113 protein-coding genes, 1 tRNA gene and 1 pseudogene (1 of these 115 only partly in view) are annotated in these 112,596 nt (G+C 65.1%); 65 read left to right on the forward strand and 50 right to left on the reverse strand.

The genetic code is table 11. The features are described 5' to 3' along the window. Positions 1-38 precede the first annotated feature (38 nt). Positions 39-464 carry an NAD(+)--rifampin ADP-ribosyltransferase gene (gene arr / locus MYCSP_RS02560; protein ID WP_083017661.1) on the forward strand — a complete coding sequence of 142 codons (426 nt, stop codon included), beginning with the start codon at positions 39-41 and terminating at the stop codon, positions 462-464. A gap of 6 nt (positions 465-470) precedes the next feature. On the opposite strand, the gene MYCSP_RS02565 is transcribed toward arr, so the two are convergent. From MYCSP_RS02565 to MYCSP_RS02585, 5 genes are read right to left on the reverse strand one after another with little or no spacing between them, the layout of a single operon-like run. Beyond that, the gene (locus MYCSP_RS02565; RefSeq protein ID WP_070913493.1) at positions 471-848 is read right to left on the reverse strand and encodes a DoxX family protein; all 378 of its coding nucleotides are present in this window, start codon (positions 846-848) and stop codon (positions 471-473) included. A 22-nt stretch (positions 849-870) separates the two neighbouring features. Further along, positions 871-1,824 carry an acyl-CoA dehydrogenase IpdE2 gene (gene ipdE2, locus MYCSP_RS02570; protein WP_088415395.1) on the reverse strand — a complete coding sequence of 318 codons (954 nt, stop codon included), beginning with the start codon at positions 1,822-1,824 and terminating at the stop codon, positions 871-873. Next, positions 1,821-2,783, reverse strand: a complete 963-nt coding sequence (locus tag MYCSP_RS02575; protein WP_083017663.1) for an acyl-CoA dehydrogenase family protein — start codon at positions 2,781-2,783, stop codon at positions 1,821-1,823. The genes ipdE2 and MYCSP_RS02575 overlap by 4 nt, the downstream gene beginning before the upstream one ends. Continuing rightward, complete coding sequence (locus MYCSP_RS02580) at positions 2,780-3,931, reverse strand: acyl-CoA dehydrogenase family protein (protein ID WP_083017665.1); 1,152 nt, start codon at positions 3,929-3,931, stop codon at positions 2,780-2,782. Before MYCSP_RS02580 ends, MYCSP_RS02575 begins: the two co-directional genes overlap by 4 nt. Then, positions 3,931-5,526, reverse strand: a complete 1,596-nt coding sequence (locus tag MYCSP_RS02585) for a FadD3 family acyl-CoA ligase (protein ID WP_083017751.1) — start codon at positions 5,524-5,526, stop codon at positions 3,931-3,933. Before MYCSP_RS02585 ends, MYCSP_RS02580 begins: the two co-directional genes overlap by 1 nt. A 79-nt stretch (positions 5,527-5,605) precedes the next feature. Here MYCSP_RS02585 and ipdE1 point away from each other — a divergent pair, with 79 nt between their 5' ends. The 5 genes from ipdE1 (at position 5,606) to MYCSP_RS02610 (ending at position 9,809) form a co-directional block, all read left to right on the forward strand. Next, positions 5,606-6,790 carry an acyl-CoA dehydrogenase IpdE1 gene (ipdE1, locus tag MYCSP_RS02590; RefSeq protein ID WP_083017667.1) on the forward strand — a complete coding sequence of 395 codons (1,185 nt, stop codon included), beginning with the start codon at positions 5,606-5,608 and terminating at the stop codon, positions 6,788-6,790. Continuing rightward, positions 6,790-7,578: a (5R,7aS)-5-hydroxy-7a-methyl-1-oxo-2,3,5,6,7,7a-hexahydro-1H-indene-carboxyl-CoA reductase gene (gene ipdF, locus MYCSP_RS02595; protein ID WP_070913489.1), complete on the forward strand. Its 789-nt coding sequence runs from the start codon at positions 6,790-6,792 to the stop codon at positions 7,576-7,578. Before ipdE1 ends, ipdF begins: the two co-directional genes overlap by 1 nt. Before the next feature lie 50 nt (positions 7,579-7,628). Continuing rightward, positions 7,629-8,249, forward strand: coding sequence for a TetR/AcrR family transcriptional regulator (locus MYCSP_RS02600; protein ID WP_083336312.1), 621 nt, complete (start codon positions 7,629-7,631; stop codon positions 8,247-8,249). Positions 8,250-8,264: 15 nt separating this feature from the next. Next, positions 8,265-9,413, forward strand: coding sequence for a steroid 3-ketoacyl-CoA thiolase FadA6 (fadA6, locus tag MYCSP_RS02605; RefSeq protein WP_088413126.1), 1,149 nt, complete (start codon positions 8,265-8,267; stop codon positions 9,411-9,413). Between the two features lie 63 nt (positions 9,414-9,476). After that, positions 9,477-9,809: a hypothetical protein gene (locus MYCSP_RS02610; RefSeq protein WP_088413127.1), complete on the forward strand. Its 333-nt coding sequence runs from the start codon at positions 9,477-9,479 to the stop codon at positions 9,807-9,809. Here the strand turns inward: MYCSP_RS02610 and MYCSP_RS02615 are convergent. The 5 genes from MYCSP_RS02615 to echA20 all read right to left on the reverse strand — a co-directional run bounded on the left by MYCSP_RS02615 (position 9,806) and on the right by echA20 (position 13,690). Further along, entirely contained in the window at positions 9,806-10,144 is a 339-nt protein-coding gene (locus MYCSP_RS02615) for a hypothetical protein (RefSeq protein WP_070913486.1), read from the reverse strand. The genes MYCSP_RS02610 and MYCSP_RS02615 overlap by 4 nt on opposite strands. A 98-nt stretch (positions 10,145-10,242) precedes the next feature. Then, complete coding sequence (ipdC, locus tag MYCSP_RS02620) at positions 10,243-11,316, reverse strand: (3aS,4S,5R,7aS)-5-hydroxy-7a-methyl-1-oxo-octahydro-1H-indene-4-carboxyl-CoA dehydrogenase (RefSeq protein ID WP_083017674.1); 1,074 nt, start codon at positions 11,314-11,316, stop codon at positions 10,243-10,245. Further along, positions 11,313-12,062 (reverse strand): CoA-transferase subunit beta, encoded by a 750-nt coding sequence (locus MYCSP_RS02625; protein ID WP_070913484.1) that lies wholly within the window; start codon positions 12,060-12,062, stop codon positions 11,313-11,315. The genes ipdC and MYCSP_RS02625 overlap by 4 nt, the downstream gene beginning before the upstream one ends. Then, positions 12,059-12,928 (reverse strand): cholesterol ring-cleaving hydrolase subunit IpdA, encoded by an 870-nt coding sequence (gene ipdA, locus MYCSP_RS02630; RefSeq protein ID WP_070913483.1) that lies wholly within the window; start codon positions 12,926-12,928, stop codon positions 12,059-12,061. Before ipdA ends, MYCSP_RS02625 begins: the two co-directional genes overlap by 4 nt. 3 nt (positions 12,929-12,931) lie before the next feature. Beyond that, entirely contained in the window at positions 12,932-13,690 is a 759-nt protein-coding gene (gene echA20 / locus MYCSP_RS02635; protein WP_083017677.1) for a (7aS)-7a-methyl-1,5-dioxo-2,3,5,6,7,7a-hexahydro-1H-indene-carboxyl-CoA hydrolase, read from the reverse strand. A gap of 94 nt (positions 13,691-13,784) precedes the next feature. On the opposite strand from echA20, the gene MYCSP_RS02640 reads away from it, so the two are divergent. Continuing rightward, positions 13,785-14,567, forward strand: coding sequence for an SDR family oxidoreductase (locus tag MYCSP_RS02640; RefSeq protein ID WP_070913481.1), 783 nt, complete (start codon positions 13,785-13,787; stop codon positions 14,565-14,567). A gap of 3 nt (positions 14,568-14,570) precedes the next feature. Next, positions 14,571-15,482 (forward strand): SDR family oxidoreductase, encoded by a 912-nt coding sequence (locus tag MYCSP_RS02645; RefSeq protein WP_083017681.1) that lies wholly within the window; start codon positions 14,571-14,573, stop codon positions 15,480-15,482. A gap of 77 nt (positions 15,483-15,559) precedes the next feature. On the opposite strand, the gene MYCSP_RS02650 is transcribed toward MYCSP_RS02645, so the two are convergent. Then, positions 15,560-16,048: a nitroreductase family deazaflavin-dependent oxidoreductase gene (locus MYCSP_RS02650; RefSeq protein ID WP_088413128.1), complete on the reverse strand. Its 489-nt coding sequence runs from the start codon at positions 16,046-16,048 to the stop codon at positions 15,560-15,562. 17 nt (positions 16,049-16,065) lie between these two features. On the opposite strand from MYCSP_RS02650, the gene MYCSP_RS02655 reads away from it, so the two are divergent. Together MYCSP_RS02655 and MYCSP_RS02660 are read left to right on the forward strand one after the other, a co-directional pair. Beyond that, positions 16,066-16,452: a hypothetical protein gene (locus MYCSP_RS02655; RefSeq protein ID WP_083017685.1), complete on the forward strand. Its 387-nt coding sequence runs from the start codon at positions 16,066-16,068 to the stop codon at positions 16,450-16,452. 115 nt (positions 16,453-16,567) lie between these two features. Then, entirely contained in the window at positions 16,568-17,821 is a 1,254-nt protein-coding gene (locus tag MYCSP_RS02660; RefSeq protein ID WP_088413129.1) for a cytochrome P450, read from the forward strand. Positions 17,822-17,868: 47 nt separating this feature from the next. On the opposite strand, the gene MYCSP_RS02665 is transcribed toward MYCSP_RS02660, so the two are convergent. Continuing rightward, positions 17,869-19,029 carry a steroid 3-ketoacyl-CoA thiolase gene (locus MYCSP_RS02665; RefSeq protein WP_083017689.1) on the reverse strand — a complete coding sequence of 387 codons (1,161 nt, stop codon included), beginning with the start codon at positions 19,027-19,029 and terminating at the stop codon, positions 17,869-17,871. A gap of 217 nt (positions 19,030-19,246) precedes the next feature. Between MYCSP_RS02665 and MYCSP_RS02670 the strand changes: the two genes are divergently transcribed. The 7 genes from MYCSP_RS02670 to MYCSP_RS02700 all read left to right on the forward strand — a co-directional run bounded on the left by MYCSP_RS02670 (position 19,247) and on the right by MYCSP_RS02700 (position 26,226). Further along, positions 19,247-20,506, forward strand: a complete 1,260-nt coding sequence (locus tag MYCSP_RS02670) for a cytochrome P450 (RefSeq protein ID WP_070913475.1) — start codon at positions 19,247-19,249, stop codon at positions 20,504-20,506. A gap of 21 nt (positions 20,507-20,527) precedes the next feature. Continuing rightward, positions 20,528-21,589 carry an acyl-CoA dehydrogenase family protein gene (locus MYCSP_RS02675; RefSeq protein ID WP_088413130.1) on the forward strand — a complete coding sequence of 354 codons (1,062 nt, stop codon included), beginning with the start codon at positions 20,528-20,530 and terminating at the stop codon, positions 21,587-21,589. Positions 21,590-21,598: 9 nt separating this feature from the next. Continuing rightward, positions 21,599-22,762 carry an acyl-CoA dehydrogenase FadE29 gene (fadE29, locus tag MYCSP_RS02680; RefSeq protein ID WP_070913473.1) on the forward strand — a complete coding sequence of 388 codons (1,164 nt, stop codon included), beginning with the start codon at positions 21,599-21,601 and terminating at the stop codon, positions 22,760-22,762. Positions 22,763-22,764: 2 nt separating this feature from the next. After that, a complete protein-coding gene (locus tag MYCSP_RS02685; RefSeq protein ID WP_322788578.1) occupies positions 22,765-23,712 on the forward strand; it encodes a bifunctional MaoC family dehydratase N-terminal/OB-fold nucleic acid binding domain-containing protein in 948 nt (315 codons plus the stop codon). Further along, the gene (locus MYCSP_RS02690; RefSeq protein WP_070913471.1) at positions 23,697-24,098 is read left to right on the forward strand and encodes a MaoC family dehydratase; all 402 of its coding nucleotides are present in this window, start codon (positions 23,697-23,699) and stop codon (positions 24,096-24,098) included. Before MYCSP_RS02685 ends, MYCSP_RS02690 begins: the two co-directional genes overlap by 16 nt. Further along, positions 24,095-25,258 (forward strand): lipid-transfer protein, encoded by a 1,164-nt coding sequence (locus tag MYCSP_RS02695; RefSeq protein ID WP_088413131.1) that lies wholly within the window; start codon positions 24,095-24,097, stop codon positions 25,256-25,258. The genes MYCSP_RS02690 and MYCSP_RS02695 overlap by 4 nt, the downstream gene beginning before the upstream one ends. A gap of 110 nt (positions 25,259-25,368) precedes the next feature. Beyond that, positions 25,369-26,226, forward strand: coding sequence for a hypothetical protein (locus MYCSP_RS02700; protein WP_083017699.1), 858 nt, complete (start codon positions 25,369-25,371; stop codon positions 26,224-26,226). Here MYCSP_RS02700 and MYCSP_RS02705 read toward each other — a convergent pair. The 3 genes from MYCSP_RS02705 to kstD all read right to left on the reverse strand — a co-directional run bounded on the left by MYCSP_RS02705 (position 26,210) and on the right by kstD (position 29,377). Further along, on the reverse strand, positions 26,210-26,734 hold the full coding sequence (locus MYCSP_RS02705) for a hypothetical protein (RefSeq protein WP_083017701.1): 525 nt from the start codon (positions 26,732-26,734) through the stop codon (positions 26,210-26,212). The two genes, MYCSP_RS02700 and MYCSP_RS02705, sit on opposite strands and share 17 nt — an antisense overlap. 87 nt (positions 26,735-26,821) lie before the next feature. Then, positions 26,822-27,679: a MaoC/PaaZ C-terminal domain-containing protein gene (locus tag MYCSP_RS02710; protein ID WP_083017703.1), complete on the reverse strand. Its 858-nt coding sequence runs from the start codon at positions 27,677-27,679 to the stop codon at positions 26,822-26,824. A 9-nt stretch (positions 27,680-27,688) separates the two neighbouring features. Then, entirely contained in the window at positions 27,689-29,377 is a 1,689-nt protein-coding gene (kstD, locus tag MYCSP_RS02715; protein WP_162266303.1) for a 3-oxosteroid 1-dehydrogenase, read from the reverse strand. 127 nt (positions 29,378-29,504) lie between these two features. Here kstD and MYCSP_RS02720 point away from each other — a divergent pair, with 127 nt between their 5' ends. The 6 genes from MYCSP_RS02720 (at position 29,505) to MYCSP_RS02745 (ending at position 39,425) form a co-directional block, all read left to right on the forward strand. Continuing rightward, positions 29,505-31,106, forward strand: coding sequence for an FAD-binding protein (locus MYCSP_RS02720; protein WP_083017705.1), 1,602 nt, complete (start codon positions 29,505-29,507; stop codon positions 31,104-31,106). Beyond that, the gene (locus MYCSP_RS02725) at positions 31,099-31,884 is read left to right on the forward strand and encodes a 2-keto-4-pentenoate hydratase (protein WP_070913465.1); all 786 of its coding nucleotides are present in this window, start codon (positions 31,099-31,101) and stop codon (positions 31,882-31,884) included. Before MYCSP_RS02720 ends, MYCSP_RS02725 begins: the two co-directional genes overlap by 8 nt. Positions 31,885-31,890: 6 nt before the next feature. Continuing rightward, positions 31,891-32,799: an acetaldehyde dehydrogenase (acetylating) gene (locus MYCSP_RS02730; protein WP_070913464.1), complete on the forward strand. Its 909-nt coding sequence runs from the start codon at positions 31,891-31,893 to the stop codon at positions 32,797-32,799. A gap of 2 nt (positions 32,800-32,801) precedes the next feature. Then, complete coding sequence (gene dmpG / locus MYCSP_RS02735; protein WP_088413132.1) at positions 32,802-33,866, forward strand: 4-hydroxy-2-oxovalerate aldolase; 1,065 nt, start codon at positions 32,802-32,804, stop codon at positions 33,864-33,866. Positions 33,867-34,359: 493 nt separating this feature from the next. Continuing rightward, positions 34,360-37,392 carry an AAA family ATPase gene (locus MYCSP_RS23205; protein ID WP_162266189.1) on the forward strand — a complete coding sequence of 1,011 codons (3,033 nt, stop codon included), beginning with the start codon at positions 34,360-34,362 and terminating at the stop codon, positions 37,390-37,392. Positions 37,393-37,493: 101 nt separating this feature from the next. Then, complete coding sequence (locus MYCSP_RS02745) at positions 37,494-39,425, forward strand: nucleotide-binding protein (protein WP_088413133.1); 1,932 nt, start codon at positions 37,494-37,496, stop codon at positions 39,423-39,425. On the opposite strand, the gene mnhG is transcribed toward MYCSP_RS02745, so the two are convergent. The 10 genes from mnhG to moeA form a co-directional block, all read right to left on the reverse strand. Beyond that, positions 39,422-39,748: a monovalent cation/H(+) antiporter subunit G gene (gene mnhG / locus MYCSP_RS02750; protein ID WP_083017713.1), complete on the reverse strand. Its 327-nt coding sequence runs from the start codon at positions 39,746-39,748 to the stop codon at positions 39,422-39,424. The genes MYCSP_RS02745 and mnhG overlap by 4 nt on opposite strands. Then, the gene (locus MYCSP_RS02755; RefSeq protein WP_088413134.1) at positions 39,745-40,035 is read right to left on the reverse strand and encodes a monovalent cation/H+ antiporter complex subunit F; all 291 of its coding nucleotides are present in this window, start codon (positions 40,033-40,035) and stop codon (positions 39,745-39,747) included. The genes mnhG and MYCSP_RS02755 overlap by 4 nt, the downstream gene beginning before the upstream one ends. Then, the gene (locus MYCSP_RS02760) at positions 40,032-40,610 is read right to left on the reverse strand and encodes a Na+/H+ antiporter subunit E (protein ID WP_088415399.1); all 579 of its coding nucleotides are present in this window, start codon (positions 40,608-40,610) and stop codon (positions 40,032-40,034) included. The genes MYCSP_RS02755 and MYCSP_RS02760 overlap by 4 nt, the downstream gene beginning before the upstream one ends. Before the next feature lie 20 nt (positions 40,611-40,630). Continuing rightward, positions 40,631-42,223: a Na+/H+ antiporter subunit D gene (locus tag MYCSP_RS02765; RefSeq protein WP_083017760.1), complete on the reverse strand. Its 1,593-nt coding sequence runs from the start codon at positions 42,221-42,223 to the stop codon at positions 40,631-40,633. Positions 42,224-42,228: 5 nt separating this feature from the next. Further along, positions 42,229-42,687, reverse strand: coding sequence for a Na(+)/H(+) antiporter subunit C (locus MYCSP_RS02770; RefSeq protein ID WP_088413136.1), 459 nt, complete (start codon positions 42,685-42,687; stop codon positions 42,229-42,231). Then, positions 42,684-45,533: a Na+/H+ antiporter subunit A gene (locus MYCSP_RS02775; protein WP_088415401.1), complete on the reverse strand. Its 2,850-nt coding sequence runs from the start codon at positions 45,531-45,533 to the stop codon at positions 42,684-42,686. The genes MYCSP_RS02770 and MYCSP_RS02775 overlap by 4 nt, the downstream gene beginning before the upstream one ends. An 86-nt stretch (positions 45,534-45,619) precedes the next feature. Then, entirely contained in the window at positions 45,620-47,809 is a 2,190-nt protein-coding gene (locus MYCSP_RS02780; RefSeq protein WP_070913431.1) for an AAA family ATPase, read from the reverse strand. 6 nt (positions 47,810-47,815) lie between these two features. After that, positions 47,816-48,703 (reverse strand): CDP-diacylglycerol--serine O-phosphatidyltransferase, encoded by an 888-nt coding sequence (gene pssA, locus MYCSP_RS02785; protein WP_070913430.1) that lies wholly within the window; start codon positions 48,701-48,703, stop codon positions 47,816-47,818. Positions 48,704-48,713: 10 nt separating this feature from the next. After that, the gene (locus MYCSP_RS02790; RefSeq protein WP_083017719.1) at positions 48,714-49,445 is read right to left on the reverse strand and encodes a phosphatidylserine decarboxylase; all 732 of its coding nucleotides are present in this window, start codon (positions 49,443-49,445) and stop codon (positions 48,714-48,716) included. Between the two features lie 83 nt (positions 49,446-49,528). Continuing rightward, positions 49,529-50,722, reverse strand: a complete 1,194-nt coding sequence (moeA, locus tag MYCSP_RS02795) for a molybdopterin molybdotransferase MoeA (protein ID WP_088415403.1) — start codon at positions 50,720-50,722, stop codon at positions 49,529-49,531. 116 nt (positions 50,723-50,838) lie between these two features. Here moeA and MYCSP_RS02800 point away from each other — a divergent pair, with 116 nt between their 5' ends. Together MYCSP_RS02800 and MYCSP_RS02805 are read left to right on the forward strand one after the other, a co-directional pair. Beyond that, on the forward strand, positions 50,839-51,636 hold the full coding sequence (locus MYCSP_RS02800) for an HAD-IIA family hydrolase (RefSeq protein WP_083017721.1): 798 nt from the start codon (positions 50,839-50,841) through the stop codon (positions 51,634-51,636). 15 nt (positions 51,637-51,651) lie between these two features. Beyond that, positions 51,652-52,032 (forward strand): VOC family protein, encoded by a 381-nt coding sequence (locus MYCSP_RS02805; RefSeq protein WP_083017723.1) that lies wholly within the window; start codon positions 51,652-51,654, stop codon positions 52,030-52,032. Here MYCSP_RS02805 and MYCSP_RS02810 read toward each other — a convergent pair. Together MYCSP_RS02810 and MYCSP_RS02815 are read right to left on the reverse strand one after the other, a co-directional pair. Further along, complete coding sequence (locus MYCSP_RS02810; RefSeq protein WP_070913426.1) at positions 52,029-52,400, reverse strand: hypothetical protein; 372 nt, start codon at positions 52,398-52,400, stop codon at positions 52,029-52,031. The two genes, MYCSP_RS02805 and MYCSP_RS02810, sit on opposite strands and share 4 nt — an antisense overlap. Further along, positions 52,397-52,987: an MspA family porin gene (locus MYCSP_RS02815; RefSeq protein WP_083017725.1), complete on the reverse strand. Its 591-nt coding sequence runs from the start codon at positions 52,985-52,987 to the stop codon at positions 52,397-52,399. Before MYCSP_RS02815 ends, MYCSP_RS02810 begins: the two co-directional genes overlap by 4 nt. A gap of 193 nt (positions 52,988-53,180) precedes the next feature. Between MYCSP_RS02815 and MYCSP_RS02820 the strand changes: the two genes are divergently transcribed. Further along, positions 53,181-54,095: an SDR family NAD(P)-dependent oxidoreductase gene (locus MYCSP_RS02820; protein WP_070913522.1), complete on the forward strand. Its 915-nt coding sequence runs from the start codon at positions 53,181-53,183 to the stop codon at positions 54,093-54,095. Here the strand turns inward: MYCSP_RS02820 and MYCSP_RS02825 are convergent. The 3 genes from MYCSP_RS02825 to MYCSP_RS02835 all read right to left on the reverse strand — a co-directional run bounded on the left by MYCSP_RS02825 (position 54,092) and on the right by MYCSP_RS02835 (position 57,358). Then, on the reverse strand, positions 54,092-54,595 hold the full coding sequence (locus tag MYCSP_RS02825; protein WP_088415405.1) for a cupin domain-containing protein: 504 nt from the start codon (positions 54,593-54,595) through the stop codon (positions 54,092-54,094). The genes MYCSP_RS02820 and MYCSP_RS02825 overlap by 4 nt on opposite strands. A gap of 19 nt (positions 54,596-54,614) precedes the next feature. Next, on the reverse strand, positions 54,615-56,309 hold the full coding sequence (locus MYCSP_RS02830; protein ID WP_088413137.1) for a DEAD/DEAH box helicase: 1,695 nt from the start codon (positions 56,307-56,309) through the stop codon (positions 54,615-54,617). Positions 56,310-56,446: 137 nt separating this feature from the next. Next, positions 56,447-57,358: an SDR family NAD(P)-dependent oxidoreductase gene (locus MYCSP_RS02835; RefSeq protein WP_070913422.1), complete on the reverse strand. Its 912-nt coding sequence runs from the start codon at positions 57,356-57,358 to the stop codon at positions 56,447-56,449. A gap of 101 nt (positions 57,359-57,459) precedes the next feature. Between MYCSP_RS02835 and MYCSP_RS02840 the strand changes: the two genes are divergently transcribed. Continuing rightward, positions 57,460-58,023 carry a TetR/AcrR family transcriptional regulator gene (locus MYCSP_RS02840; RefSeq protein WP_088413138.1) on the forward strand — a complete coding sequence of 188 codons (564 nt, stop codon included), beginning with the start codon at positions 57,460-57,462 and terminating at the stop codon, positions 58,021-58,023. Here MYCSP_RS02840 and MYCSP_RS23395 read toward each other — a convergent pair. The 3 genes from MYCSP_RS23395 to MYCSP_RS02855 are packed head-to-tail and all read right to left on the reverse strand — an operon-like array spanning position 58,020 to position 59,334. Continuing rightward, positions 58,020-58,247 (reverse strand): anti-sigma factor family protein, encoded by a 228-nt coding sequence (locus MYCSP_RS23395; protein ID WP_070913420.1) that lies wholly within the window; start codon positions 58,245-58,247, stop codon positions 58,020-58,022. The two genes, MYCSP_RS02840 and MYCSP_RS23395, sit on opposite strands and share 4 nt — an antisense overlap. Further along, positions 58,248-58,877 (reverse strand): RNA polymerase sigma factor, encoded by a 630-nt coding sequence (locus tag MYCSP_RS02850; RefSeq protein ID WP_083017732.1) that lies wholly within the window; start codon positions 58,875-58,877, stop codon positions 58,248-58,250. Continuing rightward, the gene (locus MYCSP_RS02855; RefSeq protein ID WP_088413139.1) at positions 58,858-59,334 is read right to left on the reverse strand and encodes a YkgB family protein; all 477 of its coding nucleotides are present in this window, start codon (positions 59,332-59,334) and stop codon (positions 58,858-58,860) included. The genes MYCSP_RS02850 and MYCSP_RS02855 overlap by 20 nt, the downstream gene beginning before the upstream one ends. Positions 59,335-59,680: 346 nt before the next feature. On the opposite strand from MYCSP_RS02855, the gene groL reads away from it, so the two are divergent. Continuing rightward, positions 59,681-61,306, forward strand: coding sequence for a chaperonin GroEL (gene groL, locus MYCSP_RS02860; protein WP_070913417.1), 1,626 nt, complete (start codon positions 59,681-59,683; stop codon positions 61,304-61,306). A gap of 70 nt (positions 61,307-61,376) precedes the next feature. Here the strand turns inward: groL and MYCSP_RS02865 are convergent, their stop codons facing one another. Then, positions 61,377-62,336: a hypothetical protein gene (locus MYCSP_RS02865; protein ID WP_162266190.1), complete on the reverse strand. Its 960-nt coding sequence runs from the start codon at positions 62,334-62,336 to the stop codon at positions 61,377-61,379. A 266-nt stretch (positions 62,337-62,602) separates the two neighbouring features. On the opposite strand from MYCSP_RS02865, the gene scoE reads away from it, so the two are divergent. From scoE to MYCSP_RS02910, 9 genes are read left to right on the forward strand one after another with little or no spacing between them, the layout of a single operon-like run. Next, entirely contained in the window at positions 62,603-63,472 is an 870-nt protein-coding gene (gene scoE / locus MYCSP_RS02870; protein WP_083020165.1) for a (3R)-3-[(carboxymethyl)amino]fatty acid oxygenase/decarboxylase, read from the forward strand. Then, complete coding sequence (locus MYCSP_RS02875) at positions 63,469-64,023, forward strand: FcoT family thioesterase (protein WP_070913414.1); 555 nt, start codon at positions 63,469-63,471, stop codon at positions 64,021-64,023. Before scoE ends, MYCSP_RS02875 begins: the two co-directional genes overlap by 4 nt. Before the next feature lie 30 nt (positions 64,024-64,053). Continuing rightward, complete coding sequence (locus MYCSP_RS02880) at positions 64,054-65,562, forward strand: AMP-binding protein (RefSeq protein WP_083020167.1); 1,509 nt, start codon at positions 64,054-64,056, stop codon at positions 65,560-65,562. After that, complete coding sequence (locus MYCSP_RS02885) at positions 65,555-65,806, forward strand: acyl carrier protein (RefSeq protein ID WP_083020170.1); 252 nt, start codon at positions 65,555-65,557, stop codon at positions 65,804-65,806. Before MYCSP_RS02880 ends, MYCSP_RS02885 begins: the two co-directional genes overlap by 8 nt. Next, a complete protein-coding gene (locus tag MYCSP_RS02890; RefSeq protein WP_088413140.1) occupies positions 65,803-69,960 on the forward strand; it encodes an AMP-binding protein in 4,158 nt (1,385 codons plus the stop codon). Before MYCSP_RS02885 ends, MYCSP_RS02890 begins: the two co-directional genes overlap by 4 nt. Positions 69,961-69,991: 31 nt before the next feature. Continuing rightward, the gene (locus MYCSP_RS02895) at positions 69,992-70,300 is read left to right on the forward strand and encodes a PE family protein (RefSeq protein WP_070913410.1); all 309 of its coding nucleotides are present in this window, start codon (positions 69,992-69,994) and stop codon (positions 70,298-70,300) included. Positions 70,301-70,331: 31 nt separating this feature from the next. Further along, the gene (locus MYCSP_RS02900; protein WP_005064886.1) at positions 70,332-70,625 is read left to right on the forward strand and encodes a type VII secretion system protein EsxS; all 294 of its coding nucleotides are present in this window, start codon (positions 70,332-70,334) and stop codon (positions 70,623-70,625) included. Positions 70,626-70,643: 18 nt separating this feature from the next. Continuing rightward, positions 70,644-70,934 carry a WXG100 family type VII secretion target gene (locus MYCSP_RS02905; RefSeq protein ID WP_070913619.1) on the forward strand — a complete coding sequence of 97 codons (291 nt, stop codon included), beginning with the start codon at positions 70,644-70,646 and terminating at the stop codon, positions 70,932-70,934. A 60-nt stretch (positions 70,935-70,994) separates the two neighbouring features. After that, positions 70,995-71,219, forward strand: coding sequence for a heavy-metal-associated domain-containing protein (locus MYCSP_RS02910; RefSeq protein WP_030094173.1), 225 nt, complete (start codon positions 70,995-70,997; stop codon positions 71,217-71,219). 22 nt (positions 71,220-71,241) lie between these two features. Here the strand turns inward: MYCSP_RS02910 and MYCSP_RS02915 are convergent, their stop codons facing one another. Beyond that, complete coding sequence (locus MYCSP_RS02915) at positions 71,242-72,048, reverse strand: class I SAM-dependent methyltransferase (protein ID WP_083017904.1); 807 nt, start codon at positions 72,046-72,048, stop codon at positions 71,242-71,244. Between the two features lie 167 nt (positions 72,049-72,215). On the opposite strand from MYCSP_RS02915, the gene MYCSP_RS02920 reads away from it, so the two are divergent. The 3 genes from MYCSP_RS02920 (at position 72,216) to MYCSP_RS02930 (ending at position 75,165) form a co-directional block, all read left to right on the forward strand. Continuing rightward, positions 72,216-73,634, forward strand: a complete 1,419-nt coding sequence (locus tag MYCSP_RS02920; RefSeq protein ID WP_088413141.1) for a PPE family protein — start codon at positions 72,216-72,218, stop codon at positions 73,632-73,634. A gap of 149 nt (positions 73,635-73,783) precedes the next feature. Continuing rightward, complete coding sequence (locus MYCSP_RS02925) at positions 73,784-74,821, forward strand: FAD/NAD(P)-binding protein (protein ID WP_083017909.1); 1,038 nt, start codon at positions 73,784-73,786, stop codon at positions 74,819-74,821. Continuing rightward, the gene (locus MYCSP_RS02930) at positions 74,818-75,165 is read left to right on the forward strand and encodes a YidH family protein (RefSeq protein ID WP_070913195.1); all 348 of its coding nucleotides are present in this window, start codon (positions 74,818-74,820) and stop codon (positions 75,163-75,165) included. The genes MYCSP_RS02925 and MYCSP_RS02930 overlap by 4 nt, the downstream gene beginning before the upstream one ends. Positions 75,166-75,267: 102 nt before the next feature. Here MYCSP_RS02930 and MYCSP_RS02935 read toward each other — a convergent pair whose 3' ends face one another. Continuing rightward, positions 75,268-75,576: a DUF3349 domain-containing protein gene (locus MYCSP_RS02935; RefSeq protein ID WP_083017911.1), complete on the reverse strand. Its 309-nt coding sequence runs from the start codon at positions 75,574-75,576 to the stop codon at positions 75,268-75,270. A gap of 187 nt (positions 75,577-75,763) precedes the next feature. Between MYCSP_RS02935 and phoU the strand changes: the two genes are divergently transcribed. The 3 genes from phoU to MYCSP_RS02950 all read left to right on the forward strand — a co-directional run bounded on the left by phoU (position 75,764) and on the right by MYCSP_RS02950 (position 77,066). After that, entirely contained in the window at positions 75,764-76,420 is a 657-nt protein-coding gene (gene phoU, locus MYCSP_RS02940) for a phosphate signaling complex protein PhoU (RefSeq protein ID WP_083018011.1), read from the forward strand. Positions 76,421-76,544: 124 nt separating this feature from the next. Then, positions 76,545-76,616 (forward strand) — tRNA-Thr (locus tag MYCSP_RS02945). 51 nt (positions 76,617-76,667) lie between these two features. Then, positions 76,668-77,066 carry an HNH endonuclease gene (locus MYCSP_RS02950; RefSeq protein WP_209435435.1) on the forward strand — a complete coding sequence of 133 codons (399 nt, stop codon included), beginning with the start codon at positions 76,668-76,670 and terminating at the stop codon, positions 77,064-77,066. An 8-nt stretch (positions 77,067-77,074) separates the two neighbouring features. Here the strand turns inward: MYCSP_RS02950 and MYCSP_RS02955 are convergent, their stop codons facing one another. After that, complete coding sequence (locus MYCSP_RS02955; protein WP_083017915.1) at positions 77,075-77,824, reverse strand: hypothetical protein; 750 nt, start codon at positions 77,822-77,824, stop codon at positions 77,075-77,077. Between the two features lie 113 nt (positions 77,825-77,937). Between MYCSP_RS02955 and MYCSP_RS02960 the strand changes: the two genes are divergently transcribed. Continuing rightward, positions 77,938-78,681, forward strand: a complete 744-nt coding sequence (locus MYCSP_RS02960) for a response regulator transcription factor (protein WP_088413143.1) — start codon at positions 77,938-77,940, stop codon at positions 78,679-78,681. Then, entirely contained in the window at positions 78,647-80,257 is a 1,611-nt protein-coding gene (locus tag MYCSP_RS02965) for a sensor histidine kinase (protein ID WP_088413144.1), read from the forward strand. Before MYCSP_RS02960 ends, MYCSP_RS02965 begins: the two co-directional genes overlap by 35 nt. Here the strand turns inward: MYCSP_RS02965 and MYCSP_RS02970 are convergent. After that, positions 80,229-80,633 (reverse strand): HIT family protein, encoded by a 405-nt coding sequence (locus MYCSP_RS02970; protein ID WP_070913188.1) that lies wholly within the window; start codon positions 80,631-80,633, stop codon positions 80,229-80,231. The two genes, MYCSP_RS02965 and MYCSP_RS02970, sit on opposite strands and share 29 nt — an antisense overlap. 9 nt (positions 80,634-80,642) lie before the next feature. After that, positions 80,643-81,620, reverse strand: a complete 978-nt coding sequence (locus MYCSP_RS02975; protein ID WP_088413145.1) for an EamA family transporter — start codon at positions 81,618-81,620, stop codon at positions 80,643-80,645. A gap of 72 nt (positions 81,621-81,692) precedes the next feature. Between MYCSP_RS02975 and MYCSP_RS02980 the strand changes: the two genes are divergently transcribed. Next, the gene (locus MYCSP_RS02980) at positions 81,693-82,586 is read left to right on the forward strand and encodes a LysR family transcriptional regulator (RefSeq protein ID WP_070913183.1); all 894 of its coding nucleotides are present in this window, start codon (positions 81,693-81,695) and stop codon (positions 82,584-82,586) included. On the opposite strand, the gene MYCSP_RS02985 is transcribed toward MYCSP_RS02980, so the two are convergent. Then, positions 82,583-83,428, reverse strand: coding sequence for an alpha/beta fold hydrolase (locus MYCSP_RS02985; RefSeq protein WP_088415409.1), 846 nt, complete (start codon positions 83,426-83,428; stop codon positions 82,583-82,585). The genes MYCSP_RS02980 and MYCSP_RS02985 overlap by 4 nt on opposite strands. 5 nt (positions 83,429-83,433) lie before the next feature. Continuing rightward, positions 83,434-85,263, reverse strand: coding sequence for an N-acyl-D-amino-acid deacylase family protein (locus MYCSP_RS02990; protein ID WP_088413146.1), 1,830 nt, complete (start codon positions 85,261-85,263; stop codon positions 83,434-83,436). Between the two features lie 65 nt (positions 85,264-85,328). On the opposite strand from MYCSP_RS02990, the gene MYCSP_RS02995 reads away from it, so the two are divergent. Continuing rightward, the gene (locus MYCSP_RS02995; protein ID WP_083017919.1) at positions 85,329-85,958 is read left to right on the forward strand and encodes a TetR/AcrR family transcriptional regulator; all 630 of its coding nucleotides are present in this window, start codon (positions 85,329-85,331) and stop codon (positions 85,956-85,958) included. Positions 85,959-86,011: 53 nt separating this feature from the next. Then, positions 86,012-87,271 carry a phosphoribosylamine--glycine ligase gene (gene purD / locus MYCSP_RS03000; RefSeq protein ID WP_083018015.1) on the forward strand — a complete coding sequence of 420 codons (1,260 nt, stop codon included), beginning with the start codon at positions 86,012-86,014 and terminating at the stop codon, positions 87,269-87,271. A gap of 18 nt (positions 87,272-87,289) precedes the next feature. Here purD and MYCSP_RS03005 read toward each other — a convergent pair whose 3' ends face one another. Together MYCSP_RS03005 and MYCSP_RS03010 are read right to left on the reverse strand one after the other, a co-directional pair. Further along, complete coding sequence (locus tag MYCSP_RS03005) at positions 87,290-88,099, reverse strand: alpha/beta hydrolase (RefSeq protein WP_070913177.1); 810 nt, start codon at positions 88,097-88,099, stop codon at positions 87,290-87,292. A gap of 95 nt (positions 88,100-88,194) precedes the next feature. Next, entirely contained in the window at positions 88,195-89,001 is an 807-nt protein-coding gene (locus MYCSP_RS03010) for an alpha/beta hydrolase (protein WP_083336275.1), read from the reverse strand. Between MYCSP_RS03010 and MYCSP_RS03015 the strand changes: the two genes are divergently transcribed. The 4 genes and pseudogenes from MYCSP_RS03015 to MYCSP_RS03030 all read left to right on the forward strand — a co-directional run. Continuing rightward, complete coding sequence (locus MYCSP_RS03015; RefSeq protein ID WP_070913175.1) at positions 89,000-90,199, forward strand: pyridoxal phosphate-dependent aminotransferase; 1,200 nt, start codon at positions 89,000-89,002, stop codon at positions 90,197-90,199. The genes MYCSP_RS03010 and MYCSP_RS03015 overlap by 2 nt on opposite strands. 84 nt (positions 90,200-90,283) lie before the next feature. Next, positions 90,284-90,955 carry a TetR/AcrR family transcriptional regulator gene (locus MYCSP_RS03020; RefSeq protein WP_083336264.1) on the forward strand — a complete coding sequence of 224 codons (672 nt, stop codon included), beginning with the start codon at positions 90,284-90,286 and terminating at the stop codon, positions 90,953-90,955. A gap of 53 nt (positions 90,956-91,008) precedes the next feature. After that, positions 91,009-92,427 (forward strand): adenylosuccinate lyase, encoded by a 1,419-nt coding sequence (purB, locus tag MYCSP_RS03025; RefSeq protein WP_070913173.1) that lies wholly within the window; start codon positions 91,009-91,011, stop codon positions 92,425-92,427. A gap of 3 nt (positions 92,428-92,430) precedes the next feature. Continuing rightward, a pseudogene (locus MYCSP_RS03030) lies at positions 92,431-92,634 on the forward strand (cytochrome P450); the annotation flags it as partial. A 37-nt stretch (positions 92,635-92,671) separates the two neighbouring features. Here the strand turns inward: MYCSP_RS03030 and MYCSP_RS03035 are convergent. Further along, positions 92,672-93,322: a hypothetical protein gene (locus MYCSP_RS03035; protein ID WP_088413148.1), complete on the reverse strand. Its 651-nt coding sequence runs from the start codon at positions 93,320-93,322 to the stop codon at positions 92,672-92,674. Between the two features lie 18 nt (positions 93,323-93,340). On the opposite strand from MYCSP_RS03035, the gene MYCSP_RS03040 reads away from it, so the two are divergent. From MYCSP_RS03040 to MYCSP_RS03050, 3 genes are read left to right on the forward strand one after another with little or no spacing between them, the layout of a single operon-like run. Then, a complete protein-coding gene (locus MYCSP_RS03040) occupies positions 93,341-94,234 on the forward strand; it encodes a phosphoribosylaminoimidazolesuccinocarboxamide synthase (protein WP_070913170.1) in 894 nt (297 codons plus the stop codon). Beyond that, positions 94,231-96,363 (forward strand): S9 family peptidase, encoded by a 2,133-nt coding sequence (locus tag MYCSP_RS03045; RefSeq protein ID WP_083017930.1) that lies wholly within the window; start codon positions 94,231-94,233, stop codon positions 96,361-96,363. The genes MYCSP_RS03040 and MYCSP_RS03045 overlap by 4 nt, the downstream gene beginning before the upstream one ends. Beyond that, on the forward strand, positions 96,356-97,177 hold the full coding sequence (locus tag MYCSP_RS03050) for an SDR family oxidoreductase (protein ID WP_088413149.1): 822 nt from the start codon (positions 96,356-96,358) through the stop codon (positions 97,175-97,177). The genes MYCSP_RS03045 and MYCSP_RS03050 overlap by 8 nt, the downstream gene beginning before the upstream one ends. Here the strand turns inward: MYCSP_RS03050 and MYCSP_RS03055 are convergent. Next, positions 97,170-98,573: a sugar porter family MFS transporter gene (locus MYCSP_RS03055; protein ID WP_083017934.1), complete on the reverse strand. Its 1,404-nt coding sequence runs from the start codon at positions 98,571-98,573 to the stop codon at positions 97,170-97,172. The genes MYCSP_RS03050 and MYCSP_RS03055 overlap by 8 nt on opposite strands. A gap of 69 nt (positions 98,574-98,642) precedes the next feature. Here MYCSP_RS03055 and MYCSP_RS03060 point away from each other — a divergent pair, with 69 nt between their 5' ends. The 3 genes from MYCSP_RS03060 (at position 98,643) to MYCSP_RS03070 (ending at position 101,760) form a co-directional block, all read left to right on the forward strand. Further along, positions 98,643-99,131: a glutathione peroxidase gene (locus MYCSP_RS03060; RefSeq protein ID WP_083017936.1), complete on the forward strand. Its 489-nt coding sequence runs from the start codon at positions 98,643-98,645 to the stop codon at positions 99,129-99,131. Between the two features lie 84 nt (positions 99,132-99,215). Beyond that, entirely contained in the window at positions 99,216-99,920 is a 705-nt protein-coding gene (locus MYCSP_RS03065) for a DUF2334 domain-containing protein (protein WP_088413150.1), read from the forward strand. A 181-nt stretch (positions 99,921-100,101) separates the two neighbouring features. After that, the gene (locus MYCSP_RS03070) at positions 100,102-101,760 is read left to right on the forward strand and encodes an FAD-binding dehydrogenase (protein WP_088413151.1); all 1,659 of its coding nucleotides are present in this window, start codon (positions 100,102-100,104) and stop codon (positions 101,758-101,760) included. An 84-nt stretch (positions 101,761-101,844) separates the two neighbouring features. Here MYCSP_RS03070 and MYCSP_RS03075 read toward each other — a convergent pair whose 3' ends face one another. Then, the gene (locus MYCSP_RS03075) at positions 101,845-102,483 is read right to left on the reverse strand and encodes an MBL fold metallo-hydrolase (protein ID WP_088413152.1); all 639 of its coding nucleotides are present in this window, start codon (positions 102,481-102,483) and stop codon (positions 101,845-101,847) included. A gap of 50 nt (positions 102,484-102,533) precedes the next feature. On the opposite strand from MYCSP_RS03075, the gene purS reads away from it, so the two are divergent. The 3 genes from purS to MYCSP_RS03090 all read left to right on the forward strand — a co-directional run bounded on the left by purS (position 102,534) and on the right by MYCSP_RS03090 (position 104,297). After that, positions 102,534-102,770, forward strand: a complete 237-nt coding sequence (purS, locus tag MYCSP_RS03080; protein ID WP_070913160.1) for a phosphoribosylformylglycinamidine synthase subunit PurS — start codon at positions 102,534-102,536, stop codon at positions 102,768-102,770. Next, positions 102,767-103,441: a phosphoribosylformylglycinamidine synthase subunit PurQ gene (gene purQ, locus MYCSP_RS03085; RefSeq protein WP_083017940.1), complete on the forward strand. Its 675-nt coding sequence runs from the start codon at positions 102,767-102,769 to the stop codon at positions 103,439-103,441. The genes purS and purQ overlap by 4 nt, the downstream gene beginning before the upstream one ends. 220 nt (positions 103,442-103,661) lie before the next feature. Next, the gene (locus MYCSP_RS03090; protein ID WP_157886143.1) at positions 103,662-104,297 is read left to right on the forward strand and encodes a hypothetical protein; all 636 of its coding nucleotides are present in this window, start codon (positions 103,662-103,664) and stop codon (positions 104,295-104,297) included. Between the two features lie 95 nt (positions 104,298-104,392). On the opposite strand, the gene MYCSP_RS03095 is transcribed toward MYCSP_RS03090, so the two are convergent. After that, the gene (locus MYCSP_RS03095) at positions 104,393-105,190 is read right to left on the reverse strand and encodes a family 1 encapsulin nanocompartment shell protein (RefSeq protein ID WP_070913156.1); all 798 of its coding nucleotides are present in this window, start codon (positions 105,188-105,190) and stop codon (positions 104,393-104,395) included. Then, positions 105,187-106,194, reverse strand: a complete 1,008-nt coding sequence (locus MYCSP_RS03100) for a Dyp-type peroxidase (protein WP_088413154.1) — start codon at positions 106,192-106,194, stop codon at positions 105,187-105,189. Before MYCSP_RS03100 ends, MYCSP_RS03095 begins: the two co-directional genes overlap by 4 nt. A 42-nt stretch (positions 106,195-106,236) precedes the next feature. Between MYCSP_RS03100 and MYCSP_RS03105 the strand changes: the two genes are divergently transcribed. Next, entirely contained in the window at positions 106,237-107,493 is a 1,257-nt protein-coding gene (locus MYCSP_RS03105) for a M18 family aminopeptidase (RefSeq protein ID WP_088415413.1), read from the forward strand. Here MYCSP_RS03105 and MYCSP_RS03110 read toward each other — a convergent pair. Continuing rightward, on the reverse strand, positions 107,483-108,301 hold the full coding sequence (locus tag MYCSP_RS03110) for a maleylpyruvate isomerase family mycothiol-dependent enzyme (RefSeq protein WP_070913154.1): 819 nt from the start codon (positions 108,299-108,301) through the stop codon (positions 107,483-107,485). The genes MYCSP_RS03105 and MYCSP_RS03110 overlap by 11 nt on opposite strands. Before the next feature lie 117 nt (positions 108,302-108,418). Here MYCSP_RS03110 and MYCSP_RS03115 point away from each other — a divergent pair, with 117 nt between their 5' ends. Then, entirely contained in the window at positions 108,419-108,811 is a 393-nt protein-coding gene (locus MYCSP_RS03115) for a DoxX family protein (RefSeq protein ID WP_070913153.1), read from the forward strand. Here the strand turns inward: MYCSP_RS03115 and MYCSP_RS03120 are convergent. Then, a complete protein-coding gene (locus MYCSP_RS03120; protein WP_157886144.1) occupies positions 108,808-109,785 on the reverse strand; it encodes a hypothetical protein in 978 nt (325 codons plus the stop codon). The genes MYCSP_RS03115 and MYCSP_RS03120 overlap by 4 nt on opposite strands. Before the next feature lie 102 nt (positions 109,786-109,887). On the opposite strand from MYCSP_RS03120, the gene purL reads away from it, so the two are divergent. Both purL and MYCSP_RS03130 read left to right on the forward strand, forming a co-directional pair. Then, positions 109,888-112,173: a phosphoribosylformylglycinamidine synthase subunit PurL gene (purL, locus tag MYCSP_RS03125; protein ID WP_070913151.1), complete on the forward strand. Its 2,286-nt coding sequence runs from the start codon at positions 109,888-109,890 to the stop codon at positions 112,171-112,173. Further along, positions 112,170-112,596, forward strand: partial view of an alpha/beta hydrolase gene (locus MYCSP_RS03130; protein WP_083017949.1) — the 5' portion only. 1,376 nt of this gene lie beyond the right edge of the window; 427 of the gene's 1,803 nt are visible here — the first part of the coding sequence; its start codon is at positions 112,170-112,172; its stop codon lies off the right edge, out of view. The genes purL and MYCSP_RS03130 overlap by 4 nt, the downstream gene beginning before the upstream one ends.

A 112,596-nucleotide genomic window follows, 5' to 3' on the forward strand; every position in this document is an offset into this window, starting at 1 on the left:
AATCCTGCGACCACGAATTTCCACTGATGGGAGCTGGTATGACCATGCCGAACTTCTTCGAGGCGCATGAGTCCGGTGCGTACTTCCACGGCACCAAGGCGGACCTCAAGATCGGTGATCTGCTGACGGCCGGGCATCTGTCGAACTACGAGGAGGGGCGCATCATGAATCACGTCTACGTGACGAGGACGTTGATTGGCGCGGGGTTGGCGGCCATGATGGCCAAAGGCGAAGGCAGGGGCCATGTCTACATCGTGGAACCGGAGGGCACCCTGGAAGACGACCCGAATGTGACGGACAAGAAGTTCCCCGGGAATCCCACCCACTCGTACCGCACCCGGGAACCGGTGCGCATCGTCGGCGAGGTCACGGACTGGGTGGGGCCCCCGCCCGAATTCATGGAGACGTTCCGGGCGGGGTTGGCTGATCTTCAGCGCAAGGGAAACGCCGTCATCTACGACTAGGCACGGCTAGGGCGACGTACGACGGACCTTGAGCGCCTCGGTGATCAGCGGAATCTGAAACGGCAAACGGGCCAACGCCCCGAGTCGCAAGGGCCATGGCTTGTCCCACCACTGTCGCGCCATGTTGATATTCGCAGGGAAGACAGCAAGGAACAGCAGTGCAGCCAGGGTGCCGCCGAGCCTGCGGGTTTTTGGTGCGAGCAGGAGCGCACCGGTGCCGAGTTCGGCAACACCCGAGGCGTAGGTATAGAACCGCGCATCGCCCGGCAGCTCGGCCGGAACAATCGCGTCGAACGGTTTCGGCGCGACGAAATGCACGACACCGACACCGAGCAGGACGGCGGCCAGTCGATAGGCGGGCCAGGGACTGGTTTTGGTCTCCATGCCCGGAGTCTAAACCGGGAACCTACAGTCCCGCGGCGCTCTCAAGGCTTGGCAATAGCTGGCGCGGAGTGCCCAGCAGTAGTGCGCTGCCGTGTGCGCGCTTGAAGTACAGGTGTGCGTCGTGCTCCCAGGTGATGGCGATACCCCCGTACAGCTGGATCGAATCACCGGCCACCACCGAAAGCGCCTCGCTGGCTTTGATTCTCGCGACGGTAGCGGCTTCGGGAGTCAGATCTCCGATGGCCTGGTACACAGCCGCGCGCGCGGACTCCACCAGCACATAGAGGTCTGCCATCCGGTGCTTGAGGGCTTGGAAGCTGCCGATCGGACGTCCGAACTGAACCCGGGTCTTGGTGTACTCGACGGTGAGCTCCAGCGCGCGCGCCGCCGCGCCCACCTGTTCGGCGGCCAGCAACAGCCCCGCCTTGTCCAACAGTCCCGGTGCGTTCCCGACCGGCTCGCTCGCGCTCACGACGACCGCGGCCAGCCGACGGGTGGGGTCCATCGTGGACAGCGCGGCGGCGGACACATTCTCGGCTCGCCGTACCTCGTCACCCTCGAATGTGAGGACTACGTCTGCGTACTCGCCGTTGACGACGTATCCGGGGTCGAAGGCGACCGCACCGATCGATTCACCGGCTGCCAACGTTTCCAGCAGCTCGCCCTCATATCCGGCGTCGAGGAGGGCGAGCTCCGCCCACAGTGTGCCCATCAGCGGGCTGGGTACCAGTCCTCGGCCGAGTTCCTCCACCACGACGGCGGCGTCCGCGAGCTCGCCCCCGGCACCGCCCAATTCCTCCGGAACCAACAATGCCGCGGCACCGACCTGTTCACATAGGACGGTCCACAGGCTGGCGTCGTAGCCCAGCTCAGATTCCATCGCCACGCGTACCGCGGCCGAGTCGGCCCGCTTGGTGACCAGGGAGCGGACACTGTCACGCAGCATCTGACGTTCGACGTTCGAGGACGTGCTCACAGTGCCTCCAATACGCGCGCGCGGTGCCATTCCGGCGTGCCCCAGGCTGACGTCAATGCCCGCACCTTGAGGATCCACAGGGACAGGTCGTACTCGGCGGTGAAGCCGATGGCGCCGTGGGTCTGCAGGGAGGAGCGTGCGGCCAGGTGGGCGGCCTTGCCGGCTGCGACCTTGGCGGCACTCACGTCGCGGGCGACGGTGGGAGATTCGTCCGCCAGGGACAGTGCGGCGCCGTACACCAACGGGCGGGCCAGCTCCAGCGCGATGTGCACGTCGGCCAGTTTGTGTTTGACCGCCTGGTAGGAGCCGATCGGCCGCCCGAACTGGGAACGCTGTGCGGCGTACTCCACGGCCCGGTCTAACAAGGCCTGTCCGGCGCCGACGAGCTGTGCCGAAATGGCAAGCACACCAAAGTCGATGGCACGACTGGTATCGAGGGAGACGCCAGCGCCGGTGGGCGACACATCGAACAGCCTTCGGGTCGCGTCGATCGACTCATGTTGTGCGCCGGCCCGTGCCTCGCGGAACCCGATGTCGTCGGCGATGAGCACGAGCCCTGCGACATCGGCGTCTAGAGCGCGTGGCGTGATGGGGGGTGCGGCCACCGTGGCGATGAGTTCTCCGGAGGCCAGTCGTGAGGACCACTCGGCTCCGTCTTCGCCGGACAACAGCGCCGGCGCCACCGCAAGAGATTCGACGACGGGTCCGGGTACCGCCCACTTGCCCAAGCCTTCAAGGGCGACAACCAGATCGACGGGATGAGCGCCGATACCGTCGTACTTCTCGGAGACCGCGAGGGCGGTGACACCCAGGTCGGCCAGTGTCGACCAGACAGCCAGACCGGGTTCGTGATTGCCCGCGGCCCACGCGCGTGCCGCAGCGGGAATGTCGGCAGCCGACAGCGCGGCATCGATGCTGGCGGCGAAGTCCCGCTGCTGGGTATCCAGGTCGAATCTCACTTGGCACCTCCCGTGCGGGCGCTCTCCTTGGGGAGTCCTAAGATGCGCTCGGCGATGATGTTGCGCTGAATCTCATTGGTGCCCGCGTAGATCGGGCCACCGAGGGAGAACAGGTACCCGTCTGTCCAGGTGTTCGTCAGCTCGCCGTCGGCGCCGCGCAAGTCGATGGCCGTCTCGTGTAGGGCGACGTCCAGCTCGGACCAGAACACCTTGGTGATCGAAGACTCGGCGCCGAGCTCGCCACCGCCCGCCAGCCGGGTCACGGTGCCGAAGGTATGCAATCGATAGGCCTGCGCCGCTATCCAGGCATCGGCGACACGTTCGGATGCGAACCCGTTGTCCGGAACCGATTTCCACAAATCCACCAATCGATCTGCGGTGGCCAGGAAGCGGCCGGGGCTGCGCAGGGACATGCCGCGCTCATTGCTTGAGGTGCTCATGGCCACACGCCAACCGTCGTGCACCGCACCGATCACGTCTTCGTCGGGCACAAACACGTCGTCGAGGAAGATCTCGGCGAATCCGGGGTCGCCGTCGAGTTGTGGGATGGGGCGCACCGTCACGCCCTCGGCCTTCAGATCGAACATGAAGTAGGTCAATCCGTGGTGGCGTTGTGCCTCCGGATCGGAGCGGAACAATCCGAATGCCCTGTCCGCGAAGGGTGCCCGCGAACTCCAGATCTTCTGCCCGGACAGGCGCCAGCCCCCGTCCACCTTGCGTGCGGGAGAGCGCAGCGAGGCCAGGTCGCTGCCGGACTCCGGCTCTGACCATGCCTGGGCCCAGATTTCTTCTCCGTTGGCCATCTTGGGCAGGATGCGATCCAGCTGTTCCTTGCTGCCGTGCGCGAACAGCGTCGGCCCCAGCAGGAACATGCCGTTCTGGCTGATGCGTGCCGGTGCGCCGGCCTTGAAGTACTCCTCTTCGAAGATCACCCACTGCAGCAGGGTGACATCGCGGCCGCCGTATTCCTTGGGCCAGGACACCGCCGAGAACCCGGCGTCGTAGAGGGTTCGCTCCCACTGCCGATGTGCCACTGCACCTTCCGGTGAGTCGTAGGAGGGCAGTGGTGGATTCGGGACGTTGGCCGCGAGGAATTCGCGTACTTCCGCCCGGAATGCCTCGGTCTCGTCATCAAGAAGTAGGTCCACTAGCTGCTCTCCTTCTGTGCCCTCTGCTCTTCGCGCACGTGCTCCTCGCGATGCATGGCCCGCAGGGTGGGCTTGACCACCTTGCCGCCCAGGTTGCGGGGAAGTTCGTCGAGGAACTCGACGAACCGCGGTTTCTTGAAGTTGGCCACATGCTTTGCGCTGTAATCGATGACGGATTTCGAGTCGAGATCAGCTCCGTTGCGCAGCACTATGTACGCCTTGCCCACCTCGCCGAGCCTCTCGTCGGGCACGCCGATCACGGCGGCGTCGGCCACACCGTCGAGTCGCATCAGCACCTGCTCGATCTCGGCCGGGTACACGTTGAACCCGCCGCAGATGTACATGTCCTTGAGGCGGTCCGTGATGGTGAGGTTTCCGCGTTCGTCCAGCTTGCCGATGTCGCCAGTGTGTAGCCAGCCGTCGGCGTCGATGGTCTCGGCGGTGGCCTTCGGATCGTCGAGGTAGCCGAGCATCACGTTGGCACTGCGCAGCAGTACCTCGCCCTCGTCGCCCGGCTTCCGGGCACCGTCGATGCGCAGCTCGTAGCCGATCATCGGACGCCCGCAGGTGGTTGCGACGGTGACCGCGTCGTCGTCGGACCGGCAGATCGTGGCGAAACCCTGTGTCTCGGTGAGTCCGTAGGCGGTGAGCACCAGATCGAAATCGAGCTCGGACTGCATGCGCTCGATGAGGACCACCGGGACCACGGCCGCGCCCGTCACCGAATACCGCAGCGAGGTCAGGTCGTAGTTCTTGCGCGCGGGATGGTCGAGCAGCATCTGGAAGATGGTGGGCGCGCCGGGCAGCACGGTGATCCGGTGTTCCTGGACCGCCGCCATCGCCTTCTCCGGGTCGAAGGTCAACTGGGGCATGAGGGCCGCGCCGGTCTGCAGGCAGGCCAGGATGCCCGCCTTGTATCCGAAATTGTGGAAGAACGGATTGACGCAGAGATAGCGGTCGTTCTCGGTGAACTCGCCATAGGTGGCCCAGGCCAGGGAGGCCGCCAGCGGCTGACGGTGCATGCACAGCACGCCCTTGCTGCGTCCGGTGGTGCCGGAGGTGAAGAGGATGTCGCTGATGTCCTCGGAGCTGACCGCGGCCTTGCGGTCGTCGATCTCTTCATCGCCCACATGCGCTCCGTGCGCGACGAATTCGTCCCAGTTGGAGTTGTCACCGGCCTCCACCGCGACTCTGACGGTGTGCCGCAGATCCGGTAGTGACGACGTGTCGAGCTGCGAGATTCGATCCGAGCCGAGGAAGACCCCGACCGACACCAGCACGCGAGCCTCGCTGCGCTGCAGGATGTCGGTCGCCTCCTCGACCGTGTAGCGGGTGTTCATCGGGACCACGGCGGCCCCGGCGTACTGCGCGCCCAGGCACGCGACGGGCCAATGCCACGAGTTGGGGGACCAGATGGCCACACGGTCGCCATGCCGGACATCGAGCGCGATCAGTGCGGCCGCGAAGCGTCGTGCTCGGGCGCGCAGGTCCGCGAAAGAAAGCCAAGAGCCGTCCGCATAGAGGGCGTCGCGGTCGCCAAAACGGACTGCTGCCTGGTCCAACGCGGCCGGGATGGTGAGTTCGGGGGTCTGCATCGACTGTCCGTCCACTCTCCTCTAACAAAGCAAGTGCTTGGTAGGTTAGCCTACTGGAGTGGTTGAGCACCAAGCACCGATGTCGGAGATCTCTGATGACCGGGATGAGCCGCTTGCGCGAAGAGCAGACGAAGAGGTGCGCACCGAAATCCGGGAATGGCTGGCCGAGAACCTCGTCGGCGAGTTCGCCGAGCTGAAGGGGCTGGGCGGGCCCGGTAGCGAGCACGAGGCCTTCGACGAACGCCTTGCCTGGAACCGTCATCTGGCCGCCGCGGGGTGGACGTGCCTGGGATGGCCCGTCGAGCACGGTGGGCGTGGGGCCACGGTCAGCCAGCGCGTCATCTTCTACGAGGAATACGCGCGCGCCGAGGCGCCGCACAAAGTGAACCACCTGGGTGAGGAGCTGCTGGGTCCCACCCTCATCGCCTATGGCACACCCGAACAGCAGCAGCGTTTCCTGCCCACCATTCGCGACGTCACCGAGCTGTGGTGTCAGGGATATTCCGAACCCGGCGCAGGTTCGGATCTGGCGAATGTGTCCACTTCCGCCGTGCTGGACGGTGACGAGTGGGTGATCAACGGGCAGAAGGTATGGACCTCCCTTGCCCTGCAGTCCCAGTGGTGCTTCGTCGTCGCGCGGACCGAGCCCGGTTCCTCGCGGCACAAGGGCCTGTCGTATCTGCTTGTGCCGCTTGATCAGCCTGGCGTGGAGATCCGCCCCATCATCCAGTTGACCGGCACCTCGGAATTCAACGAGGTGTTCTTCGACAATGCGCGCACTTCGGCCGATCTGGTGGTCGGTGAGCCGGGCGACGGCTGGCGGGTCGCCATGGGCACGCTGACCTTCGAGCGGGGTGTATCGACTCTGGGTAACCAGATCACTTACGCTCGTGAGCTTTCCAGGCTCTCCGAGATGGCCAAGTCGAACGGATCCGCCGACGATCCGGCCATCCGGGAGCGCCTCGCGCAGGCCTATGTGGGCCTGCGCACCATGCGCGCGTATGCGTTGGCCACCATGGACGAGGAGCGGCCCGGCCAGGACAACGTGTCGAAGCTGTTGTGGGCCAACTGGCATCGCGACCTGGGCGAGCTGGCAATGGAGATAGTAGGAAGACCGTCTCTGCTTATACCTACTGGCGAGATGGACGAGTGGCAGCGGTTGTTCCTGTTCTCGCGCGCCGACACCATTTACGGCGGCTCCAACGAGATTCAACGCAACATCATCTCCGAGCGGGTGCTCGGTCTACCCAGAGAGGCGCGCTAGTGAGCTTGTCGCAGGCACCGAAAGAGATTGACGGACACGGGCTTCTGAAAGGCAAGGCCGTCGTCGTGACCGCTGCCGCCGGAACCGGGATCGGCTCGTCAACCGCCCGCCGCGCGCTGGCCGAGGGTGCTGACGTGGTCGTCTCGGACTATCACGAGCGTCGCCTCACCGAGACCCGGGATGAGCTCGCTGCGCTCGGCCTGGGCAAGGTTGCCGCGGTGGTGTGTGACGTCACCTCCACCGAGGCTGTGGACGCGCTGATCGCCGAATCCGCTGCGGCCCTGGGCCGTATCGACGTGCTGGTGAACAATGCCGGGCTCGGTGGCGAGACACCGGTCGCCGATATGACCGACGATCAGTGGGACCGGGTGCTCGACGTGACCCTGACCTCCACCTTCCGTGCGACCCGTGCGGCCCTGCGGTACTTCCGTGAGGCAGGCCATGGCGGAGTCATCGTCAACAACGCGAGCGTGTTGGGCTGGCGCGCGCAGTACGGGCAGTCGCACTACGCCGCCGCCAAGGCCGGCGTCATGGCGCTGACCCGGTGCAGCGCCATCGAGGCCGTCGAACATGGCGTGCGCATCAACGCGGTCGCCCCGAGCATCGCCCGGCACAAGTTCCTCGACAAGGTGACCTCTTCGGACCTGCTGGACAAGCTGTCCTCCGATGAGGCGTTCGGCCGGGCCGCCGAGCCGTGGGAGGTGGCGGCCACCATCGCGTTCCTGGCCAGCGACTACTCGAGTTACCTGACCGGCGAGGTCATCTCGGTATCCAGCCAGCGGGCGTGACATTCGGCACGCATTCGACCAAACAAGCGCTTGGTTGATACAGTGGGAAGGTGGACAAAGTGGCTGAGGTGACCGCGCCCTCTCGGCGTGACGAGCTGCTGAGCCTCGCCGCCGAAATGTTCGCCGAGCGCGGTCTGCGTGCCACCACGGTGCGCGATATCGCCGATGCCGCCGGAATCCTCTCGGGCAGCCTCTATCACCACTTCGATTCCAAAGAGGCGATCGTCGACGAGCTGCTGCGGGATTTCCTGGAGGGGCTGTTCGCACGATATCGCGAGATCGCGGCGGCCAACCTCAATCCCGTCGACACGCTCAAGGGCCTCTTCCTGGCCTCCTTCGACGCGATCGAAACCAAGCACGCGCAGGTCGCCATCTATCAGGCGGAGGCTCCCCGGCTGCTGTCGCAGGAGCGGTTCGCCTATCTGAACGAGCTCAACACCGAGCAGCGCGAGCTCTGGCTCGAGGTGCTGCGCGACGGCATTGCCCAGGGCTACTTCCGTCCCGATCTCGACGTGGCCGTGGTGTACAGGTTCATCCGCGACGCGACCTGGGTCTCGGTGCGCTGGTTCCGCCCGGGTGGGTCGCGTACGGCGCAGGAAGTCGCCGAGCAATACCTCTCGATAGTTCTCGGCGGGATCACCACGAACAACGCTGTTCAGTCGTCCGAATAACAAAGGAGATTCACCATGCCTGAGGCGTACATCATTGACGCTGTGCGTACCGCCGTCGGTAAGCGCAACGGCTCACTGTCCAAGGTGCACCCGCTTGACCTGGGCGCCGCCACCTTCAAGGGCCTCTTCGATCGTGTCGACGTCGACCCCGACGCCATCGACGACGTGTACATGGGCGTGCTGGACGCCATCGGCGGACAGGCCGGCAACGCCGGACGTCTGGCGTGGCTAGCAGGTGGATACCCGGAAGAGGTTCCGGGCGCTACCGTCGACCGTCAGTGTGGATCGAGCCAACAGGCTATTTCCTTTGCCGCGCAGGCTGTTATGTCCGGCACCGCCGACCTGATCGTGGCCGGCGGTTTCCAGAACATGAGCCAGATTCCGATCTCGGCGGCGATGCTCGTCGGCAAAGAATACGGATTCACCTCGCCCACAGCCGAATCGGAGGGCTGGCTGCACCGCTACGGCGATCAGGAGGTGTCGCAGTTCCGCGGCGCCGAAATGATCGCCGAGAAGTGGGACATCAGCCGCGAGGAGATGGAACGCTTCGCTCTCTCCAGCCACGAGAAGGCGTTCGCCGCAATCCGCAACGGGCACTTCGACAACGAGATCATCCCGGTCGGTGACTTCCGCGTCGACGAGGGGCCGCGCGAATCCTCGTTGGAAAAGCTGGCTGAGCTCAAGACCCTCGTCGAGGGTGGCCGCATCACCGCGGCGCTGGCAAGCCAGATCTCCGATGGCGGCAGTGCCACCCTGGTGGCCTCCGAGCAGGCCGTCGAGGCGCACGGCCTGAAGCCGCGTGCACGCATCCACCACATCAGTGCCCGTGGTGACGATCCGGTGTTCATGTTGACCGGACCCATCCCCGCCACCCGGTACGCGCTGGAGAAGACCGGTCTGACGATGGACGACATCGACGTTGTCGAGATCAACGAGGCCTTCGCCCCCGTCGTGCTCGCCTGGGCCAAGGAGCTGGATGTCGACCTGAAGAAGGTCAACCCGAATGGCGGAGCGATCGCCTTGGGCCACCCGCTCGGTGCCACCGGTGCCAAGCTGTTTGCCACCATGCTGAACGAACTGGAGCGTACCGGCGGCCGGTACGGCCTGCAGACGATGTGCGAGGGCGGCGGTACCGCCAACGTCACCATCATCGAACGCCTCTGAGAACACCCGCTGATGTCGGCCCTTCTCCGGAACGGTCGACATCGGCGGGCGTAGCCTGGGGTGATGCGTGCGGGAATTCTGATCGGCGTGGTCGCGGCGGCCCTCGGTGTCATGGCAAGCGGCGCTCCGGCATCCGCCGAACCATGCCCGCCGGAAATCTGTTACGTCCCGGGAATCCCGGGAGTACCCAGCGGCGTGCTCAACATGCTGCCGCAGTCGATGGGCGATCTACCGCCACAACTGTCGCAGTATCCGGGAGGCTGGGGAGATCAGGGCTGGGGCGGATGGAATCAGCGCGACAGCATCGACATCCATGGCACCCCGGCACCCGAACCACCGGCGCCGGAAATTGGTGTGCCGCAGCAGGAGCCACCCGCTGCGTCGCCGGGCGGTTAGTCTCCGGCCCAGGTGCCGTACGGCACGTCGGGGTCGGTGCCCAGTGGGGTGTTCGGGTCGGCGCCGCCGATGTCGTTGGCATGATCGGGAACGTAGGGATCTGTTCCGTACGGCACGTCGGGGTCGGCACCGCCGGTGTTTTGATCCTGTAGCAAGACGTGGTGCGGACCGCGGTCGGTCGGTAGCTCCATGGACCCCTGCTTGGGCGCGTGAATCGGCTGATCGGGCACGGACGGCACGTCGGGGTCGGCCGCGGCAAGCGGGGCGAGCGTCAGCGCTGCCAGGGCCGCAGCACAACAGGCGGCCGTCGAGAAGGTGAACTTTCGGTTCCTCATACTTCCAGGATTCTCCTGCAGTCTGCGAATCCGCTGTCGATCTTCTTCATGTCGAGTGGGAATCCGATGATGTGCCTCGTGAGATTCCCACTCGTCGGCTAGAGGATGGCGGCGCTGGCTGCCTGCAGGTGTGCGACCGCATCGGTGACGATCGCGTCGATCAACTCCTGGCAGCTCGGTAGGTCATCCAGGATGCCCGCGACCTGGCCCGAGGCCAGCACACCGGCATTCGTGTTGCCCTCGACGAGACCGGCCTTCAGCAGCATCGGGGTGTTCGCGGCCATGAGCACCTGCGACCAGGTGAGCTCCTTGCCGTGCCGCATCGCGAGGCCATCCTTGACCATCGACGCCCACGACATTCCCGTCATCTTCTTGAACTTGGCGGCGTTGCGGACCGCTGCGGTGAAACCGCGTACCCGCGAACCGCTTTCCAGCTTCTCGACGAGCTCGGTGCGCAGGACCCGGTGCGGCATGCCGTCGACACGCGTCGAGACCACGGTGCCACCGAGGTCGGAGGCCAGGTAGCGCTGCTTGACTGCATCAGGCACGCTGCTGTCGGCGGTCAGCAGGAAGCGGGTGCCCATCGCGACACCGGCGGCACCGTACGACAATGCGGCGGCGAGGCCGCGCCCATCGAAGAAACCACCGGCCGCGACGACCGGCATCCCGGTGTCCTTGACGGCGTCGAGCACCGAGGGCAGCAGCAGAGTCGTGGCGACCGGTCCGGTATGACCACCGCCCTCGCCGCCCTGCACGATCACCGCGTCGGCGCCCCAGGCCGCAACCTTCTTGGCGTGCTTGGCCGCTCCGATGGACGGGACCACCACGACGCCATTGTCTTTCAGCTTCGCGATGAGGTCCTGCTTGGGTGCCAGCGCGAACGAGGCCACCTTGACCTTCTCGCGGATGAGCAGGTCGATGCGCTCGGTGGCGTCACCGGCATCGGCGCGGATATTCACACCGAAAGGCTTGTCGGTCAGCGATTTCGTCTTCGCGACGGCCGCGACCAGTTCCTCGAGGGTCATGGTCGCCGAGGCCAGGATGCCCAGGCCGCCGGCGTTGGAGGTGGCGGCCACCAGCCGTGGACCGGCGACCCAGCCCATTCCGGTCTGCACGACGGGATGCTCGATACCGACCAGCTCGGTCAGCGCGGTCTTGAGCACCTGAGTCACTGTTTTACTTCCTTGTCCCGGAATGATTTCGGATCGATGACCTCGCGGATGATCCGCAGCTCCTCCTCGGTGGGCAGCCGGGTGACGTCCGCGCCGGCCAGCCCGTGCACTTCGAAGCTGGTGTTGGACGCGACATCGTCGGCCGAGACGCCTGGGTGCAGCGACAGGGCGCGCATCTGGTGATCCGGACCGTTGAAGTCGAACACACCGAGGTTCGAGATGACCCGGAACACGTTGAGGTACTTGTACGCCGGGTTCGCCGGATCGACCTTGTCGTAACCGACACCGGAGACGACGTCGACCGAATCACCGAATACTCGCGCTGAGTGGTTGCCCACCCAATACGAGGTGGCGTGGTTGATGGTGTTTCCCGGAGCACCTCGCACGCCGAACATCTGCCGGGTGGGGTGCTGCAGCGGACCGAACGCCGAGAGGTTCTGATTGCCATAGCGATCAATCTGGTTGGCGCCCATGACGACATGCCGGCGGCCGGAGGCCACTACGTCGAACACCTTGCGGAACGGCATCCAGCCCTCGATCGGCGAGGTCCCGCCGATGCCGGGCGTCTCGGCCATCAGGACGGCCTCGCCATCGGAGAGCACCAGGTCCGGGGAGAAGGTCAGGCGGGCCAGCCGGGCCCCCACGGTGGACATCGTCGACATCGCGGAGGCCATGATCTCGCCTGCATCCCTGAACAACTCGGCGCATGCGACGGCGCAGACCTCGGCGCGGGTTGCTTCGCTCATGCCTGTGCCTCCTTGAAGCGCTTGACGGCTGCCTGGTAGTCCTCCTCGGACCCGGACAGGTAGGTGTCGACGAACTTCTGCCAGGTTTCGGGATCACCGGCCGCCTCGGCATAGTGCCGCTGGAACTTCTCGTCACGGCCGTAGTCGGCGGCGCCGATGGTGAAGTGTGCACCACCCGGTGCCTCGACGACCTTGTCGACCATCATGCGGTTCAGCAGAAGCGACTGCAGCGGAACGGATTTCACCAGCTCCTCGGTGGATACGATCTTTTCCACCGATAGGTAGCGTCGTTCCGCGGCCAGGCAGTACAGGTCGTCGAAGTACGGGTCGACGCCGGTGTAGGCGGCATTGCCGGTCGCGTCACCCAGGTTCAGGTGCACGAATGCGGCGTCCAGGTTCAGTGCGGGCATGGCGACCAGGGTCTCGTTATCCGCGTACGGCGAGGTGACGGTCTTGAGCTCGTCGCCCCAGAAGTTCATGACGTCGGACCCCAGGCCGGCCCGGATGGGTAGGAATGGCAGGCGTGCGGCAGCGGCCTCGAGGCCGCATTTGACCATGCCCTCGTCCATCTCCCGGGACTCGATGGCGCCGGTGGTGCGCGCCTTCGCGAACCACGGGTCGTAGAAGGGCGGTGAATCCAGCGAGACGAAGCCGTAGTAGGCCCTCTTGACCTTGCCCGCAGAACACAACAGACCCAGATCCGGTCCGCCGTACGTGACGACCGTCAGATCCTTGATGTCCGAACGCAGAATCGCGCGCACGAAGGCCATCGGCTTGCGTCGTGAGCCCCAGCCGCCGAGGCCGATGGTCATCCCGCTACGCAGCTCGGCGACTACCTCGTCGAGCGTGGTGCGCTTGTCTCCCATGAGTTAGTTCCCCTTCGGCTTTCCGGTCTCGACGAACGCATCGCGGTGTTCGTCGGCGACTCCGGCGAGGTTGAGTTCGAATGTGAAGCCCTGCTCCATGCGGTAACTCGACTCGACGTCCTGCGGGTCGATGAAGTTGATGGCCTCTTTGGCGGCCCGGATGACACGGGTGTCCTTGGCGGCGATGTCACGCGCGACGCGCAGTGCGGCTTCGTCGAGTTCGTCGCGCGGCACCACTTCGTGGACGGATCCATAGTGCTGCAACGTCTTTGCGTCGATCTTGGCTGCCGTGTAGAACATCCGGCGCATCACATGCTGAGGGACCAGTCGCTGCAGGTGGGTGGCCGTTCCGAGCGCGCCGCGGTCGACCTCGGGCACGCTGAAGACCGCGTCATCGGAGGCGACGATCACATCAGCGTTGCCCACCAGGCCGATTCCGCCGCCGAGGCAGAAACCGTTGACCGCGGCGATGACCGGCACCTTGCAGCGGTACACCGCGCTGAAGGCCTCGAAGCAGCCGCGATTGGTGTCGATCAGCGCGGTGAATCCGTCCGTCGCCTGCATCTCTTTGATGTCGGCGCCGGCATTGAACCCGCGCCCCTCGGCCCGCAGGATCACCACGTGGGTCGACGGGTCGTTACCCGCGGCCAGGATGGCGTCGGCCAGCTCAAACCATCCGCGTGACGGAATGGCGTTGACCTTCGGATAGTCGACGGTGACGGTGACGATGCCCGGTTCAACCGTCGCGGTGGTGATGCCCATGAGACTCCTCAAGGTACCGAAACAAGCACTTGCTTGGTACGCTACCATGACCCGAAAGCGCAGGACAAACAGCAGGAACACGGCAAGGAGTCACGTGCGAACCCCTTATGACCTCGGCCTCGAAGGTCGCGTCGTGCTGGTCACCGGAGGTGTCCGTGGTGTCGGAGCCGGAATCAGCCGGGTGTTCGCCGACCAGGGGGCAACGGTGATCACCTGCGCGCGCCGCCCCGGCGAGACCCCCTATGAGTTCCACTCCTGCGATATCCGCGACGAGGAGTCGGTCGACGCGCTCATCGGCACCATCGTCTCCGCACACGGCCGCCTGGACACCGTGGTGAACAATGCCGGCGGCGCCCCCTTCGCCCTGGCCGCCGATGCCAGCCACAACTTCCATCGCAAGATCGTCGAGCTGAATCTGCTCTCTGCACTGTTGGTCTCGCAGCGCGCGAACGCGGTGATGCAGCAGCAGGGTGACGGCGGCACCATCGTCAACATCACCAGCGTCAGCGCGAGCCGTCCCTCGCCGGGCACCGCCGCCTACGGCGCCGCCAAGGCCGGGCTGGAGAGCCTGACCCGAAGCCTCGCCGTCGAGTGGGCGCCCAAGGTGCGGGTGAATGCGCTTGCCGCCGGGATGATTCGCACCGAGCTGTCGGAGATGCATTACGGCGACGAAGAGGGAATCGCTTCGGTGGGAGCGACGGTGCCCCTCGGGCGCCTGGCCAATCCCGATGAGATCGGTTGGACCGCTGCATTTCTCGCCTCACCAATGTCTTCGTATGTGACCGGTTCGGTACTCACGGTTCATGGCGGAGGGGAGCGCCCTGCCTTCCTCGACGCCGCCAATGTCAACAGCAACGAGAACGGCGAAAAGGAATAGAACATGCCAGGTTTACTCGATGGTCGGGTCGTCATCATCACGGGCGCGGGTCGGGGCATCGGCCGGGCGCACGCACTGGCGTTCGCGGCCGAAGGCGCCCGTGTTGTGGTCAATGACATTGGTGTCGGCCTGGATGGATCGGCCGGCACCAGCCCCGCGCAGGAGGTCGTCGAGGAGATCAAGGCCGCCGGCGGCGAGGCCGTCACCAACGGCGATGACGTCGCGGACTGGAACGGCGCCAAGAACCTCATCGACACCGCGGTCAATTCCTTTGGCCGCCTGGATGTCTTGGTCAACAATGCCGGATTCCTGCGTGACCGCATGCTCGCCAACATGAGCGAGGAGGAGTGGGATGCGGTGATCCGCGTGCACCTCAAGGGACACTTCGCACCACTGCGACATGCCGCAGCGTATTGGCGCGACGAGTTCAAGGCCGGCAATGCGGTGGACGCACGCATCATCAACACCAGCTCCGCCGCGGGTTTGCAAGGCAGTGTGGGGCAAGGGAATTACGCCGCAGCCAAGGCCGGTATCGCCACCCTGACACTGCAGGCCGCCGCGGAGATGGGCCGCTACGGCATCACCGTGAACGCCATTGCTCCGGCCGCACGCACCCGGATGACCGAGGCGGTCTTCGCCGAGACCATGGCCAAGCCGGAGGATGGGGCGTTCGACGCGATGGCCCCGGAGAATGTGTCGCCGCTGGTGGTGTGGCTCGGTAGCCCTGAGTCTCGCGACGTCACCGGCAAGGTGTTCGAGGTCGAGGCCGGCATTATTCGCGTCGCCGAGGGTTGGGCTCACGGTCCGCAGGTGGACAAGGGGGCGCGTTGGGATCCAAGCGAATTGGGGCCCGTCGTCACCGACCTACTCGATAAGGCGCGCACGCCGGTCCCGGTCTACGGCTCTCAGGGTTAGCCCTTCCCGCCGACACGCCGTGCTATGGCGGATTCGTATCGCACGTGTCCGCCACGAGGCGGCGTGTCGATGGGGAGTTAGGGCTCCAGGATGACGACGGGGATCTTGCGGGTGGTGTACGACTGGTACTTGTCGAAGTCCGCGTACAGCTCGACCAGCTTGGGCCAGTAGTACGCGCGTTCCTCGTCGTTGGCGGTGCGTGCCGTCATGGTGCGGATATTGCCCTTTATCTGAACGGTGACTTCAGAATTCGCCTTCAGATTGAGGTACCACGCGGGGTTGGCCACTCGCCCGCCCTGCGACGCCACCAGCACGATCTTGTCGCCGTCGGGAAGATAGAGCAGCGCGCTCAGCCGCTTTTGACCGGTCTTGCGGCCGGTGGTGGTGATCAGCAGAACCGGTATCCCCCAGGGGAACGCCGCACCCACACGCCACTTTCCACCGAGGCGGCCGTTGGTCCGCTGATACAGCCAAACATTGACCGTGGTCATCCATTTGATGACCTTGCCGGCGAACTCGGAATTCAGTTGGGCGGGTGCGTTCGCGGATGATCCCGGTGCGGTCATGGCCCTATGCTACGAGTGTGTCAACACCCGGAGCCTCAGACGAAGCACGTATTGCCGCTGCGAATGCCTACATCGAAGCGCTCGTCACACATCAGGCGGACGCGGTGCCGTTCACCTCGGAATGTGTGCGGATCGAACAGGGCGTCAAGACCGGATTCTCCGGAGACCACTTGCGGCGCAGCCTGAACAACGGCCCACAGTTCCGCCTCATTGCCGCGGCGTCCAATCGGCAGTTTCGTGTCGAAGGCGAGAACGTCATCGCGAGTTTCGTCATCGAGACCAAGGCGAAGGTGGCCGGGTGGCGGGTGGTCGCCAAAGTAGACGAGACGTTCAAAATCCCGGCTGACGATCCTCGAATCCACCACATCCGGGCCATCTTCGTTCCGAAGCTGGCGCGCATTTAGAACACGTTCTAGATCTGCGGTTTTTCCTCCATGCACCCTTGTCCTGGGGTCGATTTCTGTGCTTCACTGCCACTAGAGCCACTAGTGAAATACATCACAGGCCGGGAGGTACAGCGTGGTACAGGCCCAACATCCCCACTTGCCGGACGGCATTGACTTCACCGATCCCGAGCTCTTCGTGCATGGGATCCCCGAGCGTGAACTCGCCGAACTGCGTCATACCGAACCGATCTGGTGGAACCAGACCGAGCGTGGCGTCGCGGGCTTCGACGACGACGGCTTCTGGGTGGTGTCCAAACACAAAGACGTCAAAGAGGTCTCACTTCGGTGTGACGTGTTCTCCAGCGAGCAGAACACCGCGATACCGCGCTATCTGTCCACCACCCCACGTGAGCGGATCGACGCGACTCGTCTGATCATGCTCAACATGGATCCGCCACGGCACAGTAGGTTGCGGCAGATCATCAGCCGAGGGTTCACGCCCCGAGCGGTGAACCGGCTACGTGACGACCTCAACGCTCGGGCGCAGGGCATTGCACAGGCAGCGGCGCAGACGCGGCACGGAGACTTCGTCGAGCAGGTGGCCTGCGAGCTTCCGTTGCAGGCGATCGCGGGTTTGATGGGTACACCGCTGGACGAGCGCGAACAGCTCTTCGATTGGTCCAACAGGCTGGTCGGATCTGCCGATGGTGAGGATGACAGCGCGATCGCGAGCGCCGAGCTGTTGATGTACGCGATGCGGGTTGCGGCGCGTAAGGCGGCGGAGCCCGGCGAGGACATCTGCACCGATTTGGTGAATGCCGATGTGGACGGCCAGAAGCTATCCGACGACGAGTTCGGTTTCTTCGTCATGCTTTTGGCGGTTGCCGGTAATGAAACGACCCGCAACTCGATCACCCACGGGATGCACGCCTTCACTCAGTTCCCGGATCAGTGGGAGCTCTACAAGAGGGAGCGCCCCGAATCGGCGGCCGATGAGATCGTGCGCTGGGCCACCCCGGTGACGTCGTTTCAGCGGACGGCCCTGCAGGACACCGACCTCGGCGGGGTGCGGATCAGGAAGGGGCAGCGCGTGGTGATGATGTACCGCAGCGCCAATTTCGACGAGGAGGTCTTCGACAGCCCGTTCGCCTTCGACATCATGCGAAGCCCCAACCCGCATGTGGGATTTGGCGGAAACGGCGAACACCATTGCGTGGGTGCAAATCTGGCACGGATGACCATCAACCTGATGTTCAACGCGATCGCTGACCATATGCCGGACCTGGCGTCGGCGGGGGAGCCGGACCGGCTGCGCTCGGGCTGGCTGAACGGTGTCAAGCACTGGGAGGTCGACTTCTGCCCGGCCGGGTTCGGGCGGGCCAGCTGACGAAAAGGCCCCCGGGCACCGAGGCGCCGGGGGCCTTCGCGAAGGTACTAGATGCGTTCGATGATGGTGCCGGTTGACAGTGCGCCACCAGCGCACATCGTGATCAAAGCCGTTGACTTGTCGGTGCGTTCGAGCTCGTGCAGCGCGGTGGTGATGAGGCGGGCACCGGTGCTGCCGACCGGATGGCCCAGGGCGATGGCGCCGCCGTTGACGTTCACACGATCGAAGTCCGGCTTGTGCACCGCGGCCCAGGACAGCACCACGGAGGCGAAGGCCTCGTTGATCTCGACGACGTCGATGTCACCGATCTTCATGCCGGCGCGATCCAGCACGCGCTGCGTCGACTGCACCGGACCATCCAGGTGGTAGTACGGCTCGGCGCCGACGAGCGCCTGCGAGACGATGCGGGCACGCGGCCGCAATCCGAGGGCCTTGGCCTTATCGCTGTCCATCAGAAGCACCGCGGAGGCACCGTCGGAAATCTGCGAGGAGGTTCCGGCGGTGTGGATGCCTTCCGGCATAACGGGTTTGAGGTTCCCCAACGACTCCAGGGTGGTCTCGCGCAGGCCCTGGTCGCGGTTGACCGTCTTGGTCTCGCCGGTGGGGTTACCTTCCTTGTCCACCTGCGGGGCATCGAGCGGGGTGATCTCGCGGTCGAAGCGTCCCTCGGCCCAGGCCTGCGCGGCGAGCGCCTGTGAACGCACACCCAGTCCATCGACGTCGGCGCGGGTGATGCCGCGACGCTTGGCGATGCGCTCGGCGGCCTCGAACTGGTTGGGCATGTCGATATCCCACGATGCGGGGCGCGGAATGCCGGTGCCGCCGACATTGGCCCCGAGCGGCACCCGACTCATCGACTCGATACCGCACGCGATGCCGGTGTCGATGGCGCCCGAGTAGATCAGTCCGGCGATGAGGTGGTTGGCCTGCTGGGCGCTGCCGCATTGGCAATCGATGGTGGTGGCGCCGGCGGCCTCGGGCAGTCCGGCATGCAACCATGCCTGTCGCGTGATGTGCCCGCCCTGCTCGCCGAATTGGGTCACACAGCCGCCGATGACCTGCTCGACCTCATTCGGATCCAGACCGGCGCGTGCGATCACCGACTTCTGGATGCTGCCCAGCAGCTCGGCGGGATGCAGCCCCGCGAGCCATCCACCGCGTTTGCCGATGGCGCTGCGCGTCGCTTCGACGATGACCGGATTACCCATGGAGCTGCTCCTTTGCACTCTGAACGTTGACTTCACGGTAGAACACGTTCCAGTCCGGAAGCAACGAGAACGTGTTCTCCCCCCGTGCACCACGTTTTGTCTGCGCTGATCGTGTGATTCAATGGGGCTAGAGAGTGTCGTAGCTCACTCGGCTCTCACTAGATGCTCTAACCAGATCGTCCCTGAAAGATGCCCCGAAAGGCCATAGGAGTTCAACGTGGTGCACCCCAGCCTTCCCGCCGGTTTCGACTTCACCGACCCGGAAATCTACGCAGAACGGCTCCCTGTCGAGGAGCTCAAGGAGCTTCGGAAGACGGCTCCCATTTGGTGGCAGGAACAGCCCGACGGAGTCGGCGGCTTCAACGATGGCGGCTACTGGGTCGTCACCAAGCATAAGGACGTCAAGGAGGTGTCGCTGCGCAGCGATGTCTTCTCTAGCTGGGAAAACACTGCGATCCCGCGTTTTCAGGACGACATCACCCGCGAGGCGATCGAATTGCAGCGGTACGTCATGCTCAACATGGACGCCCCGCACCACACCCGGTTGCGCAAGATCATCTCCCGCGGTTTCACCCCGCGCGCCATTGGCCGCCTGCGCGACGAGCTGAACGAGCGCGCGCAACAGATCGCGAAGGCCGCGGCGGCGAGCGGCACCGGTGACTTCGTGGAGCAGGTTTCCTGCGAGCTGCCGTTGCAGGCCATCGCCGGTCTGCTCGGTGTACCGATCGAGGATCGCGGCAAGCTCTTTAACTGGTCCAACGAAATGACCTCATACGACGATCCGGAATACGCCGATATCGACCCAGCGGCCTCCTCGATGGAGATCCTGGCCTACTCCATGGAGATGGCGAAGCAGAAGGCCGAGAACCCGGGCGAGGACATCGTGACCACGCTCATCAACGCCGAGGTCGAGGGCGAAGGCAGGCTCTCCGACGATGAGTTCGGCTTCTTCGTCATCATGCTGGCGGTGGCCGGTAACGAGACCTCTCGCAACTCGATCACCCAGGGCATGATGGCCTTCACCCAGTTCCCGGAGCAGTGGGAGCTGTACAAGAAGGAGCGCCCTGAAACAGCGGCCGACGAGATTGTCCGCTGGGCCACTCCCGTGACCTCATTCCAGCGCACGGCGTTGGAGGACACCGAACTCGGTGGCGTGCAGATCAAGAAGGGCCAGCGCGTCGTCATGATGTACCGCTCGGCGAACTTCGATGAAGAGGTCTTCGAGGATCCGTTCAGCTTCAACATCATGCGTAACCCCAATCCCCACATGGGATTCGGCGGCAGTGGTGCGCACTACTGCATCGGCGCCAATCTGGCCCGGTTGACCATCAACCTGATGTTCAACGCCATCGCCGATCACATGCCGAACCTGGCGCCGGCTGGTGACCCGAAGCGGTTGCAGTCCGGTTGGCTCAACGGCATCAAGCACTGGCAGGTTGATTTCAACGGTGCCAGCGGCTGTCCGGTTCTGCAGTAGCTTCAAAGGGAAACGAGCATAATGGATTTCGCTTTCGCGGAGGAGCAGCAGGCTGTCTCCGACGTGCTCGAGGCGGTGCTTGCCGATCGTGAGTTCATCGGTGTGGTGCCTGCGATCGGATACGACGAGGCGCTGTGGAAGGTGCTCGCGGACAACGGCGTCCTCAGCCTTGCGCTGCCGGAACGGTTGGGCGGAGATGGGCTTGGCTTGTCCGAGGTATCGGTCGCGCTTCGGGTGTTGGGCAGGCACGGCGCCCTGACGCCGGCACTGGCAACGCTCGGATTCGGGGTCGTGCCCTTGTCGGAATTGGCCTCCGCCGAGCAGCAGGGCAGATTCCTAGATGGTGTCGGCTCCGGCGCGATCCTGACCGCAGCCCTGGATGAGCCCGGGTCCGCATTACCTTCGTCGCCTGCGGTTTCCGCGGTACGCGACGGGTCCTCGCTGGTGTTGAACGGCCGCAAGATCGGCGTTCTGTATGCAGCCGAGGCGAATTGGATACTTGTCACCACCGACAATGGCGTCGTTGTGGTGGCACCTAACACCCCGGGTGTCACGATTGCCCGGACGCCGACGGCCAGCAAGGCCACCGAATACGCGGTGACCTTCTCGGATGTCGTGGTGCCCGCTGAAAATGTGCTCGGCGACTCGGTGGAGCGGCTCAACCAGCTGGCGCTGGCGGCGGTGGGTTCCTATGCGGACGGATTGGTCTCGGGCGCCTTGCGTCTGACGGCCGATCATGTGTCCAACCGGGTGCAGTTCGGCAAGCCTCTGGCCACCTTCCAGGCGGTTTCGCAGCAGTTGGCGGACGTCTATGTGGTGTCGCGGACGCTGAATCTCGGTGTCATATCCGCTGTTTGGCGCCTATCCGAGGGGTTGGACGCCACCGAGGATCTGGACGTCGTGGCCTTCTGGATGGCATCGGAGGCCCAACGAGTCATGCAGATCTGCCACCACCTGCACGGCGGTCTCGGCGTCGACATCACATACCCGATGAACCGTTACTACTCGACGATCAAGGACCTGAGCCGACTGGTCGGCGGGTCTTCTGAGCGCCTAGACGTTCTCGCTGCGGCGCAGGGTTAGGAGCCGGCGATGCTGATTGACCTCACGCCTGAACAGGCGAAGCTGCAAAGCGATCTGCGGCAGTACTTCTCGAATCTGGTCACCGCCGATGAGACTCGCGAGATGATGATTGACCGGCACGGGTCGTCCTATGAGGCCGTGGTGCGACGGATGGGACAGGACGGCTGGCTTGGGGTCGGATGGCCCAAGGAATACGGCGGACATGGATTTGGCCCGCTGGAGCAGCAGATCTTCATGAACGAAGTCATGCGAGCCGATGTGCCGATGCCCTTGGTGACGTTGCAGACCGTCGGTCCGACGCTGCAGAAGTACGGGACCGAAGAACAGAAGAAGAAGTTCCTGCCCGGAATCCTCGCCGGCGAGATCCACTTCGCCATCGGATACACCGAACCGGAAGCCGGAACCGACCTGGCCTCCCTGCGTACCACCGCGGTACGCGACGGCGACCACTACATCGTGAACGGGCAGAAGATCTTCACCACCGGTGCACACCAGGCTCAGTACATCTGGTTGGCCTGCCGGACGGACCCGAGCGCCGCCAAACACAAGGGCATCTCGATTCTTATCGTCGATACCAAGGACCCGGGCTACTCCTGGACACCGATCATCACCAATGACGGTGCGCACCACACCAATGCCACCTACTACTCAGACGTTCGAGTTCCGGTGGAAATGCTGGTGGGCGAGGAGAACGCGGGCTGGAAGCTGATCACCACTCAGTTGAACCACGAGCGGGTTTCACTCGGTCCCTCGGGACGGATCGCGGGCATGTACGACCGTGTCTACGAGTGGGCGGCCAAGCCGGGCCCCGACGGGGTGGCGCCGCTGTCGCATGAGGACGTGCGCCGGGTGTTGGGCGAGATGAAGGCCGTGTGGCGGCTCAACGAGTTGCTCAACTGGCAGGTGGCCTCATCGGGCGACGACATCAGCATGGCCGATGCCGCCGCGACGAAGATCCTTGCCACTGAATGGATTCAGAAACTCGGGCGACTGAGTGAGGGTGTGGTGGGACGCTACGGCGATCCCGCCGACGCGAATACCGCGGAGACTCTCGAATGGCTTGATGCACAGACCAAACGCCACCTGGTGATCACCTTCGGTGGCGGCGTGAATGAGGTGATGCGCGAGATGGTTGCGACGGCAGGTTTGGGTACCCCGCGGGTGCCACGATGAGCGTGGTGGACATCCAGGAGGGTTTCGCCAAGATCAAGGCAGATGGCCCCAGCGCCCCGCGTCTGGCGCGGGATCCGGTGAACCAGGCCATGATCAACAACTGGGTTGAGGCCATGGGGGACCGCAACCCCGTCTACGTCAACGAGGAAGCAGCCAAGGCCGCCGGGCATCCCGGCGTCGTCGCACCTCCGGCGATGGCTCAGGTGTGGACCATGGCCGGGCTGTATGGCGAGCGCTCTGGAGACGACCCGTTGGGTCGCGTGATGGAGCTTCTCGATTCGGCGGGTTACGAGTCGGTGGTCGCCACCAACTACGAGCAGATCTATCACCGGTATCTGCAGTTGGGTGAACAGGTCACCACCACCAACGAGGTGACCGAGGTCTTCGGGCCCAAGCAGACCGCGCTCGGCGAGAGCTGGTTCATCAACATCCACGCCGAGTGGCATGTGGGCGATGAGCTGGTCAACGAAATGAACTGGCGGATAATGAAGTTCCGGCCACACGCCGCGAAGCCCGCCTCGCCTGCCTATGGCGATCTCGATCCCTCGAAGCTGATGCGCCCGTCGTGGTCGCGGGACAGTGCGTACTTCTGGGAAGGCGTCGGGGAGCACGAACTGCGGTTACAGAAGCGTCCCGACGGTTCTTTGCAGCATCCGCCGGTACCCGCGGTCTGGCAGGACAAAGAGGCTCCGATCGAGTACCAGGTGGCCAGCGGTCGGGGCACCGTGTACAGCTACGTGGTGCATCACGCGCCCCAGGTGCCCGGGCGCACACTGCCGTTCGTGATCGCACTGGTGGAACTCGACGAGGGCGTGCGGATGCTGGGCGAACTTCGAGGGGTGTCGCCCGACGATGTCCAGATCGGGTTGCCGGTGCAGGCGACGTATCTGGACTTCCCGGCCGAGGGCGAGAGCCCGGCATGGACTCTGTACGCATGGGAGGCGGCGTGACCACCGTCGGAGAGCAGCTGCCCGAGCTGAAACTCGAAGGCACGCCCACCTTCATCGTGTCCACAGCACTGGCGACCCGTGATTTCCAGGACGTACATCACGACCGAGATCTGGCTCAGGCCAAGGGTTCCAAGGACATCTTCATCAACATCCTGTCCGACACCGGTCTGGTCGAGCGGTTCGTGACTGATTGGGCCGGACCGTCGGCGCGTGTGAAGTCGATTTCGCTGCGCTTGGGTGTGCCGTGGTATGCGTACGACACCACGGTGTTCACCGGCGAGGTGGCCGCGGTCGAGGACGGCATCGTGGAAGTGGATGTGGTGGGCAACAACAGCCTTGGCGCGCATGTGACGGCCAGGGTCAAGCTGACGATCGGGGCCGAATGAGCGGGATATCTGGGCGGAGCGCGATAGCGGGTATCGGTGCCACCGACTTCTCGAAGAAGTCGGGCCGATCCGAGCTCAGGCTGGCCACCGAGGCGGTGCTCGACGCGCTCGACGACGCCGGTTTGTCTCCCGGCGATGTCGACGGCTTGGTGACCTTCACGATGGACTCCAACCTGGAGACCGCGGTCGCGCGATCGACGGGTATCGGTGAACTGAAGTTCTTCAGCCAGATCGGTTACGGCGGCGGGGCCGCGGCCGCGACGGTGCAGCAAGCAGCACTGGCGGTCGCCGCGGGCGTGGCCGAAGTCGTGGTGGCGTATCGGGCCTTCAACGAGCGCTCGGAGTTCCGGTTCGGTCAGGTGATGACTGGACTGAGCTCGACTGCCGACTCGCGCGGCGTGGAGTACAGCTGGTCGTACCCGCACGGGCTGAGCACTCCTGCGGCCTCCGTAGCGATGGTTGCCCGTCGGTATATGCACGAATACGGCGCCACGAGTGCAGATTTCGGTGCGGTATCGGTGGCCGACCGCAAGCATGCGGCCACCAACCCGAAGGCGTTCTTCTACGGTAAGCCGATCACCATTGAGGACCACCAGAATTCGCGGATGATCGCCGATCCGGTGCGGCTGCTGGACTGCTGCCAGGAGAGTGACGGTGGGGTGGCGATTGTGGTGACCACGCCGGAGCGGGCCAAGGATCTCAAGAACCGGCCGGTGGTCATCGAGGCCGCCGCGCAGGGTTCCGGTGACGACCAGTTCACCATGTACTCGTACTACCGCGACGAGCTCGGGCTGCCCGAGATGGGGCTGGTGGGCCGGCAGCTGTGGGACCAATCTGGGCTGACTCCCAACGACATTCAGACCGCGATCCTGTATGACCACTTCACGCCATATACGCTGTTGCAGCTCGAAGAGCTGGGTTTCTGCGGCAAGGGCGAGGCCAAGGACTTCATTGCCAACGGCGCGATAGAGCTGGGCGGCAAGCTTCCCATCAACACGCACGGAGGTCAGCTCGGCGAGGCCTACATCCACGGTATGAACGGCATCGCCGAGGGCGTGCGTCAGCTGCGCGGGACGTCGGTCAACCAGGTCTCGAACGTCGAGCACGTGCTCGTCACCGCGGGTACCGGCGTGCCGACGTCCGGTCTCATCCTGGGTTAGCGCGCGGGCGTCCATCGCGCCGAACGTAACCCCACGCACATATCTGAGTTGGTTCGTGTGCATACGGTTACGTTGGCGGTTCTGTCGGTGGCTCAGCGCATGATGCAGGCATGGGGCGGGGACCGATTGTCGGCAGTGAGGCGGTGCGAGCCGGCCACGTAACGCGCTATCAGCTGCGTCGCGACTATGTGCCTTGGCACAAGGATGTGTACATACCCAGAGGTATGGCGATAACCCCTCATCTGCGAGCCGAGGCCGCGTGGCTGCGGTCCCGGCGCCGTGGAGTGCTCGCCGGATTCTCGGCTGCGGCTTTGCATGGTGCACGGTGGGTCGACCCGGGTTTGCCTGCCGAGATCATCGATGCGAACCGGCGACGTGAACCAGGCGTGCGTGGCCGCGCGTTGTCCGTTGCGGCAGAGGAAGTGTGTGTCATCCGGGGAATGCAGGTGACGACGGCCGCACGTACGGCGTTTGATTTGTCGTGTGATCACCCGTTGTCGAAAGCGGTACCGGCCCTCGACGCGTTGGCGCGGGCAACGGACCTGAGCATCGCCGATATCAGGCAAGTCCTCGAACGCCATCCCGGTCGTCGCGGTATCCGAACAGCCTGGGCTGCAATTGATCTGATGGACGCCGGGGCACAATCGCCAAAGGAGACCTGGTTGCGCTTAGTGCTGGTCAGGGCCGGCCTCCCACGTCCACAGACTCAGATCGTGGTTCACAACGGTGACCACGTTCCGCTCGCTTATATCGACATGGGTTGGGAAGACGTCATGGTGGGCGTCGAGTATGACGGTGACCAGCATCGGTCGGATCGCAGGCAGTACGTGAAGGACATCAAGCGACTGGAGCTGTTGGCGAGTCTTGGCTGGCTGATAGTGCGCGTCGTCGCCGAAGATCATCCGGATGACGTGGTGCGCCGAGTGAAAGAGGCGTTGGCGCGGCGTGGACTCAACCGGGCAGCGTAACCGACGGCCCCGAGGGCGTGTGCGGGTTGCCGTATGCGGCTTGTGCGGGGCCCGCCAGGTCGGAACCGGCAGCGACTTGCGTCAGTGAGCACCGGTTGTCGCCGTAGGCAGCGGGGGCGTTCGGGCGGGTGTCATTGGGGATTTCGTCGGGCTTACCGGCGACGACGAAATACTCGGTGCCGATGTCGTAGCTACGTCCGCAGGACGGCCCGAAGTTCTCGACCTTGACCGTGGTGATCGGGCCGACATTGCCCTTGTAGACCTCGCGAACAGCGAATTGGTAGATCGTCCGGCCGGTATCGGGATCGCTGATCAGCTGCGTGTCGGTGGGAGTGCCGACGAAGATCGCCTGGGCGCGCCCAAGCCACTCTTTGATCGAGGTGGCGTCCTTGCGGACGTCCACGCAGGAGCAAGCGCACGCGACATTTGGTGCGATTGCCGTCGAGGCGGCAATACCGCCGGTGGTCAACGTAGTGGCGGCCACCATCAGCCCGATCCAACGAGTCATGGGCAAAGTATGCATGGCCGGGCACGCGAACGTAACTGCACGCACAGATTTCCATCGGGAAATGTGCGTGCGGTTACCTTGGAGCAGTTAGGAGTAGGTGAGCTCCACATCGGCGAGCGCGGGCGCATCCTCGCGCTCGGCAACCACTGCCGAGATCAGCAATTTGCCGTCTTCCTTCCAGATGCGGGTTTTGAGGGTCTCGCCCGGGAACACCACACCGGCGAACTTCGCGGCATAGGACGTCACCCGTGAGGCATCGCCGTCGAGTACGGCGTCGACGGCCGCTTTGCACACCACGCCGTAGCTGCACAGTCCGTGCAGGATAGGCCGCGGGAATCCGGCCGCCGCCGCGAAGGCGGGGTCGGAGTGCAGTGGGTTGCGGTCACCGCACAGCCGGTACAGCAGCGCCTGCTGCGGCAGGATGTGCGTCGCAACTTCTATGTCAGCAGGCCGGGACGGAGCCTCTACGGCGGACGAGGGCCCACGCTCGCCGCCGAAACCGCCCTCGCCGCGGGCGAAGATGGACCGGCGGATGGTCCAGAGAGGTCCCTGGTCGTCGGAAGTCGTTGTCTCCGTGACGATGACCGCGGCCTTGCCCTTGTCCCAGATCTCGACGATCTTGCCCTCTGAGCGGGCGGAGCCCGACGGGGGGAGAGGCCGATGCGCGGTCACCTGCTCGGTGCCGTGCAGGATCTTGGCCAGGTCGATCTCGATCCCCGGGAACGACACCTTGGGTGGCTCTACCGCGTGGAAGCCGGAGGCGACGGTGGCAAACGTCGGCAGCACCTGCGGGGTCTTGTCCTGCAGGTAGCGCAGCTCGGTCTCGCTCACCGGATCGGCACCCGCACCGATCGCCAGGTGATACAGCTGCACATCGGACGCGGTCCACGAAAACTTGGCGGGCTCGACAGCAGCGCCCAGGGCGATATCAACGTTGATAGGCATGGGCCGACCCTACTTCCCGGCGATATCGAGCGCCGCGAGGTAGCCCCATGTCATGGCTGGGCCGATGGTGGCGCCGGGGCCGGCGTAGGTGTGGCCCATCACCGGGGTACTGACATTGCCTGCTGCGTAAAGACCTTCGATGATGCTGTTGTCATCGCGCAGTACGCGGCCCTTGACGTCGGTGCGCACGCCGCCCTTGGTGCCGAGATCGCCGGGAACCATCTTGGCCGCATAGAACGGGCCCTTCGCCAGCGCGCCGAGGTTGGGGTTCGGCTTGTTGGTGGGGTCGCCGTAGTAGCGGTCATAAGCGCTCTTGCCACGGCCGAAGTCCTCGTCGACGCCGCTGCGGGCGAAGCCGTTGAACCGTTCGACGGTGGCCTTGAATTCCTCGACGGGGAGGTTGGCGAGCTTCGCCAGCTCCTCCACGGTGTCGGCCTTGACGATAACGCCGGACTCGATCCAATTGCTCGGAATCTTTTGTCCGGGTTGTAATCCGGCGAAGATGTATCGGTTCCGGTACTCCTGGTCGAAGACGAGCCACGCGGGCAGGTTCTCGCCCGGTCCGGGGCCCTGCCCGTACTGGCCGCCGTACATGCGGTGGGTGGCCTCGACGTAGGGCAGCGATTCGTTCATGAAGCGCTTGCCGGATGCGTTGACGATGATCGATCCGGGGGAGTTGCGCTCGGACAGTGCGAACCACGGCCGGCCCACCAGCGGCACCGTGGGACCCCACCACGAGTCCTCCATGAACTCCAGTGCGGCGCCCAGCTTTTCGGCGGCCAGAATGCCGTCGCCGGTATTGGCCTTGGCGCCCACTGTCCACTCGGTGGTGATGGGGGCGCGCTGGTACTTCACACGCATCTGCTCGTTGTGCTCGAAGCCGCCTGAGGCCAGGATGACGCCCCTGCGCGCCTTGATTACCGTCGGCTCGGAAGCCTCTGGAGCGCCCGTCTCACGCACGTAGACGCCCTTGACGGTGCCGTTCTCGATGTAGAGATCGGTCAGCGCGGTGTTGAGCTTCACCGGAACGCCGGCATCGCGCAGGCCGATGCGCAGCGCGGCCGACAGTGCGCGGCCCATGCCGACGAGCTTCTTGCCGGTTCCCTGGGCCCAGAAAGTGCGCACTCCGACCCGCAGGCTGCGCAGCACGCCCCGCGGGTGGCGCTTGAGCTGGTTGAGCCGAACGTAATCCTGCTGGCGCACGACGACATTCAGCGGCACCTTGCCGTACGGCGGCTCGAGGTTGGGCAGCTCGTCACCAAGCTTCTTGGCATCGAACGGCTTGGGCTCCACGGAGCGTCCGGCCGAGCGTCCGCCCGGGGCCTCGGGGTAGTAATCGGAGTAGTTGGGCACCCAGTCCAGCTTGAGCGGGGAGTTGGCCAACACAAAGGAGAGCATCTCCGGTCCGCGATCGAGATAGGTGTCGATCTTCTCGCGGGGGACGACGTCGCCGATGATGTTGTAGAGGTACTCGCGGGCAGCCTCCGGGGTGTCGTTCTGACGGGCCTTCTTGAGCACCTCGTTGTTGGGGATCCAGACGCCGCCACCCGACCGTGCGGTCGATCCGCCGAAGTGGGGGGCCTTTTCGATCAGTACGGTGCTCAGTCCGTTGTGTGCCGCGGTGAGCGCCGCGACCATGCCGGCGCCACCACTCCCGACGACGACGACGTCGTACTCCTGCTCAGTCATGTAGAACACGTTATAGAATTGAGGCGGCCCGGCGCTACCGGCGCTGGCCTGTGGTTTCATCGCCCGGACACTTTGATGTTGCGGTGAAAACAGAAACACGTTGCTGTTTGGGCTACACGACGATGAGGGAGGCCCCGTGCCGGGTCGATCAGACGTGCCATCGGCCGATGTCGTCATCGTCGGATACGGGGTCGCCGGGGCGTCCGCCGCGCTGGCCGCTATCGAGCGCGGGGCGTCTGTCGCCATCCTGGAGCGATTCGACGGCGGTGGGGCTTCGGCCATTTCAGGGGGTATTTACTACGCCGGGGGCGGCACGAACATCCAGCGTGATGCGGGCGTCGAGGACACCCCGGAGCTGATGCTGGAGTATCTGCAGCTCGAGGTCGGCGACGCCGTCAAACCCGAGACGCTGCGTAAGTTCGTCGACGACAGCGTTGACAACCTGGATTGGCTGCAAGGTTACGGAGTGCCGTTCGAGGGTTCGCTGGCTCCGTTCAAGACTTCGTACCCCACCAACGACTACTACCTCTATTTTTCGGGCAGTGAATCCTCCGGCATGGCGCGGGCCGTGACGCCTCCCCGCCAGCGCGGACATCGCGCCTTTGGTCGCGGGGTATCGGGGAAGGCGCTCTTCGCGCCTCTTGCGGAGTCGGCCGAGCGCCTCGGCGCCGACGTGTGGCGGCAGACCCGGGTGACCGACTTGATTGTCGAGGACAGTCGCGTCGTCGGAGTTCGGGGCACGACGCTGAAGGATGCGCCCGCCTGGGTACGGCGCACGTACGCACGTTTGACGCACTATGCGACGAAGCCAGGCATCTACTACCCGCCGATGCGAAAGGTGCTGGAGGGACCGGCGTACGCGCTGGAGCGCCGGTTCGCCAAGCCCTTCGAGATTCGGGCCAACGACGGGGTGATCCTGTCCTCGGGAGGGTTCATCGCGAACCGCGAACTCATCGAGCGTCACGCCCCCGCCTATCGGGACGGGTTGCAACTCGGTACCGCCGGCGACGACGGGACCGCCTTGACGCTCGCGGAGCCGCTGAATGCGGCTACCGGGCACCTTGACGAGATCTCGGCCTGGCGGTTCATCGTCCCACCCGCGGCCTTCCTCGGATCTCTGCTAGTGGATGCCAAGGGACAGAGGATGATTGACGAGTCCCGATATGGCGCCGCGTTGGGCAAGGAGATCGTGCGCACGGCCGCAGGGGTGGGGTACCTGGTTGCCGACAAGGCGCTGGTGAAGCGGGCCCGTCAGCAATTGAGGTCACAGACCCTGTGGTTTCAGCGGATCCAGGCCGAGGCGTTCCTGAATGTGGGGCGCCGGAAGGCCGGATCCATCGAAGAACTGGCCGCCAAGGCGGGCATCGATCCGGAAGGATTGGCGCGCACCGTGTCCGAACACAATCGGGCCATCGCCGACGGCGCCCCTGACCCCCTCGGCAAGCCGGACGATATTCGGGTTCCCGTCGCCGAAGGGCCGTTCTATCTGTTCAACGTGTCCATCAAGACCAACATGCTCAATCCGTGTCCGATGCTGACTCTTGGCGGGCTGGTGGTGGACGAGGAGACTGGTGCCGTGCAGACCACATCGGGCGCGGCGATCCCCGGGCTCTATGCCGCCGGACGTGCAGCGGTGGGTATCTGCTCCAATTCGTATGTGAGCGGATTGTCCCTGGCTGACTGCGTCTTCTCCGGACGCCGGGCGGGGACCGAGACTGGAAGGCGCGTAGATGCTTAGTTCCGAAGTTCGTGGGGCCATTGCCGCGGATCTGGCCGAGGCCGAGCGAACGCGGGTGGCCGTCGCGCCGCCTACCGACACGTACCCGGATTTCGATGTGACCGACGCCTATGAGATCCAGCTCATGAATATTCGCTCCCGACTAGCGGACGGCGCCAAGGTGGTCGGGCACAAGGTCGGCCTATCGTCCGAGGCGATGCAGAAGATGATGGGTGTCCACGAGCCGGACTACGGGCATCTGCTGGCCGATATGGAGCTGTTCGAGGATGTCGCGGCCTCGGCGTCCAAGTTCTTGTTCCCGCGGGTGGAGGTGGAGGTCGGATTCATCCTGGCCGCGGACCTGCCCGGCGAGGACTGCACCGAGGACGACGTGCTGGCGGCAACGGCGGCGTACGTGCCGTCCATCGAGGTGGTGGACAGTCGGATCACCAACTGGCAGATCAAGATCTGCGACACCATCGCCGATAACGCCTCGTCGGCCGGATTCGTCATCGGTAAGCAACGGGTCTCGCCGAAGGACATCGACATCAAGTCGATCGATGCGGTGCTGACCTGCAACGGCGAGAAGTTGGCCGAGGGCAGAAGCGATGCGGTGCTTGGTAATCCGGTGACATCGGTGGCGTGGTTGGCGCGCAAGGTCGCCTCATTCGGCGTGCGTCTGCGTGCCGGAGATGTGGTGCTGCCCGGTTCGTGCACGCGGGCGTTCGACGCGCATCCGGGGGACGAGTTCTTGGCCGAGTTCGCCGGACTTGGTTCGGTCCGACTGGCTTTCGAGTAGAGGAGAATTGTGAGTAAGGCATCTGTAGCGATCGTCGGTTCGGGAAACATCAGCACCGATCTGCTGTACAAGTTGCAGCGGTCCGAGTGGCTGGAGCCGCGATGGATGATCGGTATCGACCCCGAGTCCGAAGGTCTCAAGCGCGCCCGCGGTTTCGGCCTGGAAACCTCGCATGAGGGTGTGGACTGGCTGCTGGCCCAGGACGAGAAGCCGGACCTGGTGTTCGAGGCGACATCCGCGTACGTGCACAAGGCCGCCGCGCCGCGTTACGCGGAAGCGGGTATCAGGGCGATCGATCTGACCCCCGCGGCGGTGGGCCCGGCCGTCGTGCCGCCCGCGAATCTGCGTGCGCACCTGGATGCTCCCAACGTCAACATGATCACCTGCGGTGGTCAGGCCACGATTCCGATCGTGTACGCGGTGTCGCGGGTGGTCGAGGTTCCCTACGCAGAGATCGTCGCGTCCGTCGCGTCCGTGTCCGCGGGACCGGGCACACGCGCCAACATCGACGAGTTCACCAAGACGACGTCCAAGGGTGTTGAGGTGATCGGCGGTGCGCAGCGCGGCAAGGCGATCATCATCCTGAATCCGGCAGATCCGCCGATGATCATGCGCGACACCATCTTCTGCGCTATTCCGGAGGACGCGGATCGGGATGCCATTGCCGCATCGATCCACGATGTGGTGAGTCAGGTACAGCAATACGTGCCGGGGTACCGGCTGCTCAACGAGCCACAGTTCGACGAGCCGTCGGTGGTCAACGGTGGCAATCACGTGGTGACCACCTTCGTCGAGGTGGAGGGCGCCGGCGACTTCCTGCCGCCCTACGCCGGGAACCTGGACATCATGACCGCGGCTGCCACCAAGGTGGGCGAGGAAATCGCCAAAGAACTTCTATCTGCAAAGGTTTCGTGACAATGACTACGCAACTTGCCCCGACTGACGGCATCTTCTTCGACGCCGCGTGGGACGTGCGGGTCACCGACACGTCGCTGCGCGACGGCTCGCACCACAAGCGGCACCAGTTCACCGCCGATGAGGTGCGGGCGATTGTCGCGGCGCTGGACGGCGCTGGCGTGCCGGTCATCGAAGTGACCCACGGCGACGGGCTCGGAGGATCCTCGTTCAACTACGGGTTTTCGAAAACGCCTGAGCAGGAACTGATCAAGCTCGCCGCGGAGACCGCGACGAATGCCAAGATCGCCTTCCTGATGTTGCCCGGTGTGGGCACCAAGGAAGACATCATCGAGGCGCAGGGCAACGGCGGGTCGATCTGTCGTATCGCCACCCACTGCACCGAGGCCGACGTTTCGATCCAGCACTTCGGACTGGCTCGTGAGCGCGGACTGGAAACCGTTGGCTTCCTGATGATGTCGCACACGATCTCTCCGGAGAAGCTGGCAAAGCAGGCGCGGATCATGGCCGACGCCGGATGCCAGTGCGTGTATGTGGTGGACTCCGCGGGCGCGTTGGTACTCGACGGTGTGGCCGACCGGGTGGCCGCGGTGGTCGCCGAGCTCGGCAACGATGCGCAGGTCGGTTTTCATGGGCACGAGAACCTGGGCCTGGGTGTCGCCAACTCGATCGAGGCGGTGCGTGCGGGCGCAAAGCAGATCGACGGCAGCACAAGGCGCTTCGGCGCAGGCGCGGGCAATGCTCCGGTCGAAGCGCTGATCGGCGTGTTCGACAAGATCGGCGTGAAGACGGGTATCGACTTCTTCGATATCGCCGATGCCGCCGAAGAGGTCGTCGCACCCGCGATGCCGACGGAGTGCCTGCTGGACCGCAATGCGTTGATCATGGGCTACAGCGGGGTGTACTCCAGCTTCCTCAAGCACGCCATCCGGCAGGGTGAACGCTATGGTGTGCCCGCCCATCAACTGCTGCACCGGGCCGGGGAGCGAAAGCTAATCGGTGGGCAAGAGGATCAGCTAATCGACATCGCGCTGGAGATTCAGCGGGAGAACGCCGAGAAGAAGTAGTCGGCAGCCTACGCACCGCGTCAAGCCGCGGGCGAACGCTTCGGCACGTAGAGGCGGCGGCACAGAGCTCTGTCTGGCCCATGCTGGGCTCCAGGACACGCTCTGCCGCCAGTTCGTTCTTCGCGGGCACTTCGATACCGTCCGGACAATTCGGGCGTTGTACGGCGCTCTTGCGGTATCTCGTGGCGCCGCGCCATGGCACAGGGCCGGCACCGTGCGAGGATCTCGCCGGCAGAGGTGGCTGCGGGGGCTTAGCCAGTTCGCGCTGGTCGATCGTGAGACCGATGGGCAAGCCCTGCTCGGTGGCTACCACCGAAATCGAGCCGGTACGGGATCGCACCGAACGCTGCGAGGACCTTGCCATCTCGCTTAAGCTGCTGGTTGAGTGCGGGGGTTTATTCGGTTGGGTAACCAGTCTTGATACCCGTGCGCTAGCTACTGAGTACCATCGAACTCTACGACGATTCGGCGATTGAGGAAGGGGAGGGGGACGTTGCCCAAGCAAGATCGTGGTGCACCGGCCCGTCCTCCGTGGTTGCCCGAAGAAGACGAACAACGAGGCTTTCTCCGTTCGTTGAGGCGCAAGAAGCGCAACGCCGGGGAGGACGAGTCGAACGAGGATTCGTTAACCCACGAGACTGAGCGCCCCTCCACACCCCGGGTTCCCGCCCAGGAATCGATCGCCGAAACCTCCCGGGAGGAGCATGCTCCCGACCTGACCGCCGAGGAAAAGGCCAACGGCGCCAAGCCGGTACCCGATGTCTCGAAGTACTACACCCCGCCGCGCCCGCCCGAGCCCGTAGAAGAGGCATCGCCGGAGACCGACTGGAGTGCCATAGTCCAGAGCCCTGTGTCGGAGACACCACGGATCATCACGAGTCCGATTCCGGAGATGAAGCCGGAGCCACGGCCAATACCGCAGGTCGAGCAACCCCCGTCGCCTCCGCTCGCCGAGTCCCCGGCAATCGCCGAACCGGAGGCCGTGGCACCCGAGGTTGAACCACCGGTCGAGTCGGTGACGCCGATCACGGCTGAGCCTGAGCCCCCGGCCGAGACCCCCGAAGCGGCCCCGGTTTCCACGGAGCCGTCCTCGGAGTCCGTCGAGTCCGAGGCAACGAGGCCACCGGCAGCCGCAAGCGAGCGGAGCGGCCCGGAATCCAGCGGTGCGGACCCGTTCTCACGGTTCAGCCTGCTCGAAGCGCAGCTGCGTCAGATGAGCCTCGACGAGAGCATCACCGATGACGAGCTCGAACGCCATCGGCGCCACACAAGGCTCGAGTCCGAATCCGGGACCGTGCCCGAGGCGCCGGCGAGCCTCAGTTTCACGCCGCCGGAGGCCGTCCAGGAGGACGTGCCCGAAATCGCCGGAGAGGTGGCACAAGAAGCCGAGGAAACACAGGAACCGGAGCTCAGCTTCACGCCCCCCGAAGCCGTCGATCAGGCTCCCGAAGCAGTTGAAGCTGAGCAGTCCACGCCTGCGGAGCCAGAGCCTGTCGTCGTCGCCGATGAACCAGCGCCTGCCGTGGAGCCGGAACCGGAAGCACCGATGCAAGAACCCGCTGCCGAGGTCGAGGATGCAGACGCCCGCGCAGCAGCGCTGTTGCAGCGCATTGAGGCCAAACGTGCCGAACTCAACGAGGAATTGGCTGCCCATGATGCGGCTGAGGAGCAGGCGTCCGCACCTGAGCCTGAAGCCGCGCCGTTCGTGCCGATGGTGGCGCCGTGGGCCGCCGTTCCGATGGTGGAGGAAGCTGCGACCATCGGGTCCGAAAGCGCCAAGTCCACCATCGGCTCCGACGAGTCCGCCGCGGCGGACACCCCGGAGCTCGGCGGATTTGAGCCTCTGGTCGATGAGGACATTGTGATCGCCGCGCCGCCCGTTGTGTACGACGATCTGCCCGACGCCGCCGTACTCGAGGACGAAGTGGTGCCGGAGCCCGAACTGCCTTCTGAGCCGGTGGCCCCGACGGCACACGCGGTCGATCCGGAGCCCGTCGGCGATATCGTCGATCCCACAGCCGAACCTCTGCAGGAGGTTCCGGCCGCCGACGTCCCGGAGCAGTCCGTGCCCGAGCCGGATGCGGCCTCTCTGCCGCAGGCTCCCGAGCCTCCGGCAGACGGGACGGTCCCGGAAGAGGCCGCGGAGGAAGACGAGGCGCATGATCAGCCGGAGCCGCCCGTGCCCTCGGCGTGGCAGGCCCCATCGGCGCCGGAGTCGACTCCCCAGACGCAGCCACCCGCTCAGCCGGCGTATTACGTGCCCCCGGCCGTCCCGCAACAACCTGCTCCGCCATCGCCGGAGCAACAGCGGCCCGCGGCGCAGGCGCCCGCGGGATGGAACCCGCGCCAGCCCTATCCGGGCCAGTGGTCGCAGGGCGCGCCGCAGGCTCCCCAACCCTATGGCGGGCAACAACTTCCGCCTCAGCCCCCGCCTCAGCCCACCAGCGTTCAGGGTCAGTGGCAGTGGGTGCCGCAGCAGGGGCCGCAACCATCCGGACAGCAGGAGCCGCCCGAGGGCTACACTCCGCAACTCCAGGGCGCCGCACCCCCTGCGAATTACCGTGCGCCGCAGGCATATCGGATGCCTCCTTCGCTCGATGAGGCCGAGGTGATCAACCGCGGTCGCTATGCGCCGCGATCCGGTTGGCGCAAAGCCGTGCACCGGTCCACGGGTGGCCGGGTCAATCCGGGTGACTCCCGTAAGGACCGTGAACAGGACCAGTTGCTGGCGAGCATTCGTCAGCCGATCCTCGGCGATTACCGCATCGCGGTGCTTTCCATCAAGGGTGGTGTTGGAAAGACCACCACCACATTGGGATTGGGTTCTGCGTTCGCGACGATTCGTACCGACCGGATCATCGCGGTGGACGCGAACCCCGACCGTGGCACCCTGGCCGAACGCGTACGGGACCATTCGACGCAATCCACCGTTCGCGACCTGCTCAACGACCAGAACATCAGAAGTTACGCCGACGTGCGCAACCACACGCGAATGGCGACCAGTCGCCTGGAAGTGCTTGCCAGTGAACAGGATCCGGCCGTTTCAGAGGCCTTCGGCGAGGTCGACTACCGCAACACGATCGACATCCTCCAGCGGTACTACAACATCATCCTGACCGACTGCGGCACCGGAATCATGCACTCGGCGATGGCGGGTGTGCTTGACCTCGCGCACACCATCGTGTTGGTGAGTTCGCCGGCCATGGACTCCGCGCGCAGTGCTTCGGCGACACTCGATTGGCTGATGCAACACGGACATGCCGGGCTGGTTCGCGAAGCGCATGTTGTGCTGAGCGCGTCGCGCCCGGGATCGGCGGGGATCAAGTTGGACAAGGTCTACGAGCACTTCCAAGCGCGCTGCCGGTCCATCCACATGATCCCGTTCGACCCGCACCTCGCCGAGGGGGCCGATGTCGACTTCAACCTGCTCAATGCGGATACCAACGCGGCGTATCTGAAGCTGGCCGGCGCGATTTCGGAGAGTTTCCCACGGCTCCGCATGCGCGGCGACGAGCAGCAGCGATGAGACGGAAAGAGGCGGGCAGCAGGATGGTTGACACCAGAGCTCCCCAGCGGGTCCTTGCCGCCGGTGTGCTCTCGCCCGGAATGATGGCGAAGTGATCTGGCATGGCTGATTCCAACGACAACACACCAGACTCGCCACCGCCCAGCGGTCCGTGGCGCGAGCCCATTGCGGACGGGCTCGGTGGCGGGGAGACCAAGGGCAGTCCTTTCCGCCGGTCGAAGAGCTCGAGTCAGGAGTTCGTGCCGCCGAGTGCCGACTACTTCCCTCAGCCGACGCTCAAGCCGCCGCCTCCACTGCCTAAGGCTCCCAAGCTGTCTCGGCGTCAGCGAAATCATCAGCGTCCGATGAATCCGATATGGGAACCGGATCCGCTGAGCTCTTACGGCATGCCGCAGTACCAGAACCCCGCTCCGCCGGCACCGCCGGCTCCGCCCCAGGGATACGGTGCGCCGGCTCAACAGCCTCCGCAAAATTACTATGGGCCACCGCCGCAGAACTATTACGCCCCGCCGCCGCCGGTTGCTCAGCCACCCGCTGCTCCGGTGGAGAACGCCGTACCCAGCGCGCCTCCCGCACCGGAACAGCCCAGTCCGCTGCCGGCGTGGCCGGCTTCGGCGGTGGTGCCCGAACCGCCCAGTGCGGAGCCTCCGACGCCACTACCTCCGGCCCCACCACCTCCGGTAGAGACGCCTCCTGCTGCCCAAGAGCCAGAGGTGCACGGCGCCGAGGCGCCTCAGGAGCAGGCGCCCGCCGAGGTACCCCCTCCGCCCGAGCCCGCCGCACCGGCACCCACCCCGCCGATCAGGCCGGACGATGCGTCCTCGATGATCCCGGAAGGGATGACGCCCTGGGGCGGCCAGGCGCCCCAGATGCCGCCTGCGCCAGTGCCACCGGCGCAGGCGTGGCCCACGCCGCCACCCGCACGGCCGGTCGCGACGCCCCCACCCGCGGCCTTCCCGCGCGCGGACTGGAGCACGCCGGCCGCGCCACAACGGGAGCCTTACCTCCCGGGACAGACTCCGTTCACCGCCGCACGGCCCGAGGCTCCGGTGTACCGGCCGGCGCCGCAGCCGCAACAGCCGTCACGACCGCAAGGGCCGAGCCACGATCAGCTTGGTCTCATCAGGTCGGTCAAGCCGCTGCCGAGGAGCGGATGGCGCAAGGCAGTTCACCGGCTTTCGGGTGGAGCGATCAATCCGGGTGAGTCGTCGGAGGAATCGCACCGTAGCGAGTTGATCGACCGAATCAACCTTCCCGTCCGCGGTGATTATCGGATCGCGGTGTTGTCGCTGAAGGGCGGTGTGGGCAAGACCACCACGACGTTCTCGCTGGGCGCCACCTTCGCCTCGTTGCGTGGTGATCGAGTGATCGCCGTCGACGCCAACCCGGACTTCGGGACGCTCGCTCAGCGCGGTCCCGATGAGACGCGCTCGACCGCACGAGATCTGTTGCGCGATCCTGATATTCATCGGTATTCCGATGTGCGCAGGCACACCTCGCAAAGTGCGAGTCGGCTGGAGGTGCTCGCTTCCGAACGCGATCCGGCGGCATCGGAGTTGTTCTCCGAAGCCGACTACCTCGCGGTGATGCGGATCTTGCAGCGGTTCTACAACATCATCCTGACCGACTGCGGCACCGGCCTGATGCATTCGGCGATGGCCGGCGTGCTGGGGGAGGCCAACGCCATCGTCCTGGTGACGTCACCCGCCATCGACGGTGCGCGTAGCGCCCTGGCGACACTGGACTGGCTTGACCACCACGGGTATTCGCATCTGGTTCGGCAGTCGGTGGTGGCCATCAGCTCGTCGCGCCCCGGGGCTTCCTCGATCGATCTGGAACAGTTGAGCCGGCACTTCCTGACCCGTGCCAGGGCCGTACACATCATTCCGTTCGACAACCACCTCTCGGAGGGGTCGGAGATCTCGCTGGACTTGATGGGCAAGAAGACGCGGGGAGCGTTCATGGAGCTGGCCGCCTCGGTGGCGGATGGCTTCTACGAGGGTGGCAACACCCGACAGACCAGCTGGGGCTAGCGCTCCAGTTCGTCGGTGGTCATCAGATCGTCACGCACACTGCGCTCGCGATATGCCAACCGTGCCACGCGGTGTGCGACCACCGGCGCCGTGATGATGGTGAACAGTCCGGTGAGCACGATCATGCTGACGTCGGCATAACCGCGAAGTCGCAGCGCCGCACCGGCCAGCACGAGCAAGAGCCCTAGCACCTGCGGCTTGGAGGCCGCATGCATGCGGGCCAGGGTATCGGGAAAGCGCACCACGCCGATGGCGGCGGTCAGGGCCAGCACGGATCCGAGCAGCACCAGCGCGCCAGAGATCGCATCGAGGAGGGCGTTCATCGGCCGCGTTCCGGTTCCTGCGGGTCGATCGCGGTGTCGGGCACGCGGAATCGTGTCACGCTCACCGAACCCAGGAAACTGATCAAGGAAAGCGCGACAACTCCATACAACACAGTGGAATCCAGGCTGTAGGTCGCCCACGCGGCGAGCGCGCACATGGTGACGGCCACCAGCGTATCCACGGCGACAAGGCGGTCCAACGTGTTGGGCCCGGCGAGCAGCCGGTACATGGTGACGGTGGCCGCGGCGATGAGTAGCACCGCGGCGATCTGCCATACGAGGCTCATACGCCCTTCCTCGTCTCGGACTCGTCGACAACCGTGCTGTCGGGGTGCCAATCGACGTCACGTTCAAATGCCGAGATGAAAAGCTTTTCCAATTGCCGCAATTGGGCGTAGAAGCTGGCCACGGCCTTGGGCGAGCCCACGTCCAGCACGTGTACATATGCCAGCCGACGCTCCTGATCGATCTCCAGGACCACCGATCCGGGAATGATCGTCAGGGTGTTCATCAGAAGCGCCATCACGAGGTCCGACTTCACCGAAATCTGTGCCCGCAGTACGGCACTCAACGGTGGTGGGCCCGGCCTGATGGCCAACCAGGCGACTTGCAGACTGGACAGCACCATGTACCAGGCGACCGTGAAGGCCAGCCGAACCATGGACACCACATGAAGACGGCCTTCGACCGGCAGCCGTGGCATCGGTAGCAGCACCGTGACAACCAAGGCCACCGACAGTCCGGTGATGGTGTTGGCCAGTGAGAAATTGCCCCACAGCATTGTCCACACCAACATGAGCCACACTAAGGTCCATGCCCGCAGCGCGATCTCACGCGGACCGTACAGGGCGAGGTTCTTGATAGATATCGGACGTATGCGGCTCATCGCGGGCCACCCCCGAGGACGGCGCTGATGTAGACGGTGCGGTCGCGCACCTCGGCGGCCGCGCGGTCGCTGATCCCGATGATGGGCCCCGCGAAGACCGTCAGCGCCACCCCGACTGCGATCAGCCCCAAGGTGGGCGCCAACATGCCGGCAGGCATCCGACCGACGTCCGCGCGGTCCACGAATGCGACGTCCTCGGCGTCGTCGAGAAGAGCCGTGGGTGTCGCCGCGGCCAGGTCGCCTTCGGGTGCGTCGGCCCGCGGCCGCCAGAACGCCTTGGTCCACACGCGTGCCACCGCATAGAGGGTCAGCAGACTGGTGATGGTTCCTCCGGCCACGAGGGTCCACGCGAGCACCGAGCCCTGCAGGGATCCGGCCTCCAGAAGCGCGACCTTGCCGATGAAACCGGAGAATGGTGGAATACCGCCAAGATTCAGCGCGGGCACCACGAATGCGAAGGCCAGTAGCGGACTCGCGGCGGCAAGGCCACCCAGGCGATTGAGTGACGATGCCCCGGCCTGACGTTCGATGAGTCCTACCACCAGGAACAGTGTCGTCTGCACGATGATGTGGTGTGCCACATAGTATATGGCGCCGGACATGCCGAGTTCGTTGGACAGCGCGATACCGAAGATCATGTATCCGATATGGCTCACCAGCGTGAAGGACAGCAGCCGTTTGATATCGCTTTGTGCGATGGCACCCAGGATGCCGACGATCATGGTGAGCAGTGAGGCCACCAGTAGCACCGTGTTCAAGCCACCACCCGGAAACAGCAGGGAATGAGCACGGATGATGGCGTACACACCCACTTTGGTGAGCAATCCCGCGAAGACCGCCGTCACCGGCGCCGGAGCGGTGGGGTACGAGTCGGGTAGCCACGTCGACAACGGGAAGACGGCGGCCTTGATGGAGAAGCCCACCAGCAGCACGGCGAAGATCGCCAGGCGGGTGCCAGACGGGATGCCGTCCGCGCGGACCGCGATTTCGGCCATGTTGAGAGTTCCCGTTGCCGCGTACACGAAGGCGATGCCCAGCAGGAAGACCACCGAGGACATCATCGAGACCATCACATACGAGATGCCCGCCCGTACCCGGTCGGCGCTGGCCCCGATGGTCAACAGCACGAAGCTCGCGGCCAGCAGCACCTCGAAACCGACGTACAGATTGAAGAGGTCGCCGGCCAGGAAGGCGTTGCACACACCAGCCGACAGCGCCAGATAGGTGGGCATGAAGATCGACACCGGCTGCCGTTCGTCGCCGTCTCGAATACCTTGAGCCGCCGCGTACAGCACCACCGCCAGGAGAACGATGGCGGACACCACCAGCATCAGCGCCGAAAGGCGATCTACCACAAGGGTGATCCCGAGCGGGCCCAGCTTCTCCGGGGTCGGCCCCCAGCCGCCGACGGCCAGCGCAAAGGTGCCGTCACGATCCGCCAGGTACAGCAGTGCGGCGCAGACACCCAGCACCGTGGTCAATGCGGTGACGGTGATCAGCAGCTGCAGCCGGGGCCGCCGGCCCGCGATGAGGGTCAACGCGGCGGCAGTCGTCGGAATGAGCACCGGCAGTGGTGTCAGAACAGCCATGGCACTCATGACTTCTCACCTGCCGGCAGGGCGTCGAGCTCGGCAGGGGAGTCCTCGTCGATTGGCCCCGACAGTTCGTCCTCGTCATCGTCGGTGACCGGCTCCGGCGGCTCCTGGGCGACGCGCGCGTCTTCGGCGTCGTCGTCCACGACATCGTCGGCTTCCAGGGTGAACATGCGGTAGATCAGGGCAAGTGTGAATGCGGCGACACCCATGGTGATGACGATCGCGGTCAGGATCATGCCCTGGGCCAACGGATCTGCCACCGTGGTGCGGCCCGCGGACTGGCGGCCGATGATCGGCGGATTGCCGGAAGGACCACCCACGGTGAGGATCAGCAGATTCACCGCATTTCCGACGAGAAGCAGGCCCAACACCATGCGGGTCAGGTTGCGTTCCAGCATCAGGTACACGCCGCACGCTGTCAGGGCGCCGATGATGATGAGCAGGCCGAGATTGGTCATGATGCGCGCACCCCTCCTCGATCGCGCGGAGACTCTTCGAGCTCGACATCCAGGCGCGCGCCCAGGCTGCGCAGCACATCGAGCACCAGGCCGACCACCACCAGGTAAACGCCCAGGTCGAAGAAGATTGCGGTCACGATCTTGACGTGCCCGAACCCCAGCACATCGAATTGAATTGTGGCCGAGGACAACACGGGAGCACCCAGCAGCATCGAGACCAGTGCAGTGCCGCCGGAGAAGGCCAGGCCGAGGCCGAGGATCTTGCCGGCGTCAAAGGGCAGCGTCTCACCCAGCTCGTAGCGTCCGCCGGCGAGATAGCGCAGGACCAGGGCCAAGCCAGCCGTCAACCCTCCCGCGAAGCCACCACCCGGAACGTTGTGCCCGGCGAAGAAGAAATAGAACGACAGCACCATGACAAGCGGAAAGATCAGCCGCGTCGCGACTTCGAGAACCAATGATCGGTGCTTGGGATCGCGCAGCTCGCTGCCGCGCAGCCAGATCCCGGATGCCACCACGACATCGGGTTGACCGGCGGCATCTCCGACGCGGGGGGCCCTACCGAAACGTCTGTGCCGGAACATCAATGAGGCCACACCCGTCGCTGCGACCAGTAGCACCGAGATCTCGCCGAGGGTGTCCCATGCGCGAATGTCCACCAGTAGAACGTTCACCGTGTTGGCGCCGTGCCCGCGCAGGTACGCCGCCTCGGGGAGTAGATCGGCGATCGGGCGATCGCGGCGGGCGGCCATCGCGTATACCCCGAGCGCGGTGACCGTGCAGCCGACTGCTATCGCCAGCATGGCACGCGGTAGCCGGAATCTGTTGGCCTGCTCTATATCCGATTCGGCGGGCAGGGCGCGCAGCACCAACACGAATATCACCAGCGTCAGCGTTTCGACCAGGAACTGCGTCAACGCCAGATCCGGCGCACCGTGCAGCGCGAAGATTACTCCGGTCCCGTAGCCGGTGATGCCTACCAGCAGCACCGCGGCCAGACGGTTGCGCATGACGGTCGCACCGAGCGCGGCCGCCAACATCAGTAGGCCGACCACCCCTTGCAAGGGAGAATCCCAGAGTTTCAGATGTGCCTGGTCCCGGGCGCCGAGTGCCAGCACAATCGTCGGCAGCATCACCAGGGTCACCAGAATGGTGGCCTGGGTGAACGGGATCGAGCCTCGTTGGGTCAGCGCCGTCAGTCGCTGGGACAGCACGTCGGCGCCGCGCAGCACCGCGTCATACCCGCGGTCGGCATTGCCCAGCGGATTGACGGCGAGCCGCGCCCGGCGCAGGCGCCCCCGTGAGAAGAACGCGGCGATACCGACCGCGAACGCAATGGCGGTGAGCAGCAGTGGAACTCCGAAGCCTTCCCAGATGGCGATATGGGCGTCCACGGGATCGGCGTAGCTGCCCAGTGCCCAGTTGAGCCAGTCGGGCAGTATGCCGGCCGCGACACCCGCCATCGATAGCAGCGCGGGTGCCACCAGGAAGGCGGGAGCCGGCGCGTGCATGCCCTGCACACGCGCACTGGGTTCGGGTAAACCCTTGCGGGCGAATGCCCCCCACATGAATCGCATGCTGTAGGTGATGGTGAACATCGAACCGATGACAATCCCGGCCAATACCCAGGGCGCGGCCGAACCGAGCACCTGGCTGTGCAGCACCGTGGCGAAAGCCAGTTCCTTGCCGACAAATCCGAGGGTGAACGGTACTCCGGCCATACTTGCCGCGGCGAGGGCGGCGATCACCATCAAGTCCGGACGACGGTTGCCCAACCAGGCGAGCTTGCGGATGTCGCGGGTGCCGACGGTGTGGTCGACGATCCCCACCACCATGAAGAGTGCGGCCTTGAAGAGGCCATGCGCGCACAGCATGACCAGACCGGCCAACAGGATGTCGGGGTCACCGGTTCCGGTGAGCACCACCAGGAATCCGAGTTGGCTCACGGTGCCGAAGGCGAGAATCAGTTTGAGGTCGTACTCACGCAGCGCACGCCAGCCCGCCAGGATCATCGTCGCGATGCCCAGTATCAGCACAACCGGACGCCATGGTGTCGCTTCGGCGAACCCGGGCGACATGCGGGCCAACAGGTAGATGCCGGCCTTCACCATGGCCGCGGCATGCAGGTAGGCGCTGACCGGGGTAGGCGCGGCCATGGCGCCCGGGAGCCAAAAGTGCAGGGGCACAATGGCGGATTTACTCAGCGCGCCGACCAACACCAATACCAGGCCCACGTTGGCTGCCATGCCCGCGGGCGGCTGGGCGATGAGGTCGGACAGCAGGAAGCTGCCACCGACGTGACCGAGCACGATGACCCCGACCAGCATGGCCAGACCGCCGGCGGTGGTGACCAGCAGTGCCTGAACCGCCGCGCGCCGACTCGCGAGGCGTTCGGCATAGTGGCCCACGAGCAGGAATGACAACACGGTGGTCAATTCCCAGAAGATGTAGAGCAGCAGCAGATTGTCGCTGATCACCAGGCCGAACATGGCGCCGGAGAAGGCGACCAGCTCGGCAGCGAAGCTGGGAAGGCGAGGTTCCATGTGCCCGTCGCGGTGTCGGAAGTAGCTCGCACAGTAGAAGAGCACCAGTGACCCGATACCGAGCACCAGCACACTCATGATCGCGGCCAGGGAATCGAAGCGCAGCACGATGTCCATGGCCAGCTCGGGTACCCACGGGATGTCCACCCGGATGCCGGGCCCACCGCCGGGCCATCTTGCCAAGACCCAGATCAGCGAACCCAGGGGGACCAGGGCAAGGGGATAGAACGCCAGTCGGCCGACACGCGCCACAAGTAGCGGCGCCACCGCGGCCGCCAGGGCGTGGGCAAGCAGAATGGCAAGCAAAGGCACTCCCGTCTATCGGTTGTTGGGCGGGGTGTCGTGGTGACTAGTTTACGGGGCGTCCGACGATCGGCGCGACGCAACCCTTTTCAGCGGTTGTCAGCAAACGCGCGCAGTGATGCCACCTGCACGGGATCCAGCGACGGGCGCACAGTGGTCCGCGCGGTTTCGATATCGGCGACGGTGACATCGGCAGCGTCGATGGATCGCCGCATCGCCGCCATCGCGGCCTCGCGCAACAACGCCGCGCAGTCCGCGGCCGAGAAGCCGTCGAGTTCGGCGGCAAGGGCATCTAGATCCACATCGGCGTGCAGCGGTACCGATCGGGCCGCCGTCTTGAGGATGTCTTTGCGGGCCTGAGCATCCGGCGGTTCGACGAACACCAGACGCTCCATGCGACCGGGACGAAGCAGGGCCGGGTCGATGAGCTCCGGCCGGTTGGTGGCGCCGAGCACCACCACGTCGCGCAGCGGTTCGACCCCGTCCAGCTCGGTGAGCAGGGCGGCCACCACGCGATCGGTGACACCCGAGTCGAAGCTCTGCCCGCGCCGCGGCGCCAGTGCGTCCACCTCGTCGAGGAAAACGAGCGACGGTGCCGAATCGCGCGCTCGCCGAAACAGCTCGCGCACGGCCTGCTCGGAGGCCCCGACCCATTTGTCCATCAGCTCGGCGCCCTTGACCGCGTGCACCGACAACCGGCCCGAGCTGGCCAGCGCACGCACCACGAAGGTCTTGCCACAGCCGGGTGGACCGTACAGCAGCACACCGCGGGGTGGATCCACGCCCAGGCGTTCAAAGGTGTCGGGATGTTGCAGCGGCCACAGAACCGCCTCTGTCAGGGCCTGTTTGGTCGCCACCATATCGCCGACGTCTTCGAGAGTTATCGAGCCTACGGCCACCTCCTCGGTGCTGGACCGAGACAGCGGACGGATCACCGACAGCGCACCGACAAGATCCTCCTGGCCGAGCGCCGGTGCACTGGCCTTCTCGCTGGCGCGGGCGGCGGCGCGCAACGCCGCCTCCCGTACCAGCGCGGCCAAGTCGGTCACCACGAATCCGGGCGTCCGCGCTGCGATCTCATCGAGCTGCAGGTCCTGCGACGGCACCTTCGCCAAGAGGACCTCGAGTAGAGACTTGCGGGTGGCGGCATCCGGCAAGCTCAGGCCCAGCTCGCGGTCGCAGAGTTCCGGAGTGCGCAGCCGCACGTCGATGCGGTCGGGATGCGCGGTGGTCGCGATGAATGCCACGCCGGAAGTGGCTACTGCAGAACGCAACTCGGCGAGAATGAGCGTGGCCACGGGCTCGGCGGTCGCCGGCAGCAGGGCGTCGATATCGGAGATCAGTAGGACTCCGCCGGATTGCCGTATCCGGCTCACCGCCTCACGGATCGCGTTGAGGCGGCTGTCGGGCGTGGTCGCCCCTACCTCAGGCCCGTCCAACTCGACGAGTGTGCGCGACGCACAGACGGCCCGCGCCAGTGTGGCCTTGCCGACGCCCGCCGGGCCCGATATCAGCACGCCCAGATTGGGTTGTGCACCCAGCGTTTTCAGTAGGTCCGGCTCGTCGAGGGCAAGCTTGAGCCATTCGGTGAGTCGTGCGGCCTGCGCCTGGGAGCCCTTGAGGTCCTCCACGGATATTGTCAAGAGTGGGTCCGAGGGCGGGGCAATGTCGACTGTGGTGTTCGGAGCCTGCGCCGTCGCCGGCAGCGTGGCGGGATTTGGCGGGGCCGAGCCCTGCCAGCTGACAAGCGAATTAGGTTGCACGCTGACGGGCCCGCCGGGGTCGACCGCGGTCACGGTCAGCAGTTCGGAGGTCCAGGTGATTCCCACCGATCGGGCCAGCGCCGACGTCGCCTCCGATGTGGATGTGCCGGGCCCCAGGTCCCGTGGCAGCAGCGAGACGGTATCGCCGACTGTCATCACCTTGCCCAACAAGGCCAGCCGAAGCGTCGCGGACGAAACGGACTGGGTGGCGAGTGAAGAACCGCTTACCGTGACCGATCGTGCGCCGTACACCGTCGCCGGCGCGATGATGACCGACGCGTCCTCGCGGAGCCCCGCGTTCGAGAGTGTCACGTCGTCGAGCAGGGCGGTTCCGGCCGGGATCGAGCGCGGCGCGATTCCGACCACGGCGGCGGTAGTACGCGAGCCGGTCAGAGAGATCGCATCCCATTCTCGGATACCCAGGGCTGCAATAGCTTCCGGATGAAGCCGGACCACACCGCGTCGTGAATCGACTGCCGACGTGTTGAGGCGCGCGGTGAGTGTGAGGGAGCTCATGCGGCCCTAGCGTGGCCTGCCGGGGCGGCGCAGGCCCAGACGTTCGGCGGTGCGCCGCTTGGGCAGTGCTGCCTGGCGGAAGGCGCGTCGCTGATCCCGTCGCTGATCACGGCGAAGGTCCCGCCGCTCCTTGGGCTTGGCGTCCCAGGATTCGGGCCGTGCCGCGACCCATCGCTGACTGCGCCAGGCGAAGGGGATGTGCGCCAGGTAGACCACGATCAGGACCAGCAGCAGCACGTACGGATACTGCAGCAGCAAGGCCGCGGCGACCGTCACCAGCGCCAGGAGCAACACCACCATCCGGGGCGGCACCGACACGGATTTCATGGCAGCGGTGGGTATCTGGCTGACGATGAGCATGGACACGAAAACCATCCACCCGCATATCGTCCACACCGACGACCACCATCCGTCGCCGAACTGCAGGTATGCGGCCAGCGGAGCAAGCACCATCAGTGCTCCCGCGGGGGACGGTACGCCGACGAAGTACTCCTTGGTGAACGCGGGCGCGGTGTCGTCGTCGAGCAACGTGTTGAAGCGTGCCAGCCGCAGCACGATGCACACCGCGTAGAGAAGCGAAAAGACCCATGCGGTAGGGGTATCCGCCAGCAGCGAGATGTACAGAACCACTGCCGGGGCGACACCGAAGTTCACCGCATCGGCCAGCGAGTCGATCTCGGCACCCATCCGCGACGTCGCGTCCAACAGCCGGGCGATCCGGCCGTCGAGGCCGTCGAGGATCGCCGCCGCGGCGATCAACGTCAGCGAGATGTATGGCTTTCCGTCGAAGGCGAACTTGATCGACGACAACCCACCGCAGATCGCCAGTACCGTCATCACACTCGGCAGGATCCGGATGTGTACGGGGCGCTTCGCGGACGCGGCTTGATTCATCGCCGGCTGCTTACGCGTTATCCGTCGACGAGGGCAGCTCGGCGAGCACGGTCTCCGCGCCGACCGCCCGTTGTCCCTGCTGGACAAGAATTTTGGAACCCTCGGGCAGATAGGTGTCGACCCGGGAACCGAATCGGATCAGACCGTAAGTGTCGCCGATGGACAGCTGGTCACTCACCTTGGCGTGACAGATGATGCGGCGCGCGATGAGCCCGGCGATTTGCACCACGACCACATCGTGTCCGGTGCGGGTGCGGATCTGGACACTGTTGCGCTCGTTGGCGACGCTGGCCTCGGCGCGATCGGCCGACAGGAACTGTCCGCTGCGGTGGATCACGGCGATGGCCTCGCCGGCGACGGGAACACGCTGCACGTGCACGTCGAACACCGACAGGAAGATGCTGATGCGGGGCAGCGGCTCTGCGGGCAGTCCCAGCTCCGGCGGCGGCACCGCACGATCGACGAGGCAGATCTGCCCGTCGGCGGCGGCGACCACCACATCGGCACGGTTGGGCGGGATACGGGGCGGGTGCCGGAAGAATCCGGCGCACGCGCCCGCGAGGGCAAGGCCCGTTCCGCGAATCCAGCGGTTCTTGAACCCGAGGCCGGCCAGTCCCAATCCGCCGGCGATGAACGGAAGACCTGCCGGATGGATCGGGGGGATGGTCGAGCGGAAGAGTTCGACGATATGCGGAATGCCGGAGTCCGGCTCTGAACCTACGGGGCGGGGGCGTCTTGCCACCGGACCATCCTAGTGATGTGGCCGGCGTGCTGGGACAGCACAACGGACACATCAGACCCCGATGCCGGTCACGGCGACCGTGATCAGCTCAGATTCCACACACTGACCGTCGTTCCCGCGGCAAGTTCGGTGACGTCCTCGGGGATGTCCAGCAGGCAGTTCGAGACCGCCAGCCAGCGCAGATGGTGCGATGCGGGAGGTCCGACGGCGGTCACGGTGCCCTTGTCGGCGTCCCAGCATCCGCGTCGGAACTGTCGCTTACCCGCCGGGGCGGCGATCGGATCGGTGAGGACCGCTTCATGGTGTGGCCGCGCCGGGTTCAATCCCATGGCCGCACGCAGAGGTTCGCGGATGAACACCTCGAATGACACCAGCGCGCTGACCGGATTACCGGGCAGTGTGAGCACCGGAACACCGTTCACGTGTCCCGCCCCCTGCGGCTTACCCGGCTGCATGGCCACCGATACGAACTGGACGCCGGCATCGGTGAGTGCGTCCTTGACCACCTCGTAGGCTCCGGCGCTCACCCCACCGGTGGTGATCACCAGGTCGGCTTGCGCGCCGAATTCTTCCAGCACGGAAAGGAATTGATCGACGTCATCGGCGACGGTCGGCGCCAGCACGGCGTCGGCGCCTGCTTCCTGGACGGCCGCGGCCAGCATGACCGCGTTGGATTCGTAGATTTGTCCCGGCTTCAGTGGTGTGCCCGGAGGTACCAACTCGCTGCCCGTCGAGGCGATGACCACGCGGAGGCGCGGGTGCACGGTGAGCTCTTCCAGGCCGAGCGCCGCCGCTAGGCCCAGCGCCGGTGCGGTGAGTCGGGTGCCGACGGCCAACACCGTGTCGCCCGCCCGAACGTCCTCACCTGCGCGTCGGACGTGCTGCCCGGCCCGGGGTTCCTCGGTGATGATCACCGTCCCGGTACCGCCGTCGGTGACCTCGACGGGCACCACCGCGGTGGCTCCGGCGGGAACGGGCGCCCCCGTCATGATGCGGTGTGCGGTGCCGGGCTTGAGGGTCAGTTCGTCGGTGCGCCCGGCCGGGATGTCCTCGGTGACCGGCAGTGTCACCGGGTTGGTCGGGGAAGCCCCCGCGAGGTCTTCGTACCGCACCGCGTAGCCGTCCATCGCCGAGTTGTCGAACACGGGCAGATTCAGCGGTGCCACGACATCGGCGGCAAGCACCAGTCGTTCGGCCGCGCCGACCGGTATGCGTACGGGCGTGGGTGCCTCGATCAATTCGGCCACGACTTGCTGGTGCTCTGCGACGGAACGCATCGGCTCATTATTGCCCGAGCCGCCAGCGCATACCGCACGCAGGGGTTTCCCCGAATTGAGTGCACCCGGTATGCCCTCGACGTGCGGTGCCCACGGCATGGCGGGAAAATAGCGCTATGACGGTCGGCGGAGTGCTCTTCGACATCGACGGGGTCCTGGTGACCTCGTGGGAGCCGATCGACGGCGCGGCCGAGGCGCTCAAGGCCCTGGAGAGCGAGGATGTTCGTCGTTGCTTCTTGACCAACACCACCTCCCGCACCCGCGTACAGATCGCCGAGTTGCTCACTGCCGCCGGGCTGGCGGTTCCCGCCGACGAGGTGATCACCGCCGCCATGCTGACTGCCGACCACGTGATCAACCAACATCCGGGTGCGCGCTGCTATCTGCTGAATGACGGTGACATCACCGCCGATATGCAGGGAGTCGACTTCGTCGAATCCCTCTCCGATGATCCCGACGTGATCATTCTGGGCGGGGCGGGCCCGCAGTTCGATCATGTGGCGCTGAGCCGGGTGTACGAGTTGATGGCGCAGGGGACTCCGGTGGTCGCGATGCATCGGAACGCGGTGTGGAGCACTCGCGAGGGACTGCGCGTCGATACCGGCGTGTACCTGGCGGGCATGGAGCAGGTGTCGGGGCGTAAGGCCGTCGCCGTCGGCAAGCCCGCGCCCACGGGATTTCAACTGGCCGCCGAGCGGATGGGCTGCGAGCCGGATCAAGTCGTGATGGTGGGGGACGATCTCCACGTCGACGTGCTCGCCGCACAGGTTGTCGGAATGACAGGCGTGCTGGTGCGGACCGGGAAGTTTCGACAGGACACCCTCGACAGATGGGCCGCCGATCAATACGCCATGCAGCCGGCATATGTCGTCGACTCGGTCGCGGATCTGCCGGCGTTGTTGTCGGCGCTGTAGTCCAGAATCGGCGACATGATCGATCACTTCGGTATCAATTGTGCGGATCTGCCCGCGGCGGCCGCGTTCTACGACAAGGTGCTCGAGGTCCTCGGGTTCACCCGGCAGATGGATTTCGGGGTGGCCATCGGATACGGGACGGCAGGAAAGCCTGACTTCTGGATCGGTGGTGGCGAGGTTGCTAACCGTCCCAATCGTGAAGTCCACATCGCTTTTTCGGCCGCGAGCACCGAAAAGGTCGACGAGTTCTTTGCGACCGCCACGAGCGAGGGCGCCGAGGTGCTGCACGCGCCGCGGTTATGGCCCGAGTACCACCCCGGGTACTACGGCGCCTTCGTGCGCGACCCCGACGGGAACAACGTGGAGGCGGTGTTTCACGGGGCAGCGCCCGACTAAGCCCCGGGGGTGACGATCGGTGCCGATGCGGTAGCCGGTTTCCGGGTCGGTGTCGCGGGTTTGACGGCTGCCGCGCCATCGGGCATCACGATGGGCGTCGGCGTGGTGTCCTGCTGGTCGGCCGCTTCGGTATCGGAGTCCGGCTCGGGCGGCCAATCCACGTTTGTGGGCGGCCAGCTCTCGGCCTTGTCGCCGCCGGTGGCGGCCGCGGGAGGAGCGCATCCCTGCGCTGCGCCGAAGTCGCCGGGACTGCAGTTGTCGGCCCGCGCCACAGATGGCGGGCAGGCGATGAGGCTCGCGCATACTGCGGTGGCGGCGATCAGCCGCGCCACCCGGCGCCGTTCCTGTCGAGTGCTCGCAGTGCTCATAGGGAGAGGATGTCTCCGTACACGTTGACGCTGTCATCGGATTTGTCGGTGTCGATCATGGCCGTCGTGAAGAACCGGATGGAGACGGGCCCTCCGCAGGCATCCACTTTGACGTGGGCATCGTGAACGACGATCTCGCCGGTGCGTCCCTTGAGCGCCTTCTTGCCCAGCACGATGTTCTTGATGGTGCCCGGTAGGAGATTGACCGAGATGCTGCCGTTCACCTCGGCGTACGGGCCGATCATGGCCAACAGGTTGCTGCCGCCGGAAAAGCCGGGATTGACCCCGGCGTCGGCGCCGACATCGACGCTCCCGCCCTCGCTGAGGTCGATCTGGCAGCCCAACTGCAGCCCCATGACCAGCGTGCCGGAATTGACCGCAATGGCGCCGTTGCCATCGATGCTGGCGGCGGCCTTCCCGGTGACGAACCCTTCGCGGGTGAACGCCGTCGCGGCCATGTTCGGCACGGAGTTGATGGCCATCCGCGTCAGGGAGGCACTCAGGTGCCAGCCGTCGTCGGTGACGGCCGACTGGGTGACGTCGCCGACCGGCAGCGGGTCCGCCGCCGCTAGCCCCGGTCCAGCCAAGAGTAATGAAATAACAAGGGCAACAAGAGAAGTAATTTTGCGCACGAACCTGCCTTAGGTCAAGGGGTGGCCAAGCTCGATGATCCGCGACGAGCGTATTGACCGCGGCTGTGGGATTGCTGGTATCGAACGCCGGGAGAACTGTGAATGATCGGGGGTGGGCAGGCTCACTGATCTGCGGCAGGATGCAATCGTGACCGCACACTGGACGACTGCCGACATACCCGACCAGACTGGACGCGTCGTCGTCATCACCGGAGCCAATACCGGCCTGGGCCTGGAGACGGCTCGAGCGCTGGCCGGCGCCGGTGCCCAGGTGGTCCTTGCGGTCCGTGATCTGGAGAAGGGTGCCGCCGCTGTCGATGAGATCAAGAAGACCGCACCCGGAGGCAACCTCGCGGTGCAGCGCCTGGACCTGTCCTCTCTGTCGGACGTCAGGTCCGCAGCTCGACAGCTGAGCGCCGACTACCCGCGTATCGACCTGCTGATCAACAACGCGGGTGTGATGTATCCGCCGAAGGGCGCCACGGTGGACGGGTTCGAGCTGCAGTTCGGCACCAACCACCTGGGGCATTTCGCGCTCACCGGGCTACTGCTGGAGAACCTCACCGCCGTGCGTGGTTCACGCGTGGTCACCGTCAGCAGCAATGGCCATAAATTCAGGGCCGCAATACATTTCGACGATCTTCAATGGGACCGTAGCTACAGCAGGGTGGGAGCCTACGCGCAGTCCAAACTAGCGAACCTGTTGTTCACCTACGAGCTGCAGCGCCGCCTTGCGGCGGCTGGGGTCGAGACGGTGGCACTGGCCGCGCATCCCGGTGCATCGGGTACCGAGCTGATGCGGCATATCACCTTCGGCCCGGAGGCGCTCAGTGCGGCGGCGTTGAAGCTCGCGCAGAGTCCGGCGATGGGGGCATTGCCCAGTCTGCGTGCCGCCACGGACCCGGCGGCATCCGGCGGTCAGTACTACGGGCCTTCCGGCTTCGGAGAGCTGCGCGGGTATCCGAAGGTGGTCAGGTCCACCAGGCAGTCACACGATGAAGCTCTGCAACAACGTCTTTGGTCGGTCTCGGAGGAGCTGACGGGAGTGCGGTTCCCGGTCTAGACGAAGAAGTTGTCGTGACCGATGAACCACTGAGTCCGCTGTTCATCGGTCATGTCGGCCAGTTCGCCGAAACCTTCGAAGTATCGTTGCCGGGGAGCTCCCGGTGCGAACAACATCAGCATGGAAGCTGCCTCGCCCGAATCCTTTTGGAAGGCATGCAGACCACCCGGCGGCACGAACAAGAAGTCGCCCGCGGTCGCGTCAACCCACTCTTGGCCGTTGTACAGCCGCCATGCGCCGGACAGTACGAAGAACGCCTCCGACATCGCCTTGTGGAAATGCGTTGCCGCGCCGAAACCTTTCACCGGTCCGGCATCGATCCGATACAGCCCGTAATCGCCGGCCGTCGATTGTTGAGTGGCCAGATAGCTGTATCGGACGGCGTCGCCGCCGTCGGGGGCGTAGTCGGGTGGATCGGTTGCCGGTCTGAACGTCGCGCTGATCTCGCCGGTGTCGCCGTGATACCGAGGTTCGGGGTATCCAGAAACGATCAGTGACATGCGCTCCACGCTACGCGCGTCACAGCTCCCGATGAAGGGTGCGGACTGCGACGATGCGTTCCTTGAGTTGGTCGCGGGTGGCCGCGGCAACGGGAGGCCCGCCGCACCGACGGCGCAGCTCGTTGTGAATCCAGCCGTGTGGCTTACCCGATTTAAAGTGTGTGGCCGATACCAACGCGTTGAGCTCGCGGCGCAGCTCGCGTAACTGGCCGTGCGTCGAGGTGATCTCCGGGGGCACCTCACCGGATGCAGTTCGCTTGGTGAGCTGCTCTTCTTGCCTGCGCCGCAACAGATCTCGCATCTGGTTCGGATCCAGCAGGCCGGGAATGCCGAGATACTCGGCCTCCTCCTCGCTGCCCGCGGGGGTCGCGGTGCCAAAGGACGCGCCATCGAAGATCACCTGATCCAACTCGGCGCTGGCGCTGAGGGATTCGAAGCCCTTCTCTTCCTCGCCGGGCTCGGTGCGCTTACGCTCTACCGGCTCCTCGTCGCCCATCGGCTCGCGATGCGGCTTGCCGAGCACATGATTGCGCTGCTCCTCCAGCAGGCTGGCCAGCTCCAGCAGCGTCGGCACCGAGGGCAGGAAGATGCTGGCCGTCTCGCCCGGGGTCCGCGAGCGCACGTACCGCCCGATGGCCTGGGCGAAGAACAGAGGTGTCGAGGCGCTTGTCGCGTACACGCCGACGGCCAGTCGTGGCACGTCCACGCCCTCGGACACCATGCGCACCGCCACCATCCATTCGCTGGTGCTGGCAGAGAACTGGGCGATGCGGTCCGAGGATTTCGGATCGTCCGACAGCACCACGGTGGGTTCGCTACCGGTGATTGTGGTCAGCAGCTTGGCGTAGGCGCGCGCGGCCTTCTGGTCGGAGGCGATGATCATCGCCCCCGCATCGGTCATGCCGCCCTTGCGTTTTTGCAGCAGCCGCGCGTGTGCCGCACGCAGCACCGCGGGGATCCATTCGCCATTGGGGTCGAGCGTGGTGCGCCAGGCGCGGGCGGTCTGCTCTGCGCTCAACGGCTCACCGAGGCGGGCGGCGTGTTCCTCGCCCGCACTGTCACGCCAGCGGGCTTCACCCGAGTACGCCATGAAGACCACCGGGCGCACCACGCCGTCGGCCAACGCCTCGGAGTAGCCGTAGGTGTGGTCGGCCTGCGAACGCTGGAAGCCCGCGCCGTCGGGCTCGTAGTTGATGAAGGGGATGGGGCTATCGTCGCTGCGGAACGGGGTTCCGGTCAGCGAAAGGCGCCGGGTGGCGTCGTCGAATGCCTCGCGTACGGCCTCGCCCCAGCTTTTGGCATCACCGGCATGGTGAATCTCGTCGAAGATGACCAGCGTTCGGTGGTTCTCGGTGCGGACCCGGTGCCGCGTGGGGTGGCTGGCCACCTGCGCGTAGGTGACGACGACGCCGTGGTATTCCGAGGAGTTCTGTGAATCGGAGTTGCTGAATCTGGGGTCCAGTGACAGGCCGAAGGAGGTGGCCGACTGGGCCCACTGCACCTTCAGGTGCTCTGTGGGCACCACGACGGTGATCTTGTCGACGGTGCCATCGGCCAGTAGCTCGGTAGCAATGCGCAGGGCAAACCGAGTTTTCCCCGATCCGGGGGTGGCGACCGCGAGAAAATCGCGGGGTTTGGCGGCCAAATACCGCACCAATGCCCTACGCTGCCAGCCCCGCAATGTATGGGTGCTGGGCGCTTCTACAGCCCGCACCCTATGGACTCCTTACTGATCGAACAGGAGCCTAACGCAAGGGATTACGGTGCTGCATCCTGACGGGCGTGGCGGGCACCGCGTGTCGTGTCACGAGGGTGACAATCGGCACGATGCCCGCCACGCCGCCGATCAGCTCACTTGACCGGGAAGATGACGTCGGTGAGTTCCTCAGATACCGACCACAGGCGACGCTGCAAATCGAGGTCGTAGGACTGCTCACTCGATGCGACGACCTTCGGATTACCGCGTTGTTCCATGAATCCGTCCGGTCCGTAGTACTGGCCGCCCAGGGCGGCCGGGTCGGTGGCAGCCCGCAGCGTGGGTAGTGCGCCCATATCTGCGCCCTGGGTCAGCAGCGGTGCCACCACATCGAAAATGGCCCGGACCCACAGCGGAGAGTTGCGTGCCAGCTCGGTGTTGGAACCGCCGGGGTGGGCGGCCAGGGCCACGGTGTTGGTGCCCGCCAGGCGCCGCTGCAGTTCATAGGTGAACAACAGGTTGGCCAGCTTCGATTGTCCGTAGGCGGCCACGCGGTCGTAGTCGCGCTCCCACTGCAGATCGTCGAAATGGATCGCCGCACGCAGGCGGTGGCCGATGCTGCTGACGGTCACCACGCGCGAGCCCTCGACCGGTAGCAGGCGCTCCAGGAGCAGGCCGGTGAATGCGTAGTGACCCAGATGGTTGGTGCCGAACTGCAGCTCGAAGCCGTCGGCGGTGGTCGACTTCTCCGTCCACATCACGCCGGCGTTGTTGATCAGCAGGTCGATCTTGTCGTAGCGCGATTTGAGCTCGTCACTGGCTCGGCGGACGGACTCCAGCGACGACAGATCCAAGGACTGCAGGGTGACATCGGCGTTCGCGTGTGCGGCCGTGATCGCGTCGGCCGCGGCCTTGCCCTTTTCGGTGTTGCGTACAGCGAGTACGACATGGGCGCCGTGCGCGGCGAGTGCCTTGGCGGTCTCCAGGCCCAGGCCGGTGTTGGCGCCGGTGACGACCGCGACGCGGCCGGTCTGATCGGGGATGTCGGTGGTGTTCCACTTCGTCATGGGGGCTCCTTGAGTAACATCTTCAGTAACCGGGGCGGCTACTCCGCTTACGACTATACGGAACGCACGCCCCGCTTTGTCAACGCTTCAAGGAGTGTGAGATGGATCAACCCGCCCGTCCCTTGCGAGCCGACGCTGCCCGCAACCGCGCCCGGGTGTTGGAGGTCGCCTACCAAACATTCGCCGAGGAGGGCCTCGGTGTCCCGATTGACGAGATCGCGCGGCGGGCCGGGGTGGGTGCGGGCACCGTCTACCGGCACTTTCCCGCCAAGGAGGATCTGTACCGCGCCGTCGCGGAAGATCGGATGAGCACGGTGATCGGCAAGGGGCGTGAGCTACTGGAGTCGGCCGATCCGGGTGAGGCGCTGTTCGGATTCTTGCGCGTGATGGTCGAGTGGGGTGGGACCGATCAGGGATTGGTGGACGCCCTGGCCGGCGCGGGCGTCAGTGTCGAAGCGCTTATCCCTCAGATCGAGGAATCCTTCTATGCGGTCTTGGGTGATTTGGTGCAGGCCGCCCGGCAGGCGGGGACGGTGCGCTCCGATATCGGGGTGCACGAGGTAAAGGCGCTCCTGGTCGGGTGTCAGGCCATGCAGAGCTACAACAAAGACGTCTCGCAGCAGGTCACCGACGTTGTCTTCGACGGGCTGCGGTGGCGTCGTTAAAGTTGCCGTTCCCGAAATCCGGCGAGCAGCCTCTCTCGCAGCGCCTCGCTGGGGCCGTCCTGCGGGATCTGGCTCAAGATCGCCACGGTGGATTTGTACTGGTTCAGGTAGTTCACGCATCCGTCGCACTCCAACAGGTGTGCCTCTAGCTTCGCGCGCTTGACCGGTGAGAGTGAATTGTCTAGGTACTCCGTGATCAGTTCGACGAGTTCGTCGCAGTTCATTCAACTCACGTCCTTCATGTAGTCCTCAAGCCCTTGGCGCACTGCTGCCCGCCCGCGATGCAGGAGCACACGTTGGTTGGCCGAGGTGATTCCCAGGTGTTCGGCGACCTCCTTCGCGTCGAGTCCCAGTAGGTCTCGCATCGTCACCACAACGCGCTGCATTTCCGGCAGCCGGTCGAGTTGTAGAACTACGTGGGCGACCAGCTCCTCGGAGAGCACCAGGTTCTCCGGCGTCTCGGGAAACGCATGAGGGGCGGCGTCGTCGCGCCAGTGGCCCGGCCATTCGCCGGTGTCCTGGAAACGGCCCGGGTCGACGGTGCCCCCGGTAAATGCCGCGATGGCCTTCGCGGTATCGCGACGTTCGCGGATTCCCCGTTCCTTGGCGATATGGATCAGGATGGTGAACAGCCAGGTGCGCAGTGATGATCGACCTTCGAATGCGTCGATTCCCTTGCATAAGGCGAGCCAGGCCTCCTGCACTACCTCTTCGGCGATCTCGCGGCTTCGCACATAGCTGCGCGCGAGGTGAAGCATCGCCGGAGTGTGCGTGTCCACAACCTGCGCGAACGCGCCCTCGTCGCCGGCTTGTAGGGAAGCGACGAGGGCGGCTTCAGCGTCGCGTGAGTGCATCGACCAAGGTCCAGGCGGAGATGCCGAGGAGCGCGACATCCTTGATAAGGAATTGTTCGGTCGAGGACAGCGCCGGGAACCCTCCGGCCGCGCTCTCGAAGACTCCCGGGGTGCTGAACAGGAAGCTCAGGGTGGTGGCGAACATGCCGATGGCCATGAGGCTGCCGACTGCTGAGAGGCGGGGCAACCACGGCGTGACGGACAGCAGGACCGCGATCGTGATTTCCACGATTCCGAGTAGCGATGAGAACGCGGTGACCGAGAAGACCTGGTATACCCAGGACATCAGCGGACTGTGAGACACCAGCGGCACGATGCCGTTGGCCTCGAACTCGGTGAACTTCAGCAAGCCGATCCACGCGATGACGATCGCGAGCCCATATCGCGCCAGAGCGGCCCCGCCGCGCGCCAAGGGCGCGTCCGGTTCGATGTGACGCTGAAGCTGTGCGGTGATCATTGCGACTCCTCTGCTGATGGGGATGGTGACACGACTGAGTGGTCGGCAGGACGCAAAGCGTTACAGCCCGGTCGTGCAACCGAAGCGCACGAGGTGGGCATCGACGTCCGTCCACATCACCACGGCTTTTGATCTGGAGCCGAGGTCGTGTCTATTCGGTGCGAGGAATGCGCACTCGACCTTGCACTCGTCATGGTCGAGTGCTAAAAATGGCATTGGCACTCACGACCGGTGAGTGCTAGGCCGGGACGGTGAGGCCGCAGCCCACACAGCTGCGTCCGTCCGTCGCGGGCACTGAGCCCGGCCAAGAACGTGCAACCCCCTTACACGGAGGAATCACTTCGCAATGGCCAAGACAATTGCGTATGACGAAGAGGCCCGCCGCGGCCTGGAGCGGGGCCTCAACGCCCTCGCTGACGCGGTCAAGGTGACGCTGGGCCCCAAGGGTCGCAACGTCGTCTTGGAGAAGAAGTGGGGCGCCCCCACGATCACCAACGATGGTGTGTCCATCGCCAAGGAGATCGAGCTGGAGGACCCGTACGAGAAGATCGGCGCTGAGCTGGTCAAGGAAGTTGCCAAGAAGACTGACGACGTCGCGGGTGACGGCACCACCACCGCCACCGTTCTTGCCCAGGCCCTGGTCAAGGAAGGTCTGCGTAACGTCGCCGCCGGCGCCAACCCGCTCGGCCTGAAGCGCGGCATCGAGAAGGCCGTCGAGAAGGTCACCGAGACCCTGCTGGCTTCGGCCAAGGAGGTCGAGACCAAGGAGCAGATCGCGGCCACGGCCGGTATCTCCGCGGGCGACCAGTCCATCGGAGACCTGATCGCCGAGGCCATGGACAAGGTTGGCAACGAGGGTGTCATCACCGTCGAGGAGTCCAACACCTTCGGCCTGCAGCTGGAGCTCACCGAAGGTATGCGCTTCGACAAGGGCTACATCTCGGGCTACTTCGTGACCGACGCCGAGCGTCAGGAAGCCGTCCTGGAGGATCCTTACATCCTGCTGGTCAGCTCCAAGGTCTCGACCGTCAAGGACCTGCTTCCCTTGCTGGAGAAGGTCATTCAGGGCGGCAAGCCGCTGCTGATCATCGCCGAGGATGTCGAGGGCGAGGCTCTCTCCACCCTGGTCGTCAACAAGATCCGCGGTACCTTCAAGTCCGTCGCCGTCAAGGCCCCGGGCTTCGGTGACCGCCGCAAGGCGATGCTGCAGGACATGGCGATCCTCACCGGTGGCCAGGTCGTCAGCGAAGAGGTCGGCCTCTCCCTGGAGACCGCCGACATCTCCCTGCTCGGTCAGGCACGCAAGGTCGTCGTCACCAAGGACGAGACCACCATCGTCGAGGGCGCGGGCGACTCCGACGCCATCGCCGGTCGCGTGGCGCAGATCCGCAGCGAGATCGAGAACAGCGACTCCGACTACGACCGCGAGAAGCTGCAGGAGCGCCTGGCCAAGCTGGCCGGCGGTGTTGCGGTGATCAAGGCCGGAGCTGCCACCGAGGTGGAGCTCAAGGAGCGCAAGCACCGCATCGAGGACGCCGTTCGCAACGCGAAGGCCGCCGTCGAGGAGGGCATCGTCGCCGGTGGTGGCGTCGCCCTGCTGCAGGCTGCCCCCTCGCTGGATCAGCTGTCGCTGACCGGTGACGAGGCCACCGGCGCCGCGATCGTCAAGGTCGCTGTCGAGGCCCCGCTGAAGCAGATCGCCTTCAACTCGGGCCTGGAGCCCGGCGTTGTCGCAGAGAAGGTTCGCAACTCTCCGTCCGGTACCGGCCTGAACGCCGCCACCGGCGAGTACGAGGACCTGCTTGCTGCTGGTGTCGCCGACCCGGTGAAGGTCACCCGCTCGGCGCTGCAGAACGCAGCGTCCATCGCGGCCCTGTTCCTCACCACCGAGGCCGTCGTCGCCGACAAGCCGGAGAAGGCCGCCGCACCTGCTGGCGACCCGACCGGTGGCATGGGCGGTATGGACTTCTAAGTCCTCCAACGAAAAAGGCCCGGTCTGCATCTGCAGGCCGGGCCTTTTTCTATGGTCGTCGTGCGACGGCTTATGCCGCCGGTGCGGGTGCGATGACGCCTCCCGTGAGACGCCGGTAGGTGTACACGTGAATCAAACCGGTGAGTGCCATACCCACGGGCATCGTGAAGAGCAGCCCGATTCCGCAGAGGATTACTCCCAGCTGCGCGACGAAACCGACCAGCCACGTGATGAGGAAGACGAGAATGGCAGGTCCCAGGTTGTTCTTGACCATCTGGATGCTCGCCTTGATCGCATCGACGGGGCCGAGCCCGCGATCGACCGTGAAGTACGGGGCGTATTGGGCTAGGAATCCAAAGATGATTCCCGGAATGATGCACAGTACGGATCCGAGGAGGACGCCGAGCCCGGTCAGCAGCGCCGTGCCCACGTAGGCTCCAAAGCTCCTGGCTTTGAAGAATGTTCCGAAGCTCACCGGTTTTCCGTCTGCGACATCGAGATTCGCCGACAGTAGTGACGCTGACATGTACAACGCGACAGCCAGCACCGCGATGTACATGAGGATTATCAGGATCGTGGCACCGGCGGACAGGCTAGGTGTTGTCGACTCATACGAGTAAGACGTGCTGTCGTATTCGCCACTGCTGGTACTCGGCAAGCTGGCCAGCAGAATTCCGTAACCGATCCCGAACGGCACACCGATCGCGAGCAACCACACCAGGTAGGGCGGCACGAAGGTTCCGAGGCGCTTGGAAACCTGAGCCCAGGACCACTCCCATGACTCGCTGGCATTGAACGGTCCCTGCGGAGGCCACGGTGCCTGCTGTGGGTAGCCGTAACCGGCAGGCGGATAGCCCGGAGGGGGAGGGAACTGCCCACCCGGGTACTGACCCGGGTACTGAGGAGTTCCCGGGGGAGGGCCGGGCTGATATCCGGGTGGCGGGGGCGGCTGATATCCCGGGGGCGGCTGATTCGGGTTGTACGCTGACGGATCGCCCGACGCAGGCGGCTCCTGTGGTGGATAGGTCACCGAATCAGGCTAGCAATGAAAGTGTTTGCTGGACGCGATATACGCACCAGGGCTGAGAGCGTGTTCCGGTAGGTGGCCTCAACCGATCGGGCGGGATAGCGGTCGCGCAGGCATACGTGATGTGGGCCACTAATTCCCTTGTTTTCCAACGATTTATCCCTCCGCCGCGGACGGCTTCTGAAGGCTTGGGAACTTTTCACGCATCTGGCTCGACTGCTCCCTTAGTCGCATTAGTCAGTCATATCCGCGAGAAGAGTAGGGAGTCGATGACGCTCAACGTGAAGGGCGAGGGACTGGGGGCGCAGGTCACGGGGATCGACCCGGGGAACCTGGACGGCATCACCACCGAAGAGCTCCGCGAACTCGTCTACCGGCACAAGCTCGTCGTCCTCAAGGGCGTGCATCCCTCGCCCGAGCAATTCATCCAGCTCGGACGCTTGATCGGTGAGATCGTGCCCTATTACGAGCCCGTGTATCACCACCAGGATCACCCGGAGATCTTCGTGTCGTCCACCGAAGAGGGGCAGGGAGTTCCGCGGACCGGAGCGTTCTGGCATGTCGACTACATGTTCATGCCGAAACCCTTCGCGTTCTCCATGGTGTTGCCGCTCGCGGTGCCAGGCCACGACCGCGGCACCTACTTCATCGATCTCAACAAAGTGTGGGAATCATTGCCCACCAAGACAAAGGAGGAAGTGCTGGGCACGTTCAGCACGCATACTCCACGCCGCTACATCAAGATCCGCCCGAGCGATGTGTATCGGCCGATCGGCGAGATCCTGGCCGAGATCGAACGAACCACACCTCCGCAGAAGTGGCCCACGGTGATCAAGCACCCGAAGACGGGCGAAGAGATTCTCTACATCTGTGAGGCGGGCACCGAGACCATCGAGGACGGGTCCGGCACGCTTCAGGATGGGGAGCTGCTGCGCAAGCTGCTCGAAGCATCGGGGCAGCTCGACACCGACTATGCCTCGCCGTTCATCCACGCCCAGCATTACGAGGTGGGCGACATTGTTTTGTGGGACAACCGCTCTCTGGTGCACCGCGCGAAACACGGAACGGTATCGGGCACCCTGACGACATACCGCCTGACGATGTTGGACGGTCTCGAGACACCGGGATTCGCGGCATGAGCCCGGTCGCGGCGACGCTGTCTGTACAGACCGGGCTGCCGTCCGCGGGTATGGCTCCGATGTCCGAGGCTCTACTCGCCAGAGTGCTCGAACCTTACTCCTACAAGGGCTGCCGCTATCTCAACGATGCGGAGTATGGAATCACCTCCGACGCGGTACACGCGCACGGCAACTTCGCGATCAACGAGTCCGCCTACATCCGGAGTACGGGGCACTTCAACGCCGTGGAGTTGGTGCTGTGCTTCAACCAGCTGGCGTATTGCGCCTTCGCGCAAGGTGTTGCGAACGACGACATCTGGGCATTCCGGGGCTGGTCGCTCGACGACTATTGCCAGAACCAGCTTGCCAACATGCTGATCAAGAGCACATCGTCACGGTTCCGGCGACTGGTGAACGCACAACAGTTCTCCGCGCGCCTGCAGGCCCGTGATTTCCACATCGTCGACCGCTCGTGGCGCTATCTCCAGTTCCACAGCACCATCGAATTCTGGGATCAGGATGGAGGATCCGCGACCGGCGAGTTCGACATCGCGGTCCTGAATATCCCGTGATCCTCTGACAGGAAGCGCATCGCCACAGCCATGTCTCAGTCACCGCCGCCCACCGTGCTGGAACGGGTGCTCGAACAGGCCCGCCTTCGGCCGGGAGCAATTGCATTGCGCCGCAGTGACGGTAGCGACTCCCTCACCTACGGTGAGCTCGCCGTTGCTGTCGGCGAGCTGGCGGCGACGCTTCACGCCGATTCGGTGACGCGCGGTTCCCGTGTCGTGGTCCTCTCGGATAACGGGCCGCAGACCTATCTTTCGGTATTGGCATGCGCTCAGCTCGGAGCCATCGCGGTGATGGTCGACAACGCTCTGCCCACGGCGGCCGTAGCGCGGTTCCGTGAGATAACCGAACCGGTTGCGACCCTGCCCGCCGAGGGGGATCGAGGCGTCGCCACCCGCCGCGAAACAGCCGGATTCACAGCACAAGCCGAGGCCGGAGCAGACGACGCGCTCGCCATGGTCTTCACCAGTGGTACTACCGGCGAGCCGAAGGCCGTGCTGCTTCCCCATCGCACGTTCTTCGCCATTCCAGACATCTTGTGCACAGGGGGATTGAGCTGGATCGACTGGGTAGCCGGAGAGACCACCTACTCGCCGTTACCGGCCACGCACATCGGCGGCTTGTGGTGGATCCTCAACGGACTGATGCATGGCGCGTCGTGCGTGACCGGTGGCGAGGGCGGAGCCTCGTTGCGGGAGCTTTTGGTCGACAACGAGGTGGCGACCGCGTGCCTGGTGCCCACCCTGATGACCAGACTGGTGTCAGAGCTCAAGCGCTCCGGTACCGACGTGCCGTCGTTACGGTTGATCGCCTACGGCGGTTCCCGCGCGGTCCCCGCTGACGTGCGGTTCATCGAAGCGACGGGGGTACGCACGGCTCAGGTTTACGGACTGAGTGAAACAGGCTGTACCGCATTGTGTCTGCCGTCCGATGGCGAGTCGATCGCCAGGATCGAAGAAGGTGCCGTCGGGCGTCCGTATCCAGGCGTGCAGACGTTTCTTTCCGGTGAAGGGTGTGGCGGGCCGACTGAAGGAGGCACGTCCGCTTCGTACGGCACATTGTGGATCAAGTCTCCCGCCAACATGCTGGGGTACTGGCGAAACCCCGAGCGCACCCGCGAGGTGTTGGTCGATGGATGGGTCAACACCGGTGATCTGGTGGAGCGCCGTGACGACGGCTTCTTCTATATCAGGGGCCGATCCTCGGAGATGATCATCTCCGGTGGCGTCAACGTGGTGCCCGACGAGGTTGATCGCATCGCCGAAAACATTGCGGGCGTGCATGAAGCGGCCTGCTTCGAGGTGCCGGACGAGGAGTTCGGGGCGCTGGTCGGACTGGCTGTGGTGCCCACCGCCCCGCTTGACGGGTTGGGTGCGGCCGAGCTCAAGCAGCGGATCGCCGCCAGATATCGACATGAATCGGAGGCCATGGCCAGGCCCTCGACCATTGTCCTGGTCGAGGACATTCCGAGGACGGCGTCCGGCAAGGTGATGCGTTCGTCGTTGACTGCCTCCTTGAATGAGGCAGCGGCACATGCCTGAAACCACAAGAGACCGGATCCTGGCGGCGGTGTGTGAGGTGCTCTACATCGCGGAATCGGAGCTCTTCGACGGCGACGCCACCGATCTCCGGGAGCTTGGTCTGGACTCGGTGCGGTTCGTGCTGCTGATGAAGAAGCTCGGTGTAACCCGTGGCTCGGACCTGCAGAAGCGTTTGGTTTCCAACCTTTCCATCGCCGGATGGGCGCAGGTCCTAGAGCAGGAGCAGCCGGAGGGCGTCACATGACGGCGGCCACGCAACCGCGAGTGGACCGTGTGCCGATGAGCTGCTCGCAGCAGAACATGTACAACGGTGCGGTGCAGGCCGATGACCCCGGGCTGTACCTGATCGGGAAGAGCCTGCGGTTTCACCCCATCGACGTGCCGACCTTCCTGTCCGCGCTGGAAATGGCGATCGCTGCCAATCCGGTGCAGCTGTGTGTAATCGAATCGGCCGACGAAGATTCGCACTATCCAGAACTGGTGCTGCGGTTGCAGTTCAGTGACATTGTGTCGGTTGAGCAGGACAGCGACGAGCTCACCACACGGACCGCCGATGCGCTCGTGGAGCTGTGGTCCACCGACCTTGCCGCCAAGCCGCTCGTGCGCTACACCGTGCGCACCGGCGTGGATGGCTCGGTGGTGGGCCTCGATATCCAGGCGCACCATCTCCTGCTGGATGGCGGCGCCATCGGGGTGATCGAGACTGACCTCGGACGATACCTGGCGCAGCCCGGTCGCTCTGAAACCCCTTGCACCAGTGATGGACTAGCACGGGTTTCGGCGGCCCACAGCCGTGAGGCGGCCAAGGCGAAGGAGTCACGGCAACGCTTCGGTGCGGCCATCCAGCGTGAGCTTGCCGATGCGTCGGAACACGCCGGGCACGGGCAGAACTCGGGTGCCGTACCGGCCGGTGCTGCCAAAGGTGCCCTCTTGGAATCGGTCACCTTGTCAGGCAAGGCATTCGACAGTCTCGACGCACTCTCCGAAGCCAAGCAGGTGCCGCTGAACATCTTGGCGGCCGCAGCCGCGGTTGCGGTGGACGCCAGTCTGCGGCAGAGCACCGCGACACTGCTGATTCATGCGGTGGACAACAGATTCGCAGAGCCGGATCTTGACGTTGCGACCTGCCTGGTCAACTCCATCGCGCATCCGGTTCGCTTTCCTGCCTTCGCATCGGTGGGGGACGTCGTGCGCGCCCTTGATCGGGACTACGTCAAGGCATCGAGGCGTCGATGGCTCCGTGAGGAGCAATACCGCCGAATGTACCTGGCAATCAACAGGACATTGCATGTCGAGGCATTGACTTTCAACTTCATCCGCGAGACATGTGCACCCGCACTGCGACCATTCCTTTCCGCTACACCGTCCGTGACGGATATCGGCCCCGTGGAAGGCATGACCGTGTCGTGCCTCGTGGACGAGGACCGCCGTACCCTCACCTTGTCCATCTGGCACCGTGCCGACCTGCCGCGCGGGAGCACGCATCCCTGGGTCGCCGAGCGGATCGCCGCGGCGCTGGCCTCGATGGAAGCCATGTGGCATCGGCCGATCGCGATGACGGTGAACGAATGGTTCGGTATCGGTGTCGACGGTGCGCGCTGTCGAGGTGATGAAGATGCGCCGCCGCCGTGTGCGGTGGCACCCGCCTGGTTCCTCGACGCCGACGGCGCAGTGGAGCAGTTCTTACGGTCACGGCCGCTCGTCAAACCATGGATCGCGCGACTGATCGCCGCAGGCGCGGAGCCGGGCAGCATCGTGGTGTGCGCCGATGACGACACCGATAGGACCGTCGACTTGCTGATCGCGAGTCACCTCGCGGGCTGTGGATACAGCGTGTGTGACAGCATGGAAGAGATTGGTGCGCGCGCTGATTCGATCGCAGAGCACGGTGCCGGTACTGCCGTATACGTGATCGATAGCACCGCCTTGGTCGCAGCTGACCTGGACGGCGCGCTGCTGCGCCTCGTCGACGAACGCATCGATCGGGTGGCTCGAGACGGCGACCTGGCGGCCAGGACGGCGTACATCGTGGCCACTTCGGGATCGACCGGGCAGCCCAAGCTCGTACCCGTCTCCCATGGCGCCCTTGCATTGTTCGCGCGCGCGGCCGGCCGCGCCTACGGCTGGGGGACTCGGGACAGCATTCTGCAATGTGCGCCGTTGACATCGGATATCAGTGTGGAAGAGATCTTCGGGGCTGCGGTCTGCGGATCTCAGCTACTGCGTTCGACCGCCATGAAATCCGGTGACCTGAGGGCGCTTACGAGGGACATCCGGGTGCTCAAGCCGACCTTGATCGACCTGCCGACTGCGGTGTGGCACCTGCTGTGCGAAGACGCCGAGGCCCTGGGCGATATCGGTGCTTCTGAGCTGCGCCAGGTAGTCGTCGGTGGGGAAGCGATCCGTCCGGGTGCTGTCGACACGTGGGTACGGTCCATTGGTTGCGAGAACATCTCACTCGTCTCGACCTACGGACCGACCGAGGCGACGGTTGTCGTCACTCATCTGCCTGTCGTGGGAGAGCAACCAGGGGCTGGGGACCGGCTACGCCGCGTGGGTCAGCCGGTCTTGCCCAACACGGTGTTTATCGCCTTCGGCGAGATCGTCATCGTTGGCGACATCGTTTCGCAGGGCTATCTCGGGGCGCGGAGCGAGAACTTCGGGGTAGTCAGGGCCGCGAGCAGCGCGCCGCGGCGGGCGTTCGCCACTGCCGACCGCGTGGTGTTCGACGAGGACGGTTTCCCCACCTTCGCCGGTCGCCGCGATGCCATCGTGAAGATCTCCGGAAAGAGGGTCGACACCGCCGCCATCATCCGCCGCATTGCCGAGGACCCGGCGATCGTCGATGTCGATGCGGCATTGCACGATGGCGCGTTGGCGGTGTGGTTCCAGGCGCGCAGTGGCCGGGGCGGCAAGGATGTGGCGGCGCGGGTAAGGCGCCTGCTGGTGGGCTTCGGCGTCTCCTCGTTCCTGGTGGTGGATGTGCCAAGCATCCCGCGTAAGCCGAATGGCAAGGTCGATGGTGCCGGACTGCGGGCCATGCCACAGTTCATGGACGCGCTGCCGGACGCGGCCGATACAGAAGAATTAGCAACAGGTCTCGCGCGACTCTGGAGCCGGCACCTCGGCAGGCATATCGGTGCGGGGGCCTCGCTGCTCGCGGAGGGAATCGGCTCACTCGATCTGATCAGAATCCTGCCGGACACGCGCCGGTATCTCGGCCGACAACTCTCTGTGCTGGACCTGATCAGTGCCGACAGCGCCTCCTATCTTGTCGCTGCGGGTGCGGCGGTAGATGAGTTGGCAGCCGTGAACACCGCCACCGATATCGGCGCGGATCTAGAGCGGATGACGAAGACATGTCACGTTCCGACTTCGCGCGCCAGTGATTCACAGCGTGCCACCGATGGTCCTGTCGTCGTGCTGGGTGCGTCGGGGATCGTCGGCACCGGGTTCGCTCGTGCGGCACTCGAGGCGACGGTCGACGACGTCATCTTGGTGACGAGATCGCAAACCCCCGGCCACGGGCCCTGGCCGATGCTCGCGGACGTCGGCGGGGTCAGCGTCCGATGCGTCGGTCCCGGCTTCCGCGCCGATGCCGTCGAGGCGTTGATACGCGAGACCGGAGCTCGCACCCTGGTCAACTGCGTCGGCAACACCAACATGTTGGCGCCCTACCGCGATATTCGAGATGCCAACGTGGAGTGGGTATCCGCGGCTGCGCAGGCGTGCGCTACCCACGGCACCCGGTTGATTCACATGTCGACCTTTGTCGTCAACGCGGATGCCACCGCCGCGTGCGTGACCGACCCGCGTGAAGCCGTCTACCCGTACGCGGCATCCAAGGCACTGGCCGAATTGATCCTTGCGGCATCACCGAATGCCCTCGATTTCACGCTCGTGCGGTTGCCCCGTGTACTGGGCGAGGTCGGTCAATTGGACGAAAGCGCCGATGTTCTGGTTTCCGTGGTAGACGCGTGTATCGCGTTGCGGGCCTTTCCTTCTGTTGCCTTGACCGAGGAGGTCACCACGGCCTTCGCCGCGGCGAGATCGATCCTTCGTATGGAAGGCCAAGGAGCGCTGCTCGGGCGGGGTGTCACCGTGGTGCGCGGTACTCCCGTCGCGTACGCCGAGTTGCTCGGTGGGTTCGGCCTCGACGAGCTCGAGCTGCGTGAATGGAAATACCTGCTGGACAGTAGTGATTGGGCTAAGCGGAATCCGCGGAGATGGTCGGTGATCGATGCATGGGCCGGTCTCGGGATGAGGCTCGGGGCGCGCACCTATGTGGACTATCTCGCGGGGTACCGGACCATCTCGCTTGGTGCGGTGCCCGTAACGGAGATCTCGGCGGTGCCGGGACCGATCCCAGATCTGCTGATGCAGGGATGTTCACGATGACCGAAATGCAGCCAAAGGAGGAGAATTCGCGATGAGTCTCAATGTCGTTCCGGAAGGGTTGACCGCCGCCAGTGCCGCGGTGGAGGCCCTGACCGCACGGCTCGCCGCGGTGCACGCAGCCGCCGCACCGGTGATCGGTGCGGTGGTGCCGCCGGCCGCTGACCCGGTGTCGATTCAGAGCGCGGCGCTCTTCAGTGCTCACGGAGTCGAGCGCAATGGTGCCGCGGCCGGCGCCGTCCACGAACTGGGGCGGGCCGGTGTGGGGATCACCGAGGCCGCGGCCAGTTACACCGTCGGCGATATGCACGCCGCCGCAAGGTATATGCCGGGATTCGGATAGTTCTCGCCACAACATGATTGAGGAGATGTAGATGAGTTTGCTTGATGCGCATATTCCGGCGTTGGTGGCCGCTGAGGGCACCTTTGGTGCTAAGACGGCGTTGATGCGTTCGACGATTTCGCAGGCGGAGTCGGCGGCGTTGTCGGCGCAGGCGTTCCATGTGGGTGAGTCTTCGGTGGCTTTTCAGGCCGCGCATGCCCGGTTTGTGGAGGTGGCCGCCAAGGTCAACGCATTGTTGGATATCGCCCAGGTCAACCTTGGTGATGCCGCGGCGACGTATGTCGCTGAGGATGCCGCCGCCGCCAGTCGTTACGTCGGCGTCTAGGAAAGGGCGGATAAGACAATGTCGCAGATCACTTTCAATTATCCCGCGATGCTGGCCCATGCCGGTGAGATGAACACCTTCTCCGGTGTGCTGACCGCTCTGGGCGCCGACCTGGCGGCTCAGCAGGCTTCTCTGCAGGCTGCCTGGCATGGTGATACCTCGATGAGTCAGGCCGCTTGGCAGGCTCAGTGGAACACCGCGATGGAAGAACTCGTGCGCGCTTACCGCGCCATGGGCAGCACTCACGAGACCAACACCCTCTCGATGAACGCCCGCGACATGGCCGAAGGAGCCAAGTGGGGCGCATAAACACCCACGGCATGACCTACCAAAACCGTTGTGAATAACTATTTCAGGAGGAAACACGACATGTCCGAGCAGATCTTCGCCATCAGCGGGATGCACTGTAACTCATGCGTCATGGGGGTGACCGAGGCGCTGACGGCGCTCGACCCGGTGCGCGAGGTGTCGGTGGACCTGGACCCCAAGGGTGCTTCCACGGTACGCGTCCTGACCGACAGCGTGCTATCGGTCGAAGAGGTTCACGACACACTCGTGCGGGCCGGAGGGGATTTCGCGGTCGCCGCCGGATAGCTTCCGCCGCAAGTGCGGTACCTCAGCCGAACTCGATAACGGTATGAGGTGCACGCCACCGGTCGAGACCGGGCAGAGCGTACAGCAGCGGTCCCGCCCAACTCAGTATCTTGCCGCGCCCTGCCGGCATCCGTAGCTCACGTACGCTGCGGATGCCGGGAATGGCGCGCAACTCGTTGTATTGGTTTGCGGTGAACCAGAAGGGCATTGGTGGCACGGTGTATTGCTCGCTGAGTCGCATGCCGCGCTGTGAGTGTGTGCTCAGGAACTTGGGTACGGAGTCGAATACCAGTCGGCCACCCGGAAAATGCTTGGCGCACACGCTGATCAGATCAAACACCACGTCGCGTTCCAGGTATTGGAACAGTCCCTCGGCGGTGATCAACACGCCGGCGGTGTCATCGACTCGATCCATCCACGAGTAGTCCAGTGCGGATTGGGCGCAATGGCGCAACCGGTCCGATGCCGGTAGCAGCTGTTGGCGCAGCCGCACGATGGGCTCGAGATCTACTGACAGCCAGGTGAGCTCACCGTTGTCGAGGCGCCAGAAGCTGGTCTGCAGTCCCTCGGCCAGGGCTACCACGGTGGCCCGCGGTTTTTCGGCCAGGTAATCGCGGGTGGCCTTGTCGAAGATCAAGGCGCGTAAGGCCGTAGCTTGATGTGTGCGGCCGAAATGTTCAAAGTCGTAGTCGACGGCGGCGTGTAGCGCGATGGCCATCGGATCGTCGATGATGCCGTCGGACCGGGCTGCCTCGGTCGCCCGTTGGTGCAAGGTGAGCAGTGCGGTCTCGGACACGCCGTCGAGGTGGCGAACATCGATGACTGGCATGGACCCGACTGTACGGGAAGGCCTACATGAGTGGGAATTCCTGGCGCACAACGATAAATGTGATTTCGGACGCTGATACTGACTGTTCGGGAACTTTCCGATCTATGGTCCGACTACTCCCATGGTGACGCGAGACCGTTTGCGTCCATTCAGCAGGGAGGCGGCGTGTGACGGCACCGATATGGATGGCGGAGCCTCCGGAGGTGCATTCTGCGTTGTTGAGCGCGGGGCCCGGGCCGGGTGCGTTGCTGGCCGCCGCAGTGCAGTGGCAAGAGATCGGATACAACTACGCACTGACGGCGGTGGAGCTGACACAGGTGCTGGCCGCGGTGCAGGCAAGCAGTTGGCAAGGGCCCAGCGCCTCCGAGTATGTGGCCGCCCACGGGCCGTACTTGGCCTGGCTCGAACAGGCCGCGGTGGAGAGTGGTGTCATTGCCACCCAACATGAAACAACAGCGGCCGCCTACGGTACCGCGCTCGCGACCATGCCGACCCTCGCGGAGTTGGCCGCCAACCACGTCACGCATGGCGTCCTGGTCGGCACGAACTTCTTCGGGATCAACACGATCCCCATCGCGCTCAACGAGGCCGACTACGTCCGCATGTGGGTACAGGCGGCGGCCACCATGACCGCGTATCAGGCCACCGTCGAGTCCATGACGTCGGCGATACCGCAGACCCAGCAGGCGCCGCCGATCCTCGGGCCCGGCGGTGAGGCCCGCAGTGATCAATCGGACATCCCGGGATCGCCTGACCAGATCACGAAGATGCTGCAGGGCTTTCAAGAGTGGTTCGAGAAAATGGGCTTCAACCCGGCGACCTCGGCGGTGCTCGCGGTGATCATGCTGTTCCTCTACGACCTGCTCTGGTACCCGTACTACGCCTCCTATCTGCTGCCGTTTCTCATTCCTGCGCTCAGCGGTCTGAGCGGCTTGGCGGCGCTGATACACCTTCGGCCCGTCGCCGCACCTGTTCCCGAGCAGGCGACGGCACCGTCCGCAGATCGACCTGTGCCGCGGGCAGTGCACCGGCCGGAGGCAAGTCTGGTGGCTGCCGCCGCGCCAACCCTGTCCACGGCGCCGTCGGGAGCCTCGTCGGCGGCCACGCCCACGTCCAGTGCGACCGCACCGGTCACATCCGCCACCCCCGCATCTACTCCCGGAATCAGCTACGCAATACCGGGTTTGGTTCCGCCTGGGGTGAGCTTTGGACCCAAGGGCGCCGCGAAATCGTCGGAGGCCGCTGCCGTCACCGCCGCCGCGACCGCGGTGGCCGGTGTCGCGGCAGCGGCACGGTCACGGCGGAGGCGGCGCAGCAAGAGCACGGCTCGTATCGGGGGTAAGCGCTACGAATACCTGGAAGAAACAGGCGGTATGGGCGCAGCTGCCGGGGAGCCCACTGTGATCGCGGGCGCGGACCGTATTGCCACAAGCCGGGGTGTTGGTGCGCTGGGTTTCGCGGGCACTGCCCCCGCCGCGGCGGACACACCCACGGTCACGGCGATCAGACTCTCGTCCGAGGACACTCGGCAGGTCATGCCCATGCTGCCCAGCACCTGGGAGGCCGGCGAAGCCGACCAGTCGTAATCCTCTACCTGTATTTATAAGTAAAACTTTGGGGATGCTCACGGATTGCTCACTACTCATGCGTGTCTTTGCGCAGAACAATCGAAGTCAGTCACCACAAGCAACACCGGTGGCGTTCTTGGATTTTCCCGGCAGAGAGAGGCAGAACAGTGAACGAGTACGGGTGGACAGTGGTCGGCGCGGGCCCCGCGGGAATCGCGGCAGTGGGAAAGCTGCTAGATCACGGAGTGTCGCCCGGATCGATCGCCTGGGTCGACCCAGAGTTCGCCGCGGGTGATCTGGGTGCGAAATGGCGTGCGGTACCAAGCAACACGTCGGTGAAGCTGTTCATCAACTACTTCACGGGTGCCGATTCCTTCCGATTCGCCCACGCGCCGCATTTCGCGCTGAACGACCGTGCTCCCTCCGACACCTGTCTGCTCGGCGACGTGGCGGATCCGCTGGTGTGGATCACCGGGCAGCTCTGCACGCAGGTGAGTGCGCTGCGCACCACCGCGACCGGTCTGTCGCTACAGGGTGGACGGTGGACAGTGCAGACCGAACTGGGCGAGATCGCCTCGAAAAACGTGATTCTGGCGGTGGGATCTACCCCCAAGACACTCGACTACCCCTGGCTGAACGAGATCCCCATCGATGTGGCACTGAATCCGGCGAAGCTGGCCGAGCAGCCGTTGGAGGGCGCCACCGTCGCCGTGTTCGGCTCATCTCACTCCAGCATGATCGCGTTGCCGAACTTGCTGGCAGGACCGGTGGCCAAGGTGATCAACTTCTATCGCGGCCCGCTGCGCTACGCGGTGGACATGGGGGACTGGACGCTGTTCGACGACATCGGATTGAAAGGGGAGGCCGCGCGCTGGGCGCGGGAGAACATTGACGGGGTGCCGCCGGCGCGACTGCAGCGATGTCTCGTCGATGGCCTGGAGTTCCCTGAGTTGCTGCAAAGCTGCGATTACGCGGTGTACACCGTCGGATTCAGTCCCCGAGCCATTCCGGCCACTCCGCAGTGGGGTCGACTGGAGTGCAATGCGGCCAACGGAATCATCGCGCCCGGCCTGTTCGGGCTCGGAATCGCGTTCCCGGAGTATCGGATTGACCCGATGGGTTTTGGCGAGTACCGCGTGGGGCTGCAGAAGTTCATGGACCGTCTCAACAAGGCTCTGCCGTTGTGGCTGAAGTACGGATCGTGAGCGTCGGCGAGATCACCGAGGCCGAACCCGACTACCGATTCACGCTCGCCAACGAGCGGACCTATCTGGCCTGGGTGCGGACCTCGCTGGCGATGATCGCCAGCGGTGTGGCCCTCATGCAGTTCGTGCCGGAGTTCTGGATTCCCGGCGCCCGGCACGTGGTGAGCATCCTGCTGGTGATGACAGGCGGCCTGTTGGCCACGGCGGCCGCGCGACGACGCCACCGGGTACAGGAGGCCATGCGACGCGATCTGGCCCTGCCGGCCAGCCATATGCCGACATTCCTGAGCGCGCTACTGTTGGGGATGGTCGTGCTGCTGGTGGCGCTGCTCCTCAGGGGCTAGCGGACCCGGCTGCTACGTCCGGCGCCAGCCCGAGGAGAATCAACAGCTATCGCATTCGTTGACTCACCCGTATCCCGGAGGACGCGTCGGGCAAGCCGACGGCTAGTCGGGTGATTCAAGCGGGTCGTGTGCAGCCCATCCGGCGGCTCGCAGCCTCTGCCATACGCGCTCAGTCTCTTCGGCGGAGGGGAGTGCATCTGTGGCCTTGGTGATCGCAACCGCGATATCGGCGTTCGCAACGGGCACCTCCCCGTGCCGGATCACTTCACGAGCGACCATGAGGACCTCCTCATCGGAGAGTCTTCGGCGTAGGAGAGCAAACAACGGGATGTAGTCGGTGTGGGGGACCCCATCGGGGTATCCCGCCCGAAGAAATCGGACGACGCGGGCCAGAACCTCTGGGATCGCCATCTCGCACCTCACGCCACCCCGCAGTTTTGACCTGGACTTATTGTAGTCCTCAGATGTTTTATCCGCAGGTCGAGCCGTGCCCGCCGGGGAACGGTCGTGGGCGGCCTCTCCACGGGTCCGACCGCGAGACTCGGTCGCAAGTTCAGGTGCAGGCTCGCGTTGGTGTGGCAAATCGTAGAGTGTGTACATGCGGACGGCGTTCCATCAACAGTTAGATGCGTTAGCGGCGAGCATTGCCGATATCTGCCAATTGGCGGGCAGTGCGATGCAGAAGGCGACGCAGGCGCTGTTGCAGGCCGACCTCGTGCTGGCGGAGGAGGTCATCAGCTGCCACGACGACATTGTGTTGCGCACCCGTCGTCTCGAAGAAGCGGCGTTCACGGTTCTGGCCCTGCAGGCGCCCGTGGCCTCTGATCTGAGGGCGGTTCTGGCCGCGCTGAAGAATGTCGCCGATGCTGAGCGCATGGGTGCGCTGGCGCTGCATGTCGCCAAGATCGCCCGTCGCCGTCACCCACAGCGAGCATTGCCCGAAGAGGTGCACGGCTACTTCGCCGAGATGGGCCGCATTGCGGTCAGCATCGGGAATGACGCCAAAGACGTTGTGCTCACCGGGGATCCGGAGAAGGCCGCCCGCTTGGACACCGATGACGACGCCATGGACGATCTGCACCGCCACCTGTTCACCGTCCTGATGGACAGGGAATGGAAACACGGCGTGGCGCCAGCGGTCGACGTCACCTTGCTGGGGCGCTATTACGAACGATTCGCCGACCATGCCGTGGAGATCAGCCGTCGCATGATCTCCCCCGCGCGGGTCGGTAACGCCACATCGGACGAGGGCTGATTGCGATTGGTCGCCCACACCAGATGCCATGGCGCCGTATCACCGCTCATGCAGCAGTGTCGGGCTCTATGCGGTGGTCGTCGAAGGTGACCGATCGAGACCGCTAAGCTGTGGACGTTCCATTGCCTCCTTAGCTCAGTGGTAGAGCACCGCTCTTGTAAAGCGAAGGTCGTCAGTTCAATCCTGACAGGGGGCTCAACGCGTCATTTGGCATGTCGGTACCGTCACGTAATTTCAGTTCATGAGATTGTGCCTTGGTTGCGGCGCACCACTTTCCAGGCGAAGCCAGAAGGTCTATTGCGGCAATGCTTGTCAGGCAGCAGCCCGACGCGACGCCAGTACCAGACTGTGGCTCGAATCCGGTGAGGCTCGGGTGCGCAGCGAGCAGGGCCACTTCATTCGGCTTTTTCTGGCCGAGGCTCAATCGGACCGCTGTGCGGTCTGCGGCGGAGCGAGTACCTGGCAGGGTCTCCCGCTTGTCCTGATCTTGGACCATATGGACGGAAACCCGGACAACAACTGTCGACAAAATCTACGACTCATCTGCCCGAATTGTGACTCACAATTGCCGACGTACAAGAGCCGAAATCGCGGCAACGGCCCCAGTTTTCGCCGCCAGCGCTACGCCGATGGCAAGTCGTACTAGCCGACCCGCTAGACCTCACCTTCGATAACCCGCTCGGACCGCACCGGCCGCGGCGATGTCGACGGCCGCGAGGGCCGTCGGCGTGGCAGGAACCCGCCCAGCGGGCTGACCACTGAACTGAGTGCCGAGACGGTGTCGGTCAACAGCTCGACGGTCGGGGTCAGCGCATCGATGCTTGGCGCCGCTTTGGTCAGCACCTCGGACAGGTTGGCCAGCTGCTGCAGCGGGCCGTCCTTCGCGGTGAACTTGTCCAGCACGCCCTCTTCCTGCATCAACCGTTCGAGAATCCCGTCCTCGGCGAGCAGCTGGTCGACCAGGCCACCGGGTGCCAACGCCCGATCCAGGGCGCCGTCCTGTGAGGTGAGGCGGTCGACGGGCCCGTCCTTGGCGAAGAGCCGGTCCAACACACCGCCGGGTTCGGTGAGCCGGTCGGCGAGCCCTCCGGGCGCCATGATGCGCTCCACCGGCCCTCCCGGCCGTAGCGCCCGGCCGATTGGCTTGCCCTCCTCCATGAGTTCGGCGACCTTCATCGCCGACTGCAGGGGGCTCTTGCGCCCGACCATTCCCAACAGGGATTCGACGGTGCCCACCAGGCCTGCCCCGGCGGCATCGCCCCGGCCGTCATGCGGCTGTCCGTCGGGAAACTCGGCGAGGATCTCGCGTCCGGTATCGATCGCCTTGGAGGCCACCGCCAACCCGGTGTCGGCAACGGCCAGCGAGATCTTGAGTGGCGCGGTGATCAGCGACACCAGCTTCATGGCATAACTGTAGGGCGACTTCGCGCGGTTGGCTGACAATCTCCTGTGAAGAACTCACAGGAACCTCACAGCGAAGATCCAGCGCACCGTAAATTTTGGGGGGAAGATTGTCTGTGGTGAGCATTACGACAGAGACACACCAAGGAACTTTCTCCGCCAACGGCACCGCCCCCGCCAAGGTGCTGGTGGTCGACGATGAATCGAACATCGTCGAGTTGCTCTCGGTCAGTCTCAAATTCCAGGGTTTTGACGTCTATACCGCGGATAGCGGAGCCGCCGCGCTGGATCTGGCCCGTACGGTCCGTCCGGATGCGGTGATCCTCGACGTGATGATGCCCGGGATGGACGGATTCGGCGTGCTGCGTCGTCTGCGCGCCGACGGGATCGATGCGCCGACGCTTTTCCTGACTGCCCGCGACGGGTTGCAGGACAAGATCGCCGGGCTGACGCTGGGTGCCGACGACTATGTGACCAAGCCGTTCAGCCTGGAAGAGGTGGTCGCTCGGCTGCGGGTGATCCTGCGTCGCTCCGGCATGGGCTCAGAGCCCGCGCGCAAGTCCCGGCTCAGCTTCGCCGACATCGAGCTCGACGAGGACACCCACGAGGTGTGGAAGGCCGGCGAGCCGGTTGCGCTCTCGCCCACCGAGTTCACGCTGCTGCGGTACTTCATGATCAATGCCGGCACGGTGCTCAGTAAGCCCAAGATCCTCGACCATGTGTGGCGCTACGACTTCGGTGGCGATGTGAACGTCGTCGAGTCCTATGTTTCCTACCTGCGCCGCAAGATCGACAACGGCGAGAAGCGGTTGTTGCATACGCTTCGTGGCGTGGGATACGTATTGCGCGAGCCGCGCTGATGTGGGGGTACCTTCCGCTCGCGGGGGACGCTTGCGCGAAGAAGATCGAACGGTGATCAAGGCCCCCGGCGTTCGTCGGGGTGTGCCGCTGCGAGTGAGCCTGGTGGTCGGAACCTTGGTTCTGGTTGCGCTGGGACTGGTGGCGTCGGGCATCGCCGTGACCACCACGATGCAACGCACCATGATGAACCGGGCCGATCGTGAGCTGATCGACGCCGCGAACGGGTGGGCGAACCGACCACCTCCTCCGCCCCCTGCCTTTGACACCAATCGGCATCGGCCGCCGTCGTTGTTCTTCATCCGCACCACCGACGACCGTGGACGGGTGGTCATCATGCTCAATGACCGTGCCCGGGCCGATCCTGACCTACCGTTCGACAACGACGTGGGCGGTCGCCCCGTGACGGTGCAATCCGCCGACGGATCCGGGACCGAGTGGCGTGCGGTGTCGCGCCACGACGTGATGGGTGGATACACCACCGTCGCCCGCGACATCACCGATGTGCGCACCACCGTGCGCGACCTGTTGTGGCTGCAGGTGGCGATCGGGATCGCCGTGCTGACCGTGCTTGGTATCGCGGGATATTGGCTGGTGCACCGCAGCCTACGGCCCCTGGCCGAGGTGGAGGCGACGGCCGCTGATATCGCCGCCGGACACCTAGATCGCCGCGTACCGGAACGTGACCCGCGTACCGAGGTCGGCCGATTGTCGTTGGCGCTCAACGGAATGCTTGCGCAGATCCAGCGCGCAGTGGCCGACTCGGAGAAGTCCGCGAAGACGGCACGCACTTCCGAGGAACGCATGCGCCGATTCATCACCGATGCCAGTCATGAACTGCGCACGCCCCTGACCACCATTCGTGGCTACGCGGAGCTCTACCGACAGGGCGCGGCCACCGATACCGAGCTGGTGCTGGGGCGCATCGAAGGGGAGTCGACCCGCATGGGTCAGCTCGTGGAGGATCTGCTGCTACTGGCGCGATTGGACGCGCATCGACCCATGGAGCAGCGGCTCGTCGATCTGCTGGTGTTGGCCACCGATGCCGTGCACGATGCGAAAGCCACTGCGCCCGAACGTGATGTGGAGCTGGAGGTGTTCGACGGGCCCGGCACCCCGGAGGTCATCGGCGATGAGCTCAGGTTGCGACAGGTGCTCGGCAATCTGGTCAGCAATGCGCTCGGCCACACCACCGCGGCCGTCCGGGTTCGGGTGGGTACCGAGGGCGACGACGCCGTCCTGGAGGTCATCGACGGCGGCCCGGGTATGGCGAAGACCGATGCCGAGCGTGTCTTCGAGCGGTTCTATCGCGCGGATTCCTCGCGCACCCGCAGCAGCGGTGGTACCGGGCTGGGGCTTTCGATCGTCGACGCACTCACCGCCGCCCACGGCGGCACCGTCACCGTGCACACCGCCCCCGGCGAGGGTTGCCGATTCGAGGTCCGGCTGCCCCGTGCCGACATGACCGACGACGAAGTCGAGGTCGAGGAGCCGGAGTCAGAGCCCGAGGCCCCCAAGAACGACGAGCCCGCGCCAAAGATCGTGCGGGCTAGTCGATCTCAGCCAGCGCAGCCTTGATCTTGGCCTGTGCCTCGTCGAGGGATTCCGCCGAGACGTTGGGGTCGGCATTCTCGAAGCTGAAGTCGGTCAGTTGGTGTCCGGGGAAGACGTGCACATGCAGGTGCGGCACTTCCATGCCCGCGATGATGTAACCGGCACGCGGTGCGTCGAAGGCCCTGCGGATGGCGCGGCCGATGCGCTGCGCCACGAGGTTGACCTTGGCGAAGACTGCCGCGTCGATGTCCTGCCACTGGTCGATCTCGGCGCGCGGCACCACGAGGGTGTGGCCCGGCGTGATCGGTGCGATGGTTAGAAACGCGACGACGTCGTCGTCTTCGTAGACGAACCGACCGGGCAGTTCTCCGTTGATGATCTTCGTGAACACACTCGACATGCCCCTAGGTTAGTGGCCCGTGGTGGCGGCGCAGGCCGTGGACAGCTCGCGCGGTACGGGCTCGGGGGCGCTACCGCCGTCGGGTGGGCGGACCGCTGCGGGGCGGGCCGTCATGCCGAGGAGGCAGCCGCCGATCACCACCGCCGCGCCGACGAGTTCGACGGCGGTCGGCTGCTCTCCGAGGGCCAGCCACGACGTGGTGATACCCACGATCGGGACCAGCAGTGAGAACGGTGCCACCCGACTCGCCGGGTAGCGGCCCATCAGGTAGGTCCACAAGCCCAGGCCAACGATGGTGGACAGCACCACGATGTAGACGAGGCCACCGAGAGCGATCAGCCCACGGGGTGTGCCGACCGAGGTGAGAGCACGCCAACCAGCGCTCGGACCCTCGGTGAGTGCGGACAGTGCGAACAGCGGGATCGGCGGCACCACCGACATCCACAGGGTGAGCCGCAGTGGCGTACGGGGATCCGCGTTGTCCTCCATTGCCTTTCGGCTCGCAATGTTGCCGAAGGCCCAGCCGAGCGCACCCAACAGCGTCAGCATCACCGGGACCACCGCGGCCGAGGTGCCGTGTGTCGCGCGGTCGGTGGCGATGAGGGCCATGCCGCCGACCGCCAGGGTGATGCCCGCGACTTGCGGCAGTGACATCCGCTCGCCGAGCAGCAGCACACCGAGGATTGCGGTGAAGGGGGCCGATGCCTGCAGGACGAGCGAGGCGAGCCCCGTCGGCATGCCGTTCGCCATGGCCAGGAACAGGAAGGCGAACTGCACGGTTCCGAATCCGACTCCATAGAGCAGGAGCCAGCGCACCGGCACGCGTGGCCAGGGCACGAAGAGGATCACCGGAATCGCCAGCACCGCAAATCGCAGCCCGGCGAAGAAGAGCGGCGGGAAGTGTTCCAGCCCAACATGGATGGCCAGGAAGTTCACGCCCCACAGCACGGCGACGGCCAGTCCGAGGAGACGGTGCCGGGTTGTCATGCCGTCGATCCTGCGTACTGAATTGATTCAGCACAATCTAATTAATGTGCACTATTCATGTAGTTTTACTTCATGGATGTGCGCCGCCTGCGGATTCTCCGAGAATTTGCCGACCGCGGCACTGTCGGCGAGGTGGCCGACGCGATGAGTCTCACGCCCTCGGCGGTGTCACAGCAGCTCAAGGTGCTGGCCCGCGAGGCAGGTGTGCCACTGCTGCGCCAGGACGGGCGGGGCATCACACTCACCGAGGCGGGCCGCGCGTTGGTACTGCGTGCCGACGAGGTGATCGCCGCCGTCGATCGCGCGGCCGAGGAGATGGTGACCTATCGGGAGGGCACCCAACCCGTGGTGCGGGTGGCGTCGTTCCCGTCCGGCGGGGGACTGCTGCTGCCCAGCGTGGTGGCGGCCGTACAGGATGTGGTGGACGTCCGCCCCAGCGATGAGGACGTCACCTACAGCGAGGCGCCCGGACTGCTGACCGACTACGACGTCGTCGTCACCCACCGTGACGAGCGTGCCGCGGCCTTGCGCTCGCCCCGGGTGTGGTCCACGACGCTGATGCGCGAGCCCATCGATCTGTTGGTGCACCGGGAGCATCCATTGGCGTCGTGCGAGTCGGTGACACCGGCGGAGTTGGCCGATGAGACGTGGATCAGCGTGCCCGAGGGCTTTCCGGTTGATGACGTGCTGGTCTCGCTCGGTGTTTCCACCGGGATCCGTCCACGAGTCAGGTTCCGTTTCAAGGATTTCCAGATCGTCGAAGACATGGTCGCCCACGGCCACGGTGTTGCGCTGATGCCGCGGTACGTCAGCCGCAGCCCACGGGTGGCGCGGTTGGTCATCCGCGAGGTACGTGCCGCACGGCTCTACGAAGTGCTGGCCCGGCCGGGTGCGCAGCAGCGCCCGGCCATTGCCGCGACCATCCGCGGATTGCAGGACGCGGCGGCCGTGTTGGAATCCCGTTAGGCGCTGTGCTCGGCGATGTGTTCGAGAACCAAGGCGGTGGTCTCGGCGGGCCGCTCCTCGGCGATCCAATGAGACACACCTTCGAAGACCTCGAAACGATACGGTGCGTGCACGTATTTGGGGTTGGCATCGGCCGCCGCCCGAGTCACCGCGGAGTCCCCGTCACTCCAGATGAACAGGGTGGGCACCCGAACCGCCGGAGCCGGCGACCGCAGTGAATAGCGCATGGCCCGATACCAGTTCACCGTTGCCGTGGTGGCGCCGGGCTCACTGAACAGCTCGCGGATGCGCTCGGCGAGCCGGTCGGACACCTTCATCCACGACTTACCGAACTTCTGGAACGACTCCTTCTCGTTGAAGCTGAAGAGCCATTCGGGCAGCCTCGGGATCTGGAACAGCAGCATGTACCAGGAATGCAGAATCTGACCGCGCGGCATGGCATCCCGGAAGGCGCGCGGGTGCGGAACCGACAGCACCGACGCGGTGTGCACCCGGTCACCGTGGTTGCCCGCCAGCTGCCAGGCCACCGCAGCACCCCAATCATGGGACAGCAGATGGAATTTCGCGACACCCGCCTGATCGGCGAGGGCCAGGATGTCTCCCTCGAGCTTGTCCAGGGCGTAGTTGCGGACGCCGAGGGGGCGGGCGCCGGGGGAGTAGCCCCGCTGATTCGGGGCCAACACCCGGAATCCGGCGTCCGTCAGCTTCGGGACGATCTCCGCCCACATGGTCGCCCGCTCGGGAAAGCCATGCAGCGCAACGATCACCGGGCCATCGAGCGGGCCTTCGTCGATGACGTCGAAGGTCAGGCCGTCATTGGTGAACGTCGACAGGCGTGTCACGGCGCTCATCGGACCGCGTGGGCGTACCGCCCGCTTGCGGGGTATTTCTCACCGGCCTTCAGGTACCGACCGGTCTGCAGGTCGTTCCCGTAACCGTCGATGAACTCGCCGAGTCGGAACACCACCTTGCCGCCGACGGCGGTGGCCACGACGGTCTCGTCGTTGCGGTTCACCATGCGGGACAGGTTGTCGAAGAACGGTGCCTGGGCCTCGTTGTAGGCGTCAACCGTCTCGTTCAGCTTCTCGGGATCGATGATCACGAAGTCGGCGCGATCACCCTCACGCAGGTGCCCGGCGTCCAGCCCGAACCAGTCGGCCAGCTCACCGGTGAGTCGATGCACGGTATGACCAAGGGACAGGATGGGTTTCCCGGCCTTCTGCGCGTCGTTCATGCGCTTGAGGAAACGTAGGTGGAAGTTGTAGAACGCCATATTGCGCAGGTGCGCACCGGCATCGGAGAAGCCCATCTGGAAGTTGGGGTCCTTGGCCATCTCGTCGAGCACCTTGGGGCGGTGGTTTCCGACGGTGGTGGTCCAGCGGACATTCTTCTCGCCGTTCTCCACCAGCACATCCAGGAAAGCGTCGAGCGGTGCGATGCCGCGTTCGTCACCGATCTGGCCGAAGGTCTTGCCGATCAGCGAGGCATCCGGGCATTCGACGATCACGGCGTCGTAGAAGTCCTTGTGCCACAGGCCCGGCTTGTGCTTCTTGATGGCGAACTCGCGCCGGAACTTGCGGCGGTACTCCTTGTCGGCCATCAGTTTGTTGCGCTCGAGCTGCTCCTTGATGTGCAGAGCAGCGGTGCCTGCACCGAACTCCTCGAACACCGGCAGGTCGATGCCGTCGGAGTACAGCGTGAACGGCACGGGCAGGTGCTGGAACTTGACGTTGGACTTGAAGATCTTGTTGCCGATTCGGGCGGCGGCGCTGAAGAACACGTTCGCGCCCTTGATGCTCTTGGAGTCCGCGGCCACCAGCAGGCTGACAGGAACGGCCTTGCGGCGCTTGAAGAAGCGGGTGCCGGTGGACAGGAAGAACAACACCGCGGTGGCCGGGTTGTTGATGTTCGGGGCGCTCTGCAGGATGCGGTCGCGCTTGCGCAACACGTTGATCAGGCGCCAGCGCTCATGCCACCACGCGTAGGTCGACGGCAGCGCGCGCGAGCGGTAGCGGTCGCCATCGAGCTTGTCGATCGGGGCGTCCATGCCCGACATGCCCAGCATGCCCGCGTCGAGTGCCTTCTCGAGCATGTCGGCCATGCGGTCGAGTTCCTTGCGGGTGGGGAAGGACCAGTTGTTGGTGGCCCGGCCCAGTCCCATGACGGCGGTGCGCAGATCCGAATGTCCAAGGAACGAAGTCACATTCGGGCCGAGCGGCAGCGCGTCGATCTTCTTGACGTAGCTTTCCGGATCGGTCCAGTCCTGGAACTCGTTGAGGGCGCCGATCACGTGCTTGCGCGGCACCGCCTCCACACGGCTGAACAGGTCGGCGGCGTCGTCGGGCTTGGCATAAACGGTCGACATGGAACAGCAGCCGAGCACGATGGTGGTGACGCCGTGGCGCACCGACTCGCCGAGGCCCGGGTTGAGCAGCACCTCCGCGTCGTAGTGGGTGTGCATATCGACGAACCCGGGCAGAACCCACTTGCCGCCGGCATCGATCACCTCAGGGCAATCGGTCTCGTCGAGCGCAGTGGTGGAGACGGCCGCCACGCGCCCGTCCTTGATGCCGAGGTTGGCCTTACGGGGTTCGGATTTCGTGCCGTCGAACCACAGGCCGTCGCGGATGATGAGGTCGAACTGGGATGAGCCGCTTGCGCGAAGACCGTCGGTCATGGGGGCTGCCCTTCGTTGGGGGATAGGCCCAGTCTAGAAAAGATGGCAACCGATCACAATCCTTAGTGACCTGGTCCAAGGTGATCTACGGTGACCTTGTGAGCCCCACCCAGGCCGAGCGCCGCGAGTCGACCATCGCCAGACTGCTCGATTCCGGTATCGACACCATCGCCGAGCTGGGATATTCGCGTGCCTCGGTGCAAAAGATCGCCGGGCGTGCGGGATTGTCCTATGGGGCACTTTTCCGGCACTTTCCCACCGTCGGAGACTTCATGGCCGAGGTGGCGCGCGAGACCTTGCGCCGCCAGTTGGCGACGGTGCGGGCCCGATTCGACGCGGCGGGGGATCGTCTCGCCGAATTCGAGGACGTGATGGTCGTGATGCGCGCTCTGAAGGAAGAGCCCATCAACGCGGTGCTCTACGAGCTCATGGTGGCTGCACGCACCGATGAGCAGTTGCGGCAGACGTTGCAGATCGCGGTGGCCGAGTACGGCGCTCAGATGGTTGCGCTGGCGCGGTCGGTGCCGGGCACCGACCGGCTGTCCGAAGCCGAGCTGATCACGCTGGTCTTCATGATCACCGACATGTTCGACGGGGAGGCGTTGGTCAAGACGCTGCGTCCCTACCCGGAGCTTGTCGCCGGGCGCGACGAGCTACTTGCCAAGCTCCTGCGGGGATACCGCCCGGATGCCTAGCCTGCCCCGTCGCCGGGGCTGCCCTGACCGATAGGGTCTGGGGCATGGAGTCCTTGCGTGTCCTCATTATTGGATCCGGTGGCCGTGAGCACGCTTTGGCGATAGCCCTGAAGCGCGACCCCCACGTCGACTATCTGGCGATAGCTCCGGGCAATGCGGGAACCGGCGCCGTGGCCGAACAGCACGCGGTCGACATCGGGTCCGGTGCCGAGGTGGTGGCCCTGGCCACCAAGCTGAATGTGGATCTGGTCGTCATCGGTCCCGAGGTGCCCTTGGTGCTGGGCGTTGGCGACGCGGTCCGCGCTGCGGGTATCGCGTGCTTCGGTCCGTCGGCCGACGCCGCGCGCATCGAGGGTTCCAAGGCATTCGCCAAAGACGTGATGACTGCGGCCGGGGTGCGCACCGCACGCAGTGAGATTGTCGATAACCCAGCGCATCTGGATGCTGCGCTGGATAGATTCGCCGGCGAGCCGGCCTGGGTGGTCAAGGATGACGGGCTGGCCGCGGGCAAGGGTGTGGTTGTCACCGACGATCGTGCCGCCGCGCGTGCCCATGCCGCGAGCCTGCTCGACGACGGACATCCGGTCCTGTTGGAGTCTTTCCTCGACGGGCCCGAGGTCTCGCTGCTGTGCATCGTGGACGGCGAGACGGTGGTGCCGCTGTTGCCGGCCCAGGACCACAAGCGGGTGGGCGATGGTGACACCGGCCCGAACACCGGAGGCATGGGCGCCTACAGCCCGCTGCCTTGGCTGCCCGAGGCGACCGTCGCCGAGATCGTCGACACCATCGTCAAACCCGTTGCCGCTGAGCTCGTCAAGCGCGGCAGCACCTTCACGGGAGTCTTGTACGCGGGGCTGGCCATCACTTCGAACGGGCCCTCCGTCGTCGAATTCAACTGCCGTTTCGGTGATCCCGAGACCCAGGCGGTGCTGGCTCTGCTGGAGTCGCCGTTGGGGCAACTGTTGAATGCCGCTGCCACCGGGACGCTGCAGGACTTCGGCGCGCTGCGCTGGCAGGACGGCAGCGCCGTCACCGTGGTGCTGGCTGCGGAGAACTACCCGCTGCGTCCGCGCACCGGCGACGTGATCACCGGCTCCGAGGCCGAGGGCGTGCTGCATGCCGGCACCGCCCGCCGTGAGGATGGCGCCGTGGTGTCGTCCGGCGGACGTGTGCTGTCCGTCGTCGGTACCGGTGCTGATCTGGAGGCCGCACGTGCCGATGCCTACGCCAAGATCGAGGCGATTCGGTTGCCGGGCAGCCACTTCCGTAGCGATATCGGACTGGCCGCCGCCGAGGGGCGCATCAGCATCTAGGGGGATGACGAGGGGGAGCTACCCAGCCAGAATTGGCGCGATCCAGCCCAGTGCGAGCGGCACCTGCGACAGCCAATACCCGCCCTCGTGCGCGCCCGGACCGAACTCTCCGGCCGGCGGTGCCGCCAGCTGCTCGGCGAAAACCTTACTGGCGGTGTAGAACCTGTCGTCGTAGCCGGATGACACCCACACCGGCATACTGTTGAGCTGAGGAAGCCCGAAAACCGTGTTCTGGTCCCAGTTTTCCTCGTTGTCAAAGGCGTCGGCAGTGGCCTCGGGGTAGGACAGCCATATCGAGGGGCTCACGGCGGCGACGGCTGCCGTGCGGGGCCCGCCGAGACGAGCGGCGTTGAGGAGGGCGCCGTAACCGCCCGCGGACCATCCCATGAAGGCGACGCGAGAAATGTCGAGCCCTTCCTGCTCCGCGAGCATCGGCAGGAACTCGTCGATGATCATGGCTCCGGGGTCGTCGCCGTTCTCGTGCGGATGCCAGTAGCTGTTGCCGCCGTCGATCGCGGCGACGGCGAAGGGCGGGGCCCCCGCCGCCACCAAGTCGCCGAGCATCCGCTCATAGCCCCAGTAGATGGTGCGGTCGGCGTTCTCGTCCCGGCCGTGCAACATGATCACCGGTCGTACCGGCCAGTCGACTCCCGGGGGTCTGGCTACCTTCCATCCGGTGGGAACGCCTCCCCGGGCCTGGGAGATGAAGGACCCGCTGGTGACATCGGCGGCGGCTCGGGCGGGTGCCGCGAGAGAGGGGAGAAGCGCGGCGCCTGCTCCGAGCGCGGTGCCCAGTTGCAGCAGGCGACGTCGACTCATTTCGGTCACCCGCTCGATAATGCCAGCGGATGGCAAACCCGTCGAGGTTGTTGGCTACCCGTTCATCGGGAACGAGAGCCCTGCCAGCTTCTTGGGCAGCTGACCTATGCGGTGAGTATCGGTGACATCCATGCCAGTTCCGCGCCGATTTGCGAGCTCCAGAAGGAACCGTCGTGACCGCCGGGGCTGAACCCGCCCGCGGGAGGCGTCGGAAGCTGGGCGATGAACTGCTTGGTGGCGCTGTAGAACGGATCGCTGTCGCCGCAGTCGATGCGCAACGGGATGGAGTTCAGCGCGGCGAGCCCCCATACCGAGTTGGCGGCGTAGTCCTCGGCACCGTCGAAGGCGCCCGGGGCGGCCGCACCCGAGGAGGTCCACAGCGCCGGGCTGACGGCGGTGATCGCGGCGGTGCGGCCCGCGCCCAGACGCGAGCCCAGCAGCATGGCGCCGTACCCGCCCATCGACCATCCCAGGAACGCGACGCGCGAGGTATCCAGTCCCTGTTCGGCCAGCAGTGGGATGAATTCGCTCAGCACCATGGCGCCGGAATCTTCACCCGAGGCCCGCTTGTGCCAGTAGCCGCCACCGCCGTCGACACTGGCCAGGGCGAACGGTTTGGCGCCCGCGGCCACCGCCTGCGCCAGCATGTTCTCCACCCCGCCCTCCATCACACCGGCAGCCGTCTGACCCTTGCCGTGCAGCGCGATGATGGGCCGGATGGGTCCGGTCACGCCTGGTGGCCGGGCGATACGCCATTCGGTGCGGACCCCGCCGCGCGCCGCCGAGACAAACGAACCGGCGGCGATGGCACCGTCGGCACGGGCCGGGAAAGCCCCGCTTCCGAGCAGTGCGGCGCCGGCACCGGTGGCGGCGCCGAGCTTGAGTAGTGAGCGTCGGGACAGATCACGCATGTCGACCATCATGCCGGGCGGGTCCGCTACCGTCGCAGCCGTGGTAGGTCTCTCGCGTCGATCGGACGTTCCGCCGTTCTACGTCATGGATGTGCTGACGGCGGCATCCGCGCGTCAACGTACGCACGGGGACATGATTTCCCTGGCCGCCGGGCAGCCGTCGACGGGTGCGCCCGCGGTGGTCCTCGACGCGGTGCGGGAGGCGCTCGGCACGCAGGTGCTGGGCTATACCGAAACACTCGGACTGCCCGAACTGCGTGCGGCGATCGCCGAGTACCACCACGAGCGTTCCGGTATCGAGGTAAGCGCGGACGACGTCGTCGTCACCACGGGGTCCTCGGGCGGATTCACGCTGCTGTTCCTGGCCGCCTTCGATGTGGGGGACACCGTGGTGATGGCCCGGCCCGGATACCCCGCGTATCGCAATTGTCTTGCTGCACTGGGGTGTCGGGTTGTCGAAATCGACTGCGGGCTCCAGACGCGCTATCAGCCGACGGTGGCGATGCTGGAGGCTGTTTTGCAGGCAGACGGCCGGGCCCCCGCCGGACTCATCGTGGCCAGCCCTGCCAACCCCACCGGCACCATCATCGATGCGACCGAGCTGGAGGCCATCGCGTTGTGGTGCGAGGCCAATGGCACCCTGCTGATCTCCGACGAGATCTACCACGGTTTGTCCTATGGGGACCAAAAGACCTCCAGTGCATGGGAATTCAGTCGCGAAGCGGTCGTGATGGGCTCGGTGTCCAAGTATTTCTCGATGACGGGCTGGCGACTGGGCTGGATGCTGGTGCCGCGCAGGTTCTTGCGTGCCGTCGACCGGTTGTCGTCCAACTTCACGATCTGTCCGCCGGCGGTCTCCCAATACGGCGCGCTGGCGGCGTTCAGCACCGAGGCGCGCGCCGAGCTCGACGGGCACGTACGCCGGTATGCGGCGAACCGAACACTGCTCATCGACGGCCTCGAGTCCGTGGGTATCACCAAGATCGCCCCGCCCGACGGCGCGTTCTATGCGTATGCCGATATCGAGCATCTGACCGATAACGCCGAACACTGGTGTGCGGACTTGTTGGCGCGCACGGGGGTAGCGATAGCGCCCGGTATCGACTTCGACACCGTGCACGGCCACCGCACCATCCGGATGAGCTTCGCGGGAAGTTCGGACGCGATCGAGGAGGCATTACGGAGGCTGGGGTCATGACTGGGCAGGGCTGACGCCAACTGCTTGCATGAGATAGCGCAAAACGCCCGTGGGGACGCGTCGCTGCTGGCAGCATGACATGGCGTGACAGTCAGGCAGCAGACGGAGGTGTTCCCCGACGGGAGCGCCGTGCACCGTCCGCAGGCCACTCCCAAGGGGGAACGGCGGCGGCGGGCGTTGATCAGTGCTGCCGCTGACCTCTTGCGGGACAATGGTATTGATGCGGTACGGCACCGCGCGGTCGCGCAGCGCGCGGGGCTGCCTCTGGCATCGACCACCTACTATTTCTCCTCGCTGGAGGACCTCATCGCGCGCGCCGTCGAGCATGCGGGCACCCATGAGCTGGAACAGATCCAGGAACGGCTGTCGTTGGTGCAGTACCGGCGCCGCGGGGCCGCGGCCACCGCAGAGGCCGTCGTGGACCTGCTGTTCGGTACGCCGGACTTCGGCGGCGGGGAACAGCTGGTCTCGCGATACGAGCGTGAACTGGCCTGTAGCCGCCACCCAGAACTGCGCGAGGTGCAGCAGCGGCTGCGCGAACAACGCGACGACGCCGTGGCCCAGGTGGTGCGCCGGTCTGGTCGGTCTATCGACAACGACCATGTCGCGGTGCTGATTTCGACGGTCGACGGGGCGATGGTGGGAGCGCTCACCGAGGCCGCGACCAGTCCGCAGGCAACGGCGACGGCCATGTTGGTGGACGTCATCGACGTGCTTGCTCCCCTGGAAGCAGAGCAGCTGGCGGAGTCGATTTAGGCCGATGAGCCTGTTGGGCGAAGAGTGTTTATCCGCCCCCATAGACTCTAGTCGTGCAAATCCCTAACGTTCTGGCATCTCGGTACGCGAGCGGCACCATGGCTGCGCTGTGGTCACCGCAGTCAAAGGTGGTGCTGGAGCGCCAGTTGTGGATCGCGGTGCTGCGTGCGCAACGCGATCTGGGCATCGATGTTCCCGACGGTGTCATCGAGGACTACGAGCGTGTGGTCGAGAACGTCGACCTGGATTCGATCGCGGCCCGCGAGCGTGTCACCCGTCACGATGTGAAAGCCCGCATCGAGGAGTTCAACGCGCTGGCCGGGCATGAGCAGATCCACAAGGGCATGACCAGCCGCGATCTCACCGAGAACGTGGAGCAGCTGCAGATCCGCCGTTCGCTGGAGTACGTGCACGCCCATGGTGTCGCGGTGGCGGCGCGGCTTGCCCGTCATGCCGTCGAGTACCGGGACGTGGTGATGGCCGGGCGCAGTCACAACGTGGCCGCGCAGGCAACCACACTGGGTAAGCGGTTCGCCTCGGCGGCCGATGAGACGCTGATCGCGTTGACCCGGCTGCGGGAGCTCCTCGATCGCTACCCGCTGCGCGGGATCAAGGGCCCGATGGGCACCGGGCAGGACATGCTGGATCTGCTGGACGGGGATACCGCGAAGCTGGCCGAGTTGGAGGAGCGTGTTGCGGGCTTCCTCGGCTTTTCCACGACCCTGACCAGCGTCGGCCAGGTGTACCCGCGCTCGCTGGACCACGATGTGGTGTCGGCGCTGGTGCAGCTCGGCGCCGGTCCGTCCTCGCTGGCGCACACCATCCGGCTGATGGCCGGGCACGAGCTGGTCACCGAGGGCTTCGCACCCGGGCAGGTGGGCAGCTCGGCGATGCCGCACAAGATGAACACCCGCAGCTGCGAACGCGTCAACGGTCTGCAGGTGATCCTGCGCGGATACGGTTCCATGGCTGCGGAACTGGCTGGCGCGCAATGGAACGAAGGCGATGTGTTCTGTTCGGTGGTGCGCCGTGTGGCGCTGCCCGACGCCTTCTTCGCCATCGACGGGATGATCGAGACCTTTCTGACTGTGCTCGACGAGTTCGGTGCGTATCCGGCGGTGATCGACCGTGAGCTGCGCCGTTACCTGCCGTTCCTGGCGACCACCAAGGTGCTGATGGCGGCGGTGCGTGCCGGAGTCGGCCGCGAGGAAGCCCACGAGGTCATCAAGGAGCACGCCGTCGCGACGGCGCTCGCCATGCGTGAAAAGGGTGCGGAGCCAAATCTTTTGGGTCTGCTGGCCGACGATCCGCGGCTGCCGTTGGACACCGATGCCTTGGAGGCCGCGCTCGCCGACCGGGCCTCCTTCACCGGAGCTGCCGCCGATCAGGTGGATCGGGTGGTCGCCGCGGTCTCCGAACTCGTCGATGCCTACCCTGAAGCCGCTGCGTACAACCCGGGTGCGATTCTGTAAACCATGGGCCTCGATGGGGTGGACCTGACCGACCTGGACAACTTCGCCGGCGGGTTCCCTCACGGCCTGTTCGCGCTACATCGGCGCGAGGCGCCGGTGTACTGGTACGAGCCCACCGAGAACACCCCCGACAACGAGGGCTTCTGGTCGGTGGCCACCTATGCGGAAACCCTTGAGGTGCTGCGTGATCCGGTGACCTATTCGTCACATGGTCCTCACGGCGAGATGACGTCTATGCGGGCGTTTAGGTGGAACCGCCGGCCTGAGTGTCATCTCGGCGCCAGGTGCGCGGCGCGCTGATGCCCGAGGCTTTCAATTCGATGGCGGCCAGGCCGCGTATCGCGGGGATGTTCTGTGAGCGCCACGCCGCGACCGGATCCGGGGTGACCACCGCCAGCTTCTTCAATGGTCGGTTGGCTAGCGCCCGCAGCGCCAACAGCTGCTCACCGGCGGGCGTGGCCGCCAGCTGTACCGCCACCAGCTTGCGGCGAAAGAACCTGATCCGCAAAAAGATCCAGGGGCCCGCGAATGCCAGGATAGGCGGTGCGGCGACGGCAATCGCCAACACGATCGCCAGCCAGGTCGCGGTGGTGTCCAGGTTGTGGCCGGCGCCGGCCAGATCGGCGGCCGCCTCGCTGGCGGCGCGCAGCGGTCCACCCACCTTGTCGCCCACCAACGGAATCCTGTGCGCGCTGTCGCCGGCGGAGTTCAGATTGTCCGAAATACCGTCGGCGCCGTCCTTCACCTGACGGCCAACCTCGGCGATCGTGGCCACCGCCGCGTGCACAGCAAGTCCGACGAACACCCAGATCGTGGTCCAGATCGCGACCGCTACGTCGCTGAACAACTGACCGAGCAACCGTCCCGGTCGGGTCGAGTAGGGCAGGAATCGCATGAATCGTAGGATGGCACGATGCGTCCTTCGCTGTCCGATTACCAGCATGTGGCCAGCGGAAAGGTCCGTGAGCTGTACCGAGTCGACGACGAGCACCTGTTGTTCGTCGCCACCGACCGAATTTCCGCATTCGATTTCGTGCTCGATACGCCGATACCTGACAAGGGGCGCATCCTCACCGCGATGAGTGTGTTCTTCTTCGGGCTGTTGACCGTGCCGAATCATCTGGCCGGCCCGCCCGACGACCCGCGCATTCCCGACGAGGTATTGGGTAGGGCGCTGCTCGTGCGGCGGCTCGACATGCTTCCCGTCGAGTGTGTGGCGCGTGGATACCTCACCGGATCAGGACTGCTGGATTACCAGCGCACCGGTGCGGTGTGCGGCCATGTGCTGCCGCAGGGGCTCGGCGAGGCCAGCCGTCTGGATCCGCCGTTGTTCACCCCGGCCACCAAGGCCGAGATCGGTGAGCACGATATGAACGTGGACTTCGCGGCGGTGGTGGATCTGGTGGGCGGCGTGCGTGCCAACCAGCTGCGCGACGAGACCATCAAGATCTACACCCGGGCAGCGGCCCACGCGCTGCACAAGGGAATCATTCTGGCCGACACCAAGTTCGAATTCGGTGTCGACATCGAGGGCACCCTGGTGCTGGCCGACGAGGTGTTCACCCCTGACTCTTCCCGCTACTGGGATGCCGCCAACTATCAGGCCGGTGTGGTGCAGGACAGCTTCGACAAGCAGTTCGTGCGCAATTGGCTCACCGGGCCGGAATCGGGATGGGATCGTGCGTCGGATACTCCGCCGCCGCCCTTGCCCGATGCGGTGGCGGTTGCCACTCGCGAACGTTATATCGAGGCATATGAACGTATTTCGGGGCTGAGCTTCGCCGATTGGATCGGCCCGTCGGCGTGAGCGGGCCGGTACGCCCGCCCACCGCGAACCGCATCGAAACTCTCCGCGAGTATCACGGGGATACCTTCGTCGACCCGTATGAATGGATGCGGGAGAAGGAAAGTCCCGCGGTCATCGCGCACCTGGAGGCCGAGAACGCCTACGTCGACGACCAACTCGGACACCTGGAAGGTTTGCGCACCAGCATCTTCGGTGAGATCAAGTCGCGCACCAAGGAGACGGACCTTTCGATCCCCACGCGGATGGGCCGATGGTGGTATTACGCCCGGAGCTTCGAGGGCAAGCAGTACGGGGTTCATTGCCGTTGCCCGATAGGCGATCCGGACGATTGGACGCCGCCGACTCTGGATCATGATGTTCCCGGGGAGCAGATCCTGCTCGACGGGAACCTCGAAGCTGAGGGCCACGACTTCTTTTCCCTCGGTGCCGCGACCGTCAGCCCGGACGGCAATACCCTGGCCTACTCGGTAGACGTCGTCGGCCACGAGATGTACACACTGCGGTTCAAGGACCTGCGTACTGGCGAGATGTACCCGGACGAGATCGCCGATATCGGTGCGGGTGCCACGTGGGCGATGGACAGCCGCACCCTGTACTACCCAGTGATCGATGAAGCGTTCCGGCCCTATGCCATTCGCAGGTACACGCTGGGCAGCGGTGCCGAACCTGTCGAGGTCTTTTCGGAGCCCGACGAGCGATTTTGGATCGGCGTGGGTCGCACCCGCAGCGACCGCCTTGTCGCCATCAGCGTGCATTCCTCGGTCACCTCCGAGATCTTGATCGGCGACGCCGCCGATCCTGCCGCGAGCTTCTCGCCGGTCTGGTTGCGCCGCACCGGTGTCGAATACACCGTCGATCACATCGTGGTGGGTGGCGAGGATCGGCTTCTCGTCCTACACAACGACGGCGCGGTGAACTTCGCGCTTGCTGACCTGCCGTTCGCCGCGGTGGCGGAAGGGCCCGCCGACCCGGCGCTGGCTCGTACCCTGATCCCGCACCGCGACGATGTGCGGCTCGATGGTGTGGAGGCGTTCGCCGAACGTTTCGTGATCGGTTATCGCCGGGAAGCGCTGCCGCGCATTCAGGTATGGCCGATCACGTCCGACGGCTACGGCGCGCCCCAGGAGGTGGAGTTCGACTCCGAACTCATGCTGTCGGGCCTGGGAGACAACCCTGAATGGAACTCGCCGCTGCTGCGGGTGGGCTGCACCTCCTTCATCACCCCGACGCGGGTCTACGACCTTGACGTTCATACCGGGGAGCGCAGGCTGCTCAAGGAGCAGCCGGTTCTGGGTGGTTACCGCCGCGAGGAATATGTCGAGCGGCGCGAATGGGCGGTCGCCGAGGACGGGACCCGGATACCGCTCTCGGTGGTGCACCGCAGGGACGTTCAGTCACCGTGCCCAACTGTGTTGTACGGGTACGGCGCCTACGAGATGTGCGAGGACCCGCAGTTCAGCATCGGAAGGCTCTCGCTGTTGGACAGGGGAGTGGTCTTCGTCATCGCCCACGTCCGCGGCGGTGGCGAGATGGGTCGTCTCTGGTACGAGGACGGCAAGATGCTGCACAAGAAGCACAGCTTCACCGACTTCGTCGCGGCGGCAAGACACTTGGTGGATGCCGGCGTCGCACTGCCGGATCGACTGGTGGCCTGGGGAGGCAGCGCGGGCGGCCTGCTGGTGGGCGCGGCGGTGAATCTGGCGCCCGAGCTTTTCGCCGGGGTGTTGGCACAGGTTCCTTTCGTGGACCCCGTCACCACCATCTGCGATCCGTCGCTGCCGCTCACCGTCACCGAGTGGGACGAATGGGGAAACCCCTTGGAAGACAAGGATGTCTACGAGTACATCAAGTCCTACTCGCCGTACGAGAACATCCGCGCGACCGCGTACCCCACCATCCTCGCGATGACCTCGCTGCATGACTCGCGGGTGCTGTACGTCGAACCCGCCAAATGGGTCGCAGAGCTGCGACACACCACCACCGGCGAGCGCCCCATCCTGCTGCGCACCGAGATGACGGCCGGGCACGGCGGCATCAGTGGACGTTACGAACGCTGGAAGGAAACCGCCTTCCAGTTCGCCTGGGTGCTCGGTGTCCTCGGTGCCGAGGGAGGGAAGTCAGATGTCTGATGAGGTCGTCGTCGTCACCGGTGTCGGCGGCATGGGCAAGGTCATCGCGCGTCGTCAGGGCCTCGGCAAGACCCTTCTGCTCGCCGACTACAACGAGCAGGGGCTACAGGCGGTCGTCGCTGAGCTGAAGGCCGACGGGCACAACGTCATCGGGCACCGTGTCGATGTCTCCTCACGGGAGTCGGTCTCGGAGCTCGTGGCGGCCGCAGCGGCGCTGGGCCGAGTCACTCAGGTGGCGCACACCGCCGGCCTTTCGCCGGCGCAGGCGCCGGCGTCGGCGATCCTGGCAGTCGATCTGGTCGGGGTTGCCCTGGTGTTGGAGGAGTTCGGCACGATCATCGCCGCGGGTGGAGCGGGTGTGGTGATCGCCAGCATGGCGGGCCACATGCCGATGGAACTGAGCGCCGACCAAGAACGGGAACTGGCCACCGTCGGCGCCGAGGATCTGCTCGCCCTGCCATACGTCGCGAGCATCGAGTATCCGGCGGTGGCATACCAATTATCCAAGCGTGCCAACCACATTCGTGTGCGTTCGGCCGCTCGCCACTGGGGTTCGCGCGGAGCCCGCATCAACTCGATAAGTCCGGGCGTGGTGTCCACCAAGATGGGGCACCAGGAACTGGCCTCGGAGACAGGCGCCGTCACGAAGGCGCTGATCGAGGGTTCGGCGTCCAGACGGATCGGCACCTCCGACGATATCGCGGCGGTCACCGCATTCCTGCTCGGGCCCGAGGCGTCCTACATTACCGGGACCGATCTGTTGGTCGACGGTGGAGTGATCGCCTCGGTACGGTCCGGTCAGCTGTTCAGCTGATGACCGAATCCATGTCCTCCAGTGTTCGGCCCTTGGTTTCGTTCACCCACCGAGCCACGAACACCAGGGACAGCACCGCGCAGATGGCGTAGAACCCGTAGGCAATTCCCAATGAGTCGCGCAGCGCGGGGAAGCTGACGGTCACCAGCCAGTTGGCGGCCCAGTTCCCCGCCGTGGCCACACCCATGGCGGCGGCGCGGATCCGGTTGGGGAAGATCTCGCCGAGCAGCACCCAGACCACCGGACCCCAGGACATTCCGAACGCCACCACAAACAGGTTGGCGGCGACCAGCGCAACCGGACCGGCCACGGGCCCCAGGTGTGGCTTGCCGTCCACCATGGCAGCGGAACTGAAGACGATCGCCATGGTGCCCAGGGTCGCGGCCATCCCCGCAGAACCGATGAGCAACAAGGGCTTGCGGCCTACCCGGTCGATCAGGGCGATGGCCACCAGTGTGGTGGCGATGTTCGTGATCGAGGTGATGACCGTGATGGTGAAGGACGAACTCTCGCCGAATCCGACGGCCTGCCACAGCACATTGGAGTAGTAGAAGATCACGTTGATGCCCACCAACTGCTGAAACACCGCTAGCGCCACACCAACCCACACGATGGCGTACAAGCCGCCGGAGGGCTTGCGCAGATCGCGCCACGAGGGCGCGGTGCTCTGATCGAGTGTCTCTTGAATCCTGGTGATCGTGATGTCCAGGTTCTTCTGTCCGAGAAGCGTCCTGAGCACCGTGCGCGCTTCGGGAATGCGATGCGTGGCAACGAGGTAACGGGGCGACTCCGGGATGGTGAAGGCCAGCGCCCCATAGACCAGTGCCGGTAGCGCCATCGCCAGAAACATCCAGCGCCAGGCGGGCAGCCCCAGCCACAGTTCGCCGCGGGAGCCGCCGGCGAGATGCGCCAGTAGCCAGTCGACGGTCAGCGACAGGAAGATTCCCGTGACGATCGCCAGTTGCTGCAGGGAACCCAGCCGGCCGCGGATGTTCGACGGGGAGGTCTCGGCGATGTACGCCGGCGCGATGAGCGACGCCACGCCCACCCCCACACCGCCGATCACGCGGAAGACGACGAGCAGCTCGATGTTCGGTGACAGCCCGGCGCCCACCGCGCTCAGCAGGAACAGGGCGGCAGCGATCTTCATGACCGCCACCCGTCCGATCCGGTCCGCGACGCGTCCGGCCGTCATGGCGCCGAGGGCAGCACCCAGGAGCGCCGAGGCGACCGCGAACCCCAACTCGGCGTCACGGATGGCGAACTGGTCCTGAACTGCCTGTACCGCGCCGTTGATGACGGCGCTGTCGTATCCGAAGAGGAGCCCTCCCAACGCAGCCACCGACGCGATCCGCAGGGCACTGCGGCCAGAGGAGAATTCGTCCTCCTCGCTCATAAAAAACCTCCCGCAACGTTGCGTAATGTCCGAACAGTCAACCATTGCACCACCGGTACCGTGGTCGGCATGACCGATCTCGCCTCCATCCCGTTGACCGCCCTGGACGGCTCGGAGCTGTCACTGTCCGAATACGCCGGCCGCGCCGTGCTGGTGGTCAACGTCGCGTCCAAATGCGGCCTGACCCCGCAGTACGCGGCATTGGAGAAGCTGGCCACCGACTACGCCGACCGCGGTTTGACGGTGCTCGGGGTGCCCTGTAACCAGTTCATGGGCCAGGAGCCGGGCACGGCGGAAGAAATTCAGACGTTCTGTTCCACCACCTACGGCGTGAGTTTCCCGCTGCTGGAGAAGACCGACGTCAACGGCGAGAGCAGGCATCCGCTGTACGTCGAGCTCACCAAGACCGCGGATGCCACGGGCGCCGCCGGGGACGTGCAGTGGAACTTCGAGAAGTTCTTGATCGCACGGGATGGCTCGGTGACCAACAGATTCCGGCCGACGACGGTGCCGGACGCTCCCGAGGTGATCGCGGCCATCGAGAAGGAGCTGGGGTAGCGCCTTCGGCGTGGTGCTCGAGCGTTCTTTTCGATGCGGGGTGTCTGACACCTTGCGTACATCTGACGTTGCCACACTGGCGGCATGGCAGGACAGCTGCTGGTATCGGTATCGGGAATCTGCGACCGCACTCTCGACGAGATCGCTGTGTTCACTGAGGAAATGGACAAGCGGTCGATCCCGCTGTCGTTCTTGGTGGCTCCTCGATTGAAGGGCAAGTACCGACTGGTCGAGGACCAGCCAACGGTCGATTGGCTGGCCGCGCGGCGCTCACGGGGCGATGCGATCGTCTTGCACGGCTACGACCAGGCCGCGACCAAGAAGCGCCGCGAGGAGTTCGCCGCCCTGCCCGGGCATGAGGCCAACCTGCGTCTGATGGCAGCAGACCGCGTGATGGAGCAGACCGGGTTGCGCACGCGACTGTTCGCCGCGCCCGGTTGGATGGCCTCCACCGGTGCCATTGAGATGTTGCCGCGCAACGGTTTCCGCTTGAACATCGGGCTCTCCGAGATCACCGACCTGGTACGCGGCACCTCGGTGCGCGCGCGGGTGCTGGGTATCGGCGAGGGATTTCTCTCCGAGCCGTGGTGGTGCCGGATGCTGGTGCTGTCGGCGGCGCGCACTGCCCGTCGTGACGGTGTGGTGCGGGTGGCCATCTCGGCGAAGCACTTGCGTAAGCCCGGCCCCCGCCAGGCGATGATCGACGCCATCGATCTCGCGCTGCTGCACGGGTCGGCACCGGGTGTCTACGAGTGGTTGCCCAAGCAGGTATTGCACAGCGTAGCTTAGAGTTTAATGTTTTGCTGTATCCCCTAGGTGTGGGCTTGTGTCCGCGATCCTTCGGGTGCGGTAGAGCCTCTTACTAGCTCCCCGTCGGCACCGTCAAAGGGCAGTATGGCCATGGCTTTGTGCTTTCACCGCAAGGAAGTTGGACCTTTTAATCGTCAATCGTCCCCGCTACGGTGAACCGGTGGGTGACACGAGTACCGATGTCATTGTCGTGGGCGCGGGTTTGGCAGGGTTGGTAGCGACCTGCGAATTGGTGGATCGTGGCAAGAGCGTCATCATCGTCGAGCAGGAAAACGCCGCCAATCTGGGCGGTCAGGCCTATTGGTCGTTCGGTGGCCTGTTCTTTGTCAACAGCCCCGAACAGCGCCGCCTGGGGATCAAGGATTCCCATGAATTGGCCCTGCAGGACTGGCTCGGCACCGCCGGATTCGACCGGCCGGAGGACCACTGGCCGCGCCAATGGGCGCACGCATACGTGGATTTCGCGGCGGGGGAGAAGCGAAGCTGGTTACGTGCCAGGGGATTACAGACTTTTCCTGTGGTGGCTTGGGCCGAGCGCGGCGGCAAGGATGCACTGGGGCCGGGCAACTCTGTCCCGCGGTTCCACATCACCTGGGGTACCGGTCCGGGCCTGGTGGAAATCTTCGCGCGGCGGGTGTTGGCCGCCGTCGACCGCGGCCAGGTACGCATCGCCTACCGGCATCAGGTCGACGAGCTGATCGTCGATCAGGGTGCCGCCGTGGGCGTCCGCGGTCGGGTGCTGGAGCCGTCGACCGCCGTGCGTGGTGTCGCTTCTTCGCGAACCGCATTGGAGGAATTCGAGTTTCGTGCCCAGGCCGTGATCGTGACCAGTGGCGGAATCGGCGCAAATCATGATCTGGTGCGGGCGAACTGGCCCGAGCGGCTGGGTCGTGTTCCCTCCCAGCTGTTGACGGGCGTACCTGCCCATGTCGACGGCCGCATGCTCGGGATTTCCGTCGCCGCGGGCGCCCATCTCATCAACCGTGACCGCATGTGGCACTACACCGAGGGCATCACCAACTACGATCCGATCTGGCCGGGTCATGGGATCCGCATTCTGCCCGGTCCGTCATCGCTCTGGTTGGACGCCAACGGGTCTCGGGTTCCGGCGCCCCTGTTTCCCGGCTTCGACACCCTGGGCACGCTGGAGCACATCTGTCGCAGTGGACAGGATTATTCGTGGTTCATCTTGAACGCGCGGATCATCGCCAAGGAATTCGCGCTCTCGGGGCAGGAACAAAATCCCGACCTGACGGGCAAGGATGTGCGCGGGGTTTTGCGGCGCGGTAAGGCGGGTGCGCCTGCGCCCGTGCAGGCGTTCGTCGACAAGGGCGTCGACTTCGTCAGCGCCACCAATCTGCCCGATCTCGTCGCCAAGATGAACGCGCTGCCGGACGTCACGCCGCTGGACTACGCGACCATCGCCCAGCAGGTGACGGCGCGCGACCGCGAGGTGGCCAACCCGTTTGGCAAGGATCCGCAGATCGCCGCCATCCGCGCCGCGCGGGGCTACCTCGCCGACAGGCTCGTCCGGGTGGTGGCACCGCACCGGCTCACCGATCCCGCGGCGGGTCCGCTCATCGCGGTCAAGCTGCACATCCTGACGCGAAAGACGTTGGGCGGGCTGGAGACCGACCTCGACTCACGCGTTCTGCGTGCCGACGGAAGCTGCTTCGAAGGTTTGTATGCGGCCGGTGAGGTCGCCGGGTTCGGCGGCGGCGGCGTGCACGGCTATCGCGCGCTGGAGGGCACGTTCCTGGGTGGCTGCATCTTCAGTGGACGGGCCGCGGGCCGGGGCGCCGCCGAAGACATCGGCTAACCCTTATTCCGTCGACACGCCGCATTACGCAGGATTCGTATCGCACATGTTCGCCACGAGACGGCGTGTCGATGCCGGAAGGGGTCAGAACTGCACCGCGTCCTCGTGTGGCAGCACCTGGAAGTCGGCATCGGACATCTCGCGAAAACGTGTGTAGAAGAACGGGTATGCGGCTTCCTGCAGGATGCCCTGGTGAATCGGTACCGCGCGGGCGGGATGCACGGCGCGCAGGTACTCGATTGCCTCCGACACCTTCATCCACGGCGCCGCGGCAGGCAGGGCCAGCACGTCGACATCCTCGCCCGGGGCGAAGAGCGCATCGCCCGGATGCATGAGCCGCGCGGCATGCTCGCCGTCGCCGATCAGATACGAGGTGTTGTCGATCAGCGGGATTTCCGGATGGATCACCGCATGCTGCCCGCCGACCCCGCGCACGGTCAGCTCGGCGACGGTGAAGCTGTCACCGGCGTGCACCGCCTGCCAGGGCTCACCGAGCTGCGCCGCGGTCATCGGATCCGCGTAGAGCGCGGCCCCCGGATTCGCGTCGACCAGCGCGGGCAGCCGCTGAAGGTCCACGTGGTCGGGATGCTGATGGGTGATCAGGATGGCCGACAGACCGGTGATTCCCTCGAATCCGTGCGAGAAGTTGCCGGGATCGAACAGCAGGGTGGTGTTCCCGAAATCAGCCAGCAGGCACGAATGCCCGAAGTGGGTCAGCTGCATGAGGGGAGTCTAGGCGGGATGTGTCCGGGCACACACGGTAAAGTCAGGCCGTGGCCCGAGTCGTCGTAAACGTCATGCCGAAACCCGAGATCCTGGACCCGCAGGGACAAGCCATCGTGGGCGCGCTATCCCGCCTCGGCTATGCCAATGTGGCAGACGTCCGACAGGGCAAGCGCTTTGAACTTGAGTTCGACGGCGATATCTCCGACGACGCGTTGGAGTCGATCGCCGAAGCCCTGCTCGCCAACACCGTCATCGAGGACTGGGAAGTGGTGCGCGAGTCGTGAGCGCCCGCATCGGTGTCATCACCTTCCCCGGCACCCTCGATGACGTGGACGCCGCGCGGGCGGTGCGGCTCTCCGGTGCCGAGGCGGTCTCGCTGTGGCATGACGATGCCGACCTGAAGTCCGTCGACGCGGTGATCGTTCCGGGTGGTTTCTCCTATGGTGACTACTTGCGCGCCGGGGCCATCGCACGGTTCGCCCCCGTGATGCGCTCGGTGGTCGACGCCGCCGCACAGGGACTGCCAATCCTGGGTATTTGCAATGGTTTCCAGGTGTTGTGCGAGGCCGGGCTGTTGCCGGGCGCCCTGACGCGCAACGCCGGTCTGCACTTCGTGTGCCGCGATGTGTGGCTGGGCGTCGACGCCAACAGCACCGCGTGGTCGTCTCGATACGAGCAGGGCGCCGACATCCTGGTGCCGCTGAAATCCGGTGAGGGTCGCTATGTGGCCTCCGACGAGGTGCTCGACGAGCTTGAGGGCGAGGGGCGGGTGGTCTTCCGCTACCGGGAGAACCCGAACGGCTCGATGCGCGACATCGCCGGCATCGCCTCGGCCAACGGCCGCGTCGTGGGGCTCATGCCGCACCCGGAGCACGCGACGGAGCCGCTGACCGGGCCCAGCGACGACGGGCTCGGCATCTTCTACTCGGCGCTCGACGCCGTGCTCACTGCCTAAGTCGCCGTCCTCGGTCGGTATTTGCTGCCTATTCGGCATACCCGCCGCACCCTTCGCCCTCGTGCTGCGACGTGGTGTCATGCTGCCCGATGTAACCGCTCACCCCCTGATGGGCAATGGCAAAGCTTTCAGCTGCTGAAATACCGGGCGATGCCACTGCAGTTATGCCTATTGAACCTCCTCCAGCTATGCTCCCGGCAATTGAGGAGGGAGCATGTTCATGGGGCGGTCAGCAAGGGTCAACAGGTGGGGTGCGGCGCTTGTCGCGTCGGTTGTGGTCACGCTTGGCGGGTTCGCGGGCCCGGCCAAAGCAGAGAGCAGTCTGGCCGACAAGCCAAGCTCCGAGTTGATGTCTCTACTTCCAGACGACGCCATCCCGGCCGACTGGAAGGTGGAGAAGGACGATCTCGCCGGCGCAACCAGTAGTGGTGACCAGTTGTGTTACCAGGCCGGCGACGCGAATGGCGGCAAGGTCAACTTTGTGGTTCGTTTGCAAGCGTTGTCGCGCTGCACGGAATCGGTCGATGTCCTGTACGGCAAGGAGAACCCCGGGGTCGACATGATCGGCTGGGCCAGGTCCATTGCCCCGGCACAGGGCTTCAACACCCTGCAGACGGGCACCGCGTCGATGCAGGTTTCCTCCGCGCCCGGCCCGAATACGGCGCCATATCCGTCGGTCACGGCGCTGATGCGGCTTCCCGACATGGACCAGGAGATTCCGGGTCAGCTGGTGACCTGGGTACGAGTTCGTGGGCTGCTGGTTGTGGTGCGATCGTTCGCGTGGGATGCGGGGGAGGGGCGGGCCAGACTCGACCAGGTGGTGCATTCGGCGATCGGGAAACTCCAGGCCGCTTGATCTTCCCGTTGCCCACCTTCGAGCGACCAGCAGGATGACGAATTGTCTTGTCGCTCAAAGGTGAGCGTAAGCGTGTGTCCAGAGGCCGGGCTCGCCTAGGGCAGCAGCGCGACCGACGCCTCGGCGGTGTAGCTCAGGAACGTCAAGGTCTCCTGCAGGTACAGCTGCACGCTGTCGGCGTCATGGGACAGGTAGCCGATCGTGACATCGGTGCCCAGTTGCAGGTCGAAGTCGCCGCCGCGGCAGCTCAGCACGAACGCGCCATCGATCGCCGGTGCCCAGAGGATCTCCCCGGTGACGAGCCGGCGGAGGTGCTCTCGGATCGGGTACCCGCGATCGGAGGCCTCGCTGACCTTGGTGTACTCCTCGGCCGACAGCAGCACCGAATACGGGCCGTCGACACCGGCCAGTCGCAGCTCAGAGAGCGCCTGCGCGACGATGTCGGGATACTCGCGGACATCGGCGGGCAGCTTGAGTTCGGGGTTGGAGCTGGACTCCCGGATGCCGACGATCGACGCGGCGGGGTAGCCCTCGAAGATCGCGCGGTCTTCGGCGAAGGCCAGCTTCTTGGCGGCCTCCTTGACCGGATCCCAGTCGGAGTCCTGCGAGCCGCGCTCCACATCGTCGATGGCCGAACGGCTGATGGTGAACGGAACCCGCAGCCGCACAAGCGGTTTACTTTCTCGCAGGTGGGCCTGCACGCCTTCGGCGGGCGCCGCCACGTCCACCAGGTGCCCGGTGCTCACCGCCGCGCTGGTGGGACCGCCCGGCTCGCTGACGTCGACGACCCGGCGGCCTGCGATATGGCGCTTGAATGTTCGGCTGGCCTCGGTTTCGATCTCTGCCCATGCCTCGTCCGTGATGGGGGCGAGTTCGCGGTACAGGTTGTTCATGACGACGTTCCTTTCAGGCTGCCGATCGATAGGGACCCTGGGTATTGGGTGGATTTCGTGGCCGTATGGGTGGGTAGCGGCGGTGGTGCGTCGAGGAAGTCGGCCGACGGGGCGAAGAACAACCCACCGGTCACCGCGGTGGAGAAATCCAGGATGCGGTCGGTGTTCCCCACCGGGTCGCCGACAAACATGTTGTGCAGCATGCGTTCCGTGACATCCGGGGTGCGCGAGTACGCGATGTAATACGTACCGAATTCGGCCTTTCCGAGCTCTCCGAAGGGCATGTTCCGCCGGAGGATCTGCAGCTCGTTGCCTTCTTCGTCCTCGATGACGTTCAGTGCCACATGCGAATTCGGCGGTTTGACGGCATCGTCGAATTCGATGTCGTCGAGTTTGGTGCGCCCGATCACCTTCTCCTGCTCGTTGACGGTCAGGGCGCTCCAGGCCGCCATGTTGTGCAGGTACTTCTGCACGTGCACGTAACTGCCGCCGACGAAATCGGGGTCCTCGGCGCCGACCAGGGCGGCCGAGGCGGCCTCGTCGCCGTCGGGATTTTCGGTGCCGTCGACAAATCCCAGGAGGTCGCGGTTGTCGAAGTATTGGAAGCCGTGTACCTCGTCCGCGACGGTCACCGCGCCCGCCAGGGCGCTGATGATGCGGGTGGCCAGTTCGAAACACCGGTCCATGGTGGAGGCGCGGATATGAAACAACAGGTCGCCGGGCGTGGACGGTGCGACATGTCGGTCCCCGCGCACCTCCTGGAACGGCGACAGCCGCAGCGGGCGCGGGCCGGAGAAGAGTCGATCCCAGGCATCCGATCCGATTGCGGTGACCAGCGACAATCGGCGCGCCGGGTCGCGGAACCCGATGGCCTTCGCCAGTCCGGACAGCTCGGGCAGAGCGTCATGAATCGCCTGCTCGGAGCCCTCGTTGACGGTCACCACGAGGAATATGGCTGACGAGGACAGCGGTTCCAGGACGGCTTGTGGGACGGGATCGGGCACGCTTCGACCCTAGACTGAATCCGGTCAGCCATCATGGGAAGCGTGACCGCGACCGCTACAGGGCTGTGCCAATTCATCGACGCCTCGCCGTCTCCGTTCCACGCCGTGGACACGGTGGCGCAGCGCCTGCGCCGGGAGGGCTTCACCGAGTTGTTCGAGGCGCAGCGCTGGCCGGGACACTCCGGTGACTACTTCACGGTGCGGTCGGGATCGATCGTGGCCTGGCGCGGCGGCGATGCGGACGCCTTTCGGGTAATCGGTGCGCACACGGACAGTCCGAATCTGCGGGTGAAGGCCAACGCCGACCGTGTGCAAGCGGGGTGGCCCATGGTGGCGCTGGAGCCCTACGGCGGCGCCTGGGTGCAGACCTGGCTGGATCGTGACCTGGGTTTGTCCGGTCGGGTGCTGGTGCGCGACGGGGATGCGGTGCGGTCCACACTGATTCGCATCGACCAGCCGATCCTTCGCGTGCCGAATCTGGCGATTCACATGGTGAGCGCCGAGGAGCGCAAGAAATGGGTGATCGACCCGCAGTGGCATGTGAACTCGGTGTGGAGCGGTGAACACGGCTTCGCCGAGTACATCGCCGAGCAGCTGGGCGTCGCCCCGGCCGATGTCCTGGGGCGCGATCTGATGGCACACGATCTGACCGCGGCGGCGCTGATCGGTCCCGATGAAAGCCTGGTCAGTGCTCCCCGTTTGGACAACCAGGCCAGTTGCTATGCCGGCTTGGAGGCATTCCTGGCCGCCGAATCCAGCTCGACTACGGTGCTTGCGCTCTTCGACCACGAGGAGATCGGCTCGGTTTCCGATCACGGTGCGCACTCGGATCTGCTGTCGACGGTGCTGGAGCGGATAGTATTGTCCAGCAACGGAACCCGAGAGGATTTTCTGAGACATGCAGCCGCCTCGCTGATGGTGTCGGCCGATATGGCGCACGCGACCCACCCGAACTATCCGGATCGGCACGAACCGGGTCACCAGATCGCCGTCAATGCCGGACCGGTGATCAAAATTCATCCGAACGTCCGTTACGCCACCGACGGCCGGGGTACGGCGACCTTCGCCCTGGCATGTGAGCGTGCCGGTGTTCCTTTCCAACGATACGAACATCGGGCAGACATGCAGTGCGGCTCGACCATCGGTCCCTTCGCGGCGTCACACACCGGCATGGTCACCGTGGACGTGGGAGCTGCCACCCTCGCCATGCACTCGATACGCGAGTTGATGGGCGCGCACGACGTGCCGATGTATTCCGATGCACTGCAGGCGTTTCTGGAGCTTCCTGCTACATCGTGAAGCGCAGGTTGGCGATGATCTTCCATCCCAGGTCGGGGTCGCCGTCGAGCGTGAATCCATCGCGGTTCGCACTGGCCCGTCCACCCAGATGGCGGGCGAACTCGCAGGTGTCGGTGGTGAGCGTCACGTGCGGCACATCGGAGAGCGATGAGACGATACGGGCTCGGTCGGGAATCTCGATGTTGACGGTTTGTGCGCCAATTCCGGTGAGAACAAAGCGGATCCGGCTGCCTTGCGGTGCGCCGGCGCGCTTGCCGACGAGGAAGGGCAGTGCGTTGGTTAGCTCGGTGAGCGCGGGCGTCGCGGTCACCGGATCCGTCGGCGCCGGCAGACCGAGGCTGTCGCGCACATCCAATTCGTGCATCCAGCAGTCGAAATCGCGAATCTGCATAAATCTGCCGTAGCTTTCCGGCCCCACAGGGGTGGCGGTCTCGGCGTTGAACTGTTCCTGGGTCAGGCCTTCGAGGACGGCCAGCCGGGCACTGGTCACGGTGCGCAAGTCGTTCATCACCGCGACCGGCGGCAGCTTGCGGTAGTAGGTGAGCCACCGTTCGTTGAGGACGCCGACGGGATTGTGCACGTGCGCAAGACCGGCGACGGCCTCGTCGGTGCTGGGGATCGGGTCGCCCGAGAGCAGACGTTCGGTGCCCACCACATGCGCGATCACATCCTTGACGGTCCATCCCGGAAGCACCGATGGTGCGGCCCATTGGTCGTCGGTCAGGGTGGCGCCCAACTCGTCCAGCGCTGCCCATTCGGCCGCCAAGGCGGCGACGAGGGGCTGCTTGGCGACGATCGTGACGGTCATGGGGCGACCCTATGCCAGATCGTGACCCATCCCCTCGGAATGTCCGATGAATTCCGTGGGATCTGTCGGTCAGTCTTCCTAGAGTTGTTCCATCGGGGATTTCGAGAAAGGAATCTCATGTCCGTCACATCCACATTCAGCGAGAAATCCTCGCCGGAGAAGATCGGTATCGCACTGAGCGGCATCATCCTGTTGTTCCTGCTGTTCGATGCGCTGCCGAAGATCTTCGGGGCAGAGGTCGTCCGCAAGGCCACCGAGGAACTGGGCTTTCCGCCGTATCAGACCGCGCTCATCGGCTGGGTGTTGTTGGCGTGCACCATCGTGTGGGCCATCCCGCGGACATCGGTGCTCGGCGCGATCGGGTTGACGGCCTACCTGGGTGGCGCGGTCACCATCGACATGCACGAGGAAGCGTGGTTCCCGGTCATTTTCGCGATCGGCTTCGGACTGCTGATCTGGGCGGCGATGATCCTGCGCCGCCGTGAGCTGTTGAAGGTGTTGATCGGCTAGCGCGGGCAGCTCTCGAACTTCTCCCGCATCTCCGCTTCGACTGCGGAACTGCGTTGCGATGGGGGCATCTCGCCCATACAGCCGCCCAGCCACACGGTGACACTGGTCTTGTTCCCGTGCAATTCGTAGATGCCAGGCTGCCCGAACTGCTTCAGCAGCTCTAGCTGTTGAAGCGCGATGCCACGCAGCTGTGCTTCTGCTGCGGTGGGCACTTCGGCGTAGGTGGTGTTCAGGTAGTGCCGCGCGGTCGAGTATTGGACGTCTTTCTGATCCTTGTGCGCCGAGCGTGAGGTAAACCGTGAGGATGTCGGGGCGAGCGCGTTGAGTCGTTCCCACAGAGCGACCGCGCTGATATCGGGAAAGCCCTGCTCTGTGCTCAGGGCCGGGTAGGCGCCGGAGGCCGGTCCGACATGCCACCCGGCGTCAGACAGGGCCGCGAAGTCGCCGGCGATCTGACGAAAGGCCGCCGTGATGTCCCGGTGGTCGGCAGGCCTGCCCGGCTGACTGCTCGTCACCGCGACATCCACCGTGACGCGCGGTGCGGGACCGGAGTAGGCCGTCGAGATGTCGACACCCCCGATGTGGGCCAATTGCCGCAGGCGTACCCAATCGGCAAAGGGCGGCCGGTTTTGATGTTTGGCATCGGCATCGACGGCCGAGGTGACCTTGCTGCAGTCGGACGAAGGGTCTGGGGTTGTGCAGGGTGCCACCACCGTCAGGGTCACATCGTGCTGACTGAACCCCACCTCACGCACGCGCTTGGTGAACAACTCCCAGATCGCCGCCAGCTGGTCAGCGGTCGCGGCGGGAGATACCGTGACCGTCACGCCGAACCGTTGGCCCTTGGTGAAGACGTTGAAGTAGTCGTGAGTGGTCTGCGTGACGCCGGGCAGTGCGCGGATCTCCGTGGAGATCTGTTGCGACTCGTCGGTGCGTTGCGGCGCGCATCCGGTCCCCACCAGAAGCACTGCCACGGCAATCACTGCCCAGGTACCTCCGCGCCCCCATGTCACAGCGCCCAGTATGCGCCAGGAGCGTTTGTCCAGGCCTGCATCGACCACATATAGAATCTGTTCGTGACTTCACGGGTTGACACGGTCGATAACGCAGCAGCCACCCCCGATCACCCGCAGCCATTCGCTGAACTTGGGCTGAAGGACGACGAGTACGCCCGCATCCGCGAGATTCTTGGCCGCCGTCCCACGGACGCCGAGTTGGCCATGTACTCGGTGATGTGGAGCGAACACTGCTCGTACAAATCCTCCAAGGTGCACCTGCGCTACTTCGGGCAGACCACCACCGAGGAGATGCGCTCGGCGATGCTCGCCGGGATCGGCGAGAACGCCGGTGTGGTGGACATCGGCGATGGCTGGGCGGTCACCTTCAAGGTCGAGTCGCACAACCACCCGTCGTATGTCGAGCCCTACCAGGGCGCCGCGACCGGTGTGGGCGGCATCGTCCGCGACATCATGGCCATGGGCGCCCGCCCGATCGCCGTCATGGATCAGCTGCGCTTCGGTGCGGCCGACGCTCCCGACACCCGCCGCGTCTTCGACGGCGTGGTGCGCGGCATCGGCGGCTACGGAAACTCGCTGGGCCTGCCGAACATCGGCGGCGAGACGGTGTTCGATGCCTCGTACGCGGGTAATCCGTTGGTGAACGCGCTGTGTGCCGGTGTGTTGCGCAAGGAAGATCTGCATCTTGCCTTCGCTTCCGGCGCAGGCAACAAGATCATCTTGTTCGGCGCGCGCACCGGGCTCGACGGCATCGGCGGCGTTTCGGTGCTGGCCTCGGAGACCTTCGGCGGCGACGAGGCCGACGGAGCCTCGCGCAAGAAACTTCCCAGCGTCCAGGTGGGTGACCCGTTCACCGAGAAGGTGCTCATCGAGTGCTGCCTTGAGCTGTACGCGGCGCATCTGGTCGTCGGTATCCAGGACCTCGGTGGTGCCGGACTGTCTTGCGCTACATCGGAACTGGCATCGGCCGGAGACGGCGGCATGCACATCGACCTGGACAAGGTGCCGCTGCGCGCCACCGGTATGACCCCGGCCGAGGTGCTCTCCAGCGAGTCGCAGGAGCGCATGTGCGCGGTGGTGACCCCGGAGAACGTGGACGCCTTCATGGCGGTGTGCCGCAAGTGGGACGTGCTGGCCACCGTCATCGGTGAGGTCACCGACGGTGAGCGACTGCGGATCACCTGGCACGGCGAGACGGTGGTCGACGTGCCGCCGCGGACCGTCGCCCACGAGGGTCCCGTCTACCAGCGTCCGGTGGCTCGTCCCGACACCCAGGACGCGTTGATCGCCGACAGTGCAGCCGGTTTGGCGCGCCCGGCCACCGCCGGGGAACTGCGGCAGACGTTGCTCGACATGATCGGCAGCCCGCATTTGTGCAGCCGTGCCTTCATCACCGAGCAGTACGACCGATATGTGCGTGGAAACACCGTGCTTGCCGAGCATGCCGACTCCGGCGTGATCCGGGTGGATGAGCAGACCGGTCGTGGAATCGCTTTGGCTACCGATGCTTCCGGTAGATACACGGTGCTCGACCCCTACAACGGCGCCCAGCTGGCGCTCGCGGAGGCGTACCGCAATGTGGCGGCCTCCGGTGCTACCCCGGTCGCGGTGACCAACTGCCTGAACTTCGGCTCACCGGAGGACCCGGGCGTCATGTGGCAGTTCTCCGAGGCCGTCCGCGGCCTCGCCGATGGCTGTGTGACACTGGGCATCCCGGTCACAGGGGGCAATGTCAGCTTCTACAACCAGACCGGTACCACCCCCATTCTGCCCACCCCGGTGGTCGGGGTGCTGGGTGTGATCGACGACGTGAACCGGCGCATCCCCACGGGATTCGGGGCCGAGCCCGGGGAAACGCTGATTCTGCTCGGTGACACCGCCGACGAATTCGACGGTTCCATCTGGGCGCAGGTGGCGCACGATCACCTGGGCGGTACACCGCCGAAGGTCGACCTGGCCCGCGAGCAGCTACTGGCACAGGTCCTCACCGCCGCATCGCGTGACGGGCTGGTGTCCGCCGCTCACGACCTGTCCGAGGGTGGACTCATCCAGGCCGTCGTCGAATCGGCGCTGGCCGGTGAAACCGGTTGCCGCATCCTGCTTCCCGAGGGAGCGGATCCCTTCGTGGCGTTGTTCTCCGAATCCGCCGGGCGCGTGCTGGTCGCGGTCCCGCGCACCGAGGAGAGCAGGTTCATGTCGATGTGCGAGGCGCGGCAGCTCCCGGCCGTGCGTATCGGCGTTGTCGATCAGGGTTCGGATTCCGTTGAGGTGCAGGGACAGTTCTCGGTCACCCTGGCGGAGCTGCGCGAGGTTCACGAAGGTGTGCTGCCCGGATTGTTCGGATGAGCGAGACTCCTGGAGTCCCTGTCACGACAAGCACCGTCGATCCCGATGACTGGATCGGCCGCAGTTGGCTGGCATTCCAGGAGCTCGAGGAGCATTTCGAGAATCGGCACCCCTTGGTGGCCTGGGCGTGGAATCTGCTGCGGCTGGATTTCTGCGGAATCGCCTTCGGCGCCTTGTTCTTCTGCCTGTCGCTGACGCCGTCGCTGATGCCGCGCACCTGGTTGTTCCAGGGGCTGATCGGCGGCGCGACCGCGGCGATCGGTTACGGCATCGGTGTCGCGCTGTCCAAGCTGGTGTTGCGTTTCTGGCTGCGCCAGCAGAAATGGTGGCCGCTGCGCGATCGCGTGATGGTGACCGCCAAGCTCGGAGTGGTGGTACTCGGGGCGGTGTGCTCGCTGGCCATGATCGTGCCCGCCGCCCGCT

The organism is Mycobacteroides saopaulense (assembly GCF_001456355.1).
Taxonomy (GTDB): domain Bacteria; phylum Actinomycetota; class Actinomycetes; order Mycobacteriales; family Mycobacteriaceae; genus Mycobacterium; species Mycobacterium saopaulense.

What these genes read in the sequence shown, in the direction of transcription:
- MYCSP_RS02770 (WP_088413136.1), bottom strand. Translation starts at nt 42,687, where the DNA reads ATGACCAATCTCGGCCTGCTCATCATCATCGGCGCCCTGACAGCGTGC.
- MYCSP_RS02645 (WP_083017681.1), top strand. Translation starts at nt 14,571, where the DNA reads ATGCCAGGTTTACTCGATGGTCGGGTCGTCATCATCACGGGCGCGGGT.
- ipdA (WP_070913483.1), bottom strand. Translation starts at nt 12,928, where the DNA reads ATGGGAGACAAGCGCACCACGCTCGACGAGGTAGTCGCCGAGCTGCGT.
- MYCSP_RS23395 (WP_070913420.1), bottom strand. Translation starts at nt 58,247, where the DNA reads ATGAACTGCGACGAACTCGTCGAACTGATCACGGAGTACCTAGACAAT.
- MYCSP_RS02650 (WP_088413128.1), bottom strand. Translation starts at nt 16,048, where the DNA reads ATGACCGCACCGGGATCATCCGCGAACGCACCCGCCCAACTGAATTCC.
- MYCSP_RS03050 (WP_088413149.1), top strand. Translation starts at nt 96,356, where the DNA reads ATGTCTGATGAGGTCGTCGTCGTCACCGGTGTCGGCGGCATGGGCAAG.
- MYCSP_RS02800 (WP_083017721.1), top strand. Translation starts at nt 50,839, where the DNA reads ATGACGGTCGGCGGAGTGCTCTTCGACATCGACGGGGTCCTGGTGACC.
- MYCSP_RS02850 (WP_083017732.1), bottom strand. Translation starts at nt 58,877, where the DNA reads ATGCACTCACGCGACGCTGAAGCCGCCCTCGTCGCTTCCCTACAAGCC.
- MYCSP_RS02880 (WP_083020167.1), top strand. Translation starts at nt 64,054, where the DNA reads ATGTCTCAGTCACCGCCGCCCACCGTGCTGGAACGGGTGCTCGAACAG.
- moeA (WP_088415403.1), bottom strand. Translation starts at nt 50,722, where the DNA reads ATGCGTTCCGTCGCAGAGCACCAGCAAGTCGTGGCCGAATTGATCGAG.
- MYCSP_RS02700 (WP_083017699.1), top strand. Translation starts at nt 25,369, where the DNA reads ATGGGGCGGGGACCGATTGTCGGCAGTGAGGCGGTGCGAGCCGGCCAC.
- MYCSP_RS03095 (WP_070913156.1), bottom strand. Translation starts at nt 105,190, where the DNA reads ATGAACAACCTGTACCGCGAACTCGCCCCCATCACGGACGAGGCATGG.
- scoE (WP_083020165.1), top strand. Translation starts at nt 62,603, where the DNA reads ATGACGCTCAACGTGAAGGGCGAGGGACTGGGGGCGCAGGTCACGGGG.
- groL (WP_070913417.1), top strand. Translation starts at nt 59,681, where the DNA reads ATGGCCAAGACAATTGCGTATGACGAAGAGGCCCGCCGCGGCCTGGAG.
- MYCSP_RS02835 (WP_070913422.1), bottom strand. Translation starts at nt 57,358, where the DNA reads ATGACGAAGTGGAACACCACCGACATCCCCGATCAGACCGGCCGCGTC.
- MYCSP_RS02890 (WP_088413140.1), top strand. Translation starts at nt 65,803, where the DNA reads ATGACGGCGGCCACGCAACCGCGAGTGGACCGTGTGCCGATGAGCTGC.
- MYCSP_RS03010 (WP_083336275.1), bottom strand. Translation starts at nt 89,001, where the DNA reads ATGCGTGATCTGTCCCGACGCTCACTACTCAAGCTCGGCGCCGCCACC.
- MYCSP_RS02855 (WP_088413139.1), bottom strand. Translation starts at nt 59,334, where the DNA reads ATGATCACCGCACAGCTTCAGCGTCACATCGAACCGGACGCGCCCTTG.
- MYCSP_RS02705 (WP_083017701.1), bottom strand. Translation starts at nt 26,734, where the DNA reads ATGACTCGTTGGATCGGGCTGATGGTGGCCGCCACTACGTTGACCACC.
- MYCSP_RS02725 (WP_070913465.1), top strand. Translation starts at nt 31,099, where the DNA reads ATGCTTAGTTCCGAAGTTCGTGGGGCCATTGCCGCGGATCTGGCCGAG.
- MYCSP_RS02900 (WP_005064886.1), top strand. Translation starts at nt 70,332, where the DNA reads ATGAGTTTGCTTGATGCGCATATTCCGGCGTTGGTGGCCGCTGAGGGC.
- MYCSP_RS02615 (WP_070913486.1), bottom strand. Translation starts at nt 10,144, where the DNA reads ATGAGGAACCGAAAGTTCACCTTCTCGACGGCCGCCTGTTGTGCTGCG.
- dmpG (WP_088413132.1), top strand. Translation starts at nt 32,802, where the DNA reads ATGACTACGCAACTTGCCCCGACTGACGGCATCTTCTTCGACGCCGCG.
- mnhG (WP_083017713.1), bottom strand. Translation starts at nt 39,748, where the DNA reads ATGAACGCCCTCCTCGATGCGATCTCTGGCGCGCTGGTGCTGCTCGGA.
- MYCSP_RS02745 (WP_088413133.1), top strand. Translation starts at nt 37,494, where the DNA reads ATGGCTGATTCCAACGACAACACACCAGACTCGCCACCGCCCAGCGGT.
- echA20 (WP_083017677.1), bottom strand. Translation starts at nt 13,690, where the DNA reads ATGGGCATCACCACCGCGACGGTTGAACCGGGCATCGTCACCGTCACC.
- MYCSP_RS02955 (WP_083017915.1), bottom strand. Translation starts at nt 77,824, where the DNA reads ATGAAGCTGGTGTCGCTGATCACCGCGCCACTCAAGATCTCGCTGGCC.
- MYCSP_RS02805 (WP_083017723.1), top strand. Translation starts at nt 51,652, where the DNA reads ATGATCGATCACTTCGGTATCAATTGTGCGGATCTGCCCGCGGCGGCC.
- MYCSP_RS02885 (WP_083020170.1), top strand. Translation starts at nt 65,555, where the DNA reads ATGCCTGAAACCACAAGAGACCGGATCCTGGCGGCGGTGTGTGAGGTG.
- MYCSP_RS02840 (WP_088413138.1), top strand. Translation starts at nt 57,460, where the DNA reads ATGGATCAACCCGCCCGTCCCTTGCGAGCCGACGCTGCCCGCAACCGC.
- MYCSP_RS02755 (WP_088413134.1), bottom strand. Translation starts at nt 40,035, where the DNA reads ATGAGCCTCGTATGGCAGATCGCCGCGGTGCTACTCATCGCCGCGGCC.
- MYCSP_RS03040 (WP_070913170.1), top strand. Translation starts at nt 93,341, where the DNA reads ATGCGTCCTTCGCTGTCCGATTACCAGCATGTGGCCAGCGGAAAGGTC.
- MYCSP_RS02610 (WP_088413127.1), top strand. Translation starts at nt 9,477, where the DNA reads ATGCGTGCGGGAATTCTGATCGGCGTGGTCGCGGCGGCCCTCGGTGTC.
- MYCSP_RS02935 (WP_083017911.1), bottom strand. Translation starts at nt 75,576, where the DNA reads ATGGCGATCCCAGAGGTTCTGGCCCGCGTCGTCCGATTTCTTCGGGCG.
- ipdE1 (WP_083017667.1), top strand. Translation starts at nt 5,606, where the DNA reads ATGTCGGAGATCTCTGATGACCGGGATGAGCCGCTTGCGCGAAGAGCA.
- MYCSP_RS02975 (WP_088413145.1), bottom strand. Translation starts at nt 81,620, where the DNA reads ATGACAACCCGGCACCGTCTCCTCGGACTGGCCGTCGCCGTGCTGTGG.
- MYCSP_RS02675 (WP_088413130.1), top strand. Translation starts at nt 20,528, where the DNA reads ATGGATTTCGCTTTCGCGGAGGAGCAGCAGGCTGTCTCCGACGTGCTC.
- MYCSP_RS02980 (WP_070913183.1), top strand. Translation starts at nt 81,693, where the DNA reads ATGGATGTGCGCCGCCTGCGGATTCTCCGAGAATTTGCCGACCGCGGC.
- arr (WP_083017661.1), top strand. Translation starts at nt 39, where the DNA reads ATGACCATGCCGAACTTCTTCGAGGCGCATGAGTCCGGTGCGTACTTC.
- MYCSP_RS02990 (WP_088413146.1), bottom strand. Translation starts at nt 85,263, where the DNA reads ATGACCGACGGTCTTCGCGCAAGCGGCTCATCCCAGTTCGACCTCATC.
- MYCSP_RS02910 (WP_030094173.1), top strand. Translation starts at nt 70,995, where the DNA reads ATGTCCGAGCAGATCTTCGCCATCAGCGGGATGCACTGTAACTCATGC.
- MYCSP_RS02565 (WP_070913493.1), bottom strand. Translation starts at nt 848, where the DNA reads ATGGAGACCAAAACCAGTCCCTGGCCCGCCTATCGACTGGCCGCCGTC.
- MYCSP_RS02710 (WP_083017703.1), bottom strand. Translation starts at nt 27,679, where the DNA reads ATGCCTATCAACGTTGATATCGCCCTGGGCGCTGCTGTCGAGCCCGCC.
- MYCSP_RS03065 (WP_088413150.1), top strand. Translation starts at nt 99,216, where the DNA reads ATGGCAGGACAGCTGCTGGTATCGGTATCGGGAATCTGCGACCGCACT.
- MYCSP_RS03060 (WP_083017936.1), top strand. Translation starts at nt 98,643, where the DNA reads ATGACCGATCTCGCCTCCATCCCGTTGACCGCCCTGGACGGCTCGGAG.
- MYCSP_RS02695 (WP_088413131.1), top strand. Translation starts at nt 24,095, where the DNA reads ATGAGCGGGATATCTGGGCGGAGCGCGATAGCGGGTATCGGTGCCACC.
- MYCSP_RS02825 (WP_088415405.1), bottom strand. Translation starts at nt 54,595, where the DNA reads ATGTCACTGATCGTTTCTGGATACCCCGAACCTCGGTATCACGGCGAC.
- fadA6 (WP_088413126.1), top strand. Translation starts at nt 8,265, where the DNA reads ATGCCTGAGGCGTACATCATTGACGCTGTGCGTACCGCCGTCGGTAAG.
- MYCSP_RS03110 (WP_070913154.1), bottom strand. Translation starts at nt 108,301, where the DNA reads ATGACCGTCACGATCGTCGCCAAGCAGCCCCTCGTCGCCGCCTTGGCG.
- MYCSP_RS02895 (WP_070913410.1), top strand. Translation starts at nt 69,992, where the DNA reads ATGAGTCTCAATGTCGTTCCGGAAGGGTTGACCGCCGCCAGTGCCGCG.
- MYCSP_RS02585 (WP_083017751.1), bottom strand. Translation starts at nt 5,526, where the DNA reads ATGCAGACCCCCGAACTCACCATCCCGGCCGCGTTGGACCAGGCAGCA.
- MYCSP_RS03075 (WP_088413152.1), bottom strand. Translation starts at nt 102,483, where the DNA reads ATGCAGCTGACCCACTTCGGGCATTCGTGCCTGCTGGCTGATTTCGGG.
- phoU (WP_083018011.1), top strand. Translation starts at nt 75,764, where the DNA reads ATGCGGACGGCGTTCCATCAACAGTTAGATGCGTTAGCGGCGAGCATT.
- MYCSP_RS03035 (WP_088413148.1), bottom strand. Translation starts at nt 93,322, where the DNA reads ATGCGATTCCTGCCCTACTCGACCCGACCGGGACGGTTGCTCGGTCAG.
- pssA (WP_070913430.1), bottom strand. Translation starts at nt 48,703, where the DNA reads ATGAATCAAGCCGCGTCCGCGAAGCGCCCCGTACACATCCGGATCCTG.
- MYCSP_RS02665 (WP_083017689.1), bottom strand. Translation starts at nt 19,029, where the DNA reads ATGGGTAATCCGGTCATCGTCGAAGCGACGCGCAGCGCCATCGGCAAA.
- MYCSP_RS02915 (WP_083017904.1), bottom strand. Translation starts at nt 72,048, where the DNA reads ATGCCAGTCATCGATGTTCGCCACCTCGACGGCGTGTCCGAGACCGCA.
- MYCSP_RS02970 (WP_070913188.1), bottom strand. Translation starts at nt 80,633, where the DNA reads ATGTCGAGTGTGTTCACGAAGATCATCAACGGAGAACTGCCCGGTCGG.
- MYCSP_RS03115 (WP_070913153.1), top strand. Translation starts at nt 108,419, where the DNA reads ATGTCCGTCACATCCACATTCAGCGAGAAATCCTCGCCGGAGAAGATC.
- MYCSP_RS02625 (WP_070913484.1), bottom strand. Translation starts at nt 12,062, where the DNA reads ATGAGCGAAGCAACCCGCGCCGAGGTCTGCGCCGTCGCATGCGCCGAG.
- MYCSP_RS02905 (WP_070913619.1), top strand. Translation starts at nt 70,644, where the DNA reads ATGTCGCAGATCACTTTCAATTATCCCGCGATGCTGGCCCATGCCGGT.
- MYCSP_RS02765 (WP_083017760.1), bottom strand. Translation starts at nt 42,223, where the DNA reads ATGGCTGTTCTGACACCACTGCCGGTGCTCATTCCGACGACTGCCGCC.
- MYCSP_RS02810 (WP_070913426.1), bottom strand. Translation starts at nt 52,400, where the DNA reads ATGAGCACTGCGAGCACTCGACAGGAACGGCGCCGGGTGGCGCGGCTG.
- fadE29 (WP_070913473.1), top strand. Translation starts at nt 21,599, where the DNA reads ATGCTGATTGACCTCACGCCTGAACAGGCGAAGCTGCAAAGCGATCTG.
- MYCSP_RS02875 (WP_070913414.1), top strand. Translation starts at nt 63,469, where the DNA reads ATGAGCCCGGTCGCGGCGACGCTGTCTGTACAGACCGGGCTGCCGTCC.
- MYCSP_RS03090 (WP_157886143.1), top strand. Translation starts at nt 103,662, where the DNA reads ATGGGGCGGTCAGCAAGGGTCAACAGGTGGGGTGCGGCGCTTGTCGCG.
- MYCSP_RS02780 (WP_070913431.1), bottom strand. Translation starts at nt 47,809, where the DNA reads ATGAGCTCCCTCACACTCACCGCGCGCCTCAACACGTCGGCAGTCGAT.
- MYCSP_RS03055 (WP_083017934.1), bottom strand. Translation starts at nt 98,573, where the DNA reads ATGAGCGAGGAGGACGAATTCTCCTCTGGCCGCAGTGCCCTGCGGATC.
- MYCSP_RS02690 (WP_070913471.1), top strand. Translation starts at nt 23,697, where the DNA reads ATGGGAGGCGGCGTGACCACCGTCGGAGAGCAGCTGCCCGAGCTGAAA.
- MYCSP_RS03015 (WP_070913175.1), top strand. Translation starts at nt 89,000, where the DNA reads ATGTCGACCATCATGCCGGGCGGGTCCGCTACCGTCGCAGCCGTGGTA.